The sequence below is a fragment of the Bacillus cereus group sp. MG1 genome, from assembly GCF_040460035.1.
Taxonomy (GTDB): domain Bacteria; phylum Bacillota; class Bacilli; order Bacillales; family Bacillaceae_G; genus Bacillus_A; species Bacillus_A cereus.
The window spans coordinates 4,723,939-4,839,281 of the sequence record NZ_JARVGY010000001.1 but is presented as its reverse complement, the minus strand read 5'-3'; the positions used below and the strand labels follow the sequence as shown (position 1 = coordinate 4,839,281).

The following is a 115,343-nucleotide window of genomic DNA, read 5'->3' as shown; positions in this document are numbered from 1 at the left end:
ATTGTCTAAAATAGTAGCGCATTTTATTAAATGTTTCTTGTTTAATATCTAATGGATTGTTTGGGACATAATTAATGCCTGCCATTTTTAAAGCCGTATTAAACATATAAACGTTCGATGACACTTGCAAAGCTCTTAAATCATCAATATCCCCAAATTCTTTCCACGATTTCTTCGGCTTAGAACTTCTTTTAAAATACATTGGTGCATCAAAGAAATGTGTATACGGCTTAATCGCTTCTGTTTGATATCCAGTTAATAAAGTAGCACCTTTTACAGTTGACCCTAACTCATAAGAACTTGTCATCGTTCCTAATGCATAATCTTCTATTTGCATACCGCCATCTTTATTTACAATTTTCTTTCCTGCCATTGATAAAATTTGACCGTTTTTCGGATTCATCATTACTACGAACGCACGATCCATCATCGGCTCTGCAGCATGAAAGGCTCGTAAATTCTTTTCAAGACTTCCCTCTACTCTTTTCTGTAAATCCATATCGACTGTTAACATCAAGTTATTTCCACTTTTTCCTTCAGTCACTTTTTCTGTGCGAACAATCTTCCCTGCTTTATCCATAATATTTTTAGACTGTTCTTTCGTTCCGTGTAGTGCATCTTCGTATTGTTTTTCGATGTAACTTTTACCAATACGGTCGTTTCGATTATAATCACGAACTAAATAATAATCTAATTGTTCTCTTGGCAACCCTTCATTTTCATTAGAAACGCTACCTAGTATAGAGCGCAGTATTTTATCATTTGGGTATTCACGTTCCCAATCTACTGTTGTATCTACCCCCGGTAAACTTGCCAACCTTTCACTAACGACAGCATATTCATTTTGACTTACATCTTTTTTAACGATTTGCGGCGTCATTTTATATCCCGCATTCATTTTGCTTTTAATGGCTAGTACTTCTAGGTCTTCTTTTGAAAGTTCACTTAATTCTTCTTGTGTAATTCTTTCCCTACGTAACTCTTCAACTTTTTTATCTAATTCTTTCCCTTCTATCTCCTGCTTTCTAAATTTACTCTCATCTTCTTTCGTTACTTTCGCTGCTGCCCGCTTTTCATTTAACTGCATCCAAAAATCCTTTTTATCTGTTTCTGTTAACTTGTCTATGTCCTCTTGCGACATTTCAATTAGCTTAGCTAAACCTCTTGCTACTTGTAAAACTTCTTTCGAGTCTACTCCTCTCATTTTCGTATATGTAACGGTTCGCAATGGTTTATTATTTACAATAACGTGACCTTGCCGATCAAACATTTTCCCTCTAGGAACGGGAGTGCTTACCGTTACATCTTCCTTTTTATTTACTTCATTTCTATACGTTTCTCCATCAATGATTTGTACTTTACCTAATTGAATTATAATAGCTGAAAATAAAAGAAAGACAATAAAAAATAGTACATTTAACCGAAATGGAATATGAGTCTTTTTCTTTTTCGATAGTTTTTTCTGCTCCTTTTTCTGTCTCATTTCGCTCCCTCGCTTCATTCTATTAACATTTCTACGCAAAGTCATTATGTATCAAATTTATTTATATGATATATATAGAATTTTATATTAATTATAAAAGAAATAAAAGATTTAATTTTCAGTTTTTTATTTTTATACCCTATTTATTACCATTCCCTTAATGCACAATAAAATGAATATTATTCTAAAAGAAAAATGGAGCAAATTTATTTTTATACCATTAGTTTACATTTCTTTGTATACTAAAGAAATAAATTCATAAAAGACATTACTTAAGGAGAGAACGAAAATGACAGATTCGTTTATCATACATACTAAAACGCCACATTGTTTAAACTTTATGATCTACATTCAAAATATTTATCTCAATCAAAAAGGAAAAAAAGAAAATTTTCGTTTTCCTTACATAACAAAAACATTACATTTCTCCACTGACTTTAAAATAAATTTCAAAGAATTATGGCTGACTCTTCGTAAGCAAACTGCTAACGACAGATATGATTTACAAATTTTTCATGAAGAAAACCATATCTTCTATGAGAAGCTTTTTAACACCCAATTATGTAATGAAGACTCTTTTAAAGAATTAGTATGTAGTTTTCAAGTATGGTGGACTAGCATAGTAGGTCAACTTTCATTAGAACGTTCTGTAGATGAATATGGGCAACAACTTTTTAACGATTTAGTTTTATACTTAAAGCAAAACGAAATAGAACCTTTACAACAGCTACATATTAGCTTACTTTATGACGATTGTTTATTGGTTAAAGAAAACATTTCTTCCTATTCTGCTATTTTGCCGACTAAAACCTTTTTTATAAATTATAGAGATGTGATTACTACATTATCGACCTGTTTTCATGTTGCTTAATACAGCGATTACCCAAATAAAAAACTGAGGTAGATACCTCAGTTTTTTCGTTAACTTATTTCATTGAAGATAACCCTTCAACAAACTCACCAATCTTATTTTGAAAAACAAAGTCAAAGTTATATTCTTGTCCTGTTAACTCTTCATTTACTAAAATAGTTGTTGCCCCTACTTCTCTCTTTGCGATTTCCGGGAATGAAGCGACAGGTTGTACTTTTAATGACGTTCCCATAACGAGAAGTACATCTGTTTCATATAAACGTTTCATCGCATTTTGATATTGAGGCAGTGTATCTCCGTATAAAACAACGTCTGGATTTAAAATGAAATTACACTTCTCACAGCGCGGCACTTCATGATCAATCATATACTGTAAATCATATCCCGCTTTACACTTCGGACAATGTGCTGTTTGAAGTGTTCCATGTAAATCAATGACATGTTTACTGCCACCTAATTGATGTAAACCGTCAATATTTTGCGTTAAAATCGTAATATCTTTCCCTTGTTCTTCTAGCTCAGCTAAAAAACGATGTCCACGATTTGGTTTATATTGATGGAACGTATTAATTTGAAAGATTTCTTTATAATGCTTCCAAAATTCTTTCGGACTTCGGTTATAGTACCCTCTTGATAAATACATCTCCACATTCGCATCAGCATACAATCCATTTGCTGAACGGAAATCTGGGATACCACTTTCCGTACTTGCACCAGCGCCTGTTAATACTGTAATTTTCTTCGCTTTTTCTAAAATTAAACGTACTTCTTCAAATTGTTGCACAAAAATCACCTCTATGTATTTTCCTATTCTTATTATACCAGTTGTTTACAGGAGGTGTTGTACAATTCATTTTACTTAATGCGTTGCGCCCCCAATCTCTACAATATCTACTTCAACTGTCATCGTTACTTCAATTGCCAATTCTATTCCCTTACTAATAGTAGAAAGTGACATACTCGGTTGCCCTGGATAATTACTCGCTTGTTCTGGTAAAAACGGAATATGAATGAATCCGCCTTTTATTTTCTTATCATGTTTCTCTAATTCATGCATAAGTCCATAGAATAAGTGATTACAAACGAATGTGCCTGCCGTCTGTGAAACAGATGACGGTATGCCCTCTTCGCGAAGTTTTTTTACGATTGCTTTCATCGGAAGTGTAGACCAATACGCAATCGCTCCTTCTTCTACAACCGGTACATCTACTGGCTGATTCCCTTCATTATCAGCAATTCTTGCATCATCAATATTAATTGCGACACGTTCTATCGTAATATCTGGTCTGCCCCCAGCTTGTCCGATACATATAGTAATTTCCGGCCCTAGTTCTTCTATATACTCTTTTAATACGCTTATTGATTTATGAAATACAGTTGGTATTTGTTTGCTTATTATCTTGTATTCTCCAATTGTTTTTTCATGCAAACCTTTTGCTACTTCCCAAGCTGGATTGATATTTTCTCCGCCAAACGGATCAAACCCTGTTAATAATACTGTTTTCATAGTTTTATCCTCCTAATTAAAAACGATATACAAGGCCGTACATAATAAACATATTTATGATAAAAATTGAAAGAGCAATTGGTACTTGCGCTTTAATAACCGCATTTTTATCCTTTAGCTCTAAAAGCATCGCAGGTACGATATTAAAGTTTGCTGCCATTGGCGTAAGCAGTGTTCCGCAATATCCAGCAAACATACCGAGTGCTGCCATAATTGCTGGGTTTCCGCCGTGCATTTGAACTATTAAAGGTAAGCCAATTCCGCCAGTAATAACAGCAAACGCTGCGAATGCATTTCCCATTACGACTGTAAATAGCATCATGCCTAAACAGTACGCCATAACAGCAACGAACGGATACTCTGTCGGTAACACTTGTCCGACTAAATCAGAAACGACTTGTCCAACGCCCGACTTCGCGAAAATACCGCCAAGTGCCGCTAACATTTGTGGTAAAATAACAGCCCAGCCGACAGCTTGTAATAGTCTGCTTCCTTCTTGAACAGGCGTTGTTATTTTCGATTTTGTAATACGCATCGCCGCGACAAATGCGAGTAATGCACCAAGCGCTAATGCAACTAAAGTTACTTTATCTGGATCAACAAGAGAGACATTTCCCCATTTAATTTTCCCTAACGTCAACGTACCGATAATTGTAAAAATAGGAATTAATAGTGCAGGCATAAAAATTTTATTTTTTAATTTCTCAGCATGTTTTACACGTTCTTGTACTGGAACTTCTTTTTCCTCTGATTTTGTCACTTTATTTAGCGAGGCTAAAACGACCATAGCGAGCACGATACAGCCAACGTAAAACGAAGGAATTACATTTCCAAATAAAAATGTAACTGCAAACAATGCCCAAAATAAACTAGAACCGAATCTGTTTGGATGTTCACGATCGAATGCGATACGAACAGCGATAAAAGCAACAATTATCCCTAATACATAATAGATTGTATCCATTGTGATGATGTTCATATTAGATTGCCTCCTTCTCTTCTTTTCCTTCTGCCTTCATTGTTTTCTCTATATATTTATCAAACCTTCTAAATCTAATCCAGCTTACAATAAGTGCAGATATTGCTGTCGGAATGCCCCAAAGTGCCATATCCCATACACCGACATGCATACCTACTGAATCGAAGAATCCTTTCATTAATAAAATAGCACCAGTTGCGATGAAAATATCTTCTCCGAAAAACCAAGCTGTATTTTCCGCAGCAGCTGCGTTTGCTTTAATCTTTTCTCTTAATTTTTCAGGAAGTTTACCGTATTTACCTTGCGCAGCCCCTTCTGCCATCGGTGCAACGAGCGGCCTTACTGTTTGCGCATGCCCACCAATATTAAGCCCTAGTGCTGCTGATGATTCTCTTATCGTAAAATATGACATTAATACTCTTCCAGTTGTTGCTCCTTTTGATTTCGTTATAAGTGCTTCGGCTCTTTCTTTTAAACCGTAACGCTCTAAAATTCCGATTACCGGTAAAGTTAATATAATTGGCATAGACATATATCTATTTTCTATGAAAAATTTACCGAACATGCTGATCACATCATAAAAACTTAATCCTGAAACCATACCAGTAACAATACCTGCAACCATAACTACTAAAAGTGTATTTAATCTAAATAAAAAGCCCACTGCCACTAATAATATCCCGATTAATTTCACCAATTCCAACACTTCCCCTCATTTTTTATTTCGGTGCACATATAGAAATACCATCATGTCCGAATGTTCTGTATATTCTTTCTGCAAATTGCACTGCTTTTTCCCCATCACCGTGTAAACAAATCGTTTGCGCCTGAACTGCTACTTTCTCTCCATTGATCGAATTTACATGGCCTTCTTTCACCATTTGAAGTACTTGCTTTATCGCTTCGTCTTCATCTTTTATAAGCGCATTTTCTTCTGTACGGCTCGTTAATGTACCATCTTGCTTATACGTACGATCCGCAAAAGCCTCTTGTACGAGAGTTACATTGTATTTTTCTGCAGCCTGTATAAACGCCTCGCTATTTGCTAATCCGTAAAGTAATAGACTTGGATTTATATGATAAATTGCCTTTGCGATTGCATCTGCAATTTCCGGATTAGACGCCGCCATATTATATAAGGCACCGTGCGGCTTTACATGATGCATCTTCCCGCCAGCCACTTTTACAAACCCGTCTAATGCGCCGATTTGATATAAAACATAATCGTATACTTCACTTGCTGAAACATTCATGTTTCTTCTACCAAATCCAATTAAATCAGGAAATCCAGGATGCGCCCCTATTGCTACGTTATACTCCAAAGCTTTTTCAACAGTTTGACGCATAATAGACGGATCACCCGCATGAAAACCGCAAGCAACGTTTATAGAGGAAACGAACGGAAGAATTTCATCATCATTCCCCATTTTATAAACTCCAAAACTTTCTCCTAAATCACAGTTTAAATCGATTGTAGTCACAATGTATTCCTCCTAATTCCAGCTTCGTAAAGCGATGAATTTCTTTAATAGATTCATATTTACTTCTTGTTCTATGTACAATTGTTCCGCTTCTTCAAGCGTAATTTTCTCAAAAGAAACATAGTCCCCCGGCTTTAGCTGGGCAAGAAGAGGTAAATCTACTGAAATGATATCTCCCATTCTCGGATAGCCACCTGTCGTTTGCCTATCTGCCATTAATATAATCGGCTGTCCGCCATTAGGAACTTGAATGGTTCCAAATGTAACAGGACTCGATAAAATCTCTTTTTCTTCAATCCTATTTAAAACTTCTCCCTCAACCCTATAGCCCATACGGTCAGCATAATTAGATACCTTATACTCTTTCGTAAAAAATGCCTTTCTACTTTCTTCTGTAAATTGATCGTATTCAAAGTCAGCTATGACACGAAGCTTAGGATGTTTCTTATACTTTGGTAGTACGCTGTTGCTAATTACCCATTTCGTTTTTATTCGCTCATCTTTTTGTAAGTCTTGAATGAAACGATTCGCCATTTCTGAGTACGTACCAATTTGAAAACAATCTCCTTTTTTCAGCATTCTTCCTTCTATACCACCAATCGCAGCACGTATGTACGTACTTTTGCTTCCCATTGTACGCTCAATATGTATACCACCCGCAAAAGTCACATACGCTCTACAACCACTTTTCACTTTTCCAAAACAAAGCATACTACCTTCTTCCGCTAAAATGGGACGCCATAATGGGATACGTTCTCCATTTAACAACGGTTCCATGTCTGCTCCGCCAATCGCAAGTAAAGTCGTTTTCTTTATTAACAATTTAGGTCCCATAATCGTCATTTCGAGTCCCGCTTCATTCTCTTCATTACCAACTAACATATTGATCATCCGAAGTGCACTTTGATCCATCGCCCCGCCAACTGGCACACCGTATTGTTGATAATGAGATCGCCCTAAATCTTGGACTGTTGTAAACATTCCCGCATGCAAAACTTCTACATCCATTCTTTAACCCCCTCAAGTGATACGTACTCTTCCTTCGTTATTGGAATAAATCGTAAATACATACCACTTTGAATATATGTTGGTATTTCTTCTTCCGGATTAAATAATGAAATAGGAGTTCGGCCGATAATATTCCATCCTCCCGGTGTTTCAAGCGGATATATACCTGTTTGATTTCCCCCAATACCTACTGAACCAGGAGAGATTTGTAACCGTGGTGTTTCTTTTCTAGGTGTTTCTAATTCTTTTGATAATCCTCCTAAATACGGGAACCCTGGTGTAAAACCAAGCATATATACAAAATATGTAGTTTCACTATGTATTCGAATCACATCTTCTACTTGTAAACCGTGATAATGCGCGACCTCTTCTAAATCAGGTCCATATTCTTCCCCGTAGCACACTGGTATAGAAATATGTTTCACATCCTGTTTTACTTCTTCTTTATAAGAATCACACAGTTCCTTTATATACTGGCGAACGTAATCATATGACCTTTCACTTCTCTCATTTCTCTTCCATACTTCGTATACATTGTAGTAAACAGCTAATGAAGTAAACGATGGAACACACTCAATCATTCCTGCAAACGGATGTTGCTGCAGTGCTTGAAATAACCGCTGTACTTTCTCATATATATCCATCTTAATTTCTTCACCAAATGTAACAATAATTGCTTGATCCCCTAACGCAGAAAATTTCATCCTACTCCCTCTTTCTATGCCAAAAAGCCGAGTTCTTTCGAAATGCGATGCGCTGTTTCTTTCACCTTCGCAATAAAATATGAAATGTTACTTTCGCTGTACTCAATTGCTAATCCTGAAATACTAATGCCTGCTACAACCGTTCCATCGCTCGCGAAAATGGGTGCTGCTATCGCGGCTGTATGATTTTCTAACTCAGAATAACTAATTGTGTAGCCTTCCTTTTTTGCCATTTGCAACACTTCTAACAATTGTTCCTTATCCACGATTGTTCCATCTGCAAACTGTTTTAAATCCACTTCCTCTATGTATCTCCGTTTCTCTTCCTCAGAGAAATACGATAGTAAAATTCTTGGACATGCACCAGCATAAAGCGGTGCTCTTCTTCCAACTGCCGTATACACGCGTACTGGCTGAACACCTTCCATCTTTTCAACATAAATTGCGTCATTACCATCTTGAATTATTAAATTAACTGCCTGTCCTAAACTATCTCTAAGTTCTTTCATATAAGGAATTGCTATATTTCTTACTGATAATCGGTGTGAAACAAGTTGACCGAACCGTAAAAATACGACCCCTAAACGATATTTCCCCTTTTCGTTTTTTTGTAAAAACGCCATCTCTTCTAACGAGCCAATTAAACGATAAACAGATGTTTTCGGCATATTTGTAAGCTGAACCATCTCAGTTAAACTTAGCTCTTCATGCTCATAAAACAACTCTAAAATATCCATTGTCTTAACTGCCGTTTTATTTATACTCATTCTATCTCCCTTTCGTTCCGAAAAACGGAACTTAAATTCCGTTTTTCGAAACAAACATATAATTTAAAATTATAAAATATTCTTTCAATTCAATCAATAGATTTTAAGCAAATAAAAAAGCATGGAAGAATATCTCTCCCATACTTCACTACACTTTATAACGCTCTTACTTGTTTCAACGGCCAGAAAACAGCTTGTCCTTTTCCAACAATTTCATCTTCTGAAATAAAGCCAAACATGCGACCATCCTTAGAAACTTCACGATTATCCCCTAAAACAAATACTTGGCCTTCTGGCACTTTCGTTTTCCCTGTGATTTGTTCTAACGTAAAGTCTGGAGTTAATACACGGCCTACTGCTTTTTCTTTAAACTGTTTTAAATATGGTTCTTCCATCGCTTTTCCGTTTACATATAAAACATCATTTTTATACTCAACTGTATCGCCTGGCAAACCAATTACTCGTTTTACTAAATCGTAACCTTCTTTTCCGTGGAAGACGATAATATCAAAGCGATCTAATCCACTTATACTATAACCAATCTTATTCACGAGAACTCGTTCGTTATTTTCTAAAGTGGGCATCATCGATTCACCTTGTACTAAAGAAGGTGTAAATAAAACACCGCGAATAATAGCAATTAATACAAGGGTAAACCCTATCGTTTTAGCCCATGAGAATAATTCTTTCTTCGTATTTTCCTTCATCGTTTCTCCTCTTTCTTAAGCACTTATTTTATTATTTCAACTAATTCTTGTACTAAATTAGGATCTATTTCAGAAAAACATGATTTTCCTTCTCTTACCGCTGTACCGACGTGCGCCTGCGTAATTCCAGTTTCATCTAGCAATCGCTTTATATTTTCTTTCGTCACGCCAGCTCCAGCTACAAGCCGAATTTGACCATCGCTTACCTTTTGCATTTCTGTAAGCACCGGAATATTCTCTACTATATTTCCTTGTCCACCTGAAGTTAAAACGTGAGTCACTTTATGAAACTTCTTTAAAGTTCTCATCGCTTCTACTGGATTTTCTATATCATCTATCGCACGGTGGTACGTTACATTTATTCCATCTACAACAGATAGTAAGTCCGCTAATTTCTCTTCATCCACTTCATTTCGTTCATTTAATACGCCTAATACTACACCAGCTGCTCCTAACTTCTGTGCAACTATAATATCTTCTTTCATCATTTCAATTTCTTCTTCCGTATATGTAAAAGACTTCGCATGCGGACGAATCATAACATGAATTGGTATACTTACCGCTTCTACCGCTTTTTTTATAAAAGCATAACTCGGTGTTAAACCACCTTCTGTATAAGATGAAATTAATTCAATCCGCTTCCCGCCAGCGCTTTCAATTCGTTTTACATCTTCTAAACATGTTGCAATAACCTCTAGCATGAGATGACCTCTTTTCGTGCTTTTTTCTTATTATAACATTAGTAAAAATAAGAAGCCTAGCTTTCTCCTTTAAAACTTAAAAAAGAAGAATGAAAAGAAAGATTTTTTTATTGGCAACAATTATTGGTAACATCCTATTATTCATGTACACTCCTACCATAATGAAAAAACCCGTCATTTTGACGGACTTTTCTAATTTCAAGCTTTCCTTTCCTCAGTTTTCATATCAATGCCTAATTGATCTTCCAATAACTTTACACCTTTCTTTGTAAGATGGACAGCCCGATTCTTATCCGTTTTTGTAATCCATTCCTGTTCAAAAAATAGTTTTGCTATTGCAGATCCTAACCAACCGGCAATATGGTAGCGTCGTTCACTCCAATCAAGGCAAGGTTTTGCAAATACCCTCCTTTTTGTATCTGCCTCATCAACATTTATTTCAAAATTCAGAAACCATTGCTTACCTTGTTCCGTTACAATGTATTCTCCATCCTCTAAAATTATAAATTGCCTATCTAGTAATTTTTCAGTTATCTCTACACCGAGTTTGCCTGCAAGATGATCATAACAAGTTCGAGCATAACGAATTTGTTTTAGTTGACCTGATTGTTTTAAAGAACGAACTTGAACTGTTGGTGCGATTGTCCCTAACTTTTCAAGCACTTCTGCAACTTCTTGATTAGCAAGTCGATAGTAACGATGTCTACCATGTTGTTCAACTGTAAGTAAATTCCCTTCTACTAATTTAGAAAGATGCGAACTAATTGTTGGATGTGACACTTTTGCCATATAAGCCAATTCACTAGCAGGTAGTGCCTGATTATTCATTAGACAATCTAATATGATTGCTCTTGTAGGTTCAGCAATTAGTTTAGCTATATATGAGATATTCGGATATACATTCATATTTCGATGATACCCTAACTATTAAATTGATACAATTATTTTAAGTTTAATAGTAAAGGAGAATGTATTATGAATGCAATTGATCTTAGTATATTAAATTTGAAAGAAACGAGAAGGCGCTCAGAAAAATTATGGAATTCTCTTCCTAATAATTTTCTTAATTGGAAGCCTGATCCTGAGGCTATGTCTTTTGGTGAGATGATTCGTCATGTATGGAGTTCAACTTTTTACTACCATATGATTATAAAAAACAACGGTTCAATAAACGACATACGTATCCCGTATGATGACGAGCCGATTACTTGTGTAAAAAAAGAAATTGAATTGGCACAATCATACTTTACTGACTTCATAGAATATGTTCAATCAATAAGCATAGCCGATCTAGATTCAAGACTTATTGATAGAAGCGATGTTGGCTATCAACGATATTTAGGCGATATGCTATTACGAATTGCCTATCATGATGCGGTCCATGCAGGTCAATTTTTACAATATTTACGAATGGTAAACTTAGAAAGACCATTAATTTGGGATTAAATACGAAAAATGTTTATACAGCCTCCAAACTGGCATTACAATAAGAATTTTTCAACAAGAAACAATCACAAAACCATGATAATCATTTATATTAAAAACCTACATCTCAACTAAGTACTTCATACACATAAAAAGCACGGGTTTGATTACTAATCAAACCCGTGCTTTCAAAACAACTATAATATCCATAAACAATAAAATGTAAAATTTAAAAACTACGACCGAAACGCCGCATCCGCCAGCATAGACAATGTTGCATCATCCATCGGTGGATTATGCAGTCCTGCTCTGACGTTTAAATAGTAACGATGGAGCGGATTTTTTTCTGATAAACTTTTTGCTCCTACGATGCGCATCGATTTATCCACTATAGATATCGCCGCATTTGTTACAGCATATTTCACGGCTGCTAATTCTGCTTGCAGTGATAGTTTATCTTCTGCCTCATCGTACTTTTTCGCAATTTGATATAAAAAGACGCGAGCTTGCATAAGCTCGAGTTCTAATTCTCCAACTAATCTTCTAACATTCGGCAATAAACTAATAGAATGGTTTAAACTGTTTGGCTTGTATGATTCCGCAAATTGAACTGCATAATTTCTTGCTGATTGTGCAATTCCTAAATAACATGCTGGTATATGTAGCAACCAGCCAACACCCTTTTGTTTTACTTTCCCGCCTTTTATATCTGTAAAAAAGCGACTTTCTATCTCTACATTTTGTAAGACAAGGTCGTGGCTAGCAGTCCCTCGCATTGCAACGCTATCCCACGTTTCTTCAATAGATACACCGGGTGTATTTCTTGGAATAACAAACTCACCAACTTCTTCTTGGCCTTCCATACTTGCTGAAATAATAAAATAATCAAGTACTGGTGCCATCGTTGTAAAAGTTTTTCTTCCATTTATAACCCACTTCTCGCCTTGTTGAACCGCTATTGTTTCTGGTTTGCCGCCACGCGTCGGACTCCCTGTTTTCGGTTCTGTCGCTGCCCTGTTAAAGAGCGCACCATTACGTACTTCTTCGCAAAACCATTTGAACATCTCATCATTCCAAGAGCGATTTTCCGCTAGCTCTTTCACAATGCCAAGATGCCAGCCAATCGATAATGCAGTAGCTCCGCAGCCTTCCGCGATTTTCTCTTGAAATAAAACAAAGTCATATAAAGAAATCGCACTACCACCAAATTCCTTCGGTAACGTTAATTTCGTATATCCGATATCTTTCAAATCATTTATATTTTCATACGGAAATGATCCCAATTCACTTAGCTGATGCTCCCTTTCCATGAACTTCGGAATCAATTTATTTATTTGTGCAATAATGAAAGATTGTTCTTCTGTTTCAACAAATGAGAGTGCCATACTATAATCTCCTTTATGTTCGATTCATCAACCGCTCACTTTTTCATTATGATTATATGAAGCTACCTCTCTATTGTTTCACTATTCCGATAAAAATACAATGTTTTTGACTAATAAGAAAAGTTCCTATTTAAGGATAGGTTCTTTTCTTATGTTAATCTCCTTTCAATGCCTTTAATGGCAAAGAGGTTACATATCCAATATACGAGAATAATTCTTTAAAGAAGAATGGAATTTCTGTGTCTAACGTTTTATATGCTGATGTCGGCGTTGGTGAAGCATACGCTTCAATATTAATATGTTTTGCAATTCTCATTGCGCGTTTCATATGAAGTGGATCACTTACAATCGTGTATGTGCGTATTCCGTTCTCTATTCCAACTTGCTTCGCATTTTTTAAATTTTCTTCAGTGAAAAGGGATTTAGTTTCAATTAAAATATCTTCCTCTTTTACACCTTGTTTCATTGCATATACTCTTGCAGTACGTGCTTCCTCAAGTTCTGCCTCGAACTTTGTACCACCTGTAAAAATAATCTTTTTGATATTTCCATTCTTATATAAAGAAATCGCATGATTAATTCTTTCTTTAAATACAGGAGATGGTTTTCCGTTCCACGAAGCTGCTCCTAGTACGATACCAGCATCCGTTTTCACGTCATCATTTGCTTTAAAACGATAACTCCAAATATCGTAAGCTGCATAACTTACATATAAAATAGCAGAACAAATCATTAGTAAAAATACTTGAAAGATTCGTCTTTTCTTACTCTTCTTATTTTCTTTCATTTGTAATTGCCTCCGTACATCATCCATACTTCTATAAAAAACATTTATATCAAATCGTTTTGTTTGAGTTTATTTAAAAGAAGGAACTTTACTTGTTATTTATGTATAAAAGGGTTTTCATTTAAAATTGAGGATTATCAATTCATTTTCATTTGCGGTTTTCATTACATTTTTTAAATTCATAAGTTTATTACCATACAACTACATTGTAACGAATTTTTTCTCAGAAGGGAACGATGAAACAAAAGGAATTAAAATAAAGTAGCATTTTGTAAGAAAAAAGGTATATTTTTCATGTCTCACGAACAATATACCTTTCAAAACACGAATTATAACTTTTCTTTATATAACTCTAATTTTTCTAACAATTGTTCTTTTACGCCTGGCCATTCACTCGAGATAATACTGTACACCACCGCATCTCTCACATAACCATTCGGTAATTTTCTTTCATTTCTAAGCACACCTTCTTTTACTGCGCCTAATCTTTCAATTGCTCGTTGTGCTTTTTCATTTCTTGCATCCGTCTTAATTTGCACTCTCAGCATATGCAATTTTTCAAAAGCATACTGGAGAAGCATATACTTACACTCTGTATTTATACTCGTACGTTGTACACTCGGATGATACCACGTTTGCCCTAACTCAACTGTCTTATCTTCTACTGAAATATTATATAAACGTGTACTTCCTACAATCTTATTCGACTGTTGATCTACGACTATGAAAGGTATTTGAGTACCTCTTCCGTAACCCTTTATCGCTTTTTGAACGTATTGTTGCATATCTTGCACACTATCCATTTTAGAGATTAAATACGCCCAAATATCCCGATTTCCTTCTACAATCGAAAACAAAGTTTCGACATCAGTATTATCCATTAACCGCAACTTTGCTCTTTCGTGAATAATTTCCATTTTTAAGCCCCCTTTGTTGTTACTATATCATAAGAATAAAAACGTATTATAATAATATAAAAATATAAAGCGAAGAATTCTTTTCAAATATATTCTTCTCGTATAAGGAAGGTAGGAAGACTCATCAGTAACCCTTAAAAAAGAATTTTTTGGTAATTCCCAATAAATTCTATATAATGATAAACGGGAGGGGATAAAAAATGCTAGATCAAATTACTTGGGGAACGCCAGGCAGCTTATTATGCTTAGGGTTCTTTTTTGCGGGACTAGGAATCTTCTTAAGAAGCGTTACGTCATATACGAAAAATAAATAAGAATATCCTGCTTTTAAACAAAAGAAGCCCTCTTTTTACAGACGGCTTCTTTTTTATAACTTTATCTTATTAAAACTTTAAAGCAATAAATAAGCAATCGGCGTAATAATAAGTAACGTTAAAATCGTTCTCTGCACATATAAAATAATAAGTTCAGATACTTTTAACGGAATATCTGTTGATAATATACAAGGAATGGAAGCGGAGAAAAACAAAATAGATGATACGGAAACAACTGCAATAACAAACTTTGTCACAATTGGTGCACTTACTACTAATAATGACGGTAAAAACATTTCTGCAATACCAACTGATGCGGCTTTAGCGGCTAAGTCTGCTTCTGGTAATTGTAATAGCCATGTAAACGGATAGAAAATATAACTGATCCAATCAAATATTGGCGTAAACTTCGCTAAGACGATACCAATTAATCCTACTGACATAATGGATGGTAAAATTCCCATCGTCATAATAAATCCGTCTTTTAAATTTAATGCAATATTTTTCATAATGCTCGGTGCAGACTTTGATACTTCTAACGCATCTTCCCAAGCACGTTCTAACATTTTTTCTTTATAAACAGGCTCTGGGAACCCTTCTTCTGTTACATATGTATCTGGTTTTCTACTGAGGGGCGGGATTCTTGCGGTGATAGCAGTCACGATGAATGTTACAACAAGCGTAGTCCAAAAATAAACATTCCATAAATGCATAATATCTAATGTTTTTGCGATGATGATCATAAATGTAGCGGATACTGTAGAAAATCCTGTAGCGATAATCGCCGCTTCTTTTGTCGTATACTTTCCTTCTTTATACACGCGATTCGTAATAAGGAGAGCAAGCGAATAACTTCCAACGAAGGACGCAACTGCGTCGATTGCCGATCTCCCCGGCGTATTCCATAATGGCCTCATAATCGGACGACAAAATGTACCGATAAATTCAAGCAATCCATATCCGACTAATAACGCTAAAAACGCCGAGCCAATTGGAACGAGCAAACTTACTGATATGACTAGCTTCTCATACAAAAACGGTCCAACATCTGGCGCAAAGAACCAAGCTGGTCCTACTTTTAAACAATATAATATGCCAAATACAACGCCAACTACTTTTAAAATAGAAAAACAAATGTCTACGATAGATGCATTCCATTTCTTCGTATAAAATGGATAAATCGCACCAATTGCCATAACAAATAATGCATAATAAGGTACTATGCCAGGAACCGAAGCCCTAATCCACGATACGATATGATCAATCATAATAGACGATGCACCGTTTATCGTAACAGGAACGAAAAACATAAACACTCCAACGAGACTAGCAAGTATAAACCGAAGAATAATTCCCTTCTCTTGCCCTGTCTTAATTACATTACTCTTTAATTCAATTTCACTCAAAATTCGACACCTCCTATTATCTAAATATTCTGTATAATTATGTTAGATTCCTTCTTTCCATTTCTACTATTTCATCATATAAAAAAAGCCTATTTTAAAATAGGCTTTTTCTACTACCTCTCATAATCATCCACAATCACTTGAATGATACGATACGATTCTTCTGCTACTTTTTCATTACTATCCCTATTCGCATCATATGTAATTAACGCCTTCCAAAGTGCCCATCCTCTCGCTCTATTCCACGTTTCTTCATCCATGCGTAATACTTCATTAAATACATTTCTACTATTTTCATCAAAAAACGTCCACGCCATCGCTGCATCACAAGCCGGATCCCCTACTCCTAAAATACCAAAATCAATTACGGCACAAAGCTTTCCGTCCTTAACAAGTAAGTTTCCAGGTGCAACATCCCCATGAACCCAAACTGGCTTACGGTCCCATGTTGAACTAAGTGCTACATTCCAAAGGTGCTTTAATAATGCCTCGTCAAAAACATCCTTATTATTTTCAATAGCAACTCTCGCCTCTTCAGCATATACAGATATAAGCCCGCCTCGGTAAAAATTATGCGCTCCAGCTATTGGGCCATTACTCGCATCAATAGCCTGCAATTCCACTAAAAATGATCCTAAGTCCGCCGCAAATTCATTTAGGTCACGGACATTTTGTTTCGTAATAGTATCTCCTTCTATCCACTTATTAATAGACCAAGGCCATGGATACTCTTCAGATGGATTTCCTTTCGCAATTGGTGCAGAAATCGGTAAAGAAAGCTCCTTACTTAATATAGGTAGCCACTTATTTTCTTTCTCTACTTGCGGCGCATATGCCGCGTCACTTGGCAATCTTACACTCATCTCATCCCCTAGATGAAACGTTCTATTATCATGCCCACTAAACTTTACAGGCTTCACTTCTAAATGTGCCCATTTAGGAAATTGTTCCCCTATCAATCTTTTAACTAAATCAGTATGAATTTGATTCATTCACTTGCCCCTTCTCTTTTGAAATTTACTAAGTCCATCTGTACTCCCAACATACTCAAAACCACTTCTTTTATAAAAATCATTCAGCGTACGATTATGTCCAACGCAATCTAACTTCAAATACTCTTTATCACATTGTACATTCTCGTCTATCCACTGTAAAACCCTCTCTCCTATTCCATTCCCCTTATATTTTCGTTTCACCGCAAATCTATGAATATATAATGAATTAGAAACTTCCTCTTTACCAAAAATGTATTCATCCCATTCATTTTGTTTAGGAGAAACTGTAATCGTACCAACTATTTCATCTTCTTTCATAACAACATACGTATATTTCTCTCTTATACATTCTAGTATTTCAGCCGTAGCTTCCTCTCCTAAAAGATACTGCCACTGATCCACTTCTTTATATTGTAGCCATTGTGCTACTTCTTTTAATAAAATGATAATACTATCACTTTCATTTTCAGTAGCAATTCGAATTGCATATTCTTTACTTATATTGCTCTCCATATTGCCTTTCCCCTTTCAAATTGCTACCATACTGACAAACGAGTCCTTCCATCATTTTCATCTGTAATATATTCTACATAAAATCCTTGATTCCGTGCGTTTTCATACATCAATTCAATCGCTTTTTGATCTTTCGCATAAATTTGTATGCATTGAGCATCCACTGCTAATACGATTAGCTCACACTTACTTTCCTTAAACTCTTCATATGTTTCAATATCTATCGTTTTTTCTCCTTTAGGATATGCTTTTAAATCTGCAAAAATAAGATAATATATGTTGTCTTTAACTAACTTTTTCAATGCTAACCCTTCCACTACACTTGGTTCTTCTGGAAATAATGCCTCATCCAATTCACCACGTGCTATTAAGTAGGACTCCTCATCCCTCACTCGCCAATCAAATTCAGTAATATCAATTGGGTTTAACACTTTCCAAAGTACATTGCTGTATTCATTTGGAATATCTACAAAAATCCCTCTTTTCATATGCTTGCTCCTAACTTATTCATTTTCATACATTATATATGAAATGTAATTACTATATTTTGTCGATACATATGTACATCATAAAAAACCGCTCCACTATTAGCGAAACGGTTTCCTTTTTCTTACATTTAAATATTTCATTCAATTGTTGCACTGCCTTTTAAAATAATTTCTAATATATGCACCACATTAGCCGTTCATTCTTAATGCTCACTTCGACTTTACAAAATAATATAAAAACCATACTGCATGATTTTGTTCATCCGCAGCTATTCTCCGTAACAACTCTTTCAAATGTACATCGGATGTCTCATCTGAAATTTCCAAATAAAAATCTACTGTTTTTTGTTCATCTTGTATAGCGAACTCTAATCCTTGTAAATACGTATTTGGGCAGTCTTCAGTAATTTGTGGTTTCGGCTGCCTGCCAGTTAAGTTCGTATAAATTTGTACAAAGTTGTGGAAATGCTTTATTTCATCATTACGAATTTCAAGAATTTGTTTTTGTTCTACTTGATTTGGAGCCATATTCGCTAATTTTGCATAGCAGCTTATGGCGCTATACTCTCCATTTATAGCTTTTTCAATATCACTAATCAACTTATCATTTTGCCTATAACAATCATAATAATTTGAATTATACATCGTATCCCCCCATACTTTCGCTTACCATTTTATGCATTTAGAAATAGTAGGAGCCTGTGTATTTAACGGGACGGCTTTAGAATGAAAGAAAAGTTTGAGAAAAGGGTCTATTTTGCAAAGGAATTGCTTATGCATAAAATAATACTATTGTATACTGTTGCTATAAACTCTCGCGGGAGTTAGGAAAATAAATTCGCGAATCAACGATTGGTTCAACATGATGCGGTGCGAAGCTATTATGAGTTAAGTGACATAATTAGGAGGTTCCACTATGCCATCTTTATTTAAAACTATGGAGTTCCAGCTAAAAACCGAACGACTTGACCTGAGTATGTGGGAGGAATCCGATTCAGTTTGGATGAGGAAATTAATTGGCGAACGTGGTGTGGACATGCCGACCCTCGACTCCGTTCGTAACCGGCTTATTGAGATGCGTAAGAAGGCAGATGAAAATGGCATTTCCCTTCTCACTATTCGAAGAAGAGACGAAGGCGATTTCATCGGATACTGCGGCTTGATTATCGGTCGTTCCACACTTGAAGAGCCGGAGATTGCATACGAGTTGTTCCGCAGCGCTCATGGTAAAGGTTATGCGACTGAGGCGGCATCTGTTGTACTGGACGCGGCGATTGCTACTGGGCGCCAAAGACTTTGGTCGACTGTAGGTGCTTGGAATATCGCTTCCCTCCGGGTACTAGAAAAGATAGGATTTAAGCGTCATCACAGTACGTGGGATGACGAACGTGGTGAGATTGTCTGGAATGTACGTGACCTTTAGAAATCCCGACTTAATTCTAAACATAACACTTTTCAACAATTAGGTGTTTACATTGAGGAAAAGCCAGAAAAATTAACAAACTTTATTATCAGCAAATATTCATTCTTCAGCTTATAGATTTCATCAAAAAAAGCCGTTTCACTAATTATGAAGTGACCCCCGAAAGTTAGACAGGTCGTTTCATTAGGCAGCCTCTAGGGTATGAGCCCGGTATTGTACTGGGCTCATACCCTTTAATTTTGCCTTAATTCTTTTATGATTATAGTATTCTATATACTTTGCTAATTCTTGTTTGAAATGTGTTATACTTTCAAATTCTTTTCGATACAGAAATTCCGATTTCATGATACCGAAGAAATTTTCAATAACGGCATTGTCATAACAGTTTCCTTTGCGAGACATACTTTGAGTTATGCCACAATTCTTAAGAGAATGACGGTATTGTTTCATTTGATAGTGCCAACCTTGATCAGAGTGAATGAGGAGTTTATCCGGATTGGTTACACAATAAAGGGCTTGGTCCAACATCGTTGAAACAAGGGAATAGGTCGGTCTTGAACCAATTGTATACGTGATAATTTCACCATTAAATAAATCCAACATTGGTGATAGGTATAACTTCTCCCCAAATAACTTAAACTCCGTAATATCTGTAACCCACTTTTCATTTGGTTTTTCAGCTTGGAAGTTGCGATTTAAAATATTTGGCGCAATTTTCCCAACTGTCCCTTTGTAAGAGCGGTATTTTTTCATACGAACCAGACATTTTAACCCTAATTCTTTCATAAGGCGATACACTTTTTTATGATTTACTTTGTGTCCACGATTCATAAGTTCATCACGAATACGACGATAACCATAACACCCATCGTGTTCATTATAAATAGCTTGAATCAGTTCTTTTACCTCCGCATTTGGATCAGGACGATTAAAACGTTTCATCCAGTAATAGTACGTACTACGTGGAATGTTTGCGAGTTGAAGTAACTCCTTGATAGGAAATTCATGCCTTAACTCGTAGATTACTTGCGCTTTGTCTTGTTTGGTGATTTTTCTTTGTTTTGAACTAAGGCATTCAACTTTTTTAAATATGCATTTTCCATACGTAAACGCTCATTTTCCGCTTGTAAGGCTTCGATTGATCCTTCATCTACTGGCTTTATTTTTTTATCTTTCATGGTTGGACGCCCCTTTTTCTTTGATTGTAGGGCATCCAATCCTCCTGTTTCATAAGCTATTTTCCATTTCCGAAGTGTTTCATAAGACGGTATATTGAAAAGTGCCGCTGTTTCTCTGATAGATGTCCCGTGTTCATTCATATAATAAAGTACATCTAGTTTATACTGGGCTGGGTAGAATGTATAGCACTTTTCAAAGGCCTTTTCACCTGAAGACTCATATCGTCTAATCCACTCACGAAGTACGCTAGGGTTAACTCCTATAGATTTAGCAATTGTTTTTCCACTTTCTGTACCATCTAAATATCGTTTCACCGCTTGGATTTTTTCTTTTGAAGAAAATTTAGCCATAAAAAATGCACCTCCAATTAGTGAAACGGCTTTTTTTTAAGCGTTCAATTCTGTTTTATACCCTTTTACTGCACTACGTTTGAATGCAGTTGCTAATATAGTAACCATACTTACTATACCAATCCAAACGAGTACAGTAACAGGTGTATTCCAGCTTAATCCTTTTCCGAAGAAGAAGATTTCTCTTAAGCCTTCAATCATAAATTTCATTGGTAACCATGAGTAAACCCAGTCTTGATAAAACGGAGACAACATCTCAGGTGCTAACGATAGTAACGGCGCCCCGAAGAATAGTAATAAAGCGAATAAACCGATTCCTTTTAGCCCAACCAATGAAAGTACCGCAGATATCATTAAGAAGAAACTAAAAGAAGTAATGGATAAGAATAGAGCTGTATCCGTGAAGTTCGAAATATTTAACCCTACCATCCCATCCGCAATCCATGTAAGACCAAATCCAATTACAAGTGTCGCAATAGCTCCTGTTACGATTTGGTTTACTTTTAACAGAAAGTTTTCTTTTCTTGAGCTTACTGGCATTTTACTAATCGCAATAAAAATAATCGCTGCACTAGCTAAACTTGCAATCCATAACGGCTGGAACAATGATATTGGTGAGTTACCGTTCGCACTATTTTTGCCGACCTCATTCATATTTTTCACGTTCTTTACAATAGGTGTTACTAATTTCGCAGCTTGATCTGTTGTTAATGTACCTCCTTTTTCCTTATATCCTTCTAATACTTGCGCGCGAACAGTATTGTTCATATTATCAACAATCGCCTGTAATATTTGTCCTGCCATAGTTGATGCAGCCGTATTCATTCCTTGATTAATATATATTTCTATCTCAGGTGAAGATGGCTGTGGTGTTCGTAACGACGCTTGTTTTGCGCTAAATTCTTTCGGGATGACTAATGCCGCGTAATACTCTTTATTGTTTAATCCCTTTTGAACGGCTTCTTTATTTTTTACTTCTACCCACTTCACTGCGGGTTCTTCCTCTGATTTCGCTGTTTTTTTCATGTTATCAACGATCGTTTGCCCCATATTCATTTTCGGTTGATTTGGAATTTCTACACCTTGATCCTCATTTACAATTGCAATTGGCAAGTTTTTCGGCTTTGGTTGAACAGTTGGAAATAACGTTAATGAAAAAATAAAAACAACAAGTAGTGCAATAACTGGTGATAACAATAAAAGTTTATTTTTAAACATTTTCTTTTCTCCTCCCTTAATTTGATCTATAATAACCAACAACGTGTTGTTTATTTATATTTTGAATTATATGTTCGAGTTGAACCTTATACAATAATCAAAAATCGTGAATGTGTTGGTTATAAGACACATTTTCTAAATGTGTTGAGTAAAATTAAGGAGGGATATGCTTTGCGCGATAATAATTTAGATTTGCGTGTTGTTCGTACAAAAACTGCCATACGAAATGCATTGGTGGAGCTAATTGAAGAAAAAGGTTTTGACGCCATTACAGTGAAAGATATTACAACGAAAGCAAACATTAATCGCGGTACTTTCTATGCGCACTATCAAGATAAATTTGATTTAATGACAAAATGCCAAGAAGACATTATGTACGAGTTTTCTAACATTGCTAAACAGAAATTCCCAGAAGTTATTGCTGACCTTGGATCAAATCCTTCTCCAACAATGCCATTTATACTTATCACTTCTATTCTTGCATTTCTAAATGAAAATAGTGATTTTATGAGAGCTGTACTAAGTCCGAAAGGAGATTTATCTTTCCAAACAAAACTGAAAGACTTTATGTGGAAAACATTATTTGAAGATACGAATGGTCCTCTCATTAATAAGGAGAATTTACTTGTTCCAAGCGAATACTTAACTTCTTATATGGCATCTGCGCATATAGGTGTCATCCAACAATGGTTAAATAATGGACAAAAAGAAACACCTGAGGAGATTGCTCGCTTTTTATCAACAATCGCAGTTCATGGACCTTTTTATGCGGCTGGCTTAAAGAAATAAGTCAGCTATATAATAAAAGAACATCCACTATAATAGCGGATGTTCTTTTATTTCATTACAACACTTCAATATACCCTTCTGTTCCATGTACCCGAATTCGTTGTCCGTCTTTTATTAATTTCGTAGCATTCTCTACTCCAACGACTGCCGGTAATCCATATTCACGTGCAATTACTGCTCCGTGCGTCATAAGTCCGCCAACTTCAGTGACTAACCCTTTTATAGACACAAACAATGGTGTCCAGCCCGGATCAGTAAAAGCTGTAACTAATATATCGCCCTCTTCTAAATTCGCTTCTTCCATGTTTAAAATAACGCGAGCTCTCCCCTCAATCACTCCTGAAGAAACAGGCAAACCTACAATCGCATCATCTGGGAGGTTTTCTCGTTTATATTTACCTGTAATGATTTCTCCATCAGACGTCATTATACGAGGAGGCGTTAGTTTTTCATATAATTTGTAATCATTTTTTTGTTTTTGTATCAGTTCGTAATCTAGTTTATTCGTGCAGACTACTTCGTGAAGTTCTTCAAAAGTTAAATAGTATATATCATCCACTTCACGAATGACACCGCTCTGCACAAGTTGCTCAGCTTCTTTCAGTAACGCTTGCTTATATATGAAATAACGATTAATCATACCGTATTTTGGATATTCACGATAGCCGATAAAATTACGGATATTACGAATCATTCGCTTCGTTTCTTCTACTTTTTGTTTTCCATCCGATAAGTGCTGTAATCGATCTACTAACTCTTCTTCTTTTTTCAAAGCTTCTTGCAGTCCTTCTTCAAATTTCCGCTTACTCGCACCATATTCAAAATCTCTTATATTATTTAAAATCATCGGGATAATTGTAGTTGGCTTTTCACTCCAGCGCGTTTTCGTAATATCTATTTCTCCGCTACATCTCATTCCGTATTTATTTAGAAAAGTTAGAATAGCATCTCGAGCTTCTTCTCCACCCTTAAACTGAACTAGTTCATTTAAAAAGCTATCATCTTCTACATGTTGTAAATACGTAATAACTTCTTTGTACGGCCGAATCACATCAGCGACATCCATTAATGCTAAACCCATTTCAGATGTAATATTATTTTGTACGGATTGAGAAAGCGTGTCTGCTGCATTTTTTTCACCTAACCATTGCTCCATCTTTTCATTTATCCATGTTGAAGCATTCATACCAGCCATAATGACAGCGATACTTTGCGGGTTAAACAATACTTTCTTTAATTGCTGAATATCTTCCAAAATAAAATCAAGTACGTCCACTCCTGATTTCAGTTGCATATTTTGTTTTAACTCTTCAAGTGATGCTTGACTATTCTGTATTAAATTTGTAACGATTACCGGATCATTTTCAATTTCCGGTTGAGAATTTGCAGGTGGCACACTTTTACCAACACTCTTCCCTTTTTCATCATCTGGTAATAATTTAATAAAATTATCTCGCTTAACTATAGTCGTTAATGCATCTCTTACGAGTAGATCCGATTTTCCTAAAGTGTTTATTAAGTAATCTCTGCTAGCAGGTAAAGCTAATTGTTGCGTAGCATCGACAAATAACCTGCCTCCCGCTTTACGCATAGGGGCACTAGTCGTTAACAGGAAAAAAGATAAACCTAATGGTTTCATCGCATCGGTCATCATTTGTTGATGGCCAACCGATATATACACATGATTTCCCTCATCATTTTCTTCAGGAATTGGATATAAAGTCGTAATGGGGCGACTTTGGACTATATAAATTGTATCATCAACTAAGCACCATTCAATATCTTGCGGACAACCAAAATAAGCTTCGATTTGTCTTCCGATGCGTGCTAGTTGTAAAATCTGTTGTTCAGTAAGTGTTTGAACTTTTTGCTGATTAGGAGCAATTTTCTTTCTCTCTGTTCCGCCTTCTTTTCGTCCATAGATGGCTAATTTTTTCATTGCGATGACCTTTTCGACGATTTCATCTTCTTTTACCTTATAATTATCGGCAGAAACTAATCCAGATACTAGCGCCTCGCCAAGTCCAAAGCTGGCATCGATTGACAACACCTTCCTATTTGAAGTAATCGGATCAGCCGTAAATAAAATACCCGAAGCCTCAGGGAAAACCATTTTTTGAACGACAACACATATAGAAACTTGATTATGTTCAAAACCATTTTGCATGCGGTACGTAACTGCTCGCTCTGTAAATAAAGACCCCCAGCACTTTCTTACATGCTGTAAAATCGCTTCTTCTCCGATAATATTTAAATACGTATCTTGTTGACCTGCAAATGAAGCATACGGTAAATCTTCAGCCGTCGCACTAGAACGCACGGCATACGCATGTTCATTTCCAAAACGTGAGAGATAATGAGTTACTGCTTCCACTACATCAGAAGGGATTTCTACTGCCATAATTACTTCTCTAATCTTCTTACTCATTTCACCAATTTGAGCTCGCTCTTCCATTTTCAACTTTGTTAGTTGCTGCAACAAAGCCTGAAGCTCTTCATTTTGCTCGATAGCCTTTTCATATCCTACCGTTGTAACACAAAAACCTTCGGGTACTTGTATACCTTGAATGTTTGTTAACTCCCCTAAATTCAAACCTTTTCCACCGACGAGCGAAAGCTGCGTGTTTTCTATTTCCTGAAAATCGAGAACGAAAGAACTCATATAACATCTCTCCTTACTATGCATGTGTTCTTGATTGTAGCAGGAGTCAATACGAATAAACAGTCTATTTCGAACTTGATTTACATGATATAATTAAGTTAGGAAGAGATAACTATTTTTATTTCTCCCCCTCTAATCCACTTCAATTACATCTCCAAACTTAAACATTCTTTGATTATGAAAAGCATCCGTACAAGTAATCGTCTTATTTAATGGATTTATATTAGCTACTGTTATGTAATTTTTATATAGATAGCCATTCTCTAAAATTTTTATAGTGTAATCCACTTTCAATAAAAGTCAAAAAATATGTTCGTCAATTAAATCTTCACAAATATTTAATGCTTATAAATTAATATTCATCTCATATATAAGTTCTAAGAAATTTAGATAAAAAAGACATTATTTTTGATGATCTAAACTAATTGAAACTTTAATTAAATTATATATCTATAACAACATAGAGCAATGTCATAACGAATTGAAACCGAAAGTTTCTTAAAGTAGAAAATTCGGCTTCTTTTATATCGAAATTTGCTTAGCGTATATTTTCGTTAAAATGCGGGTAGTACCCCATCGCTATTGAGCTAAGCTCATACACCATCAATTATAGTAGAGGCTACGTGTAAAGAATTTAAAGACCCCTCAGGGATCAATGAATTCCTGAGGGGTTGCCTACGTGATATAACATATTTACAATTATGTTACGTTTAAAATACGTATCTTTTTCATTTACCTTATAACCACCCTATTTAAGTTTATAAGAACTATGCTTTTGAGATAAAAGTCATTACTTGTTTTATAAACTCGTAACCAAAATAACCACTAAATCCGAATAGGACTATTGCGGCAAATATAGATACTCTTTTAATAAAGGTTGGATTTAGAAAACGTCTAGTAAAATGAACAAAGCTTAATAAGATCATATCATGCATAAAGATACCTAATAAAATACCTACAGCTATTAATATAAATGTAGATGTACTTGCATTACCTAATGAAGAAACTAGAACCGGGCCAAAGACCCCTATCCAAAACACAATATTAGCCGGTGATATAGCAATCATAAAACCAGATAAAGAAGCTGATAATAAAGATTTATTAGGATCTTCTCCATCTATGTTAACTTCCGACTTTGCTTCTTTAATGCTTTCTATTCCAATAAACATTAAAAATATAAAACCTAGGAGCCACATAACTGTTTCTACCCATGGATTGGTTAATACACTAGAGAACCCTAGATAAATCAGGACGATTAAAGATAAATCTACAGTCATTCCTCCTATACCTACAAACCAACCATGTACGAAACCATTTCTCATTCCTTGTTTAGTCATTTGGACTGTCATAGCACCTGCGGGTATTGCTAAAGATAAACCTAACAAAATATATGTGAAAAGTGTTATAATCATAAAAATTCTCCTATTATAAGTATTGTAATAATCAAACCCTTTTTCTTTTTCCTCGGGTTCAGCAAATAGAACTACAGCACGGCGACTTTTCACATTACTTCTAGCAAGCATCAAAAACTCATAAGAAGATAAATGCCTAAAATCCCATAAGATCCTTTACATGTTCAGCATTCTTTTTAGATGTTAATTTTTCAAGTAATAAAAACGCAACATCAAAAGCTGTGCCTGGATTTGATGATGTAATAATATTTCCATCTTGTACTATTAAATCATTTTGTACTATTGCACCGAAATTCTTTAACTGCTCTTTTCGTTTACTCGTCGGATGACTGTATGTGGTAGCTTTTTTACCTACAAGAATTCCACTTTTTCCAAGCGTTAATGATGCAACACAAATACTGGCAATAGGCTTCTGCTTGGCATAAAAATGTTGAATAACATGTAAGAATTCTCTACTGTATGCATCCCGATAAAAACCAGCCTCTTCAAATCCTCCTGGAATAGCTAGTGCATCAAATTCATCTAATTGAATATCATCAACCGTTTTTTCCGGTATGACAGTGAAATTCCAAGTACAAGTTAATTTATTCCGAAGACCAACTGTTACGACCTCGGTTGATCCATCTCCCTCCCATTTATTCCAGCCTAGTACATCTGTAAATACACTAGCTTCTACTGCTTCAAACCCGTCAGCTAATAATAATAAAATCTTTTTCATATCGTAAACCGCCTCCTTCTACCCTTATTTTATACAAGTATAGAAGGCTGATAAATAAGTTCAATAAGGATATTTGATTGTTTTTCTTTATTTTATAAAGAATTTAAGTTATTCTATTTTATAAAAAAAGGTTGGATAATTTATGGATCAAATTGATAAAAAAATCGTGGGACTATTACAGTCAAATGCAAAAATTTCAATGAAGGATTTAGCGGAAGCGGTTCACTTATCTTCCCCGTCAGTAACTGAGCGAGTACGAAAGTTAGAGGAACAACAAATTATTGAAGGTTACCATGCACATGTTTCTCTAAAAAAAATAAATCGTCCAATTTCTGCACTTATACTGTTTAAATCAACAAATTGTAAATCATTATCTAACTTTTGCTACAATCATCCAGATGTACTTGAGTGTTACAGAGTAGCAGGAGAAATTAGCTATATTGTCAAAATAGCAACACATTCTGTAGAAAGTTTAGAACAATTTATTGATGATTCAATGCAATATGGTACGCCATCAACGAATATTGTGTTATCTTCTTATGAAAAAAAGATAATTACTCCTTTTATTAGTGAAGAATAAAAATACGGGCATAATCAATTAACTATTGCTTATGCAGAAGGATAATTTTTGTATGTTATATTAAAAAATAAAGACGTTATATTTTTTTAAAAGGAGTGTAATTACAATGGATTTTTCTAATAAATTAGTGATCATAACAGGGGCTGGAAATGGAATCGGGAGAGGAATTGCTTTACATTATGCAGAGGGGCCAATGTTATTTTAGCAGATATAGACGAAAAAGCAGGTGCAAAAACAGTTACTAAGATGAAAGAACAGGGTAAAGAAGCACTTTTCGTACAAACAGATGTAAGGCTGGAAACAGATATTATTCGATTAATGGAAGTAGCTAATCAAACATACGGTCAGATAGATATTTTAATTAATAATGCAGGAAAAGAGTTATTCAAGTCTCCTTACGATATTTCGCTAGAAGAATGGGACGATGTAATAAGCACAAACCTAAGAAGCGTTTTCTTGGGTTCACGTGAAGCAGCAAAGTATATGCGTCATAACAAAGAAGGTGGATCTATCGTGAATATTGCCTCTACAAGGGCGATTATGTCTGAGCCAAATTCAGAATCTTATGCTGCCACAAAAGGTGGGATCGTTGCTATTACACACGCGCTCGCAGCCTCATTTAGCGAAGCTAGGATTACCGTGAATGCTATTTCCCCAGGTTGGATTGAAACAGGAGATTATTCAAAATTAAGTAAAATTGATCATGAACAGCACCTATCAAAGCGTGTAGGAACACCAGATGATATTGCACGAGCCTGTCTGTATTTAACAGCCAGCGAAAATGATTTTGTTACAGGTATAAACCTTGTCGTAGACGGTGGAATGACGAGGAAAATGATGTATGAGGAATAGGCGGTAATCAATCAAGAAATACAGATTCGCTATCAATAAAGCCTACTTTATCCAAGGTGATTTACCGAATCATCATGTGAATTTGAAATACAATTGAACTGTTTATAAAAAAGATGAACCGGAATTTCCTATCTCTAATAAAGAAGGGATTTCCGTTTTTCTTTCGGATGAAACATGTGAAAATGAATAAAAACCATGAAGTACTCAATGCAAGGACACCAGCTACACTAAGAGCGTTAGTTAGATAAAAAATAGAATATATCATTATAGATAGTAAGAGATATTAGTATCACTGAACGGGCTGTTAATAGCTATTGAAAAGCATAATTTAATCAATCTCAATTACATCACAAAACTTAAATATCCTTTGATTATGAAAAGCATCGGTACAAGTAATCGCCTCATTTAATGAATTTCTATTAGAAACTGTTCTGTATTCTTTATAAACCTACGTTAAAATATTCAGATGAACCTTTTATTAACTCATAACCCCTCCTCAAAAAATAGTAAAAACTACACTTGTGAAATCAATATTTTCTGTTTGCACTTTATATAAATCGATATGTCTCCACCTTAATTTTTGTTTTTTGTAATCCCCACTAATTCTTTTCTCAAATCCCCCAAAATGGATTTGAGAAATTAGGGAACTATAATGTCGTATTGAAACATATTAAGGGGGACAAAAGGTGAACAAGGAAATGAATTATGGAAGTGATTACAAGTTTATTCCAGCAACTTCAATTGAAAGTGGTCACGGCATCGAAGTATTACCTGATTTATTTTGCTACACGATTCAAATCGTCAACATATGTTTTGTTGGGAATCCGCATACCGATGATTTTGTTTTAGTTGACGCTGGAATGCCTAAATGTGCAAATGAAATTATCTCTGTTACTGAGGAGCGATTTGGTACAAATAGCCGTCCAAAAGCAATTATTTTAACTCATGGGCATTTTGATCATGTTGGAGGAATAATTGAACTCATTAAATATTGGGATGTTCCAGTCTATGCCCATCAAATGGAGATACCGTTTTTGACTGGACAACAAAGCTATCCTGAACCAGATCCAACAGTTGAAGGTGGTATGGTAGCGAAAATGTCTCCCCTGTTCCCTAATGAACCGATTGATTTAGGAAATAGCGTAAAAGCACTACCTATCGATGGAACTGTTCCCCATATGCCAGAGTTTAGATGGATTCATACACCAGGGCATACTCCTGGGCATATTTCATTATTCCGAGAGAAAGACCGAACTTTAATTGCTGGGGACGCTTTTGTTACAGTGAAACAGGAGTATCTGTATAAAGTAATAACTCAAGAACAGGAAATAAGCGGTCCTCCTCGTTATTTAACAACAGACTGGAAAGCCGCTAAAGAATCAGTCATTAAATTAGAAGAATTAAAGCCTCTAGTCGCTATTACTGGACATGGGATACCAATGTCAGGTGAATTGCTATCAACGAACCTCAAAACACTGGTTCAAGAATTTGATAAAATTGCTGTACCTGATTACGGAAAATATATAGATAAAAAGATGCATTAAATGCGGAAATACTTTGTTTATTTTCATATTAATGAATCAAAATATAATGCAAAATCAAAACACCAACGAATATTAAGTTTAATATGAAAAAACACTGTACTTAGGCAACATCTCTATTATAAGAATGGAACTACCCTTTATGAATAAAGCTCGATATTCCGCAAATACTATCCATAGTATAAGCCTGCTTCTTACCCAGGTTGTACTTCTTACCATTAAGGGGTGATTAAAACGGGTTACGCTATATAAAAGCATAATCCGTTTTTAATGAAATATTGTATTCCATATACGTTTAAACAATGGAGGAAAATGATGAAACATATTGTTGCCTTATTAATTAAATACACAGCGATAACTGCAGTATTGCTAATCATGCTCAGTATCTTTCAAGGCATTTCAATTCCTAGAGTATTATTAATTTCTCTTTTTCTTACGGGAGCTGCCTATTTAATCGGAGACCTCTTCATTTTACCTAAATACGGAAATATGATTGCTACAATGGCAGATTTCGGCTTAAGCTTTTTCGGAACTTGGTTACTAACATCCTTGTTTACTAATTTAGATGCTACTCGTAACATTGGACTTTCTTCATTTATAGCCGCTTTAATTATTGGTGGAACAGAAGTTTTCTTCCATATTTATATGAAGAGGCTAGTGCTACGTAACGACGATGAATTAAAAAATCGCAATCATATTCACCATGATAAATATGCTATGGAGATGTCAGAGGAATATATGGATTCTTCCACAGTAAATAAATCCAATCTTGAGGATACATCTAAAAAATAAAAAAGTGGCCAACGCCACTTTTTATTTTTGTTTATTAAGCTTGATCGGAATTTCTTACATGTAATGGAGGTGGAACTACCCATCCTTTTTTCTTACTTAAACGTAGCAACGTTACACCTGCCTGCGCTTTTTTCATATGAAATTGGCCAAATAGCATCCCTACATCTTCTCGAAGACATTTTCCCATCACCTGACTACATGTCACAAGTCCAGCTGCTAATCCTGCAGAAACAGCAGCAGCAATTTCAACATCATTAATACGTGCTCCCGGAGGAATGTCTTCGATAGATGCAACTGGTCGTTCTGGAGGAGCAGGCGGTAAAGCGACCCCATTAATCTTTAAAAGAGCTTTTAATTCTTCTATTTCCGAATTCATATCATTTTCAATTAAGCCTTCTAAAAACTTCTTCAAGTCTTCATCACCTGTGTGATTCATAAATACTTGATGACTTGCAATTGCACCCTGTGCAGCAAGAAGATAGCTCCAAATATCAAATACTTCACCGTAATGTAACGGTTCATTTTGAGGATTTCCACTTAATATACCCATTTTTAAATTCCTACCTTTCGAAAATATCATAATAAATATTGATTTCAATATTGAAATCAAATTTTTAAGTATGCTTTTTCCTGCAAAAGATTTTCTACTATGCATGGAAAACACCTTTCCAACACCGCGTGTTTATTGTTTAGGAAAGTAGTTTACAAATTAAATACTCAAAGATTATGAAAGAAGATTATCAATAATCTTTGAGTGAAAATCCATTTACTATAAGGTTTTTTATTTTTATACATATACAAAAGAAATTGATTTACATATTCGCTATATTTTACACTAATTCACTTAGCGATTAGCTCTACCACCAAGTTGTTGTTCAGCCATTGCTACTAAACGTTTTGTAATTTCACCACCAACAGATCCGTTTGCACGAGCTGTTGTATCTGCACCAAGTTGTACACCAAACTCTTGTGCAATTTCATATTTCATTTGATCAAGAGCTTGTTCAGCACCTCGAACTAACAATTCATTACGACTTCCACTATTATTGTTTGCCATCTTATTTCACCTCCGATGTTTTTAATATGCTACAAATTATGAAATAATAATTATCCTTTTTATGGAAATTAGATTATGAATAAAAATTGATTTTTTTCTTAAAGTAGGGCAAAACATATAAGAAAGAATAACTGATATAACATACTTTCATAACAACACTATGTATACTTCCTAATTCCCTTCAGTAAATAAAAGAAAGATTTCTATTTCACCAAGAGATTAAATAAAATTATGTTTTGAGACATAATCCAAAAGGAGATATGAGATGAAAGCTGTAACCTATCAAGGACCAAATCAAGTACAAGTTAAACAAGTTGATGATGCAAAGTTAGAGAAAAAAGATGATATTATTGTAAGAATTACTTCAACCGCTATTTGCGGTTCTGATTTACATTTATATCAAGGTAACATGCCCTTACCTCAAGGATACATTATCGGCCATGAACCAATGGGAATCGTTGAAGAAGTCGGGCCAGATGTCACTAAAGTGAAAAAAGGCGATCGTGTTGTCATCCCCTTCAACGTTTCTTGTGGACATTGTTTCTATTGCCAACATGAAATGGAAAGTCAATGTGATAACTCAAATCCTCATTACGATTCTGGTGGATACTTTGGTTATACGGAGAAATTTGGTAATCATCCAGGCGGACAAGCAGAATATTTAAAAGTTCCATTTGGCAATTTTACTCCATTTGTTATACCGGAATCATGCGAGCTTGAAGATGAATCCCTACTATTTTTATCAGATGTTTTACCTACAGCCTATTGGAGTGTAATAAACGCAGGCGTTAAGCCAGGTGATACTGTTATCGTCCTTGGTTGTGGACCTGTTGGATTAATGACACAAAAATTTGCTTGGATGCAAGGTGCTAAACGTGTAATTGCAGTGGATTACTTAGATTATCGGATGAATTATGCAAAAAAGATTAACAATGTTGAGGTATTTGAGTTTACAAAATTCCCCGATATGGGAGAACATTTAAAGGAAATTACACATGGTGGTGCCGATGTAGTTATTGATTGTGTGGGGATGGATGGAAAAAAATCGCCTTTAGAATTTCTGGAACAAAAATTGAAATTACAAGGCGGAACTCTCGGCCCTATTCAAATAGCTACGAAAGCCGTAAGAAAATATGGAACGGTTCAAATGACCGGCGTTTATGGTGGCAATTATAATGCATTTCCACTCGGGGCATTTTGGGTTAGAAATATTAATCTTAAAATGGGACAAGCACCTGTCATTCATTTTATGCCGGAACTATTTGAAAAAATAATAAATAAAGAATTTGATCCAAAAGAGATTATTACACACAAAATCCCCCTTGAAGAAGCGAGCTACGGTTATCAAATTTTTAATAATCGTGAAGACGACTGTATAAAAGTCATTCTGAAACCTTGAAGCTACAATTCATTATTCTTAATAAAAAGATAAGATTACATTTCGTAATCTTATCTTTTTTATTAAATGCTAAGTATCTATCCCCCATTTTCATCTCACATCTAAAATAGTTATTTCCAAAAACTTTGCATTTTGAGGTAGTAATTTAAAAGAGGTGTACTTCATGGTTTTATTATAAAGAAGAACTGATTAATATTATCAAACCGGACAAACCGCTACAGGTATAAAAACTATTAACAAAGCATCTTAATGTTTATGAAATTCTTTGTTAATAGTTTCTCTTCTCCCTAATCTCCTGCGAGACTATATTTTTCATTAAAATTACAAGTAAAAATTTGAAATGTTTTCAAGCATAATTACAATATTAAAAACATCCTTTCTTTTGGTTGTAAAGAAAGGATGTTTTTATAACAGGCTTTTTGGAAGGTTTTAATTTAATCCTAATTATATTTTTTATAAATTCTAAAAGTACATTCTTTATTTTTGGTATAACATACAGAAATTATTTTTTGAACAGTAGACAGCTGCAGAAGCTAAGTTAAAGTGTCGATTAATTCCCTCCATGCTTAATAAAATCCCTGTTATGATTTCTAAAATGACTACACAGTTGAGTAAGAGCCGTAGTAGAGATTTTTTGATTTAACCATAAGTTCCTATGATACTTACATTTTCGTTTCATTCCACCAGTTTCTATAGTTAATTGATTAAGTGTATCGGGGATATAACTCTTCGACATATACAGACAATCTTGTTTTGGAAGTATTACATGATTTGTATGCTATTGTAACAAGACTTGTATCGTTTCTCGCTTTTCCATGTCTTATTGCGTTTGTCATTTCCTCTTGTAAACAACGATAGAAAGTTCTATTCAGTTTTTGTTTAATAGCATTACGTTTTATATGGTTTCTTAAAAAATTTCAGTGAAAAAATATATTAATTTTGAAGTGTACAAATAGGGAGAGTGACTTCAACTGTAGTTCCCTTATTCACTTCACTCTCAATAAATACATTTCCCTGATGTGTTTCAATGATTTTATAACAGATCATTAACCCTAAGCCAATCCCCTCTTCTTTAATACTATAAAAAGGTTCTCCGAGGTATGGTATACGTTCTTTTGGAATGCCACACCCTTGATCGATAAAACGAATACTTAATTGATTATTATCAAGTATATTTAATTGAATGAGAATTTCTCCTCCCATCGGCATAGATTCAATTGCATTTTTTAATATATTAACAAATACTTGCTTTAATTGATTTCCTTCACATGAAATCAATGGAATACCAGGGTTAAGATCGATTTTAATTTTTATATTATTCATCATTGCTTGAGGTTGTAGTAGCATTAAAACTTGATCCATTAGCACACTAATGTTATTAGGTTGCATTTTTACCACCTGTGGTTTGGCTACCGCCATAAATTCAGTTGTAATGCTCTCTATACGCTCAATCTCTGATGATACTATATTAATATAACCCTGATTATTCTCACTTTCCGTTGATTTTAGTAATTGCATGAACCCTTTCATTGCAGTTAATGGATTATTAATCTCATGAGCCATTACAGTCGCTAATTGTCCTACAACAGCAAGTTTTTCAGATTTTCGTAATAATTCTTCTGTTTTTAGCCGTTCAGTGATATCACGAGAAATACTTAGGAAAACTTTTTTCCCATTTAAGTTAAAAACACGAACACTAAACTCAGTTGTTATTACTTTTCCTGTTGGAAAAAGATATTCATCTTGCAAAGTGAAGGAAGTTTGTCCCTTTTTAATTTTTTCTAATAACCTTACGATCATTTGAGAATCTTGTGGTACTATATTTGAAAATGATAATGAGAGCAACTCTTCTCTACTATATCCAAACCTTCTACACCCAACAGGGTTTACCTCAATAAATCGACTTGGAGCATTTTCTTCATTCAGCTCTACTACATATACCGCATCAGTTGCTTGTTCGATTAGTGCACGGTACTTCATTTCACTATCTCTTAATTGCTGGTGTAATCGATGTCGTTCTCTTTCTGCTTGTTTTCTTTCAGAGATGTCTCTACATATTGCTGATAAAGCTATCACATTTCCTCTTACATCTAGTATAGGAGAAACTGTCAGACTAACATCAAGAAGACTCCCATCACTCCTTTGTCTAACGGTTTCTAATCTAGTAACCACAGATTCTCCTGTTAGAATTTTCTGAATATTTTTAAGCGATTCTTCCATTAAAAAATCTGGTACACAAGGTAATCTTTTACCTATGATTTCTTGTGATGACCACCCAAATATCTTTTCATAAGCTTTATTCGCTTGTAAAATATGCCCTTCTCGATCAGAAATGGTAATAGCATCTAGATTGTGCTTTATAAATGATTCCAATAATTCTTTAGTAGCGCTTAATTCTGATTCTACCTTTTTCCTTTCGGTTATATCAACTGTAGAACCAACAACTTCAATAACTTGTCCATTTCGTTTAATCGGCCTAAGCGCAATAAGAATAATAGTTTTATCATTTGGCCAAGGTAATTCAAATATAATTTCTTTTCCTTCCCATGCCTGAAGATAGTACTTCATCAATTGTGGAACTAAATGTGGAGGAACAATAGAAGCATCAATAGTACGTAAGCTTTTTCCTACCACCTGTTCAGAATAAAATCCGTTTTGATAATAAAACTGTCCATCACATAAAGTGTGTATAAAGTGCTTACCCACTTTTTTAAATTTAAAAATTCCTCCTTGAAGCTCATGTACGGTATCTGCAAGTTCTTGCTTCGATTTTTTTAATTCTCGATTCATTTTAGATAAGTCCTGTGTTAAATAATACAATCTCTGGTAGGCTTCCATAAGAAATAGCCCAATTAAAAGTCCTAACGCTATATATAATAAGCCTCCTGTGTAAAGTAATGTAGTATTAAATAATACGCCAACTAACCACTTTATTCCAATAAAAACAGAAAAATATAACGATGCACTTTTAAAAGGATGTAGTTTTTTAAAATAAGTTTTAAAGGTAGAAAATAGAATCCCCATACCTAAATAAGCAATCACAGGAGGTTCCCAGTACCCTCCTGTGTAAAAGATACGCATTACAATTATGCTAATTAACGTAATCCAACCAGCAATACGACCAAAGTAAATAAAAGATAGAATAAGAGGAACAACTCGAAGATCGTAGGAAAATCCCATGTATGGAAAAGAAAAGAACATTAACGTAACTGCAATAATCCCTCCATAGAGCTTTTCAAAATATCGACTAGAATTAATTGTAAACACTTGAATAAATATTGCTGCGCTAACTAATAAAGAAAAAATAGAAAGGTTGATGAAATAATCTTTAATAATCATGTAATGTCCCTCCTTGCATTAAGTGTATTCGACAAAAAAGCTAAAAATCCTACAAATTGTATAAACAGTTCAAATGCATAAATTTTAAACTAGGATAAAATCTAGAAAAGTAAATAAGGGGCACAGCAGATGAGATATTTTAATGAAAAATAGTTCAAAAAAGATAATAGTAACCGTTGACTACTATTATCTTTTTTCTTTAATTTATCGTAATATGTCTGAAACTCTAAGGGACGTGGTATGTCATTTCATCAAACAATGATTATATGCTGAGTGATGAATATAGAAATTTCAGCAGTAATTTTTGAAAAATAACATAAAAAACAAAACTATCTTTAAAAATGGAAAAAAACTATATAAATGTCAACTAATCTATGTACAAAAACGTTCACTTAATTTTGCATAAAATTACTCAACTTAGGAAGCTAAGTAGTTCTTCAAGGTCGATAAGAACACCTGTAGATGCTTCAGGATAACTACATAATTGTATGAGTAATGTACTTGAAACCTTTCGGTAAAACCATACACATAAGACAACTAACTCCTTGGTTCAATATTTACTTTTTCGCTGAACAAATTCTTTTTCTTGAGCAAAATATTCTAGGATATAAGGAGATTTTTCAATTAACTTGTTGTCTAGTTTATTGTCCAGCTCCAATTACTTCGTTACTTTCAGATTCAGTTCATTATATTTTGTACTTTGTCTTTATACACAACATATTCTTTACCATCCACTACTGCTACTACCGCAAATTCATCATTTGGATTGAATGAAAGCCAATCAGCCCACATGTTAGTATTAGCCCCTCCACTCCACATATTATGAACAGTGTTTTTAGTTAAATTCATAACTTTATAAGACGCATTTGGCGCATTTGTTCCAGTCTTTATTTCAAAAGTGTATGCGTTATGAATTTTTTTATAAAAGTAGAACACGTTTGATGGACGAAGCTGATTCAAAAAATCCTGTTCTTTTTTCTCTGCAATTTTTATCCCTTCTTGCAAAGTGACAACATCTGTTTTTAATGTTTTCCAACTGTTTTTCGCTGCATTCAAGCTAGGGGTTAAGAATTTATATTTATTTTGATCAGCTTTTTGATCAGCTTTATCAATATGTCCCAGTACACCCGAATATTGAGAATCTAAATCCTCCCATTGCGTAGACATATAAGTAAGAGCAGTGATAGCACTATCAAGCATACTATGCATATCACTAATATTATGAAATGCAACTCCAACTACACGATTCAATGTTATTTTATAATCTACAGTCTGACGCAATTTTTCTAATTCAGGTTCTAGCCAACCTAACTTACCTCTTGCATCACCTATCATTATGCCACCAGCAATCAAGGTTGGAATAAAGGGGATTTTCACCATGTCTAAGCCCTTAGATTCTATGTCTTTCTGATATTTTACTTGTCCTAAAAGGTCCTCTAGACGCTTTTGGTCAGCCTCCACATCAGCACCTTGGTTTTTTAAAATCGATTGCAATGTCTCTTTATGACTTCCAAATGTTCTAACATCTTCTCCAATAGCATTTTTTAATTGAATTAATTCTTCTATTAATGCTTTTGCAGACTTTTGATTTTGTTGAATTCCTCCCTGTAAATCTGTAATCCCTTTTTTTAAAGTATCTCCATTTCCAGTATTGATCGCCTCTACTAATGTTTCATAATAATTTTCAAATTTTGTATCGTATTCTATAATGCCTGTCAATGTATCAAAAAGCTGTTTTTTTACTTGTGTATTCCATGTAACAGCATGTGCTCTTGCATTCTTTTGATCTTGTACAATTTTACTAGGTAAATCTGCATTTCCATTAATAGTTATTCCTTCAAAACTCACATCTGGATTATTAATTAGCAAATAAGAATATTCATTCATAGCTTTTGCAAATAAACCAGCATCTTGCAAAGCTTTTTTCATCTGTTCTTCATTTGCTGAAAGAGACATATTTTCATTGTTCGTTTGTTCAATTTCAATTGCAAAAGTTTCTAGTGGTATGACTGCATAAGTAGTTGTTATAGTTAAAAACGCTGATACAGCGAGTAGTTTATGAGGGATTTTTTTCATCATTTTGTATTCCTCCTATATAAGGTATGGTTTCAAGTTCTAATCTTATTAAAAAGCGATGTCTTTCAAAATGAGTTCTACATCTTTTATCAGTATCGTTTGAACTTTCTTTAGCAGCCTTCAAATCATTAAGTATTAAAGAAAATGTATATCATCTGCTTCAAATTAACCGATTCTATTGCAAATTTTAAAAAAGCAATTAAACTACAAGGTTATTCTTTATTCGAATCATACTTATATATAATTGAAAGGCGAAGTCTTTAATGAGACTCCGCCTTTCTGTTATATAAGGATTTATTAATTATTACTTTTCTGTTTAACAGTGTAATCATAGACTTTCTATGTTTTAGTTCACTTTACAACAGAATTAATATTTCCCTATTTTTGTGGAGTAACAGTTTCCACTTTTAATTCCTTTATTCCTTCTTTTAATGTAACAGCATCTGTTCGTAATGTTTTCCAACTGTCTTTCGCTGCATTTAAATTAGGTTTTAAGAATTTAAATTTATTTTGATCGGCTTTTTGAGCTGCATTCTCAATATGCCCTAGAACGCCCGAATATTGAGAATCTAAATCATGCCACTGCGTGGACATATAAGTAAGAGCGTTAATAGCATCATCAAGCGCCTTGTGCATTTCATTAATATTACTGTAAGCAACTCCAACTACACGATTTAAGGTTACTTTATAATCCACGGTCTGACGTAATTCTGCTAATAAAGGCTCTAACTTACCTAAATTATCCCTTGCTACTCCCACTATGATACCGCCAATTATTGGTAGACCCAAAATAGCACCCTTCATTACATTAAACCCATCAGATTCTAATTGTTTATAATAGTTTACTGATCCTAATACTTCTTCTAGACGCTTTTGATCGGCATCAACATCTGCACCTTGATTTTTTAAAATTGACTGCAAGAGCTCTTTATTACTTCCAAATGCTCTAACATCGTGTCCAATAGAGTCTCTTAATTTAGTTAATTCTTCTATTAGTTGTTGTGCATACTTTTGATTTTGTTGAATTTCACCTCGTAAATCTGTAATCCCTTCTTTTAAAGTTTCTCCATCCCCTGTATTAATCGCCTCTATCATTGTTTCATAATAATTATCAAATGTTGTATCGTATTCAACAATACCATTCAATGTATCTAAAAGCTGTTTTTTTACTTTCGTATCCCAAGTAACGGCATGTGCCCTTGCATTCTTTTGATCTTGTACGATTCTACCAGGTAAATCTACATATCCATTAATGGTAATTCCCTCAAAATTCACATCAGGATTCTTAATTAACATATAAGAATAGGCATTCATAGATTTTGCAAATAATCCAGCCTTTTGCAAGGTCTCTTTCATTCTCGCTTCATTTGCAGAAAGAGCCGTATCTCCATTATTCGTTTGTTCAATTTCACTTGCAAAAGTTGTTACTGGTGAAACTACATTAGCAGTTGTAATAGTTAATAGTGTCGATACAGCGAGTAATTTGTAAGGGATTTTTTTTATCATTTCATTTTCCTCCAATTTAGGTTTTAAATTTCAGTTCTACTCCTGTTTAAAAGCAATATCTTTTGAAATGAATTCTGCATCTTTATGAATATCATTCCAACTTTCTTTAGCCGCTTTTAAATCATCTGGTATTAAAGAGAATTTGTGGTCTTGCATAGAATCGATATTATCCAATAAATCTGTATAATTTGCGCCCATTGTATTCCATTGCTTTTGAATATTTGTTAGAGACAATATCGCTTGATCTACAGTCTGGTATAAATATGCCAATGTTTCTTTCGCGTTAGTAAGCGAAAGAACTGCTTGATTAGCACGATCTGCTTTCATACTTAATTCTCCGATTTTGTTAGAAATTTCATTATAGGAATCCATATGCTTAGATGCTGTGACACCAGCCGCAGTTCCTAGACCGATACCAGCTGCGCCAAGAGCCGAGAGTCCACCAACAACAGCCGGTGTTGCTGTACCGCCAGTTACAACAATAACTACCGCTCCTCCAATAGCTGCAATAACTAAAATAGCTGCTCCCAATCCACCACCAATTGACCATGCTAATACATCATCAAAATGTTTTTTCTGAGTAGAACGAAGTTGCTCAATTTCAGCTTGAAGTTGTGGAATCGTTGCCTGTTGACCTGCTAATATTGCAGTTAATCCACCTTTCCCATCTGGACCACCAACATTATTTTTAAAATCTGTAGAATTTTGATATAATTTCCCTTTGAAGTCTTGTAGCATCTTAATCACATCTGTAACTTCTTTTGAATTTGTATTGATTGTAGTAATTAAATCATTTATACCCTCTTTTAGACCTGCCTTATCTTTCTTTTGTACAGTTTCTACTAATGTGTCGTAATAATTTTGAAATTGTTCATCGTAATTTACAATATTACGAGCAGTTTTTTGAATCTGTGGCTTCGCTGTATCTAACCAGTAATTCGCATTGATTCGTGACAGCTCTTGATTAAGGTGAATATTTTTGAGCAACTCTCCCCCCTCTGAGCCTAAATCGATATTAGATAAATTTACATTTGGTTGCTTAATCATTGTTTTTGCGTATAAATCCATTACTAGAATATGAGACCCTGTTTCAGCTAATGCTTTCTTCAGTCCTTCGGGGCCTAATGCATAATTGCCTACTTTTTGTTCTTGAGCGGTCGTTTCTTGTGCAAATGCATGAATAGTGTTACCGGTAGTAGCAGTTATAACAGTTGCTAATGTAGCTAAAGTTAGTACTTTGAATGGAAATTTTTTCATGACTATTCTCCTTCTTTCGCTAAATGCTTATAATCTTTATGGATTCCCAAAAAACGCAATATTAAAATTTATATACTTGTTCTTCAAGGTAACTTATTACATTTTTTAATTGTCTTAATGTATCTTTTTGAGACTGCTCGTTAGTTGTATCAACATTAGTAGATAATTTTGTAATGCTATTTTTTATTAGATTTAAATCTTCTTTATAGCGCTTTAGTAGATCAAGTTCTACATCTACTTGATTTGCAAACGTATGCAAATCATTTTGTGTAAGAAGAAGCATTGATTTTTGTAAATCAGCTATTGATAATTTCGTTGTTAAATCATATATTTTTTGATTTTGTTTCTCTAAATCATCTAAATATGCTCGCTGTTCTGCTGTTAATTTATTTACTTCAGCAAAAACGCCAAATGTTTTCTTAATCTTTTCGGTATCAATGGCTTTCATCAGGTCATACTCTTGTGTTTTTGCTGCGGCTGCGGCTGCGGCTGCTATTTCACCTTGTTTGCTTTTCTCAATTGCTTCACGAGCTGCTTTTTTTGCTGATTCAATCTCTAGAGCAGTTTTACCTTGTTCTGTCGCTTCTTGCGCCGCTTTTTTCTCCGCTTCTAGAATAGAGTTGTTAATTTCTTTTCCTTTGTTATACGCTGCCACCCCTGCTTGAGCAGCCGGTTCAATAATTTCTTTTGAAAGACTATAAACTTCTTTGAATATAGCAAATCCCTGCTCATTTAAAGCTCCTGGTATTAATGCAATTTGCTGTAAATCATTTTGAATTGCTTTTTTGGTATTTAATATTTCATTTTTTAACTGATCTATTTTTCCTGTTCCATCTGTACTTAGTATGCCTTGCGCAGTTGCCACATTAGTATCAAAATCTTTTAATTTTTTATCAAGCTGTAATTTAAGATCTGTTAATTCATTGATTTGTCGTTGCGCATTTTCTTGATTCGTCATAGCCATTTCTTGAAGTACTTCAAGTCTATCCGAAAACCCTTCTCTATCTTCTTTATTGTCTACAAACGATTTTAATGTCGGGTAATAACTATTAAATTTTGTTACAAATCCTTTACTTTTTGAATTTAATAGAATTAACTGTGGATAGAGTTCCGATGACCATTCCTTCATATCTTGTTTGATTAGGAATTGATTGGTATTTAAAGCTGGGACTTCCTCTAGCTGTACATTAGGACTCATTAAAGATTGATCAATATACGTTTGGACTAATTTAGAATGCGCACCTAATTTTCGTAATGATGAAGAAATATCCATGTTTTCTTGTTGAGTTTCTGCTTGAACGATTGGTGTTGCGAGAGTATTGATAGGAATAGTTGCTCCAGTTACAATGGATGTTATTAAAAATCCTGTCATTATTTTAGTTTTCATTCCGTACACTCCTTTACCATTGTTTTTATAACTTAATTCATATAACTTGTACGACCGCTCTCTTTGTAAACTGGATAAGAAGGAGAAATCTTTCAGATACGTTAATATCGTTGTTTTTTACTTCTAATAGGATATAAGGATTTTATTTATCTCTCATTTCGATACTCTATTTTTTAAAATATAAATAACAAAAATTTATTAACTATATTTGAATCAGGCACCTTATGAGTAGTAAATTATTAATTCTTTCCTAAAGTTGCGGTTTAACTTACAGAATCGTGAGGATCAATAAACCAATGCTTACAGTTAATCCTGTCATAACATTGTTTAATTTCAATTTGATAATATCCCTCTTAGTTTTGTCAGCAAACTCCTTACTAGACAACAAAAGATGAAATTATACTGTACATTGCTTATACTTTTATTGCGGAATAACTTCACTTTTGTTATGCAGAAACTTAGAACACGTTTATTACCAATTTGATTCTTGACCTCTTATAAATAAATTGACTATTTAGAAAATTATTAAAGACATAATGTTACTTATAACTTCACTATAATTCCTATTAGCGTAACCTTCTCCTTTCTGTCTGGTCATACCAGTTATGTTGTTCATTAAAACATTAAATTTTTAATGCGTAAATAGAAAAATTTTGTCGATTAAGCTCGATAATTCACTGTTAAATAAAAATATATCCCGAAAAAAATTATATAAATATAGTTATTCGTAAATTTCATTTCTGTAATTGGAATGATTACAAATTAATGTGTATACGGTTAAAAATAACTATTTTAGCTCAACCAAGAAATTTTATTTTAGAAAAAATACTTATAGAATAATATAATAGGTCTTTTTATACTTTTTTACCTTTATTTAGTTATGCATAATTGCATAACATGTAGATATATTTAGTAATATATGTTATATTATTGATTTTTTTACATAACATTCTAATATCATTATTAACAAATATCTAGTATGAAGATATTAGTCTATAAACTTGTCATCGTTATAAACATAGGTTTTAAATTACAAAAAAGCTGCAAAGCTTCCATGGAACACTTTGCAGCCTTCTGTCTTTTTATTTCCTTTAGCAAAATAACGGTTAATGTATTTTTTCAAATTAACAATATGGTACAAAGATTTCCATTGAGCTTTTGCTCACATATGTGTTTATAAAGTCTTCAAGAGCTATTTGTTTGAGCTGACGTCAGACTAGTTTATCTGATTTAGAACTATACCGATAAAGTGCAACTTTAATCAGTGGGGGTTTTGTTCATCCCCACTGATTATTAGCCCACACCAATCGGGCTTTTACGGGCAGCCCCCCCCCCCACCTAACTTCTTTGCTTTCGCTGAATTTTTAGATGGAGGTCTTACTGCCCGGCAAATAGCGGGATAAATTCAGCACATGATTGTTATTAAAAAAATAGATATACTTTGTTTCTCCATTATTTTTCTAACTCCTAAAAATTGAAACTGTTCCGCTAACAAGATAATATCTGGTTAATCTCATACGTCTATTTGAATACAAGTTCTTTTTCTAGACAAATCACAAACTCTTTCTAGCGTAATAAGTTCAGTATTTTCATCTTTTGGGATACTTACACCCATGTTTAAGTCTTTACATTGGAGACAGTAGATAACAAACTTATATTATTGTATATTTTTCACGGTACTGCCTAGGAGTCATGCTAGTGATTTTTTTGAAAACTCTTATAAAATAACTTTGGTCATTAAAGTTAAGCCAAGCACAGATATCTGATAACGAATAAGTAGTGAGTGTTAATAATTTCTTTGCTTCTTCCACTCGTTCCCTTTGAATATATTCACTTAAAGTAATTCCCATTTCTTTTTTAAATAGTTTAGACAGATAAGTAGGCGTAATTTCTAAATGATTAGCAAGTTCATTCAGAGATATTCCATCGTAAACATTTTTATTAATATGTTTTATACATGTAGTAACCGCGTAAGAATACTTTTTTGCATTGTATTCTTTCACACGATCTGCAAAGGTACGTAAAGCGTCCCCTGATAATCGCTTTACAGATTCTACATTATCTAATTGTTCTAGGGTTTGTATATATAAAATACTATGGGCAAAAGCAATATCTGGTGGCAGATTTCCTTCTATTGCATATCGAGTGGCTAAGGTAATCGCAATAATTCCAAGGTTTTTTTGATTCCTGAGCGGATCCTCTACTAGCATAAGTTCAACATCTTCTTGCGAAACCGCATACATATACTGTATTAACTTTTTTTTATTTCCTTCTTTGATAGTCGAAAAGAAATCATTTACTAATGCCATATTGTGCGTTTTAGGTTTGTTTTGTCGACGTTTTAAAATATATAAATCAGGTTTCACATTTTTATTAGGAGTTTCCTCTAGTACTTTATTTTTTTCCAAGACAATATCTACATCTAACTTTTCATTGAAAATCATGTAATGTAATAAAATTCCCATATCAATTAATGTAGTTTTTTTAATCTCCGATAAACACTGATAATAGGCAAGTCTTTCTTGAATGTTATCATTTGATTTAAATTCTTTCTGAAATTTTATGATCATATCATCTGAATCTTTTGAATGTATAGTAGGACCGATTATAATAGTCCCTTTAATATCATCATGATTTTCTATATGAATTAGAACAAAATTTTCAAGATAGTTGTTGCTTCGAAAAAGTGGCAAGTTACAGGGATCGTTTTCTTGATAAATATCACTAAGATGTTCTTCTTTTGAAGAATAAAAAGGACTACAAACATTATCAGATGTAGAATGATATAAAATTTTTCTGTCTGCAGATAAAATATGTACAGGGGCATTAAATGCTTTATGTGCAAGATCACACAAGTGTTGTATATCGATAGAAGTATTCATTACATTCTCCTTTATAGATCCATAAAATATATTTTGTTATATATAATTCACGACAAAAAATACTATAAAATATCAAATTAGTACAATTCACAACAAAATATTACTATATCTTTTTTATAAAAATCATATATTATTTAATTGTAGTTAGCATCTAAATATCAGAGTAGATACGTAAAGGAAATACACTAAGTTCTTTTCTTAATTCTACAAAATATAATTATTGAACTTGAGAAAACAGTGAAGTACTTCAAAATACAGTGGTAGTCAATGCGAGGACCAAGCTGGAAAAAGATTTAAAATAAAGCGAAAGTAACAGGAGATACTGTACCACCGCAAGAAACAACAGTCAAAGTTCCAATTCAATCATTTATACAAATTGAATTCAAAAAATAAATACTGCTAATTTAAATGTGAAACTGAAAAACTATTTTGCTCCAAATTTTAGAAAAAGATAATAAAGAAGTTGTGAAATTGGAAACAGATGAAAGCGATACGGCTATTTTTGAAGCACTATGCTTTGAAAAGTACAAGGTGGAGGAAATTCAAGTACTCAATTAAATATTTAATTGAGAGAAAGGTCTTTTCATCAACTAAAAATAAAAAACGAATGGAATATTCAAAAACATGACACTATATTACTGGTCGTAACAATAGTTTTACTTTCCACAAAAGAGGAAAAATATATAGACTTTACAAATACTAAGAATAGCAAACTAGATAGTTTTATTACCGCATCACATAAAGTGAAACTTTAATCAGTGGGGGGTTTTGTTCATCCCCCACTGATTATTAGCTCTCACCAATCGGGCTTTTACGGGCAGCCCGCCCCCCCACCTAACTTCTTTGGCTTCGGCTGAATTTTGAGGTGGAGGTCTTACTGCCCGGCAAATAGCGGGATAAACTTATTATTAATTTCCAAATACAATAGTTGTTAATCAACAAAAAAACTTCAATAATTAAGGTGCACAGTAAATTGACCTCAAAACAGTAATTACTACAATATCAGTTTTTACTTATTCTATAAAAAAGAAATATCACTTAATGATTATTATTTTATATCGATTTAGACATAGAACATTTTATTATATCGGCTTAAGTAATTATGGAATTAAAATTGCGAATAACACCAAAACCCTTTTAAGGGCTCATATATCTTCCATATCTAATTTAACACCTTTCGATACCTATTCCATTAACATGACTAAAAAAGTTTATTACAAAGGAATCTGAGGAGTTTTTTCGATTTCAAATTTTATTTTTTTGTAAATTAAAGGAAAAATAATCCGTATATATACGGATTATTTTCTTAGTGTAATCTGTATTGACCTGTTAACTGTTTTTCAACCATTCGAACTAAGCGTTTTGTAATCTCTCCACCGATCCGAACCATTTGTAGATGATGATGTATCAAGTCACAGTGTTACTCCTAGTTCAAAAGCAATTTCATACTTCATTTGCTCAATAGTACTTGTAGTAGTAGAAATAAGAATTTCATTTGTATTACTTTCGTATCTTTAAATATTGATAATTGCACTTCCAATATATTTATAAATAACATGTGCCTACTTATGCTATTTATGCATAAGTAACCTAATTTCTTCTAGTATTTTTATGGGAACCCTTTCCCTCCCCTTTTTCTTTAGCTTCATCAATTTCTAACAACATAGATTTTTTATTTGTCTGCTTAATGTATTGAGTATACAACTCTGGGAATTCTTTTTGTACTTCTTTGTTTAATACTGGTTTATATTTAATCATGTAAGTAACTTGTAACAATGAGCGTTTTAACAAACTATCTTCAATGAGATACGCTACTTTATTAAATAAATGTACATATAATTGAAAATCTCTTTTTCCTTACAAATTCCTTACATTCGAAATTGTTTCTATATTGATAGGATTGAAGTAGCGTCTGTGCCCGAAAACGCAAACAAATAGATTACCTGCACACGAAAAAGTATAGTGCACAGGTAATCTATTTGTTTTTAAGATTAACAAAAACCTAATTTATTTTTTGAATTCTTCCATCAATAACAGACTGAATTGGTTCTTTTGATTTTTTTATATAATCTACTAATGCTTCAAAATCAGTTGGTCCTGTTTCAGCATCTTTACCGTTTTTAAAAGATACAAATCCATCTCCACCTGAAGCTAAAAATGCGTTAGCAACGACGCTGTAAGTTTTAGAAGGAATGATTTCTTCTCCATTTGTTAAGCGAATACTTGTTACTTTTTCTCCATTGGGCTTGTTCGCATCCCAAGTGTATTGGATCCCTGAAATTTGAAGCATTCTTGTTATGTCTTTTTGCCATTGTTGATTTAAAATATCACGAATGTCTTGACCTGTTAAATTTACTTTTATTAATTGATTTCCGAATGGTTGAATACCATATATCTCTCCCCATGTAATATCACCAGCATCTAAGTCATTACGAATACCACCAGGATTCATAAGTGCAATTTGGGATTGCATTGTTGTACGCTGGGCATCAGCAACTAAATTTCCAAGAGTAGATTCACCAGCCGTATTGAGTTTGCGATCTAGTGGCGCAATAGACTTACCTACAACTTCATTAACAAGAGGTGCGATTTTTGCTTGATATTTCTCCATCTTCTTCTTTATTTTTTTATCAGGCTCTATGCCTTCATGATAAGTTGTAACAATTTCTGCTTTTTTCTCAACAATATCTTGTGTTTTACGATCAATCTTTACATCAACATCAGCAAAAGCCATACCATATGAATTTGCTTGTACGACAAGTTTATTATTAACAGTTCCATTTACATAAGTGTGGCTATGGCCACCAAAAATAACATCGACTTCTGGATCAGTCTCATTTGCTAATCGGACGATATCACCATTTGTTACGCCGTTCCCATCTGTTATACCTCCGTTATGTGCAAGAACAACGATAGATTTAACGCCTAGTTTTTTTAATTGCTTTACGGATTTGTTAATAGCTTCAACTTCATCTGTAATTTCTACATTCTTTAGCATAGTAGGCATAACAAGGTTAGGAACATCCGTTGTTACGACTCCGATAAATCCAACAGGAACTCCTTGTACCTTTTTTATAGTGAATGGTGGTAAAAATAAACGACCGGTGGATTTATTATAGAAATTTGCAGCAACATATGGGAATTTTGCTCCTTTAAAATTCCCTGTTTTCTCATGGTATCCACCATAAATAAGGCGGTTCATTTCTTCAACACCTTCATCAAATTCATGATTCCCTATCGTTCCAACATCGAATTTCAAATCATTTAGAAATTCAATCGTAGGTTCGTCTTGTAATAATGCTGAAACAGGAGTACTTGCTCCAACAACATCTCCAGCATGTACCTTTAATGTATTCGGATTTTGTTTTTCACGATCACGTAAATAAGCCCCTAAGTACTCAATTCCCCCTGCATCTTTATTGTTAATTTTTTTTACAGTGTCTAGTTGCCCATGAAAATCGTTAATACCGAGCATTTGTACATCTATGTAGCGGTTTGATTCTGTACTTGCTTGGGCTGAAGGCATAGCAAATACACTAGTAAAAGTAACTGTACTTAATGCTAAAGCAACTGGAATGATTTTTTTCAACATAAAATTTCTCTCCCCTAATTAAAATCTGACATAATACGATGTTATTTTAATATATTAAGAGAATTATTTCCACAAAAATTCTACCAATTATAAAAATTAATAAGATTTCATTGTTTTCTGACAAGATATTTCTTCCTCAAAAAATGTATATTTCTTTGTTTTGAGAATTATTCAAAATATTATCTTGATAGTAATATAACAATACTTCTAAGAAATCTAAAAAACTCTAATCAATATATTTTAGCTGTTAAGAAGAGTATTCAATCCAAAATTAATGGAGATTTATCAACCTAACATCTCAATATCACCATTTAAAAAGATGCTCCTAGATTTATCCAAGAGCATCTTTTATAAAGCTTTATTTTTTACTTGTTTATAATTTATCAATTAACAATTATATAGTTGTAATCAGTCATTTAAAAATAATAGGAGTGCTTCATTAAATTCTTTGGCATGCGTTGCATTTAGCTCATGTGGACCACCCTTTATTAACGTTACTTTAGAATTAGGAATTGCTTCATGTGTTAATTTCCCACTATATTCAAATGGTACAGTTGCATCAGAATCACCGTGAATAATAAGAGTAGGTATATTAAACTTCTCCAAGTCTTTTCTAAAATCTGTCTTACTAAAGGCGGTAATACAATCAAGTGTTCCTTTAGGTGATGCACTGGCTGCAATATCCCAATTATATAAACTGAATGGCTCACTAACTAAATCTGTTCGATTACCAGCTGCGAAAAATCCCTTAGTAAATTCATCAAGAAATGCAAGGCGGTCATTAATCACACCACTTTTGAACGCTTCAATTGTTGCATCATCTAATGCCCCTTCAGGATGATCCTCTGATTTGTATAAATATGGAGGAACTGCTCCAGCAAAAACAGCCTTTTCAATACGATCTGTTCCATACGTACTAATATACCGGGCTACTTCGCCTCCACCCATAGAAAAACCAACAAGTGTGACATTTTGAAGCTCTAAATGTTCTAATAATTGATGTAAATCAGAAGTAAAGGTATCATATTCATACCCTTCCCACGGCTGAGATGATTTTCCAAAACCTCGACGATCATATGTTATAACTCTGTATCCAGCCTCAACAAGAGCGGGAACTTGATATTCCCAAGATTGACCACTTAACGGCCAACCATGAATGAGTACAACTGGTTTTCCTATGCCATGATCCTCATAATATATCTCAATTGGTGCTTGATTTTCGGTTCCTACAGTAATTTTTGCCATTTTCCTACCTCCTTTAATATATATCCTTTTCTTCAATAATCCGGATGAATCTCATAACCTATTTATGCACATTTATATTGTGAACGCTAAGTATGAAACTCTATTGTTCCGATGAATTCATTTTCTGTTTATGGAACGCTTCCCCATCTCATACTTTTTTCATCACGAAGTATTTGCTGAACATTTCTCCTATTCAATTGTAATAACAAAAGTAGGTGACTATCAATATCGTTCTATCTATAGAATGTATAGGTAAAACCAATTCATTTTATAGTGAAAATAACTATAGTTACCACCTATACAAACTATAGATAATTTAGAATTGATTAACGAATCAGTTTTCAAATACTATAAATTTGTATAGCGCTTCATGTTCCGTGAATGCTGCTATAACCAATATTATTGGTCAGCTTAGTTATAAACGAAGAAACTTATGATAGTATTCGACTATTTAAACTTTCTTTGATTACTTAATTTTTAGGAGGAATACATAATGACTGATCTCTATTCTCGTATTAACAAAGATGATGCTCTCGTGCTTTTAGTAGATCATCAAACTGGTCTTATGTCCGGACTAGTACGTGACTATGGTGTTGATGAATTCAAGAACAATGTTTTAGCCCTTGCTCATACTGCTAAGTTTTTTGATTTACCAGTTATTTTAACAACAAGTTTCGAAAACGGGCCTAATGGACCTTTAATGCAAGAATTGGTTGATCTCTTTCCTCATGCACCAAAAATAGCTCGACCTGGACAAATTAACGCATGGGATAATGATGATTTTGTAAAAGCAATCGAAGAAACTGGAAAAAAACAACTTATCATCGCGGGCGTAGTTACGGACGTTTGTGTTGCTTTCCCAGCACTTTCCGCTATAAAAGCTGGATATGAAGTATTTGCTGTTACTGATGCTTCAGGAACTTTCAGTAAACAAGTTGCAGATGCTGCCAATACGCGTATGGCACATAATGGCGTACAACTTATGAACTGGTTTAGCGTAGCTTGCGAATTACAACGCGATTGGCGCAACGATGTCGAAGGTTTTGGCAATTTGCTTGCTAGCAATCTTCCAGGCTATCAAAATATAATTGGAAGCTATAGGGGAGCTCAACGAGATCTTAGTAAGCAAAATGTATAAGTGTATTCCAAGGAAATAGCTTTAAATCACTTTTTAAAGTAGATAGTATAAATTTAGTGCTGATTAAATCAGCACTAAATTTTACATTAAAAAGTATAGCAGTGTTTTAATTGACAGAAAATATATTATTTTCGATAAACAATTAAAAAAGGAGCGTTTTATTATGAGTAAGTTAGAATTGTTAAATCCGGAGAACAGTGCATTAATTTTGATTGATTTTCAACCCCAAATGACTTTTGGAGTTGCAAGTATTGATAGACAAACATTGATTAATAACGTTATGTTGCTTGCTAAATCAGCAAAAACTTTTAACGTACCTACTATTCTTACTACAGTTGAGACACGCAGCTTTTCTGGTTATTTTTGGCCACAAATTCTTGACATATTCCCAAACCATGAAATTATAGAACGCAGTTCAATGAACTCTTGGGAAGATCCAAAATTTGTTGAAGCAGTTAAAGCAACAGGTAGAAAGAAATTAATATTTGCAGCACTTTGGACTGAAGTTTGCCTTGCATTCCCTGTGCTTGAAGCAATGAAAGCTGGCTATGAAGTGTATGCAGTTGATGATGCTTCAGGTGGTACTAGTCTGACAGCACATAACGCTGCTATGCGTCGTGTAGAACAAGCTGGTGCAATTCCAGTGACAGCAATTCAAGTTTTACTTGAATACCAACGTGACTGGGCACACAAAGACACTTATGATGCTGTAATGGAAATTGTAAAGGAGCACACTGGCGCTTATGGTCAAGGAGTAGAATACGCATATACTATGGTGCACGGCGCGCTTCCAAGCAGGAAAATATGAAACAAGAAGGAGTAGCTGTCGAAGAGACTTATACAGGGAACACGATGGATGCTGCTGATCCAGTAACAACGATTGTTACATGGGAAATTCAACAAGGTAAAGAAAAACAGTTTGAAACATGGAGACATGAAATCGAAGCTGCCGCTACTAAATTCCCAGGGCATTTAGGTGTAAATCTAATAGTCCCAAATAACGAATCGAGAGAGTATACTGTTATTTTTCGCTTTGATACGTATGAGCATCTACGTGCTTGGCAAGAATCAGACATTCGCCGGGATTTGTTAAAAACGGCAGAACAATTTCAAGTTACTAATCCGAGTTACAAAACTGAAAGTAGTTTGGCTTATTGGTTTGTTACTCCGAAAACGCCAGTTCCACCGCCAAAATGGAAAATGTCTATCGTTACCCTTTTGGGTGTATGGCCTCTTAGCATGTTAGTTCCTAAAGTGATAGGACCTATTATAAAACATATGAATCCTATTATGTCGGCCTTTTTTGTTTCAGTATGTATAGTGTCCTTGCTATCATGGGTAGTCATGCCGATTTTCGGTAAATTATTTCATCCATGGTTACAAAATAATAGAAAGTAGACGAGGTGTGAACATGAATTTACCGGATATGATCTTATATAACGGAAAAATTACTACCCTTGACCCTTCTCAGCCTGAGGTATCTGCTATCGCCATAACTGATGGTTTAGTCACTGCAGTAGGTGGAGATGAGCTTCTTAATAGTGCCACGGAAAAAACAAAAAAAATAGACCTTAAAAGAAAGAGAGCTATTCCAGGCCTGAATGACTCTCATATACACGTTATTCGTGGTGGTCTGCATTATAATATGGAATTACGTTGGGAAGGCGTGCCATCACTTTTTATTGCTCTAGAAATGCTCAAAGAACAGGCAAGGCGTACACCTGCTCCTCAGTGGGTAAGGGTAGTTGGAGGTTGGTCTGAATTTCAATTTAAAGAGAGACGGTTGCCAACTTTGGAAGAAATTAATGCCGTTTCTGAAGACACTCCTGTCTTTGTGCTACATCTTTACGATAGAGCACTTGTAAATCGTGCTGGGCTGCATGCACTGGGATATACAAAAGATACACCAGACCCTCCAGGCTGCTTAATTGAGCGGGACAAACGAGGTAATCCAACGGGCCTTTTAATTGCGAATCCTAACGCTTCTATTCTTTATTCAAGTTTGGGTAAAGCACCAGCACTTAATTTTGACGACCAGATTAATTCAACTCGCCATTTTATGCGCGAATTAAATAGATTAGGTATTACAAGTGCTATTGACGCAGGTGGTGGATTCCAAAATTATCCTGATGATTACAAAGTTGTTGAACATTTAGCCGAGAAGGAACAATTAACTTTGCGTATTGCTTATAATCTATTTACGCAAAATCCAAATCATGAATATGAAGACTTTGCTTCATGGGCAAAAATTGTTTCTCCAGGTCAAGGAACTGATAAGTATAAAATGAATGGTGCCGGAGAGATGTTAGTATTCTCAGCAGCCGATTTTGAAAAATTTCAAATGCCACGGCCTGAACTAGCTACGATGATGGAAGCTGACTTAAAGAAAGTAATTTCTCTATTGGTGGAAAACCGTTGGCCCTTCCGTTTACATGCAACTTATGATGAGTCAATCACACGTTTCTTAAATGTATTCGAGGAAGTTAACAGTGAAATTCCTTTTAATGGTCTACGATGGTGGTTTGATCATGCAGAAACAATCTCAGATCGTAGCATGGAACGTGTTAAGGCTTTAAATGGAGGTATTGCCATCCAAGACCGCATGGCTTTTCAAGGTGAATACTTTGTTGATTTATACGGAAAGGAAGCTGCAAAGCGTACTCCTCCGATTTATCGTATGTTAGACCTTGGTATACCTGTTGGCGCCGGTAGTGATGCAACTAGAGTTTCCAGCTATAACCCTTGGGTCGCTCTTTATTGGATGGTTGCCGGAAAAACCATTGGTGGACTTTCGATATACGATGAAAAAAATAAACTGGATAGAAAAGTAGCCCTGGAATTATATTCAAAAGGAAGTGCGTGGTTCTCTGGTGATGAAGGTAAAAAAGGAACCCTTGCAGTAGGTCAGTTTGCTGATCTTGCTGTATTGTCTGCTGACTACTTTACTGTGCCAGAAGAAGAAATCAAGAACCTTGAATCATTACTCACAATTATGGGCGGACAGGTTGTGTATGGAAATGATGAATTTAAAAATTTATCACCTGAATTGCCGCCAGCATCACCTGACTGGTCACCGACGGGCGTTTATGGTTATGGCGGTGCTAACCTAGCCAACACTATACTTTCTCACGATGCCCATGATAACAAGTTACATAGTTGCAGTAACCCTCTCCATCAACACACTCATACCGTAATAGGAAAAGATGGAACTAAATGGGGTATTGGTTGTACTTGCTTTGCTTTCTAAATCAAAACCACCGGTATAATGATATGATCCCCTTATAGTAGACAGTAAAAAGAAAGCACATTAATCTGTTTACTATGGAGGGGATTTTTCTATGGGCAAAATTAGAGTAACTTATGATATAGAATTTAAGAAAAAAGCAGTAAATTTATACTTGAAAGAAGGAATGGGATACAAAACGGTTGCTAAAGAATTAGGAATTGATCACTCGGTAGTAAGACGTTGGGTGAAACACTTTGAAGCTGAAGGTATCAAAGGACTAGAAGAAAAACGTGGTAAAACGAAAGGTCCAGGTATAGGTAGACCAAAAAACAATCCAGAAGATCCAGAAGCTAAAATGAAACGATTAGAAGCGGAGAATGCAATGTTAAAAAAGCTCTTAGGGATGTAAAAGGAGGAGTGGAATCTGTACCAAAAACGAGGAAGTTTGAAGCCATCAAAGGGCTATCAGAAAAAGGTTATGCAGTTACCATTCTATGTGATATCGCTGGAGTAACTAGAGGTGGGTACTACAAATGGATTAAGCGACAGTTGACGCCTTCTGAAAAACAATTGGAAGATACCGAAATAAAAAAGAAGATATTGGAGTGTCATAAAAAACTTAAAGGGATTTATGGATACAGGAGAGTACAAGTTTGGCTGAAAGCCACTTATAACCTTCATTTTAATCACAAACGTATACAAAGGTTGATGGGTGAACTAGGTATCAAAGCTATTATTAGGAGAAAACGACCTTATTACGGGAAGAAAGAAGCTTATGTGATTTCAGATAACCATCTGAACAGGGATTTTCAAGCTTCCAAACCAAACGAAAAATGGGTAACAGATATTACCTATTTGATTTTCAATGGACAGAGATTGTACTTATCCGCTATTAAAGACCTATACAACAATGAAATTGTTGCCTATGAAATTAGCCGTAGAAATGACCTAAAACTAGTACTAGACACACTTAAAAAAGCAAGAAAAAAACGAAACGTGAAAGGGATTCTCCTGCATAGTGATCAGGGGTTCCAGTACACATCTCGTCAATATAATCAACTACTCAAAAAATATCAGATGAAGGCTAGTATGTCCAGAAAGGGAAACTGTTGGGACAATGCTTGTATAGAAAGCTTCTTCAGTCACTTTAAGTCAGAGTGTTTTCATTTATACTCTTTCCGCACAGCTGATGAGGTTAAGTTTGCTGTGCGCAAATATATACACTTTTATAATCACCAAAGGTTCCAAAAGAAACTAAATAACCTGAGTCCATATAAATATAGAACTCAGGTTGCTTAGTTGTGTTTTTTGAATACTGTCTACTTGACAGGGGTCACTTCATAATGCCGGTGGTTTTCTTTATGCAATAAGGATATGTAAAAAGAAATAGCAGTATCTCCCTAATGGAATCTATTACTATGTGATAAAACCGATGAGTTAATTAATTAACTTGACTTATTTTTAACAGCCTTCTCCCCTTGCAAAGTCTGCCCTTTTTTCCTTAAGTAAAAGTCAATGATATTCCCATTTGAATCGATCACACCACACATATAAAGTCAATGCCCTTTGACTGTAATTTAGCTCTTACCCCAAGGATTATGTATCATTTTTAATTCTCACACTATAATCATTATTATTTCTATTATACTAATACTTTTTCAGGATCATGTAACTTCTGCATAAAGATACGTGCTGCAAAACTTAAAAATTTATCATCAAAGTGAATAAGATTAATATCTTGCCTTGGTGTTGGATCAATAATACGAACTATGCTCAAAGTATCATTATTAACAAAGTCAACTAGTGAAAGAGGTATTATAGCAACCCCATGTCCATTGCATACAAGGCTCAATAGAGAAATGGAAGATTTTGTTTCTATATTTACTTCAGATAAAGATAGCCCTAAACTCTCACAATATATTTTAATAGTTTCACGACAACTACATGAAACCATTATTCTACTGAGCCCTACTAATTCTCTAAAAGAAACAAATGATGTTTCATTCAAAGGATGGTTTTTGGGAATGACAAGGACAAGCTCTTCGCTATACAAAAGGGTACTTGTTAATGTGTCTGGAATTTGAGCACTACGCGTGATGCCTATATCAATATTTTTATCAACGATTTGATTTACAGCAACTTCGGATTCTATAATTTTTACAACGATGTTGGGATAATGTTGTTGAAACTTCATAATATAAGGTGTTAAATAAGTGAGATCCTCTAATAAACCTCCTATAGTAATTACACCTCTTTTTACACCCTTTAATTCAAAAATTTCATTATAAACGTCATCAAATTGTTGCATGATAAATTTTCCTTTATCAAATAGCAGCTTACCCGCTTCTGTCATTTTGATACCTCTTCCAACTCGATGAAACAAAGGTGTATCAAGTTCACCTTCTAACACACGGATTTGTTGACTTAAAGTCGGCTGTGAAATACCTAGAACTTCCGCAGCTTTAGTAAAACTATTATTATTACAAACTTGAATAAAGTACTCTAAATGACGTAATTCCATTCTTGATACCCACTCCCACTCTCCGCTTTATGAAAGATTTATAATGAAAAGGACAATATGTATACGTTATGCATAACAACTATCTTTCCTACTATATCAATTGCAATTACATAATTTCTTTATTTTGTACTACAATACATTTACTACTATTTATTAATTTTCCCTCCTATTTATTTAATTTATATTTAATTAGGATATTACTAAACAGAAATAACATCTAAAAACTTACACTTTCTGTGCGTAATATCCTAACTTTTTCAACTGTTTACTTATCATTTTTTCTCAATATAGTCCAAACTACCAAATATTTGCCGAATCCCCTCTTTATGCTGAGGAAAAATTAGTGTCACCAATTCAATACTTTCTGAAATAATTGATGCATACGTGACACGGCGGTCTTTAGGACATGGTTTCACCTCTTCTTTTCCAACCTATCCACTACATACGTGATACAAAAACTTGCAAGTAATATTTTGTCCCCAATTTTTTTATAGGCTGATCAGCTTTACTGTATAGTAGCTCAAGCACTGCAAATTCAGTTGCATTAAGTCCATAAATTTTTAGATCCTTTTCAATACGTTTAGTGATTGGCTGTAATTCCCTTGATAATATAACAATTAACTTTAAAGATAAGCTCTCATCGTTAATCACGCTCACAATTACCAATCCTTTACAAATTACCTTGAATTCGAGATTTATTATATTATCGTCAAAATATTATGTCAATCATTCATTTTAGCTTTATCAAGCCACTTATAATTTATTTCTCAACATAAGACATATGGAATCGTTAGAAAATAACTGTTAATATATAGATATCTCAATTACGTTATTTTTTAGAGGGCTTGTTGTCTAGCGCAAGCTCTCTTTTTTCATAGTCTAAATGGAATTCGGACACATTTTATATGGTGAGTTTTGCCCTCTTTTAGCGATAGAGACAAAAAATCTGGTTGTGATGTAAAAACTTCAAAATAACCGCAAATAATCTATAAAACTCAGACATATCAATGAATACGCATTCAAGCGATTCCGATCCACAATGCTACACTCCATCCACCTCAAACGTATGCCCATCCTCCGACAAAGGGTCCAACAGCACCACCCAAAAAGAAAATAGACATGAATAATCCATTTAAGCGACTACGCACTTCTGGTTGCAAAGAGAAAATCAAACGTTGACTTAAAACTGGCGGAAGAATATCGTACTCGATGTTTCCGCCCCGTCGACTGCAAGCAAAGCAACTTCTAGAGAGGGGAATTCAAAGAGGAGAATTGAAAGAAAACCTTGATATTGAATTATCCATCGATCTCATTTACGGACCAATTTTTTATCGGTTGCTAGTAACCGGTGATAAGTTGGATGATTCCTATGTACATCACTTGGTAACAAGCGCATTCGATGGAATACGATTAACATGAATAACATTCGAAAAAAGAATTAAATGCGCCTTCCTCATATACGAATAAAATTTCGCTTAACTTAATAAATAAAATATCTAATTATTTAAGCAGATGTATATGAATCGGTCCCCCACATACATCTGCTTAAGAGTTGAGAATTACCCTAAATGAATGAACATGCAAAAAAATTTATTCTGAGGATTTTACGATATTTTATTTAATCGAAATGTGACATAACTCCTAATATTAGTTTTATTAAGACGCAAGCTCCCTCTCTTCTATTTTTTAATTGAATATTTTAGGTTTATAATGATTTATTTTTAGAGATAATTACCTAATTTATTAACTTATTTTAGAGTAAAAATTAGGAGAAGCCTATCGTGACAGACTCCTCCTAAAAAACAACCGTTATATACATATGGAAAATAAATTTATTTTATTAATAATGAATATTCACCAGTGTTATCATCAAATTTATACACATTCAAATAATATTTCCCTGGTTTCGCTACGAATTTTCCCTTTATAGCATTTCCTTCATCTTCACCACAAACTACGTAATTTTGCATGTCTGATTCATGATAAAGTACCCATGTCATCCCAATGTTTTGTTCATTTACCACAGAAATATCTACTTCTTTTGGAACTGTAACATCAAACGTATAAACATCTGTTTGATCAGGAGCAATCAGATTTCCTTTTACAAGCTTATTAAATGGGAGTACCTTTTCCTCTTCAAGGGATTCACCTGTTTGCGGATCTTGTTTTACAGTAACTTTTGTTTGTTCTTTACTTTCTTTTCCTCTACTATCTTTCACAGTTAGTTCCACAGTATATGTTCCTTTTTCCCCATATACATGGGTAGGGTTGGCTTCAGTACTTGTTGTACCATCTCCAAAGTTCCATAGATAAGAAATAATTTTTCCATTTTCACTTTCTGTACCATCACTATGGAATTGAATTCCTTCATTTACTATCCCGCTATATGGTCCATTCATATTTACTATAGTCGTTGTTTTTTCTTTTTCCTCTGTTGCAACACCATGGAAAACAATATCATATTCAAATTGATTGGCTGCATTCACACGATAGTTAACAAAATAGGCTGTAACTGTTTTATAGCCGCTCCATCCTGTTTGAGACAACTGCTCCAAGGTTTGATTGACTTGTTTACTCATTGTTTTCCAGTCTTCAGACTCACCTTTTGATGTACTACCTATGTACTTGCCTTCTACAGTAAATGTGTTAAAAAATTGAGACTCATGTTTTGTGATTTTTGCATCTTTTATATTAGTTACATCGACAATTTCTTTCTTCACTTCAGCTAACGGCTTAGGTGCATGTTGTATTAAGTAATCATTTGTTACTTGTGGTACATTGTATTTATCTTGATTATCAATCAACTGCTGCATATACGTTTGATATTCTGTATTCAGCTGTGCATCTTTACTTAATGCTTCACGATACGCGTCATAATTTTTCACATCGTTTGCACGGATTAAATCCTGAATCTTATCAAAGGTTTCAAAGTGGTGATTATATAGATAAGACTGTAGTGCAAAGGAATAATTATAAAAATCCCATGATCCATATTTTGCGAACAAAGTTTGCTTTGCAGTATAACGGCTTGCCGGATCAGATGATAAGCCACTTATAATACTTTTACGTGGAACAACATTATTTGTACGTGTAGATCCTGCAAAGAATTCTGCATTCCCTTCTTGGAACCAAGTTAAGCGTTCATTTTGATATAGTTCTCCACTCCCAAATAAACCAGGAACCTCGTATCTTCCTTGTAAATAATGAGTGAATTCGTGACGGAATAACTCTTCTAGACTATAAATACTCTGTTTTGGTGTACGCTCATATGTAAAGAAAGTACCCTTCTCTTCAATATAAATACCGCCGTTGTTCGTTTCATATCCATATAATTGTCTATTTAATTGATAATCATCTGGATTATTATAAATTACAATTGTCAGCACATCATCTGCGTTACCTGGTTCTAGTGCTTTATCATTTCCAATTACACGGTGATATTGTGCCTTTACTTCTTTGGCTGCCCAATATAACCTTTTAATTTTCTCTTCTGTTACTTTATCGCCTGTCTTAAAAACAATAGATCCATCATCAAATGTATATGTTTTAGGTAAGTATTGTAACTTCCCTTCTTCACGTATTTTCTGTAAATCTACTGTATTTCCATCATAATCTTTTCCACCGTAGTTTGTTTTGATTTGCTCTACCGCTATAAAATAAGGTCCACTTAGGCGAGGATACATATTCATCGCTTGTGTAATAACTTCCAATCCTTTATTTGGATTGCTATGAAATTTCCCTAAACGTCCTGCATAATAAATCCCATTATTAATTAGCCAACTATTCTCAGTTGTTAAATTCCGTATGAGAGCAATTCTACTAATCTCATTTATAAAATTATCAATTTTTCCATACCACATTGTTGCATTAGGTTTTTTATTCGTTTCCTGCAAATAAGACTGTAGATCATAATCAATACCTTTTACAATTTCATATACAGCTTGTTCTTTCGTATAATTTTTAGCATACATAGAAAGGTTATCATTAAACTGTTTTAAAATATTTGCTGCATACTGTACTGTTTCAGCATCACTAGAAGCATTACTAATTAACTTTCCATACGCAACTACTACTCTATCTTGCTCAGCTGTACCTAATGTAAAGTTTGGATTTTTTGCAATTGCTTTTAATGATGGTAAACATTTGTCATGGAAGCTTCTCTCTTTTAAGTAACCTACTTCATTATTAAAATATCCCACATAAAAAGCAGAACGTAATACTTCAACAAAAGTTTCAATTCCCTTTGAATCCTCTTTCGTAAAAGATGTCCCTCTTTGTCCTAATTCATCAATGATAACGTTCATACGTTCTTTATTTTGATAAAAAGCTTTCGTATCTTGATTGAATTGAAATAAGTCTGTAATTTGATTCCATGAAACTCTTGATAGCGTATCAATGAATTGACTATCAGGCATTTTATTCAATTCTGCCAGAGTATAGCTTTGCTTTAATTGCCTTTCATCATGTTTCATCACCGAAGTAGGTCGTTGTGAAAAATCGCCTACTTTTAAACGCTCTTCAAAAGTTAAAGTTCCATCCGCTTTTGTAGCATGTGCAATTTCATCTTTTAAAGTTTCTGTCCCAATCGGTTTCATCTGTAACGTATTATAGGGTGCTTTTTCTTCTGCGGATACCTGTGTTTGAATACTTCCAAATGATAATGCCATCGTACTAATACCGATCATCATTTGAGTAAATTTTAAATTCTTGTTCATAACATTTCCTCCATTTATATATTCCACCCAAAAATATAACATTTTATTTTAATAAATCATCATAAAATGTATTATTACATATTGTTTAATATGTATTTCTGTATAAATTAATATTAAATAAAGCATTATTGAATCTCTTTCTTTTTCCATACATACTCATAAATTGAGTAAACTTTTTGTTTGGAATTTACAGGTTCGTTGCACGAAACCAGACTCTCTGGCAAGATTTCTTAAGATGTTCGGGGATAAATAACATTGAATTTCTTGAGCAAATAGTTGTAGTTCATCAGATACAAAAATAGACATAAAAAACGCTATCCTTTCCTATGATTCTAGAGAAAGAATAGCGTTTTTTTACTCGTTCAGTACTTAGTAGGTATAACTTTTTATATTTCAAATGACTTTTCTCTCTAAAATTATTTTTCATACAAATTTTCAGATTCTAAAAAATCTATAAATTTCTTATAATGTGTCACTGTTCTTTCTAAAGCAATCATTAAAACAAATATAAAATAAATTGCTTGAATTCCATTCATATAATTAAAGAGTGATTCAAATATATATACAATACTTGCAATCATAGAACAAAACCATAAATAAAATTTCATTTTCAGTTTTTTAATTTTTTGCTTAGTTGTCTTACAAGGCTGGCCATGAACTCTTATAAACAAATAAATTGCTGTATGCAAAATAATAATTGAAAATTGGAAACTTCGATTGTCCTCCGAACTAAATTCAGAGAAACCTATTTCTAATGAATGTAATACTATCCAAATAGAAAACAAAGATAGCACGAAGACATATAAAAAACCAAATAATAATTCAAAAATAAATAACCAAGGTTTATTTAATATTGAGTAAAATGGATTTAGATATTTTATGGTTAATAAAAATTTCTTCACTAAATCAGTAATAATAATTGATGTATTAGTTATATTCATATAGAAAAGTAATGTTATTGGAACCAATAACATTATAGCAATGCCCCAAATGGTAATCTTAATACCGGATAAAAAGAAAACAGCTCCAAAAATTACAACTGAAAAAATAAAAGTTGATATTGGAACAAACATTAAAAATATAAGAGTTCTTATTAAGATTAACTCCCCTAAAAAATCTTTTATTATGAAAACATGTATTTTTTCCTCCTTGTAATTCTTCACAGTTTCAACTATTTCTTTCTCGGATAAAAGAAAATACTTCAATCTATTAAACATAAAAAAACTCCTTTATATTAATTTAAAAAAGATTGCCCTCTGTATGCTACAGAGGGCAATCTTTCTTGATGATTAAAATATATACCCAACTGTTAGCAAATATATTAAAAGACATTGTCATCAATTCACTTTAAATTTCACTTCTGGGTATTTGGAGTCCAATTTTTCAAGCGCAGAGCTATCGTCTACCTGTTTCACATATCGATCAAAAAAAGCGAGACTGAATTCGTTTATAATACGGTGAACGTATCTTGGATCTTCATCTAAGCTTCGTAACAAAGGAGAGAACAAATGAAAATCAGTGAAACTCGTATGATTGGTATGGGGAATAACCATTGACATGCCACCACCTGCAAGTGCATGGTCACTACGAACTTTTCCCTCTAAAAAATCTTCCGTGGAATCATCACTAGTCTCTGCATTCATAATCAAAAACGGTTTTCCAACTCTAGATTTCGGAACATTTTCCCCATATAATGTACCATCCATATTGATGGCTGCTTTGACACGGGAGTCTTCCACTAACACTTGCGCAGCTGTAGCTCCACCATAAGAATGTCCAAACATTCCAATTCGGGATGTATCCATTCTTCCTGTAAAGCGATTATCTTTATCGCTTTGGTTAAGCTTCTCTATTTGATTAAGTACAAAAACAACATCTTCCTTCCATAATTTGATATGGCAATCTCGTTCGGCAAAATCAGTTAAATTGATCGACTGTACAAAAGCGGTTCTGCCATCTGGAAAGACGGTAGCTGCAGCATCATAGGTATGATCAATTCCTACGACGATGTAACCTTGGCTGGCCAACTCCTCCACCTCAAACGTGTTTTGATTGCGAAAACCGCTTAAACCATGGGAAAAGAGTAGGACCGGATAACGTTCCTCTGAATCTGACAATTGAGCTTCCATGAATGCATTCGACTTCATCAAGCCTAGATGATGAAACGCGAATGCTGGAATAGACAATGATTTTTCCAACCCCTTGGCAATCTCATCCGAGTTATGGATATAAGGTGCGCGATTCATCTCTCCTTTTTCTTTTGCAGGATACCAAACCTGAACCATCAGCTCGCGCCGGCCGTTCAAATCTTTCATATAAGGTTCTTCTCGATTATAATCAATCCAATGATAAAGTGTAGTACCAACCTTGAAGGGACCGCTCGTTTTTTCAAATAAAACTACCGGCATGAGGGAAGGAAGCATGACCGCAATAGTCAAATAAATGACCAGTAGCGATGTCTTGACTGTGAATGCCCCACAACTTTTAACGTTCTTTTTTGATTCAGCAAATAGATAGCAGCTTGTTAAAATAAATGGGGACAAATAAGCAGGAATCATCTGCCAGCGATACCCTTCTACGATAAGCTGCACACCAACCACACAAAAGGCAACTGTTAGAATGAAGACAGACCATTGTTTTATTTTCTCACTAAAAAACAATATACAGCCTAGAATACTAAAATTCACAATGATTATAACAGTCTCAAAAAAATCCATTTACATTCCTCCTATACCCGTATTTTATCTTCAAGGACATCCCAGCCAAATTGAAAAAACAATTTAAAATTACAAACTTTTCGTTTCCATCTCTGATTACCTTAATTCGTACCTTCAGTACCGAAAAATTATTTTTGGTACTCATTTTATATTATACCGAAATCTTCCAGACTGTAAAGTATAATTACCCTTAAGTAAAATCGACATAAAGTGAAACTTTAATCAGCCCTCACCAATCGGACTTTTATGGGCAGTTGATCTCCCACCTAAATTCTTTGCTTTCACTGAATTTTGAGGTAGGAATCTTACTGCCCATTAAAGCGGGATAAAAATAAAAAATGAGCGAGGCTACGTTAACCTGTATGGTTATTGTGACCCTACTCATTTTTTATGTAGAAGTACTATTTAATCCTTACTTGTGATTCCATGCAATATGATATCGGCCATCATTGCAAGTGACTCTTGTAGAGTAATTTGGTTAGAGGCTATACTCCCCTGTTCAAAAATTGATTTCATTAACGTTTTGAGTGTTTGGATTAGCACTGGAATGTCCATTGAACGTAAAACACCGCTATTGATGCCCTCTTCAACTAGCCCAGTAATTACCTCCCATTCTTCATTTATGCCTTGTTCTATTTTTGCCCACTGCTCTGGATGGTAACGTCGCAGTTCAATCAGTAAACGTACGAAGCTGTGCTGAAAATCCTTAGGCACAATTAAAAGAATCCCTTTTAATTTTTCCGGTATGGTCAAATTCGAATTATCGATAATTTCCCGAAAACGTATTTGGGCTTCTTCATTTATTTGCTCAACTACATAACCAATAAGCTCGTCCTTAGATGGAAAATGCTCGTAAAGCGTACTTTTGCTTACACCTAGATCACGAGCTAAATCACTCATTGTGAATTTTATTCCCCTTACATGAAAAAGCGCAATAGCAGTTTTGGCAATCCGATCTTTCATCATTTATTCACCTCATACCAAAATAGTAAAGTTATTATCTCTCCAGTACTATAATAGTACTTCGAGTACAAGAATAGTTTAACTTTTTATTTCTTGAAGGTCAAACGTGATGAAGATGATGACATTTCACCTCATAGCCTTTAAATGAAAATATTATGTTTTTTATGGAAACCAAGTTTATTTTTATCATTGCGGGGACATCAAAACTTTAACTTGATAGGGATATGGCACTACCCCAATTAATAAATATTATTAACTATATGTCTATCATATTTTTTATAAACAGGACTAATTAGATTTAAAAAAAGACTTCTTTTTCTTTACTCGTAATAAATCACCTGTCCATCCTTTGAATCGCATATACATATACATACCCGCTGTTGTGAAAATAATAAATAAGAGAGCGATTAAATAGCTATATTTCCATTCTAGTTCAGGCATGTATTTAAAATTCATACCCCATAATGCTCCTAAGGCTGTCAAAGGCGTACTCACAGCAGTTAATACAGTAAGAGCTTTCATAATTTCATTCCCACGATGAGAAGAAACAACTTCTTGCAAATGAATCATCGTGTCTAATTCTTCTTGGTACTCTTTAACAAGTTGTAATCCACGCTCTAATTTTACGTGTGTTTGTTTATAACAAAGGGTGTTTGTTAGTTTTTCTAACCAAGCTTCCTCCAAGCCTTGTAACACTTCTTGTATTAAGCGAAACACATGTGTGTTCATAAATAATTCATGACGAATATGATAAATCCTTTCTAAAACTGCTATGTTATTATAATGATAAAAATCCCATAACACATTTCTGAAATTGTTTTCAAAATAGTCAACCTTTCGTAAATAGTGAGATATAAATATCGATAAGATGGCACATAGTCCTTCAGCGGAACTATTACAATTTTTTATACCTATAGGGAATTTATGTATTAATTCTTGAAAATCTTCTTCCTCTTTTTCTTGGACCGTTATCAGTATCCCATGAGCTACGAAATAATGAAGAAATTTTTGAATTTTGGCGTCCTTTTTATCTTGATCATATAAAAACGAACCATATACACAAGTTTGACTTGGTGATAACGTATAAACATATAATCCATTTTCACAAGGAGAACTTATTTTCTTTACAAATTGAGGGAAATAAGATGTTACATCACGGGGGATTATAGAAGAAATTTCTTCAAGCTCACTAGTTTTCACATGATACCAACTCCATTTCGTCATTTTTATGCATTCCATATTATTCTTCCTTTCTAAATAGTTTTATGTTTGATCGAATCATATCCGTAATATGAAATTTGTATGTAGGTATCCATATCTTGGAGGAAAAGTTTTTAAATCATCTAAATTACAAAATAAATGCATAGGAGGTCTTATTCTTTAAAAAGGAAGACCCCCTATATATTAGTTATTTTTATTCTCAATTTTAAACATTTCCTCTATACAAGCACTTTTTATCTTTTCTTATTTATATTTGGAAAAGAAGCCACACAATTTGGCACGTCTATTCAACGAACTCCATTTCGGTCGTCATTATAATTTGGATTTATATGCAGATTGATTGGTGATGTCCTCAAATACTTGACTTCCAATAATATAGTATCCATGAAGCGCGGCCTCTTTTGAAGCGTCTACCATACGGAAAGAAACAATTTCACCTTGCATTTTTTCAATTTGTTTTTTGTGGAGATCTACTACTCCTCCTGTCCAAATAATAGTATCATACTGGTCTAACTTAAATTGTTCTTGTAATACACGCATGATGTCTTGGAAATGTGTATCCAACTCTTTTTGAATTAAAATATCCACCTGACTTGTCTCATAATTTTCTTCTTTATCTCCATATCCTTTTTCTAATATTTTTGGCATGTCATTAATATGCAATTGATTACTTTCACCCGCATGATTCTGCAGGATATTCTTAATATTTTTCAAAGGCTTGCTACATCCTAGTTCCGTCTCATAATGATTTAAAATGACATTCTGTTTCATATCTGTCATTTCTAATGTACGAAATCCACCATCAATAATTAAGATGCGATCTTGTTCCTGAATGATTCCCTCTTTTAAGAAATAGGCATGTAAAGCGATCGGTTGCTGAAGAATCAAAGCATTTTCAACCGTAATATTAATAAATTTCCCATCAATTTGTACGGAAGTTTCTTTTTTTAGTGCACGTTGTAATTGCTCATGCTGACTACCAAAACAAGTGACTGGAAGCCCGGTAACAACTAAAGGTAACACGACATTTTCTTTATAATCCTTTGCAATGCAACCAAATATTTGTTGTTTAAACTGTTCGCTTTCATAATAATTTTCTATTTCTTCGTCAAATGGAGGAAGAAATGAAGCGTCAGATTGATGTGCTTCATTTCCCATGTAGTATGCAAAGTCTAAGTCTATAAAACTTACCTTTGTTAAATCTTCACTTTCAGCATGATTAGGTACAGGAGCTAGTGTGGCAGCTTCACTCTTAATCGTCACCTCAGAATCTACATCCTGTCGATATGCCCGCTTAGTAAAACCAATTCCTACATCAATTGCATACAGAGATTTCATACTTTTTTCCTCACTTTCTCTTTTTAGAATTAAATCTAAGCACTCTCTTCTTTCCCTTCTTTCACATATTTCTTTTCATTTTCCGTTTTTTCTCCGTCTAGGTTCTTACTATTTTGTTTTATTTCATTATCCTTTTCATCTTTTTTCTTTTTGTTATTTTCGTTTTCTGTTAAATCTTTAATAGTAGAAATGACAACCGGTGTGGCTGTAAGCAGTTGTGGTAATGTTTGTTTTGCAACATTAGCTGCAGTTACAGAGAATTGTTTACTTGTCTCGGTTACCTTCTCTAATGTTTCCTTTATGTTTCCTTCTTGTAGTTTGTCTTTTACGCTTTTTCCTTTTGTTTGTATAGCTTTCCGATTTTCTTTTTTTAACAGAGATACCATGACTCCGGTCGTAATCCCAATCACAGCATATTTAAATATTGTATGTTTCATTTTTCTCACCCTTCTCTACTTTTATTTTCTTCCATGCTACAACCTAAAATAATTAACTTATCTATTTATCAGATATTGCAATCTATTAGAGAGAATGATAGTTTTGCGGCTGCCTATCACTCGCCGTTAGTGTTTCATCTGTTACTAGAAGTAAAATTCTCCCTTGATCTAGTTTTTCTTCATATAAGTTAGCTTCCTCCTTCGACAACCCCATTTCCTCCATTTGATTTCGGAGCTCGTCCCCTTTTTTGGAGAAAAAGTTGATAATACTTGTGCCCAATCCTTGTTCTTTTACTCCAATCGTATTTGTGTTTGTATCATCCGCAATCTTTTTTGTTATATGTTTTTCATGTGTTAAGACGTAAATGTCATCTTGGTGAATCCCTTGCAATTCTAGCTCTTTTACTTTCATAACTACTTCCTGTTCATTTTGATATTCATAAACCACCGGTTTTCTTTCATTCTTATGCATCGTATTTTTCCTCCCTTAGATTTTTTATTTTCTTATTTAGTTGTTATGTAATATGTAATACACCTATTTTAAAGATGTTAAACCTAAATTTTCAAAAAACTTCACATAATAGGTTATTAATGTTTTTGAATATCAAGGAAATGTCACGAGCACTTTGCTTTGATAACAGTGTTACAAATAACGCTTTATTTGGAAGACAAGCCTATTGTTTTATAGAAAATTTCGATTTAAAAAAGTTACAAAAGGAGTACAAGATATTTTTTTCGTTAATTAAATCAAAGGAAAATAAAAAAACACTCTTTTTAAAAGAGTGCTAAAAAACATATACCCTAATAATGTTTCTAGTTTAATTACAGAAAGAAAGTCTTTATTAAAACATATAGTTGCTAATTTAATTGCGATCTTCCTTGCACCCAAGCAGCAATATCATTTATAACATACTCAAGAATATTAGCAGGACTATAATATTCATCCGGTTTACTTATTTCTCCATCCCCTTCTGTAAAGAAATGATTTAACTTTGGATATAGTCGATAATCAATGTTATCTCGTTCTTTTAATTGTTCTTTCCATAGAGAGATTTCGATTTTCGATTGAACTTGATAGTCTCTTTCACCTTGAATAATAAAAAGCGATGTCTTTTGTTCTTTTGACATTTCTGCTGCTTTAATTTTTCGGATGGAATTCTTACTTCACAGAATTTTTTGCTGTTTTCACTATATACTTACTATACAAATGAAAATATACAACGATACTAAATATACAAACTTTGCATAAAAAATGATTTTATAGCCTCTTTTTAATATCCATGCCCACTTTGCCAGCCACCGTGTCCACCTTGCCAACCACCGTGTCCGCCTTGCCAACCACTGTGTCCGCCTTGCCAACCACCGTGTCCACCTTGCCAACCACTATGTCCGCCTTGCCAACCACCGTGTCCACCCGGCCAACCACCGTGTCCGCCTTGCCAACCACCATGTCCACCTTGCCAACCACCATGTCCACCTTGCCAACCACCGTGTCCGCCTTGCCAACCACCGTGTCCACCCGGCCAACCACCACCGTGCCCGCCTTGCCACCAGCCTACATAGCCTTGTCTCTGTGAGTTCATTCCTTCGCATCCCTTCTTATTAAAAATTCAAATACTGTAACTGGGTATTCTCTAAATATAATTATGTATCCAAAAAATAAATGTATCCGCAAACATCTCGATTATCGGTAAAGTAATTATCTAATGAAAAAACATTTATCATTGCAAATCTAAGCTCTATTGTTTTTTACTTTTTTTTAAAAAAATTCCGCTATTTTATTAGCATACTTTTTAGATTCAAATTCGTCATAGTTACTTAGTATTGCAACAGACAAATCATTACTTGGGATCATTTTTCAACATTACATCAGAATCCATAGCTGGGCTTTAGTTATACAATGAAAAACGATACTTCACTATTGAAATATCGCAAAAAACTATTTATTTACATTATTATGATTATAATCCTATCCGGTATTAGTTAATCACCTATAATTGCAACAGGGCTAAACGATTCATAATGAATCAATTCCTTTGGTACTTCCCATTTATACAAAATTTTAATACTAGCTTCCATAAAAGGAAGAGAACCGCATATATAAACTTGCTTCCTTGGTAGCAATATTTCTCTATTTAAACAAACTGCAAGTAACCACTCATCCTTAGAATGAGTGGTTACTCGGTATTTTTATATAAAGAGCCATAAAAATAATGTCAGCATACGAACCATCTTTGAACCTAATTTGGTTTATTTCCCCATCTTCGGTTTACACCACCGACCGACTCTCTAAAAGAAAAACTACTTTTACTCTTTCCTTTTATCGTTTTCACACAATATACATTTTAATTATCATCACTTTACAATAACTCTGTGTATTTATCAAGGGATGTTTTTTAAAATAAAATATATTCATAATTAATTCACAAAATACATTTTCTAATATATATAAGGAGATCTAATTTCATCTAGAAATGTTGTGTTTTGCATAAAAGCCACGAAGATATAAATAAAAAATAATACGATTTGCACGAAAGAATAACCATACAATGTTATCCCTCCTTTAAACACCTATTTAAGAAAAACTTAAGAAATTCACTTCTAAATTCATAAGAATTTTTTCCTATACTTAAAAATAAGTAATTTAACAAAAGGAGAAACGTTCATGAAGAAATTTGTAATTTTTATACTAGGAATAGGCCTCCCTATATACTTACTACCTTTCATATTACGTGGAGATTTAGACAGATTTAATCCGATTGCTGAAGAAAAAAATGTATATGCCGTTGCGAAAGGATATGGTGTTCCAGATTATCATCATAAAGGAAGAGCTATGTACTCACTAAAAGGTGTTGATGAATTAAGCAATGAAAAAGAATATAAAATTGGAACGAACACGCCTAATGATTTTAGAAGAAAAACTTACTTAAAAATTCATGTAAAAGGAAAGTATGTCTATTCTTACGACGTTATTTCTGAAAAGGACATTCCGGAGAAAATAAGGGGACAATTGGAGATAGCAAATAAATAAAAGAGCCAATTCATACGATTTGGCTCTTTATTCTCTCTCCCATCTACCGTTTGGATAATTCTTTCGGTAGATTTATTAAATTCGTTATCATTGTTCCAATAACCATTGCTCAATTACTTTTACTGTTTCATCTCGTTGTGCTTTTGGCGTAATTAAACTCGCATTATCACCTTTTTGCTCACCATACATACCAAAATGAGCATGATTGCCCCCTTTTATCATGTGCATAGTTGTATTTTTGGACATGAACTTTTTATTGTTTTCTATTTTTTCTACAGTTGCTAAAGCATCTACTTCCCCATAAATTGATAACATCGGAATCGATTTCGTAGAGAAGTCATCTGCAGGATACGAACCTAAGAAAATGATTCCGTCTACCTTGTCTTCATGTTGAAAGGCATACTTAGAAATCATAGCTCCTCCCATTGAATGCCCTGCAACATACCATTTTTGAACTTCCGGATACTTTTCAATTACACTGTCTACCTCATTTATTCCAAGTATCGCTAAATTTAATGGTAACTGAGGCATTACTACAAAGTGCCCATCTTTTGCAAGAGCTTCTCCTAAGTAACTATAAGCCTCAGCTTCTACTTTAGCTCCTTGATAAAAAATAACCCCTACTTTCGCATCTTTCGCTCCAAAAACGATATTATCTTCATCTTTTTTATCATCTACTAACGACAAAGCCTCTTGCGTCGGTTTATAAGTAAACTGAGACCAAGTCAAAAAAGTAATACTTCCTATAATTAAAATAGCTAGTAAAGAGTACAGCGTAATTTTTATCCATTTCTTCACAAAGATGACCTCCATAAGATGTATATATTCCATATTTCGGATTATCATTAACACACATAAAAACTCGAGCATTTTTATTATGCTCAAGTTTTTATTTACGCCTTTAATTTATACTATAAATGGTCCAAGATAAATATGTAGCAAATGCAGTCCATAAAAAATATGGAATTAGCAACCATGTCGATACTTTAGATAAATTGGAAGAAACCGCTATGAGAAGCAACGTAGTAATAGCGACTAGTAAACAATCTATTGTTGCTAAAAACAAATTCTTTTGGCTAAATTGAAAATAGCTGAACGCTTGATTGAATATATAATTTAAAAGGAATAAAAACCAAAATGTTTTTGGCTTAAATCCATAGTTGTTGTAAATAATTGCTACTGATAATGCAATAAGTCCAAATAATACAGCCCATATCATTCCGATTGTCATACCAGGAGGTGTCCAAGACGGCTTTTCTAACGCATCATACCAAGTACGATCAATAGGGAATAAAACACTAGAAACATAAAACAAACCATATGTTAGTAAAAATACTATAATACTAGATTTTTTCATAAACATTCTCCTTTTTAATAGAAGGTTTTAGAAACTCTATATGATTCGTATACTCTTTCAATGAATACAACTTTAATACGCAAATAGACATTATAACTTTTACATATCAAATTCATATTGACTCGTGTATTTTATATAAATTCTTTCATACTTTTATATGCACAAAGGGCTCTCTCTCGTGCTGCCTTATGATCAACAATCGGATAAGGGTATGTATTCCCAAGTTTTATATTGGATTTTTGTAAAATATGCTCAGGTGCTTCCCAAGGTTTATGTATATATTTGTTTGGGATATCTCTTAATTCTGGTACCCATCTTCTTATATACTCTCCATTTTTATCAAACTTTTCTCCTTGTGTGATAGGATTAAAAATACGAAAGTACGGTGATGCATCTGCTCCACTTCCAGCAACCCATTGCCATCCCATTGTATTATTTGCAATATCAGCATCTAGTAGTGTATCCATAAACCATTTTGCCACGGAATTAACAAATGCTTTACAAGAAAAGAGGCTACAGCCATTCTTGCCCGATTATGCATAAAACCGGTTTGCCATAGTTCTCGCATTCCCGCATCAATAAACGGATAACCAGTTTCACCCTTCTGCCATACTCTTAATAACTCCTCTTCCTTATTCCACGGAAAATGTTCAAAGCTCTTATTAAGAGGTTTATATACTGTAAATGGATAATGGTATAGTAAATAATAAGAAAACTCTCGCCAAATTAATTGACGTATAAAGCTATTAACTTGTTTTTCAAAGAGACTAGATTGTCTTTCAGTACTTTTATTTATTAAGTAATGAAACATTAGCTTTACTGATATTTGTCCAAATGAAAGATACGGTGCCAACATCGAATGGACATTTTGATTTGGAAAATCTCTTCCTTCACTATAAGAGGCTAATTTACTAGAGAAAAATTTCTTAAATGTTTTGTATGCCCCTTCCTCTGTAGGCTCCCATATTGCTTCCATATGAGATGTCCACGGTATAGTCGGCAACAAGTGTAATTCTGAGACAGATAAGCTTGCTGGTAAAGAGTTTCCCCACTTTATACTCTGCACTCTGTTAATAGGTTTAGGTATTACCTGCTTTTGAAATGCATTGTAAAAAGGCGTAAACACCTTATATTCAGTGTTATCCTTCTTTTTTATAATCCACGGTTCTAATAATAAATGCGAATTAAATTCCTTACAAATAATACCTTTATCTTCTAATATCATTTTCATTTTTTGATTAGATTTTAACCTGTCTGGATCATAACAACTATTCCAATATACAGCCGTTATATCTAATTGTTTTATGAGAGAAAGTATTTCTTCCTGTGTATTTCCTTTGCGGATTATTAAAGTAGAGCCCAATGCCTTAAGTTGCTTTTGGACATCTATTATAGCATGGTGTAACCACCACTTTGCCGCACTTCCTATTGAAAAAGTTTCATCTTGTACATATACCGGAAGAACCTCCCCGGACTGAACAGCCTCAAATAGAGCTGGGTTATCATATAAACGAAAATCTTTTTGAAACATAACGATAATTTTGTTTTGCATGGCTATCCCCTCTTACTCTTAAAACATAATAGATTCTTTATGTGAATAATCCTCTTTTTTACTTTTGCATTATTATATTAATAATTCTTTGTAATCGTAAACAAACGTTTCCATAGTTATTGGACTTCTATCTAGTAAATTCGATAAATCTGATGTGACTTTTTTAGCTAACCCTAATTTTGCAGTTGTATATATTCCAATCATAACCCAAATAAAGTCACTGTTAAGTCCCTTTTGAATCATTCTTTTTCTAAATTTAAATATACTTGGATTTGTATAAGTAATATCTTTATTTATTATTTTTGAAATAATAGCAGCAACTTCATAATATGTTAATGCCTCATTTCCCGTTAAAGAATAAGCTTTAAATTCATGTCCCTCTTCGGTTAATATTTTAGCTGCAACTTCTCCAATATCCCGTACATCTATAAAACTTGTTTCCCCTTTACCAGCAGGTACTTCAATTATTTTTTCATTTCTTAATTCATCACCATGTTGTGATAATAAATTTTGCATAAAAAAACTCGGTCTTAGGAATGTGTAAGGGATCCCAGAAGCCTTTATCATAGCTTCAATTTTAGCATGAGGTACTATCGGATTTTTTTCTACACCTAATAAAGATAAAAATACAATGTGTTTTATACCTATTTCTTTTGCGGCATCTACAACAGGCTGGAAATACTTTTTTGCATCAGCTAGATGTGGTGGTCTTATTAGAAAGACTTTAGTAACACCTGTTAAAGCCGCCTTTACAGATGAGGGGTTTTCAAAATCAAAATACACTCCTTCAGTTTCTCTACTGCGCGTTGTGACTTTGAAAGTAGCATTTCTTTTTATTAGGCATTTTACAACCTCTTTTCCTACATTCCCTGTAGCACCTGTTACTAAAATCATTTTAATCACCCTTTATTTTTTTGTAAATTTTGAATCATACTTTGCAAAACTCGAACTGTATTTTCTACTTCCTCTTTAGGAATACTAGCTGTAGCATTTTTTATAACTTCATCGCTTACATTTTCTATCTCCTGTATTAATGCCTTAGTTTCATCTGTTAAAAATATTAAATGTGACCGTTTATCTTTAGGATTATGTTTTATAAGAATCCATTCTTTTTGCAATAATCTTTGTATAATTCCGGTTACTGTTGGACGGTCTGCTAAGAGCCTTTCAGCAATCATAGCCGGGGTGGTTCCATTTGGATAAAGAGATATATCCTTTAACACAGACCATTGCTGAGCTGTTATTTTATATTCTTTTAATTGATTTGATAATTCTGTTTTCGTCATTATACTTACCTTGTGTAATAAATAGCCTAAATTATTCATATAACCTCCAATATAGTTAGTACACTAATTATATAGTTAGTATACTAACTATAATGTGTAATTACAAACTTCAATTAATAGTTTATATATAAAAGATGTATCAAATTCTTATTTTGTACTATTTCATATTATATTTAAAATCTTCTTTAATCCTGTTTTGCATGTATTGTACACTCTATATACAAAGGTTATTCCTTGCTGTTACTTTAAATAAGCATTTACAATTGTATCTAGCATAGGTATTTCTTATTATCCGATTAGTCATATTTATTCTTAATTCTGCAAAATAAAAAAGAAAATGGAGCGAAAGATGAAAAAACAATTTGATAAACAATCAAACTTAAATACATTTATTGATTCAACAATCCTATGGACTTTTCAAAACAAAAATGCTATAAATACACTTTTGAATGAAGGTAAGCTTATAGCCAATCCTATTTTTGTTAGTAAAGAAGATTTCACAGCATATAAATACATTGTAAGACACATGAAACAGAAAGGTATTGACTTTACTATAGATTTCCCCATTTGGGCATGGCATTCATGCAATGGTTACAAAAAGAAGCCTACTTTTGAGACTGCAAGGGAATTACTATCAGATATTCAATTAGAGAAAGAAATATACCTCATCGAATTCACATGTCCTAATTTTTTATTTATGTTAACAAACTATAGCGGATGGTGCGACATTTATTTTAAACTCACTGGCAATCCTAAAGCAAGTGTAACAAATGATGAAGAAAAATACTTATTTAACCTTTATCCTACCATTGAGGAAGAATGGGAATATCATCATATCCAAGCAACTCTACCCTACCTAAAAAAAGAATGGATTATACAAATAACAGAAATTAGTAAGATGAATGGGTTTAACAAATAATATTGTTTATAAATGCTTTATTTAAGCATTCATAAACATAACAAATAGTCACATTAAACTAATACATTTAAAATAGCGTTTTTTTACAATGGAACCCTAAATAAACTCGTTACTACTATGATTTTGCATACATGTAGCTTACTCATTTAGTTTTGGTCTAGTTTGTAAATATAAATTCAAATCCGGACTTGAACCGCTAATAATTATATCTCGAACAATTTTAGAAAGCACCATACTATATACTAATCCATTATCTCCATACGCATAGATAAAGTGACAATTTGGAAACTCTTCATACATTCCAATTATAGGTAAACCATCATGAGTACCACCATAAAAAGCACTTAAATAAAATTCAGGTTCAACTGTTATATTGGGAAAGAGCTTATTAAATTCATTTACTAATTTCTCTTTTTTATGGATTAATTTTGAATCTCTTTCTTGAGCAATGTTTGTATCTTCATCTAACCCACCTATAATAATCCTGTTATCTGCAGTAGTTCTCATATAAATATATGGTCTCGCAGTTTCCCAAATGAGAGTACGTTTATACCAAGAAGATAAATCTTCTACAGGATTAGTAACAACTGCATATGAGCTAATCAGTGTAGCGTTCTTTTCCTTTTTAAATTCCAACCCTTCATATCCTGCAGCCACAATTACTTTATTGGCAGTAATAGAATTGCCCCCCTTTGTATAAAAGATAGCACATTCTTTCTCTAACTTTTTGCCAACAATCTCTGTATCTTCATAAATTTGAACTCCTTTATTAGCAGCTTGTTCTAATAAACTATGTGTAAATTTATAAGGATTTATTTCACCATCATTATACGTATAAATAGCTGCACGTTTTTTAAATGGATATCTCTGTCCAATTTGTTCCTCTGATAGCCAAGTCGCTTTAAAATCATGCTTATGTAAATAATACAGTTCTTTTTCTAATTTCTTTATATCCTCTTCATAACTTGCATAATATAAACTGTCACGTCGTTTAAAATCAGAGCAATAAGGCAAGTTTTGATCAGCATATTCAATATCATTAATAGCTTGTTCACATAATTTCATATGCTTAACTGCATACTCTTCTCCAAATGTATTTACAAGTTCAAAAAACATCTTGTCACCTAAATATTGAATAAGTGCTGTATTTGTAAGGTTACTCCCGTGTCCTACCTTTCTTTTATCAACGACAACAATATTTAAATCTGATTCACTCAAATAGTATGCTGATTGAGCACCTGAACTTCCTGCTCCTATTATTAGTACGTCACATTTTATATCTTCTTCCAAGCGAGGATAAGAAGATGTATTAGAAAAAGTTGTGTTCCAATATAATTTCCCTTTCTGTAAATCCATTTAAAGTGCACCGTCCTAAATAAAATAGTTATATCCCCATCTGTATCTCCAAATCATTCTTACTATATACTTCTTATCAAATTTATTTTTGCTACCATTAGATTATTAATGCAATATTTTGTTCACCCCTATATGGTATTAAACTAGGCTTATAAAAAGTTAATAGTATATATATTATTTATTTTCATTTAGAAATTTAAGAACTTGGTTAAAAGCTTCTTCACCTGCTGGAGTGTTCATTTTAAATTGAAATTCATGTGCTAACTCGCCAGAGATATTTTTATCAAAGAAAAGTGTATCTACAGGTACTCCTTTATTTTGTAAAGTAGAAGCTAATGCTTTACCTTGCTCTTCAAATGATGCAGTATTTCCATCTGTGATGAACGTTGGTGGGTAATCTTTTGTAACGTGTTTATAAATAGAGGCGATTTCCATTTCAGGTAATGTTTCAAATTTCTTTTTCCCAAAGTAAGCCCAGCCAGTAGTACGCATAAAGTCTTGCACTTCTTTGGATGTTTCCATTTTAGCTAATGCAGGCATATTATACGGGCCGCAAAATAGCAATATACCTTTAATTGTAGAAGGAGCAACAACAGCGTCAATCCCGGTTAATTTCGCATAATCTGGAGATGTTTGAATAGTAACAAATTGTCCAGATATTTGCGCTCCCGCAGAATCTCCTGCAAAATATAGGTCATCTAGTTTTACATTATATTTCTTTGCATTTGCTTTTATATATTCATAAGCCTCACCAAGTTGTAGTACTGGTGTAGGATACTTTCTTTTAGGAGCAAGAGCATAATTTATATTTATCACTGTATAACCACGAGCAGCTAATTCTACTGCATAACCAGTAATGTCTGATTTATCTCCACCTACAAATCCACCCCCGTGCACCCAAAAAATAACAGGTGTTTTCCCTATAAAATTTTTGGGATAAATAATGTCTAATGTACCATCAGGAAATTTAGAATTATAATTGATATCTTTAACAATTCGTGTCTCTTTTAGAGCGTTTTTATAATTATTAGATTGAACAAACATTCCACCTTCAAATGCTTTTTTTATGAGAAACGCTTTCGGAATAGGTGAAACATTCCAAAAAACAACCCCCGCAATAATCAATCCGAAAACAATAAAAAGAGTTAGCAACATTCTTTTTTTCCATATCACTTTAGGTTTTAACTGTTTTATTCTCATAATTAAAGAATCTCCATTCTTTTTAGTAATAATCTTAAAATAAAGTGAAACTTTAATCAGCCCTCACCAATAGGGCTGCCCGTTAATGCGGGATCAATCACAATATACACTTCTATTTTACGATTAACTTTATTATCACCTGCTAATCCGTCCTTAAAATTTTATGCAAAAAGTTATATATTTTTATTATGTACATATTAGGTATCTCCTATAAAACACATTAAAAATTCAAACAAAAAGAGCAAAAGATCCCCATTTATAGAAGATTTCTTTTGCTCTTTGTAAAGGACACAAGTCCAAATAAAAGTTGCTTATCTATCGATAACTTACACATAAGAATGCATTTGTTTCAGTACTTTATTAGCAAAAACTTTAACAACCGTTTCTTTTTCACCCGTTCTATCAATTATGAAACCATGAACTTCAATATCAGAAGGTACTAATGGATGATGACGGATCATATCTATACTCTTTTCAATATTTTCACTAACATTTTTTTGTGCACTCAGCCATTGATTAAGGCTACCACTTGAAAATTCAGGCATGCAATTTTTAAAGAGATAGTCTAATTCTATATTATCTTTTATGAAATCACGTTGAGTTTGTAGATTAACTGAAGAAGTTTCTTTATCCTCTATTCCGACAACAAAAATTTCTTTAACATTTTCTTGATAAATAGCAATAATAATAGATCTCATTATATCTCCATAAGGATGTACAATTACAGAATCATAGCTGTGTATAGTCAACATGTTTTCTTGTTGAATGTTAGTTACTTGTTGGATACTAGGCTCTATTCCGTGTTCAATGTCTGTTAATAATAAAACTTTTTTATTCTTTGAATTCATATGGAGCACTCCTTCTTCATTATTGTATTTATGAAACTTTTAAGCTAGTAACAATAATAATTGTTACCAGTTTTTCCAGCTTCCCTCTGGATCAACACTTGCAAGTCTAACCCATCCATTTTGAACTTTTTCTCGAAATGTGAAATCATTATTTAACAAACGTTCTATATATTCAATAGGTGCTTGAATGACAATTAGTAAACGAAGTGGTGAATGATACGTCTCACTATCTGACTGCATAACCGATTGCCAAGGTAAGCCTGGCAACAGGTCACTAGCATTCCCTTGCATAACACCGAGACCCGCCGTTACGGTTTGGGTTGTTTTATTTCCACTACCATAATAATGAGGAGCTACAGTTGATGCGTAATATTGTAGATTTATCCACTGTGCAACTGTTCCTGGTCCTGCAATAATGTTAGCTAATATATCGCCACTTTCATCCTGTTTCCAATCATAATTATGAAGGAAAGCCCTGCCTTCTAAGTCACAATCTTGAGTTAATTCACGCTGTCCGATAATAAAAGATGCATTACGCGCTAATCCCCATTCTGGACGTATTTCACTCCAATCTTCTGCAAATCGATGTGCCTCTTTACTCGGATTTTTTATTTTCGTTTTAAAATTAGGTAATTGCGTTAAACGTTCTCTATTTGCATGTTGGCTCACATTTGGCATAATCGTCTCGATACAATCAAACGCTTCTTGCGCAGTTTTCGAAAGTTCTGGGACGTAAATCCATTCCAATTCGTCCACTGTTGTTTTATGTTCAGCTGCTGCAAAAATGGTATCCTTAGGAATGTTAATGCCTTCAGCAAACAACGCCTCTCTCACTTCTGGAAGATTACATAAAGTCGCAAAAACTCTTGCATTGAATCCTCCTGCTGCTCCGCCACAAGCACCACACTCAAGTGCTGCAGCATAAGGGTTGTTCGTACTTTGACTACTATGTCCGCACATTACAACTAAAGGAGCAAATTTTTCTGTCAGTCCCACCATTTTTAAAGCTTGACGCACATAGTTCACTTTTTCTTCTTTCGTAAAACCGATAGGTATCTCACCTTTTGTGTCATGAACATGATTAAGCGAGAATGTTGTATCAGGTTTTTGTAACATAGTTTTACGAAGTTTACGAATGAAACCACCAACTCCTCTTGGGACAAAGCTTCTTGTCACCATCTGTAGACCAAGTAAAGGACCACTTAACTCAGGTAGCGCCATACTTGTCAGTACGTTCTGTTTCATCGTTTTAAATGTATAACGCACCGAACTGCCTACCCTCTTACGTTGCTCATAAGATTTAAATTCATTTTCATCTGTAAGCTCTTTTATTTGATGCTTCGGTTTCAGTATAACTGGCAAGGAAGGATGGCTGTCATTACTACCTAGTTCACTAGTCGCAATTGGTAACCCAAAGAAACCAGCTATTCCAAACGTTTCAAACGGACCTAGTTTTTCTAAGTGGCGACGAAACGGTTCTGAACGTACATCAATACAAAATGCTAATTGAGCTAATACACGCTTTTTATCATTGGTTGCGCGTTGTTTAGAAGCAATCTTCTCTCTTAATTGCTCTGCATGCGTTTGTTCCCAAGCTTCCAGCCAAAGTTTCCTGCGAATATTTTCATCAAAACGATATGCAAATGCTAACAATTCGCTTTGTTCAGCTGCAGACATTTGTGACCATTCCCGTGTTGAAATATTCCCCCAATAGATCCAAGAAGCTATAAGTGGGACGATCGAAACTTTTTTCTCAACCTTTTGATTTTTTAAAGATAAATAAGGTTTTGCAATAGCCAGCTCCATAGAAATTCGAACTGCTAAATATTCTATTAAAAGCCCCTGTTCCTGAATTGATTGTTGTGAGCGCCATCGTATCATTCCTGCCCACCCAGGTAAAGAAAGTAAGTGCCCTTCAAGATAAGCTTGTATGTTAGATTCAGAAATTCCTAGTTCAAATAACGCTCTCGCTAAAGCTACTTCGGCATCTTGTGGCCAATCTTTTAAAACTTTACGCTCATTTTTACTGAGCGCTGGATCAAATGTAATAAGGTGTTGCCATGCACGATAAAAACCTTTCTCTCGATTTGGCATCGTCCAACTTGATCCGGAGTCATCAAGATATAATTTACACCATTTAATGATATGATAATTAAGAATATCAGATAGGTTTTCACTATTTTGATTCTCTATAAGCGAACTTATTGGCTGCATAATAGAGGCTTTCATATTTGCTGTATTTATATAACTCATTTCTTCTGCCAATTTATTTAATTCTGGCGATGATAATAGACTAGAAGGTAATTTTTCTAACTTTAAAGCCGCTTGGCAAAATCGCTCTACTTTCTCTCGCGGAATATGAAAAGATTGTGAATCCAGCCAACGAGACAAACTACTTTGTAAAAATGATTCCTCAATCTCACCTTTCGCTTTTGCCGAATGAATCATGGAAGTACTAGGATACATATCCACATTACGAGCTTCTTTTAGCCAATTTGCGACTTGTTCAAATGATTGCTTTTCAAGTCCCATCCAAGGGTGGTGAGCTGCAAACGTAGAGATAGGCCAAAGTGGTGCAATAACTCGGCTAGCAGATGCAACTAAATCATTTATATTATTTTCTTGCATATCAATGTTTGTATCTTTCTTTAATATTGACGATATGCTCATCACGAATTACCTCCCTTTGATACATAATGTTTCAGATAGCTTGGGTGACTTTCTACTGATTTTCTTCTCGCCTCACCTACTCGAACTAACCAAAGATAAAGTACAGCGAATAAAGTAGAAGATTGATGACGAGTAACGAAAGTACTAGTAACACTACTAAATAGTAAAATACATATAACAAAGATAACGGCTGGAGCTGAAGGTTGAACACTTTGATAAATATCAGTATGCAACCATTTATAAAGAGAATTATGAACGGTAAAGTAAATGAGAGAAAATCCAATCAAAACAATTACGCCAGCAATTCGTCCCATTCTTCCCTCTCCAAAAACAACAAGCTGTTTCCATGAAAAGTATAGTGACCAGCCTAAGATTAACGCACTAACTAGTTGATACCCCTCTCCAGAAGTCATAAACCAGAAAGTAATTGCTATAAATAATCCTAAAACACGCCCGACTCTAATCCATAAATTGGACATCTTTTCATTAGACTGATTCACTACCCCAAAACGTTGCACTGAAGAACCAGCTTGTAAAAACAGTGTAGCTTTAAACAAACCATGTAAAATTAAATGAATAACAGCCGCTAAATAGGCGCCTAATGCACATTGAATAAGCATAAATCCCATTTGTGCAATAGTTGAACCTACTAGCTGACGTTTATAGTCAACTTGGACTAAACTAATTCCTGTACCTATCAAGACAGAAATACTAGAGAAAATTAGTAAAATTATTTGTGCAATATCATCATGAAAAAGAGGTGAAAATCTAGTTAACATGATACCGCCAGCATTTACTAAACCCGCATGCATAATAGCAGAAACAGGAGTTGGAGCAACAGCGGACTCAATTAACCATCTTTGAAAAGGCCATTGTGCTGCTGGAATCATCACCGCTAATATAATTAATAAGTTAATTCCTGTTCTCTCCAATGTTCCATGTAGCGCTACATTTTCATTCGTTAAAACTGATGTTAATTGCCACTGTCCAGTTACTTGAAAAAGCCAAATGATAGCTGATAGCAATGCAATCCAACTTATTGTAAATAAATAGCCAGAGATTTTAGTTGCTTCACTAACTACTTTCCACCCTTTATTTAGCCCTATGAGTAGAACCAATCCTATAAGCGTTGCTCCCCAACAAATAATCATGAAACGAAGATCATCACTTAACCATGCAACCGAAGATACACCTGTAGTAAATGTAAAAAGTACAAAGTATTTTCGATATGAGCGATCTCCCATTAAGTAACGTACAGAAAAACGCTGAATGATTAAACCAATTGTAAGAACAAAGAAAGCCATTAACCAAGCTAAAGTATCTAGATGCCAAGGCCCCACAACTCTATCTCCATTGTTATTAACAAGTGCGAGCAAAGAAACCAATGAAGGTAAAGCAGCGATACCAATATGGATATGAACAAAACGTAAAGGTATCCTTGCATGTAAAAACAATAATCCACTTAGCCAAGAAGCACTAAGCGCCATAAAAAATAAAGTTAACAGTGTTGATGAACTCAGCGAAATTAACATGTTAAATACTCCCTTCTAAGCGAAAATAACCTATAAAAATTCCTTTTAATTACGATAGTTTTTTAAATTTCAATTTTCATTCACTCTTTTTAGTGCATCGTTTTTTCCCATAAAAAAAACCGACAACTTCCATAATTCAATGATTTTATATCATCATTGAATTATGGAGATTGTCGGTTTCCCTTCAACTAACTTCAATAAAGTTTTTTGAAGAGCTCCCATTTTATAGAGGATAATAATGTATGTATTACTCCTATTAAAAAGAAATGTATATTTCTGATCTCCTAGATTATGCAATCAATATATCAATTTATGTTATACGCTATCTTTTAATTAAGAAACTTTTTCATTTAGTCAATATTACATATTAAAAAAATGCTAAAGCCTTAATTATAGCAAACTGTTAAAATGAGCATCTATCAATTTTTTAAAACAATTATAAGATAAACCATATTAAGCAGTTTGTCAATTTCTTTATCCGTTTTTTAAGAGTTATCAGAATTAAGATTTATTATACCTAAATAACTTCAAGTTTTTAATTATTAGCCTGTTAATAAAGTGTAAAACTTGTAGGTTTCTTAATCCTTCCACTAACCTTAAGGTATTTTTAAAATTTCTCCTCAAGATTATGAAGCAATTTAAAAATCATTACTCGTTCACCTGTACGGGAGCTTATATCCGTATGAAAGCTTTTCACTTTCTCTCCAGTTAATTCTAGTATAATCTCTTTCAGATCATCAATTCCAGATTCAACTAGCTCCGAACGATTCTTCTTTATCGTTAGCATCCCGTCTTTTGTTTCGCAAACACTATATTCAGCCGGCGTTAAAACACCTTGTAAATTTACGATAATCATATCCCGTAATATATCTGTCTTAACGGATATAGACCCGCGTCCTAGGTAGTCCTTTTCCCAGTGAGTAATTGCTTTGCTTATCTCTGATTCAATAGAGCCTTTTGAGCTTTTCATCTATGTATCCTCCTTCAATAAAATAAATTTACAATAACAATATAATAATCCGGATTGATTTTATTTTCAATTATTGAGAAGAATTTATTGGGATTGTTGTATGGTATCCTTTCATATCATAGCGATTTTTTATATTACAATATAGATTTTTTTGATCATTCCCAACAAGATACTCTTACTATAAAGGCTCTGTTGCATAGATTTCTAAAAAGGACATTCCGGAGAAAATAAGGAAACTCTTGTGACATAATACATAAACGAAAGAGTCGATTTCTTTATAAAATAGGAAATCGACTTTTGCTTAATTATTGATTTAGTAATAAAAACACCTTTTAAAATAACTATGTTTATACTATAGACGTTGATCTTTTTGGAAGTTTAGACGAAAATGATCCTCGTCATTATATACACCAAATTCATACCCTTTCTCTTTATAAAATTTAATAATTTCAGGAAGAGCTTGTAATGTTTGCGCCTTTTCATGCATTAAAACAACTTCTACTTCTTCTGTTGTCTGTTTCTTTACATTATCGATAATCTGAGTTGGATTATCTTTTAATTTCCAATCATTTGAGTCTATTGTCCAATCCCAAACTTTTATTGCTGCTTCTACAATTTGGTTACGAATTTCCTCGCCCTTTAATCCTGGTGCAGATCCATATGGCGGACGAACTAATTTAGGAGTTGTACCCGTAATATTATGAATAAGAGCTAACGTTTCTTTCATCTCCGTTACAAATTGTCCTTTTTTGTATAGCTTATCACTATTATGTGTCATACTATGTGCACCAATATAATGCCCTTCTTTTACTGCTCGCTTTACGTTTTCCTGAAAACCTGTATTTTGTAAATTGCTACCTTGCATAAAAAATGTCGAGGCGACATTTTGCTCTTTTAGTACATCTAAAAATTTCCCAGTTAGTTCGCTAGGACCATCATCGAATGTTAAATAAACAACCTTTCCCACCGGTTTTCCATCAGGTCTTTTCTGTTTTGCTGGTGGTGTTTCTTTTTTCTTTTCTTGTTGTTGCGTGTTAACTTGATTACTACTTTCGTTAGCTATTCCCTTCGCTGGGATAGAGTTCCATTTTCCTATTAAAAAGAAGGTGAAAAAGGTCGTTGCTAAAACAACTCCTAGAGATATTATTACCTTAGTTAGTCGACTTGTTTTTTTCTTACTTTGTGATTCTTTCATTATTTTTCGATCCTTTCCCTATTAATTTTTATATTCATTATTTATACAGCTGAGCATTAACTCCAGCTGATGTTTACAATAAATAGATTAATAGAGGAAGGTGAAGATAAAATGCAGATAATGTCGAATTTAGTTAAAGAATAACGTATGGCATCCACTCTTTAAAAAAATATTTGTTTCTCTACTACAGTTAAATTTGAAAACTGGATATACATCCAAAATAAAAGATACTACTCTTTCTAAACAATATTTTCATATCAAGATAACAACATGCTGGTATAAAGATAAAATACAAAGATAGCCGTACTATTGAAATTCTATTATAATTTTGTAATTGGAATTCATTTGAACCAAATGAAGAACTAGAAGAAATATTATTATGTGGAGGTGCCCCGATGAACCTTGTAATTAGAGAGTTAGAAACAAATGATTTAGATAATCTCCCGGAGATTGATGACAGTTTTATAGTGAATGCTCGGTTAATTCTTTCTCTTTCCAAAGGAAATAAACGTATAGAATATACAGTAGAAGACGTTCCGAGTTATGAAAAAAGTTATTTACAAAATCAAGATGATAATGAAGAACTGGCTTACAATGAATATATAAATAAACCTAATCAAGTCATTTACATAGCACTGTTACATAACCAAATCATTGGATTAATGGTATTGAAAAAGAATTGGAACCACTATGCTTACATAGAAGATATAACGGTAGATAAAAAATATCGTACACTCGGAGTTGGTAAAAGATTAGTTGATCAAGCAAAGCAGTGGGCAAAAAAAGGCAATATGCCAGGTATCATGCTTGAAACGCAAAATAATAATGTCGCAGCATGTAAGTTCTATGAAAAATGCGGATTTGTAATTGGTGGGTGTGATTTTCTTGTTTATAAAGGTTTGGATATTGAAAATGATGAAGTTGCAATTTATTGGTATTTGCATTTCAAATGAAACTGTTTTTAACATTAAACAAAGTCAAAATAAAAACCCCAATTTCTCTATATTAAAATTGAGAAACTGGGGTTAAGTTATTTAACCATATTTTTTATTTAAAACAAATAACTAATTAATAACCCTGCTGATAATAAGAAGCCAAAAATCGTATTTGTCATCGCTGTTGATTTCATTGCGATGCGCATATACCCAGGATCCTTTGCCCCTTTTTGGAAACTTTGAATCGCAGAAATCGGCTTTCTCAAACCTAGGAACATAACTAATGCCCAAGGGCTTATATAACCCATTAATACAATTACGGCAATCCATAAATACGCAATGAAAAAGGCTACCGCTAGTGTTACCACAGCTTTCTCTCTCCCAAGGAGGATTACTAATGTCTTTCTTCCACCTTTAATATCTTCTTCGATATCTCTGATGTTATTCGACATATTGATTGCACCGACTAAAATTCCAATTGGAATGGAAATCAATACACTTTCAATCGTTATCGTATTCGTTTGAATAAAGAAAGCAATGAGTACAAAACATGTCCCCATTAACAATCCAGAAACTAATTCTCCAAACGGGGTGTACGCAATTGGTAGTGGACCACCTGTATATAAATAGCCAACTGCCATCCCAATTAAACCAATAACCACTAACCACCAACTACTATTCATACAAATATAAATGCCAATAAAAGCTGCTACGACATACAATAAAAGCGCAACTGTTAAAACATTTTTTGGCTTCAATCCATGACGGACAATTCCGCCACCGATGCCAACGGATTCAGCAGTGTCTAATCCACGTTTAAAATCATAGTACTCATTAAATAAGTTCGTTGCTATTTGCAATGCTAAACATGCAACCATCATCGCAATAAATAACAGCCAATCAATTTTGGCAACATAAAGTGATGCCACTGTTCCTAAAATTACAGGAGAAAACGTCGCCGTTAATGTATGCGGGCGCGTCATCTTCCATATTAATTTAGCGGAACTAATTTCTTTTTCTGTCCCCATAACTCTGTTCAATCTCCCTACATTTTAAGTATAAATTACTAGCAGTATCTTTCTATCTATTTCCTGCCACGCATCCATTCATTATATCAATAAATGATTATCCTTTCTAACAAATCAACTTTTAATAAGGTGAAAAATTATAAAATGAAACTTTAATCAGTAGGAATTTTGTCACCCCCACTGATTATTAGTACATATCCATTGTTTTTTTACGGGCAGCCCTCCCATTCGTTGAATTTTGTGGTGGGAGTCTTACTGCCCGTTAATGCGGGATAAAAAAGAAGTCAAATTACTTCCAAACAACACCTCGCCTCTCATATTCCATTCTGTATTCAACGGCAGCCGCAATTTTAGGGCTTGCGAATCTTTCCGTGATCCAAAGTCCCAAATCAACTCCTGAAGTAACTCCTCTTGCAGTGATAATATCCCCTTGATCCGCAATTCTGTAATGAAGAAGCTCTGCCCCGTATTCACTCATTTCATCCTGTGCCAAATAGTGCATCGTTGCCTTTCGACCGTTCAATATACCAGAGGCAGCTAATAGCATACCTCCTGTACACACACCAGCAACAATTGTTCCTGCATTGTGCATCTCGCTAATCATTTCGGTCAAAGTACCAAGCTCTGCTTGCTTTCGTGCCCCATGCTCTGCTTTATGATTCCAGCCACCACCAGGTACAATTAACAAATCTGGCCTATTATCCATTCGTAAAAAATCATGTAGTTTAACCGTAACTCCAAATGAAGTCGTAACTTCTTGTTTTTGTTCACTCGAAACGAATTCAATTGTAAATGGAGCCCCTTCTTCTATCGCTCTTTTCAGTACCTCAAACGGTGCGAAAGAGACAAGTTCTCCGAAACCATCAAACAATACTATTTGTATTTTCATTTTCGGACACCTCATATGCTTTCTTTTTTAAATTGTAGATATATATAATGATTGGGCAACCTCAAAGTGTAAATTGTAAAGTATACCTAGATTATTCAAATAAAAAATAATATCCCACATAGTTAAATACATTTGTAAACCCTACATTTTCCACAACTGCAACAGAAGGCTTGTTCAATTCCATACAGTCCCAATATGGAATAATATCATTCTCCAAACAATCTTTCACAAAACTATGCGCTATCTTTTGAGCTAATTTTCTCCCTTGGTGACCTTTTATCGTTTCAATATCTATACAATGGATATTTGCAAATACAAAACCTGAAAAACATACACTTACAATTAGATCATCATAAACAACGCAATAACCGATTCCCTCATCGAAAAAACAATCCGGTGAAGACCAAAACTCTAAAATTTTTGATTGTAAAAAATCAATATTCTTAAATGTATTGTTATTATTTTCATAGAGAGCTTTACTCATTTTCAGCACAGTATATCCCTGTTCAAATTTAGGCTCATGATGATTGTCATAATCCTCTTTTCTTAGCGTATACACTCTTTGATTCCAACTCTTTAATTTACGGTGCTGAAATATTCTTTCAATTGTTTTGTTCCATTTTGAATGATTACCGATTCCTTCAAAGCAATCTAGTCCTACCTTCCTCGCCTCAGGTACTATTACATTATTAATAAAATGATTCATTTCTTTATTAAACTCTTCATTTGCAGAATCTCCAATGAAGAAGAATCCATCATTATTACCTAACCAAATAAGTCCCGAATTAGGAGCAGTACTATTATCTACAAATATACGACCAGGGTTCACTCCTGCAATTACAGCACGTACCTCTAATTGACCTTGTTCATTCACTAAACTATTACACCTATAAAAATCATTCTTGCTTAGTTCACAGATCATACGTTACATCCCCTTTTTTAAACTGTTCTATTCTAACTTTACCACTTTCACATAATATTCTGTATTATTTTCAAGAGTGGTTTTAAAGCGATGCGATAAGTAAATGAAATACATAATAAAAAAGAGCCAATCCCCTATAAGATAGAAGATTGACTCTTTCCTTTATTTACTCCCCTGTTTCAGAAAATCGCTTTATACGTTCACCAATTTCATCACGAACACGTTGAAATTCGGACCACTCTTTTCCTGCTGGATCATCAAATCCCCAATGAACACGATTTACATGCGGCGGAGTAGATGGACAAACAGAATCCGCATGACTACACAGCGTAACGACTAAATCAGCACTATTTAAAATGTTTGCATCAATTATATCTGATGTTTGATTTGTTATGTCGATATTTACTTCGTTCATTGCTTTAATTGCATTTGGATTTACTCCATGTGCTTCAATTCCTGCAGAATATACATTCCATTTATCACCTAAATATTGTTTGCCCCATGCTTCTGCCATTTGGCTTCGGCATGAATTTCCTGTGCATAAGAAATAGATTGTCTTTTTGTTTTCCATGTTGTTTTCCGCCTTTGTTTTTAAATTATGCTGGTTGATCATTAAAATATTTACGCTTAAACCAAAAAGCGACGTTTACAAGTGCAATCATTACAGGTACTTCAACTAATGGTCCGATAACTGCTGCAAATGCTGCGCCTGAATGAATACCAAACACCCCAACTGCTACAGCAATTGCTAACTCAAAGTTATTACTACCTGCTGTAAATGCTAACGTTGTCGTCACCGGATAGTTTGCACCAATTTTTCTTCCCATAAAGAAAGATACAAAAAACATTACAATAAAATAGATTAATAACGGAATCGCTATTCTTACCACATCTAGTGGCACGCTAACAATCATCTCTCCTTTTAAAGAAAACATAATGACGATCGTAAATAGCAATGCAAGTAATGTAAGTGGACTAATTTTAGGTATAAACACCTTTTCATACCACTGTCTTCCTTTTAACTTAACTAGTACAAAGCGTGTCAACATACCTGCTATAAAAGGAATTCCCAAATAGATAAATACTGATTTTGCTACTTCTATCATTGTAATATCGACAATAGCCCCTTCAATCCCTAACCATTCTGGAATTACAGTTACAAATACGTATGCATAAACTGAGAAAAAAAGCATTTGGAATACCGAATTAAAAGCAACTAAACCTGCCGCATACTCTTTATCCCCATCAGCAAGATCGTTCCAAACAATAACCATTGCAATACAACGTGCTAATCCAATCATAATGAGACCAACCATGTATTCTGGTTTATCAGGAAGAAAAATAATTGCTAACACAAACATAAGTACCGGACCGATAATCCAGTTTTGTACTAAAGATAGAACTAACACTTTTACATCTTTAAATACTCGGCCCATTTCCTCATAGCGAACTTTCGCTAATGGTGGATACATCATTACAATTAAACCAACAGCAAGTGGAATAGACGTCGTTCCAACTTGTAATGTATGTAGTCCGTCTACTACACTAGGAAACACAAACCCTAAACCAATCCCAACAGCCATCGCTAGAAAGATCCATAGTGTTAAATAGCGGTCTAGAAAAGATAAACGTTTCATTTTATTTTCCAGCTCCTATTAACAACAAGAATTTTTTTCTACTACTTTAGAAGTCGTACAACAAGATGGATCTTCTATTTTGTGAACATCACTATCTGCTTTTGTATAAAAGAACTCCCACTCATTACCATCGGGATCCGTTACCCAAAACTTATCTTGTACTGCATAGCAACAAGTCGTATCCATCTCATCACGCGCAAAGAAACCTTCTTTTTCTAATCGTTCTTTATGTAATGTAATTTCTTCAGCTGTATCCACTTGAAAACCAAAGTGATTTACTTGATTTCCATTCACTTCATCTCGTACGTTTAGCGTGAAATTAAGTCCTGGCGTCTCTAATAAAAATTTTGCATAATCTACTTTCACCTTAACTGGTGACACACCAAATACCTTTTCGTAAAATTCAATAGACTTCTCTAAATTCGTAACGTTTATACCAACGTGAACATATATCATAGCTTATTCCTCCTCTTTATATGTTATTAATCAATTTTTTTTGATTAATAGTGCAAAATTTTAACAACAGCTACCCTTTCCTGTTTTTCTAAAGATACAACATAATTCTTCTGATAATAAATTATTTACTTCCGCATCATTTAGATCATAATAACTCCACGTGCCTTTTGTTTCTTTTACAATTAAACCTGCATCTAATAAAATCTTTAAATGATATGACAACTTAGATTGCGTCATTTCAAAAATCTCTGTTAAATCACATACGCAAGTCTGGCCTCGCTGGCAAAGTTCATACATAATCTCTAAACGCTTCTGATCAGCCAACGCTTTAAACTTTTTCTCATATAACTTAAAATCTTGTGTCACTGTAGTTCACTTCCCTTCATCAACTTTTTTTGATGCTTATAGTATATACGCTATTGAGTTTATTATACAACTTATTAATCAATTTTTTGTGATTTAGAAAAACTTCCTCCCATTATATCTTTGCTACAACTAAAAAGGACCCCAGCCTTTTCAAAAATGAAAAACTACGGCTTTTTTTACAACTTAATAGTTACAATATTTCCGAGAAATGGAGTCTCTATAACTATTTTAAATTTTAATTTGATCATTATAGAGTAGTGCCCCATCACCATCAATCTAAGAAAAACAAATACCCCAAAATGAGAAAAATTGATATAACTCTTGTTTTTGGTGCATATTCATAAAAAGCACGTTACTATTCTCTTATGTTAATGAGAATAGTAACATGCTTTTAATTACAAAAATAGTTTTAATCCTTAAGTTGATGGTTGTGGGGCGGTACCCTATGCCCATCAACTTAAGAAAAAGAAATGCCCCCAAAACGAAAAAATGAGCGGCTTCTCAGAATAGCTATCTGTAGAGAAAGAAAAATTTAATTTAGGGGGATATGAAAGTATTAGCTTGATGGTAATGTGGCAGTACCTCATATAAAGAAATTTTAAACATCTTAATCTGCCTTTCCTTTATGTAAATATGGGAATAACGAAATTACCCCAAGGATAGCTAAACAAGCTCCAATCCATAGCGGAGATACAAAACCATATCCTTTACTGATCCCAAGACCACCTAGTGACGAACCAATAACAATACCTAGCGTAATAAAAGAACTATGAACGGTATTTATCATTATTCCATTACTAGCTGTCTTCATCACCCTCGCAACCATAGCTGGATTCAATGCTACACCAGTTAAACCAATAAAAATCGTAGAAATAACTGCAATGTATTTATTCTCTGCACTTAAAGCAAATAAAGACAACGCTATGATTAATATAATTAATCCACCCATAAGTATTTTCATTGTAAATTTATCAGCGAACTTGCCAATTATTATATTCCCAATTACTGTCGCGCTACCATAGAGAGCAAGTAAATATGGAATACTTGCTCTTGAAAACCCTGTAACATTTGTAAAGATAGGAGTGAAATAACTAAATGCGGCAAACGTACCACCAATAATGAACATACTTGTTACGTACGCTGCCCAAAGATGAATATTCTTAAATCGCAGAAGTTCATCTTTCCAATTTAATTGCTCTTTATTTGAAGAGGATGGTAACAACCGTTGAATCATAATTGCTGATACTAGCACAAGAACAGAAACAGCCCCAAAACTAATACGCCAGCCAAAATATTGCGAAATAACGGTTGTTATAGGTAAACCTAATACAGTTGCGAACATTAAACCTGCAAGTACAATTGATGCAGCTTTTCCCCTTGAATCAGAGTGAACCAATGTCGCAGAAAAGGAAATCGCAACTCCAAAAGCTGAAGCTGAAGCAATACCAGTTATAATACGTGAAATCATCATAATATCATAGTTCCAAGCAATAGCTCCGAGCGATTGACCAATTAAAAATATGAACATTAAAAACAATAATGCTTGTTTGCTGCGCATTCGTAAGAGGATTGCAGTTAAAATGGGGCCTCCTATTACCATTGCTCCTGCATAAGCTGAAATTAAATACCCAATGGATGATACAGAAACCTGGAATGCAAGAGCAAGTTCATTCATCATACCTGCAACCATAAATTCTGATGTAGTCATACAAAAGATTGCTAAAGCTAATAAATAAATAATCGATGGCATAAAAACACTCCTTATCCATTACTGTAATGATCGGTACAAAAATAGTGCGAAAAAAGGGCGCACTAAGCGCCACAAATAGACTCTACTGTTCCTTTGATAACTTGTTCAGACAACATCCGATTTTGCATCGATACATTAAGAACACGGAATCCGTAATAACTGCTTAAAAGCAGACTAGCTAATTCTTCAGCTGATTGCTTCTTTGAAATTTCACCTGTTTGCAATCCTTCCTCCATCACTGTTTCAATAGCTTGTTTAAGAAGTTCAACATGCTTCGAGAAAATTTCTTGTACCATTAAATCGTTTTTAGCACGTTCTATACTGGCATTAATCAATAAACATCCTTTTTGATCCATATTCTCAAAGTCTTCTTTCAATGCCCATTCAAAAAAATTACTTAATCGTTCTTTAACTGGAATTGGAGTATGTAACAATTTCTTTTGTTCCCTAATCCCAATTTCATGGTAGCGTTCTAATACTTGTTTATACAGTTCATGTTTACTACCGAAAGTATTGTATAAACTTCCTTTTCCAAGTCCTGTATCACTGCATAAATCTTGTGTAGAACATCCTTCATATCCTCTTAACCAAAATGTTTTCATTGCAACATCTACAATTGAGGAATAATCAAACTCTCGAGGTCTGCCGCGTTTATTCAATCGTATCCTCCTCTCATTTTAAAGATAATATGAATAGAATACCCTTTTTGTACCATGCGGTCAATAATTTTATTTTAATGTTACTGTAAAATAAAATTGGATTATTTTAGATTATGAATAATTAAAAATAGCCCCCTTATTCAAATTGCCTAGCGAAAAAATCACGTTTTAATAGATTTCTTTATCATCTCTACCTTTCTATAGATTACTAGTTATGAAACGAGGATCGTTTCATAACTAGTAATTTACTTAATTAGCTTGCTGGTTATGGAGTAGTGCCCCTATAAACAAAACCCTCCAGAGACATCTATAATCTGCCCTGTTACCCAGCGGCTATCAGAAGAAGCAAGGAATGCTACTACATCTGCAATATCTTCAACTTGCCCTATTCGTCCGAACACAGATGAATCCGTAGCAAAATTCCGTATTTCTGAATCATCTAGCAATTTCGCATTGATATCTGTCTTCGTATATCCAGGCATAATTGTATTCACTGTTATACCTCGTTCTCCAAGATGTTTAGCTAGAGGAAGTGTCATCGTATTTAGTGCACCTTTACTTAAACCGTATGCAATGGACCCTGTAAAACCAAGTCTTACTTCCGCTGATGAAATGTTAATAACGCGCCCTTCTACTCGTAGTAACGGTAATGTTTGCTGAATTAAAAAGAATGGCGCCTTAATATTTACGGCCATAATTTCATCAAAAACTTCTTCTGTCGTATTTTCAATCGTCCCTTGTGTACCTATCCCTGCATTGTTTACTAAAATATCAATCTCTGATGTACCAACTCTTATTTGTAATTCATTCTTCAATTGTTCTACTATTTTTTTGACACCATCCATTAAATTGAGATCAGCTTCAATTAAGAATGCCTTTCCTCCATTAGATTCAATCTCACTAATTGTTTCATCTGCAACTATTTTATTTCGGCCGTAGTGAATCGCAACTAATGCACCGTCGTTTGCCAATCTCATCGCAATCGCACGACCAATGCCGCGACTTGCCCCTGTTACTAATGCTACTTTCCCATCAAGATTCTTCATTTTTTCCATCCTTCCTAAATTCCCTTTTGATAAACCCTATACTTATATTTTCATGCAAATACTAATCATTTTAAATATAGATTTATAGGTAATTTAGTTCGTTCACTTATGATATTATAGTTATAATTTACAATTCACTTTAGAAAACATAACAAGGAGGCTACACAATGCAAAACGCTGTAAAATTGGATGAAATCGATCATAAAATTATGAACCTGTTATATGAAAATGCGAGAATTTCTGTTTCAGAAATAGGACGAATTATATCCATGACGCAACCTGCTGTAAAAGAACGTATTAACAAGCTTGAAGATCAAGGAGTTATAGCGGCTTATCGAACGAAATTTGAGCCTGCAAAAATTAATAAAAACATTCAAGCATTCATCATGTTTAAAACGAGCCAATGCTCTGATTTTATTCAATTTTGTAATGCCGCTCCTGAAGTAACAGATTTATACCGAATTAGCGGGGAATTTAATTATATGATGAAGGTCATGAGCGATTCGATGGATTCTCTCGCTACATTTTTAGACTCTTTAATGCAATTTGGATTATCGTCTCCTTTAATTGTTTTAAAGAGTGAGTTTGAGGAGAAATTGTCGTTCTAATAAAGGGATACGTATTATCCCCGGCTAACAGTAAAAGTTTTTCCTTTATGAGAAAAGCCAATGAAATCAATGATTAGTAAACAAAAAAAGAACATTGATATTTCAATGTTCTTTTTTATATCTCTACTTATGAATTAGATCTCTATTCGAAAAAAGCACCTTAATCCCCTTACCCCTGATTCCTCTGCGCCTCTCTAAACTCCTCCTTCACCTTCTCTAACAACCCTTCTTCCGTAATTAATCGATACGCCGTATTTGCTAATGCTTTTGCCGATGTAATTAATGCTTTATCTCCAAGTTCTGAACGTGCTGCTTCTCTAAATTCATTCGTATGTGCAATTAAATCATCTGGTCCGATTTTAATGTACGGATGAATTGTCGGTACGACTTGACTTACGTTTCCTGCGTCGGTTGAACCAATCCCTACTCTTTCTTTACGATTTACATCTTCACCTAATAGTTCTAGTTCTTCCGCTACGATATCGTTATATGTTTTTGTTACGAGTAATTCATCGATTTCATTTTGAAATTGATGGATTTTTACTTTTGCACCTGTTGCTAATGCTGCTCCCTGTGCGATATTTTTTACTTTTTCTGTTACTTCTGCACATCTTTTTCGCGTTGCTGCACGGATGAAGAATCTTGTTGCGGCATAGTCAGGAATAATATTAGGTGCTTTTCCGCCCTCAGTAATAATGCCATGAATTTTCACATCTGACGGAAGTTGTTGGCGAAGTGCGTTAATACCGTTATAGAGCTGAATAACCGCATCTAATGCGTTAATCCCTTCTTCTGGCGAAGCTGCAGCGTGAGCTGTTTTTCCGTAAAAATGAAAATCAAGTGGATCGACTGCTAGTGAAGGACTCGTTGTCGCTGTCTTTCCGCTCGGATGAATCATAAGCGCCGCATCAATGTCTTTAAATAAACCTGCCTTTACATAACTTGATTTCGCGCTACCATTTGGCCCGCCTTCTTCTGCTGGCGTACCAAACACGACAACTTCCCCGCCAATTTCTTCAAGCGTTTCTGATAATGCGATTGCTGCTGCAACGCTAATTGTGCCAATTAAATTGTGACCACACGCATGACCTAGTCCTGGTAAAGCGTCGTACTCCGCTAGAAATGCGATTGCAGGTCCTTGTTTTCCAGAGCTTTTTCGCGCGATAAATCCCGTTTCATGTCCAGCTATATTGTGCTGCAACTGAAATCCTGCACTGCCTAGCAATAAACTTAACGTTCTAGATGCATAAAACTCTTGGTTACCAATTTCCGGATTCGCATGAATATCATGACTTGTTTCTATGTACTTTTCCTTATTTCTTTCGATACTCTCTTCAATTGTTTTTCTTTGTGACGCTACTCCTGTCGCTCCCATTGTTCTTCCTCCTTTTATTTTCACATAAAAAAGCCTCTTTCTAAAAGTGAAGTGCACCCCAATTGTTAGACACAGTCTAACAATTGGAGGTGCATTTTTTATGGCTAAATTTTCTTCAAAAGAAAAAATCCAAGCGGTGAAACGATATTTAGATGGTACAGAAAGTGGAAAAACAATTGCTAAATCTATAGGAGTTAACCCTAGCGTACTTCGTGAGTGGATTAGACGATATGAGTCTTCAGGTGAAAAGGCCTTTGAAAAGTGCTATACATTCTACCCAGCCCAGTATAAACTAGATGTACTTTATTATATGAATGAACACGGGACATCTATCAGAGAAACAGCGGCACTTTTCAATATACCGTCTTATGAAACACTTCGGAAATGGAAAATAGCTTATGAAACAGGAGGATTGGATGCCCTACAATCAAAGAAAAAGGGGCGTCCAACCATGAAAGATAAAAAAATAAAGCCAGTAGATGAAGGATCAATCGAAGCCTTACAAGCGGAAAATGAGCGTTTACGTATGGAAAATGCATATTTAAAAAAGTTGAATGCCTTAGTTCAAAACAAAGAAAAATCACCAAACAAGACAAAGCGCAAGTAATCTACGAGTTAAGGCATGAATTTCCTATCAAGGAGTTACTTCAACTCGCAAACATTCCACGTAGTACGTACTATTACTGGATGAAACGTTTTAATCGTCCTGATCCAAATGCGGAGGTAAAAGAACTGATTCAAGCTATTTATAATGAACACGATGGGTGTTATGGTTATCGTCGTATTCGTGATGAACTTATGAATCGTGGACACAAAGTAAATCATAAAAAAGTGTATCGCCTTATGAAAGAATTAGGGTTAAAATGTCTGGTTCGTATGAAAAAATACCGCTCTTACAAAGGGACAGTTGGGAAAATTGCGCCAAATATTTTAAATCGCAACTTCCAAGCTGAAAAACCAAATGAAAAGTGGGTTACAGATATTACGGAGTTTAAGTTATTTGGGGAGAAGTTATACCTATCACCAATGTTGGATTTATTTAATGGTGAAATTATCACGTATACAATTGGTTCAAGACCGACCTATTCCCTTGTTTCAACGATGTTGGACCAAGCCCTTTATTGTGTAACCAATCCGGATAAACTCCTCATTCACTCTGATCAAGGTTGGCACTATCAAATGAAACAATACCGTCATTCTCTTAAGAATTGTGGCATAACTCAAAGTATGTCTCGCAAAGGAAACTGTTATGACAATGCCGTTATTGAAAATTTCTTCGGTATCATGAAATCGGAATTTCTGTATCGAAAAGAATTTGAAAGTATAACACATTTCAAACAAGAATTAGCAAAGTATATAGAATACTATAATCATAAAAGAATTAAGGCAAAATTAAAGGGTATGAGCCCAGTACAATACCGGGCTCATACCCTAGAGGCTGCCTAATGAAACGACCTGTCTAACTTTCGGGGGTCACTTCAAAGATAGAAAGAGGCTTCTGTATATACAGTCAAAATGAGCTTCTTTCTTATCTTTCAAGTTACCTTGCTGGAATTGGCACAGTATTCCTAACGAATCCGCTGCCGAGGTATCATAGGGCCAGTCCCTCCACCTCTCGTGATAAGAATTTTCATAAAATTATATTAAATTATTTTTTATTCTAAGTTCATTCCAAGTAAAAGTCAAGGAATTCCTATCCGAATTTACCGAATATCTAAAAATCCTTTTAATACACCAATTGTCTCAGGTGCTTGCAGTCTTGCACATACGTACGGAAATTCCGTACTACCTTCAAACATCATTTGAGATGTAAGCGGTGCGCCTGCCCAGAAGATTTCATCATCAATTACGATAAACGGGAATGCTTTATTTTGTCTTTGTAACTTTACATTTTTCAGTGGAACTGGTCCATCACTATAAACTGTTATTTGCGCATTTGTACGCATTAACGCTTGCCATACTCGCTTATCCACTTGTTTTGTACTTGGAAGTGAAATAATAATTTTTCGTTTTGAGGCTAAAATATCTTTTAATACCCCTTTCGTTTCCTCAAGATTCATTTCCATAAACCAGCGTAAACGTTTCGAAATTTTCCGTTCCCACAATTGTCTTGATGTCGTACGATCATACACATCTCCGTGACGTTCTATATGAGCTGTTAATTGTGATAACGCTTGTTTTCTCGAAAGGTTTTTACACATATAATGGCAATCAGATAATTGAATGAACTTCCCTCTCGCCCTTGTCACTGCTACATTGACGAGGCGATGGTTTTTGTGATCAAAGAATAATATGCCAGGTCGTTCTTGCGGATAACTGTCAACCGTATCAAAGATCATCATATCTCTTTCAGAACCTTGGAACTTATGAACTGTCGCCGCTAAAACTGGTATGTTTTGATATTTCGTTCTCTGCAACATTTCTCTAATACACGTTGATAAAAAGCGTGACTGCGCCCTGTAAGGTGTCACAATACCAATTGATTGCACACCATCTAACAATCCGATTAACATCATTTGCATTGCTACTAAACCAGACATAATGTTAAAACGTGAACCAGAAGCAGCATCTTTTAACGAAAAAGCTCCCATTTGGCTCGTATCAAATAAAACACTCGCTTCATTTGCGAACGGCTGCAATTGCGCAAGTTCTTTACGCTCTGAAACAGACGGATGATCGTGTACTCTATTTTTATAAATAAACGAATTCGTAAACTTCGATATATCCGCATGCATACGTCTTTGTTCCTGCAACATAAATAGGTTTGGGTGTGCTTCTGATTTATTAACAGACTCAACAATCCCAGCATGGTAAAACATATCTTCCCCAAGCCATTTACGAACGAGTTCATGATTTGCCATCGCAATTGGAGGTAACTGTAAAAAGTCACCGCAAACGACGATACGTTTTCCAAGTGAAGCAGCTAATGCAATTTGCGGAACATATGCCATACTTACTTCATCTACAACAACTAAATCAAATGTACGCTCATAAATAAGTGAATCAATGGCACATTTTGATAAAGTTGCGCCGATTACTTTTGCATTTTCAATATATTCTTTTTCTACTTCTTTAATTTTAGCCTTTTGCTTTCGAAGATCACTTTCAATCTCTTGTATACGCTTCTTATCAGCAGATGTTGCTTTATACGATAAGATTTTTTCACGAAGATCTTGTCGTGTCTCTTCTAAATAGAGTCTTTCCTCCCCCCAAGATCCGTTCGTCGTTTCAACTAACTTCGACGCAAGTAACGTTTCATGATTTCGTATATGTTCATGTTGACTATAACCGTAACGAACAATTTCACCAGGCGTCCATTTCTTTTTCTTCTCAATTTGCTTCGTTACTTCACTCATTAATACGTCTACTGCCGCATTACTATGAGCCAACACAAGTACCGATTTTCCTTTTTGATAATGAGCCGAAATAATACGTGATAAATTGTAAGACTTCCCTGTTCCCGGCGGTCCCCATACGTACGTTGTCGGATTATAAAACGAACGATATGCCAGTTCATTTTTTGGATTTTTCATCTTCTCAATATGTTTCGGACTGCTCGTCCCATCAACAAGACGCTTTATACGATTACGTTTCAGCTTATCTTTACGTGCTTCTTTCAATCGCTCTTGTAGTTGCTCTAACAATTGCCACGGTTCACTATATAAAACCGCTTCTCTTATTTCACCTTGTATATAATCATTTAATTTCAGCTCTATTTCTAATCCATGTATAGATAATACTTCCCCTGTCGCTTCCTCACCATCGAACTCAATTCGAATGGGTGAACCTTCAGGTAAGCTTACTTCCGAAATAAGCTGAAATACGTATACTGTACTTTCATAATCTGTATATAAAAAACGACCGTTCATGATAGAAATTTTACTACCACCTATCGTTTTCCAATGTTTAATTTCATACGCTAATGCATAATGCCACTCTTTCATCGTTTCCGATAATGAAGGAGTTTGAGTAGTTGTATTCATCGTATAATCTCCTTCCTTCTCCCCAAACATACTTTCTCACTATACCATATAACACGCTAAAATTTGTAAGGTTTTTATCTTGCTTATTTTCTTAATTTTCAATAATATATTGTATATAATTTTCAGAAAGAAGGAATCTACATGCCAGTTAGAAGAATTGAACACGTTGGACTTATGGTTGCAAACTTAGAAACATCTATTTCATTTTATGAAGAAGTAGTCGGCTTACAGCTCATGAAACGTATGGGTCATCCGAATCCAGACTTAAAACTCGCTTTTTTAGGTGTAGAAGAATCAAAAGAAACGATACTAGAACTCATTGAAGGCTACAACTCTTCTCTTCCGGCAGAAGGAAAAGTACATCACATTTGCTTTAAAGTGGATTCATTAGAGGATGAGATCGAAAGACTAAAGAAACAAAAAGTAACCTTTTTACTAGGAGAAGAAATTGAAACATTACCAGATGGAACACGTTACATATTCTTCGCTGGCCCTGATGGAGAGTGGATTGAGTTTTTTGAGACGGAGAGATAAAGTAAGACTTTATTTTGCGGGATAGAAAAGGAGCCGGAATTCCGGCCCTTGTTTTTAACGAAACATATTTTATTATAGGAATAAAAATCTTTCTAATAGCTCTAACTTGCACAATGCTTCCCGTTAATATAATACGCTGATTCTGTGAAAACTGTAAATACAACCTCTACTTCTGGAAGTCCAAAATCCATTACATATGTAGTAATGGCCTTGGCAAATCGATCACGAATTTCCTGTCCACGCTCGAACCATTTCACTTCAATAAGAGGAAACGCTTCTATTTCTTCTCCATTGAATACAAACGTAGAACTTGGTAATTCCAAGGTGAAATTATCCGTACCACACTCACAGATATCTGCGAGTTCTTCTACTAATGGCTTGCTTATGCTTTTTAATTGTTCAGTAGTAATTCCACGAAACACAACATGCGGCATGTTATTCCCTCCGTTACATAGCTTTATATTTCCTCATATCATAACACAATTTATTTTGCTGCACTAACATCTATTCGTACATTTCAATGACATTCTTAAGAATGATCATATGTTATTGAAGCTAATATAATCAGGAGTTAAGGAAAAGCAGACTGATAGAATTAAAGGTGAAGAGGTAATACTTGACCTCAATTCTAATCGTCATATAATCAATGCCATGCACAAAATGACTCATCAAAAAGTATTATCTCATGAAAAGCAAGGATTTATTAAAATGACTCCAGAAAACATCGAAGCAATACGTTGAGTAATTGATGAAAATAATAGTGGAACCTTACAACATAAAGAATAGTACCTCAAGATTTTGATTGGTTGGTATGAAGGCGATTTCTCCCTTATCGTTTTATGATATGCTAATAACATTTGATAAAATATGGTATCTATAGACAGTCAAACATCTTTAAAGATACCTCGTCCAGTTCTTGCTGTTGCAAGATAAACAGCATATAATCAGTTAACCACCCACATTAGTAACGAACACATAAAGAAAAGGCATTCCAAATATGAAACGCCTTCTTTCGTTTTATAAAACCATCCAACACGCTGAACTTTTCAATTTAATATAATCACTCGTTTAACTAAAGAAATTGATTACGTGCATAACGCTCTTCTCACTTTTCTTGCAAAATTTAGTGGGTCATCAACGTCTTCGATATTAACGTAAATTAAATTTGGATCATCACATAACCACTCATTGTGTATAGACGAAACGATTATTCCTTGTTTAATAATTGTCGCCACAAATTCAGTGACTTCTTTTTGTAAGAGTGCTACTCGGCCTAGGCATAATGCCCGTCCAGTTTTATTGTCTCGTGATTCGAATGAAAAGGAAGTTGTTACTCTAAAACGTTTTCCCAAGATTGTTGCTCGTATTTCATCTCGGTTTATTGTTGCCACGCATTTCCCACCAGCGAATCCTTCTTGACCGCCAATGATTCTTGCAAACTGTTGACAAATTGATTCCTCATTAACCGCCATACCTTTAATCATTCCTCCTTTTACTATTAGATTATGAATTCATACATAGGTCTGAAACGGCAATGAATCTAATCTATTATAAAAAAATGATGGCGATCTACCGAAAGCTATTAACTCAATTATTCTTGATCGTATGAATTGTTATCAGAGTTTAAATGGTGCAGAATTTTTATTTTATGCTTAATGGACATCGGAGACTGAAAGCAAAACTCAGCTATTATAATGGTAAGACATTTTTAAAGAGCATAAAAAAGACACCCTAAGGTGCCATCCTCCGACTTGAGAATTATATCTATGTATGGAGAAATTTAGAAAAGACAAATACAAAAGAGAAGATTCTAACTATAATTTATAGAACTCTTATGCCATGACTTACTTACATATTTCCTTATTTACCAGAAGAAGAATCTCAGTTACATTATTTTCTGAACAGTCTCGTTAAAGCCATACCAAGAAATCCAGCGCCCATTCCTATTAGCCATCCAGTTTGGGCATTACCTAACATAGATCCCACTCCTCCACCAAGAAACATACAGCCAACGAATACTAATCCTCCAATTCCCCAATTCGGCCGTTCCATAATTCAATCACATCCTTTCAATAAAATATATGCGATTAGCTAACTCAACTTTCTTCCTTAAGATAGTTCATTACTTTGCTTAGGTTTAGCACTTCAGGGAATTCATAAGATGCGAAGCTTGAGTCATTTATACAGATTGTAGAAATACGGGTATCAATCGTTATTAAAAATAACTGACGCATTTTAAACATCATCGATTTTATCATTTTGGACAACCTATTCTGTTAAATTGATATACATGCGAAAAAACTATCAAAATAAAACCCCAGAAATCCAAAGGTCTCTGGGGCTCCATTATATATTTAGCTCTTTTTGCTTTTTGTTTTGTTTATGTCTATACAGCAATTTTCGGCTTATTAGAGAAATCACTAATAAGGTCAGAATTAATAAGATAAGTTGCATAAATGATAAATCAAAATATTTAGCACCTGTAACGATTAAAAGTGTAGAAATCGTGCCTTTTACAACGAAAAAAATAATAACCCATAATCCGCCTTTTTTCCAGTTCATTTTATATTACCCTTTCCTACGTTTAAATTCTTAAAATATTTAATGATAGTTCTTAAATGTGACAACTTAATAGAAATCTATTATATTAACAAAAAATTCATGTCTAATTAAATGCAATGATTCTATATTAAGTGAAAATGATATTCATTGTCAATTTTATTGACTATTTGAATACTTATTATTTCTTTCTACTTTGTTTCTTATAAGCAATACGCTCTTGTATTCAAACAAAAACACCTCCATTGCATTTGCACACTTAGTATGCGAATGCAAGAGGTGTTTTTTCATATACCATCAGGTAAGATTTCCTGCTTTGTTTATTTCTTGATACGTAGCTATTTTTTAATACACAATAACTGGATCATACGTGTTCAAACTATCATATACAGTTTTTGCAACATTAGGAAGAAGATTCACACACCCACCTGATCCTCCTGTTAAATAAGCATTATTTCCCCAGTCTTTGCGCCAGCCGGCATCGTGGAATCCTTGACCACTATTTGTGAATGGGACCCAGTAATCTACTTTAACCGCATAATCAGCTTTTCCTACTGCGTTACCTCTTAGCGTATATGGTGTTCGTTTATATAGGACGTACCACACACCTGGTGATGTATCTTCACCAGTACTATGTTTACCAGTTACTACATTTGTTGTAACAACTAATTTTCCATCTTTGTAAATCCAAATTTGTTGCTCTGCAATTGAAACTTCTGCATACGTGTCTCCGATGCCATTATTCGATGTTGTTTTATAACCGATGCCTTCCTTCTCCCAACCATTCCCGTGAATATTAGAAGCAGAAAGCGATTTTTCGCCTTTCTCAAAGGCTTGTTGAACTTGTTTAGTTTCTTTTTCAACATCTAGTGCCCAGCCGTATCCTTCTCCTTTTACTGATATGACTGAACCGGAATGAGTTTTAAATGAGAAATCTTTATTTAATGTTGATTTGGCATTATTAATTTCAGTAATTTTCTTCTTAATGTCACTCGCATCAATTGTAACTTTCATATCCTTTGACATAGAGGCATTTTGAATTAAATCTTTCGCTTTTAAAGGATAAACTTCATCCTGCACTTTATACTCAACAGACTGCCCAAGAAGATTCTGTAGTGCTTTCTCCTCTTTTTTGACAATCGGATCGTCTTCTTTAATAGGTTTTATGTATGCAGACTTCAGATGAATTTCGCTTTTATATTTTTGCTTATCATAATCTTTCAGTAGACTAGTAACATCATACTGTTTTCCTTCAACACTTTTCGAAATAACAATTTTCCCTTGTTCTAGCTTCGCCATAGCATCTTGAGGCGCTTTTAATTTCTCATTCATAGAGATGAGCTTTTCTTCTACAAGTTTTTTCAACGTTTCACTACGATACTGATCTGCCTTCTCTGGTAGCAATGAATAATTTTCTACCTTTGAGGAAGGGAAAAATGTCCACTGGTTTTTTAATAGTTTCTTAACTTGAGGCAAATCTTTTTCCGTAAGTTCCGTTTTTGTATCTTTTTCATCTAAAATTTGTTGTTGATCAACATAGACTTTGTTTGCTAGTCCAGATGTCTTTAATTTCTGTATTGCCTGATCAGCGCTCAGACCACCAACTTTTGTGTCATTAATTGTAACATTCGAATTGAAGTGAGTTGCCTGATAATAACTCATTCCCCCAATAAGAAGTGCAATTACACCAATACCCGCTGCAATAAACTTCCAATTTGTATAACGTTTTTTTGATCTTACTCGTTTTTGATCAATTTCTTCAACTGATTCATTTGTTGTATTGTTGTTCATCAATCTTTCCCCCGTATGCATTAACGTCAAACGATTTTCAACTAAAATCATAAACTAGTGTACCTTATTTTTCCTAAAATTTCATTATTTCCGACCACATTTTATCGCAATTTAATGATTAAATTTAGATTTTTCAATAGTACGATGCATTGCACAGCCCTTTACAAGTTATAAAATGAAATTTCAATCAACCGTTATACCAAGGAAATTAACTACATCTTCTTTGGAAAACTTTTTCTCTTTACGCAAATACGAATTATATTATCCATTTTATGAACATCACCTCCTAATTTTGTCAAAAAAATAAACGATAGTCCTTCTATCTAAAATGTAGAAGGACTATCGTTTTTTCAGTTAGAGTATTTGTATAATCGTTTAACTTTTTATTTCCTGAAGGTCAAACTTGATGAAGATGATGAAATTTCATCTCATAGCCTTTAAATGAAAACATTATGTTTTTTATGGCAACCAAGTTTATTTTCTTAGCTTGATGTCCCCCACATATCCAGCAGCCTAAGATGAAGTAAGAGTCTGTTCAACTAGATTTTTTCTAATATTTTTAGGAGCATCTTATTTCGCCTCGTCATATTTCACTAATTGAATTTAAAACACATCCGTATGCTATTTAGTAAAATTCACGATTCGAGACGTAATTATTGCAGTAATCAAGATAATACTAGCGGTTATCAAGCCAGATTCTCCAATCCAAATCTCAGTTTGATACCCTGTACTTGCACGTGTGAAAGGTCCTTGAATAATGGCATTCCAAGTAGCATGGATGATAACCGAAGGCCAAATGCTGCCTGTGATAAGTCGTAAATAAGCTATAATATAACCGAATGGTACAATACAAAGATAGATACCAAGTACTGAAAGAACGACAGATGGTCCCGCTACATATAGACCAGCAATAACTATTGGAACATGCCACGTTGCCCAAATCAATCCACTAATAAGGATGGGCCGTGAAAACTCTGCATCGACTAGCCTTGTGAGCATATAACCTCGCCAACCCATTTCTTCTCCCAAAGCTGGGATTAAGCCAAGCAAACTTCCGAAAATGCCGCTCAATACTACTAGATAAATGAAGCTGAATGGTGCCGTTACATACTGAAGCCCAAGCATATTGTAGATCGGTTCTAAAATAAACATACCAACTTCGGGATACTGAAACCCCGCAATTCCGCTCAACCAGGCGATAGAATAAGTAATTCCACAAATAATCATAGGGATTAGCAGAGCAAAACCGATCCCCTTCCATATCTTTAAGTTACCGAGACTAAAAGATACATCTTTAAACCCTTCTTTCAGTATTATGCGAGTCAAAATAGAAGATAATGCTGGGGTAAACATATATACCACAATAAGTGGCATACTTTTCGTAATTATTACTACTACATTTAGGATAATTGAAGTAATGATTAAGATACTCAGAAAAAGTTGAAGTCCTATTTTAGCACGTTGGATTTTATCTTTATTGTGGAACGATTTTGCGTTTAATATCATTGTAATCCGCCCTTCCCCTATAATTCACTTGTTTATCGAATATACTTCTTGTCATTTCCACAGACACAACTTAGAATAAAAATATTTTTGTATACAAATTCATTCATCTTTAAAATCCCTCCCCCATTTATAATCTAGTCTTACTTACGACTCATCAATGTAATTATTATTTATAAGTTGTCATAGCCGATAGTACAAAAGTGTAATGATTAGCATATGATCTGTGTCAATTAACTTTATGACAATATGTAACTAGAAAATATGATATGGGATAGATAACAATTGAATTAAGGCAATTGATTCGTGCAAGTACAATGAATCAATCTTGCTTTTACAAATAATTCAATTGAGGTGGAAAAAATGAATAAGAAAAGAATAATTGCAATGGTTAGTACAGCTTTATTAGTCACAGGATGTGTAGAAGTAGGAAAGGCTCAAACAGTAGCAGTCGAAAATTCAAATCAATCAATACAAAAAAATATAGTTAAATCAATACAATCACAGGCTTATCCATTAAAAACGATAGAGCCGTCAAAATCATTTGAGGATTTAAAACCACTTAAGAAAATGATTGGGAGCGCACAATATGTAGGATTAGGAGAGAATACTCATGGAAGCTCTGAAATTTTCACTATGAAGTTTCGCCTTGTGAAATATTTGGTTACTGAGATGGGTTTTACAAACTTCACAATGGAAGAAGATTGGGGAAACGGCTTAAAACTAAATGAATATATCCAAACAGGAAAAGGAAACCCTAGAGAATTTTTAAACTTGTTATATCCTACTGATGAAATTATAGCCATGGTTGAGTGGATGAAAGATTATAATGCTGATCCATCCAATAAAAAAAAGATCCAATTTATTGGGCTCGACTTAAAGGAGTTGGACCAAGGTTGCTTTAATAAAGTAATTGATTATGTAAGGGTGCATCGACCAGATTTGCTGGCAGAAGTAGAAGAAAATTATAAAGAATTGCCGTCTTTTACTGGCAGTTTACAGGAATATATGAAACTTGCTCCTGAAATAAGAGAAAAGTTCAAGGCAAACGCTGAGAGAGTAGCCCAATTACTAAAAGATGAGAATGGGCAAGCCAACACAGAAATAGCTTCACCCGAGTACATCTGGGCGAAAGCAACGGCAAGTGCAATAGAGAAATTTACCACAATGCTACTTCCTAACGACTTTCCAAGTCTGTTAAAGCTACATGAGCAATACATGGCCGATCATGCAATGTGGGCACAAGAGAGATTGGGTGGTAAAACGATAGTGTGGACACACAATATTCATATGGCTAAAGGAATTATCGATGAGGAATCATACCCTTATGCCTCGGGGCAGTTTTTGAAGGAACGTTTAGACAATAATTATGTCACAATTGGCAGTACAACTACGGAGGGGAATGTCACCTTATACAACGACACCCAAGATAAGATTATAACGGATCTGATTCCACAAGATGTAAATAGTTTCAATTATACCCTCGGAAAAGTACCATATGAAATGTTTTTATTAGATAATCGTCACCTTAAAGGACCAGCAAAGAAATGGGTTAAAGCAAAAAGACCATTACTCAGTATAGGGGCACGACTCTTACCGAACAAATCTGTATACTTTGATAAATCATTGCTTGAGCAATTTGATATTATTTTTCATATTCGAAAAACAAGTCACTCTCATATTAAATAAAAATACAAAACAATCCCGTTCTTGCAGATGCAAAAACGGGATTGTTTTATGGAGATTAATATACGCATCTTTTTTAACCAGAAGTAGGTTGTTCTCCCCTTTTTAACATCATTTAGAAATGTCATATGACACTTTTACACTAGTGAGAATGACAAAAAAAGCAGTATGATTCGGTTATTATATAGATAGGAGCGATGAACTTTATGAAATCAAGATTCATACAGAATGGTTATTTTTTATTGCTAACTTTCGTTACAGGGTTGTTTTATTTTTGTTTTTATCTAATAGCTCTGCTATTCAGCTTCACCCTTTCATTTACGGTAATTGGGATTCCACTAATTATACGTGTACTACAGACTACTACACCTTTTATTCAATTCGAACGCATACAGACGAAAATTTATACAGATATTTCAACAGACTCTTATGACAGAAGTATAACAATAGATACATCGAACTGGACTCAGGTGAAATTAGTGCTTACTGATCGTCGCACTTGGTCTGCTGTCTTTTGGTTAATGCAGAAATTAGTGATTGGCATTTTCAGTCTCATTAGTACAATCATTTTTTATGTAATGCCACTTATGTTCCTGTTGGCACCACTACTGTATCGCTACATTGAAATGAATATTATATTCATACAGATAGATACTTTTGCCAAGTCACTCTTTGTAATGTTTATGGGTATAGTATTTACCGCCATAAGTATTAGAATAGTAGAACGTTTGACAAAGAAAATTGGTGGCTATACCCGTAGCATGATTCGGCAACTAAATCGATAGAAGTTTCCCTTTTGCGAGAAAATTGTAGTGTAAAATTAAAAAGTATAACAATGTATGAAGGATTAATTTATAATATAGGAAGTAAAATGGTAGGCTACTTAGGGGGGGAATAACTTGTTAGATATGGTTAAGTATTGGTTTTGGTACGATTGGATTATGTTAGGAGTCCGTATACTTGTTAGTGTCTCTATCGTCGTAATCACGTTAGATTTTCAGAATAGTTTGACACTACCACTTTGGATTATTATTTTTTGGGAGGTTGTTGCCTTCTCTATTCCATGGGTAGCCTTACTGTTCAATTACAAATATTACTTGTCCACAGAAATACTGCTATATGGTGGACTGTGTATATATTTAACCTCCTTATTTCCGGAAGCTAACAAGACATTTCTTATATCGGTGTTTCTAATTGCTGCGAATAGTAAGCATTTGTCCTATTATTGGACAGCTCCAACAACAGTTTTTATAACAACTGGAATTCTCTATGCGGTTGCACCAAGTAATAGCTATTGGATTATGGTTACCTACTATGGACTTGCTTATGTAATGGGATTCGCTTTCCATTTACTAATCGTCAATCATAAGCAAAATGAAGCGATTCGTAAACAAAACGCGGTACTTGAGCAATATATGTCTCAAATTGAACGCATTACATTGGCAGAAGAACGGAACAGACTGTCGAATGAGCTTCATGATACAGTTGGTCACGCTTATACTTCTATTATTATGGGGATGGAAACGTTGCGTACCGAACTTGCTACTGAAATGGGTATACAGAGGCTAGATTCTCTGCTTGAAATGGGACGTAAAAGCATCGAGGACGTGAGAGGTTACCTACATCAAATGGATTCTCCATGTCAATCGCCTTCCTTAATTCAATCTCTACAAAATCTTGGAGCCGAATTTCAGGAGCACGCTCAGGTAAATGTAAGTTTTAGGACATTCGGAGAGGAATATCAACTATCTCGGCAAGCGAAGATCACATTCATTCGTTGCTTACAGGAGTCCCTTACGAATGCAGTACGTCATGGTCAAGGGACTGAAATTATAGTTTCATTGCAGTTTGAACAACAATATACGAGGTTAGAAGTTCAAGATAATGGAAAAGGAAATGTAGAATGGCAGGAAGGCTTCGGTATGAATGCGATGAAAGAACGGGCAATGAACTTGCAAGGTCATTTGTCTGTATATACAAAGCCAGAAGAAGGAATGCTTGTTACATGCACCATACCGCGACAAACTGAAATAAAAAATGGACTTATTCGTTTGTTAATTGTAGACGATCAGCCATTTGTTCGAGAAAGTTTGAGGACACTACTCGATAGATATGAAGATTTAAATGTAGTCGGCTTGGCTGAGGATGGCAATCAAGCCATCGATTTGTGTGGGCGCCTTCAACCCCATGTTATACTTATGGATTTAGATATGCAGCACATGGATGGAATCGAAGCAACCAAAAAGATTAAGCAACAATGGCCACATATCCGCGTATTGATTTTTACAACGTTTCAAGATACCGAACAGGCAGTGGAATCACTTCGCAACGGTGCGGATGGTTTTTTACTTAAATCTATTGAAACGTTGGAGCTAGCCAATACGATCCGACTTATTCACAAAGGTGGGACACTAATTGATCAGGGAATGTCTCACAAAATATTTGAGAAGTTTGATGAGAAAAAAGAGACACCACAATCAAAAGCAACCGCTTATGAGCTAACAGCTAGGGAAATAGAAATATTACAGCTAGTAGCAAAAGGACTTCGTTACACTAACATAGCATCAAGGTTATATTTATCGAATGGTACGGTCAGAAATTATGCTTCCACAGCTTATACAAAGCTAGGAGTCAGTAACAAAGAAGAAGCTGTTCAAAAGGCTCTAGAAATTGGAATTATTGAATAAAAAAGTGTTTTTTGTTTCTTTACAGCAAGATGAAATGTAGTTACAAAATACATAGAGGATAAACTTATGAATTTAATTGGATATCATTTTTTATAGGTAAATTTCTTGAAAAATTTAACCCTGTTTAAAAAATTTAAATAGCGTTGCTACATATTGAATGTAGCAACGCTATTATTTTCTATATTAGAAATTAGACATCTTTATTATTGCTATAGGGAAGGCTGTTTCAGGTCTTTTCACATGAAGATTCCTCTAAGCCAAATGCCCCCTCCCTAATACACTTGTTGCCTCTGAAAATAACTATTTAAAAATATGGTTGCTAATTTCATTTCAATCTTCCTTGCACCCAAGTGGCAATATTATTTATAACATACTCTGGGATATTAGCAGGCTATAATATTCATTCGATTGACTTAATTCTCCATCTCCTTCTGTAAAGAAGTGATTTCACTTTCGATACAGTCGATAATTAATGTTATCTCTCTCTTAATTGTTCTTTCCAAAAAGGATTATCTATCATTCTTTATGAATAACATCATTACATTGATCTTTTTTTCGAGAGTACAATTCCTTTATATAATTGAACTGTAATCAAGTAATAAATCGAATAAATTACTACAAAAATAACAAGTGGTAACCAAATACGAGAGTACGGATTGATTAAAATAGGACTAAACATGTTCATACCAAATAATATATGAGTAATCCCGACAATTGCTGGGAATAAAAATATGAAGTATAACTCTTTATAGATTGAGTTTGTTAATAATTCTCGGCGGACAACAATTTTACGAAACGTTTGATAACGTGCCACATCTTTTGATGCTCCCGACAGAACTTTAAACATTAAGCAACTTGCCATCGTTGCTAAAAATGCAACTCCAACGAAGAACCCCATAAACATTAGTCCGCTAGCAAAATCATGACTCACAATATTGTGACGAAAAACCGGGAAAATAATAATAACTAGTTACTATTATTATTTATTTGTCACTTTTAAAGCATCTAACACTATCTTGGTTGCTTCTGCAATAAGCTTATCA

100 protein-coding genes, 14 pseudogenes and 1 riboswitch (2 of these 115 only partly in view) are annotated in these 115,343 nt (G+C 34.2%); of the genes and pseudogenes, 28 read left to right on the top strand and 86 right to left on the bottom strand.

The window, feature by feature from the left end; translation table 11 throughout:
- Positions 1-1,483 carry the 5' portion of a peptidoglycan D,D-transpeptidase FtsI family protein gene (locus tag QCI79_RS25220; RefSeq protein WP_021727844.1) on the bottom strand. The gene continues 671 nt to the left of window position 1, outside the view, so 1,483 of the gene's 2,154 nt are visible here — the first part of the coding sequence; its start codon is at positions 1,481-1,483; the stop codon falls past the left edge of the window.
- A gap of 289 nt (positions 1,484-1,772) precedes the next feature.
- On the opposite strand from QCI79_RS25220, the gene QCI79_RS25215 reads away from it, so the two are divergent.
- On the top strand, positions 1,773-2,354 hold the full coding sequence (locus tag QCI79_RS25215) for a hypothetical protein (RefSeq protein WP_000132262.1): 582 nt from the start codon (positions 1,773-1,775) through the stop codon (positions 2,352-2,354).
- A gap of 55 nt (positions 2,355-2,409) precedes the next feature.
- On the opposite strand, the gene QCI79_RS25210 is transcribed toward QCI79_RS25215, so the two are convergent.
- The 11 genes from QCI79_RS25210 to QCI79_RS25160 form a co-directional block, all read right to left on the bottom strand.
- Entirely contained in the window at positions 2,410-3,138 is a 729-nt protein-coding gene (locus tag QCI79_RS25210; RefSeq protein ID WP_001183779.1) for an NAD-dependent protein deacylase, read from the bottom strand.
- A gap of 75 nt (positions 3,139-3,213) precedes the next feature.
- Positions 3,214-3,861 carry a pyroglutamyl-peptidase I gene (pcp, locus tag QCI79_RS25205; protein WP_000859707.1) on the bottom strand — a complete coding sequence of 216 codons (648 nt, stop codon included), beginning with the start codon at positions 3,859-3,861 and terminating at the stop codon, positions 3,214-3,216.
- A gap of 16 nt (positions 3,862-3,877) precedes the next feature.
- Positions 3,878-4,840 (bottom strand): DUF979 domain-containing protein, encoded by a 963-nt coding sequence (locus QCI79_RS25200; RefSeq protein ID WP_001021658.1) that lies wholly within the window; start codon positions 4,838-4,840, stop codon positions 3,878-3,880.
- Between the two features lies 1 nt (position 4,841).
- A complete protein-coding gene (locus QCI79_RS25195; RefSeq protein WP_000239809.1) occupies positions 4,842-5,537 on the bottom strand; it encodes a DUF969 domain-containing protein in 696 nt (231 codons plus the stop codon).
- A gap of 22 nt (positions 5,538-5,559) precedes the next feature.
- Positions 5,560-6,321 carry a 5-oxoprolinase subunit PxpA gene (gene pxpA, locus QCI79_RS25190; protein ID WP_000207356.1) on the bottom strand — a complete coding sequence of 254 codons (762 nt, stop codon included), beginning with the start codon at positions 6,319-6,321 and terminating at the stop codon, positions 5,560-5,562.
- Between the two features lie 12 nt (positions 6,322-6,333).
- Complete coding sequence (locus QCI79_RS25185) at positions 6,334-7,329, bottom strand: 5-oxoprolinase subunit C family protein (RefSeq protein WP_000382230.1); 996 nt, start codon at positions 7,327-7,329, stop codon at positions 6,334-6,336.
- Positions 7,320-8,033, bottom strand: coding sequence for a 5-oxoprolinase subunit PxpB (gene pxpB / locus QCI79_RS25180; RefSeq protein WP_000672265.1), 714 nt, complete (start codon positions 8,031-8,033; stop codon positions 7,320-7,322). Before pxpB ends, QCI79_RS25185 begins: the two co-directional genes overlap by 10 nt.
- Before the next feature lie 14 nt (positions 8,034-8,047).
- On the bottom strand, positions 8,048-8,800 hold the full coding sequence (locus QCI79_RS25175) for an IclR family transcriptional regulator (protein WP_000026350.1): 753 nt from the start codon (positions 8,798-8,800) through the stop codon (positions 8,048-8,050).
- Positions 8,801-8,955: 155 nt separating this feature from the next.
- Positions 8,956-9,507, bottom strand: coding sequence for a signal peptidase I (gene lepB / locus QCI79_RS25170; RefSeq protein ID WP_000662490.1), 552 nt, complete (start codon positions 9,505-9,507; stop codon positions 8,956-8,958).
- A 23-nt stretch (positions 9,508-9,530) separates the two neighbouring features.
- A complete protein-coding gene (locus QCI79_RS25165) occupies positions 9,531-10,208 on the bottom strand; it encodes a copper homeostasis protein CutC (RefSeq protein WP_021727843.1) in 678 nt (225 codons plus the stop codon).
- 198 nt (positions 10,209-10,406) lie between these two features.
- The gene (locus QCI79_RS25160; RefSeq protein ID WP_001103803.1) at positions 10,407-11,114 is read right to left on the bottom strand and encodes an ArsR/SmtB family transcription factor; all 708 of its coding nucleotides are present in this window, start codon (positions 11,112-11,114) and stop codon (positions 10,407-10,409) included.
- 69 nt (positions 11,115-11,183) lie between these two features.
- Here QCI79_RS25160 and QCI79_RS25155 point away from each other — a divergent pair, with 69 nt between their 5' ends.
- Positions 11,184-11,654, top strand: coding sequence for a DinB family protein (locus QCI79_RS25155; protein WP_000991282.1), 471 nt, complete (start codon positions 11,184-11,186; stop codon positions 11,652-11,654).
- A 215-nt stretch (positions 11,655-11,869) separates the two neighbouring features.
- On the opposite strand, the gene QCI79_RS25150 is transcribed toward QCI79_RS25155, so the two are convergent.
- The 8 genes from QCI79_RS25150 to QCI79_RS25115 form a co-directional block, all read right to left on the bottom strand.
- Positions 11,870-13,018 (bottom strand): acyl-CoA dehydrogenase family protein, encoded by a 1,149-nt coding sequence (locus QCI79_RS25150; protein WP_001218345.1) that lies wholly within the window; start codon positions 13,016-13,018, stop codon positions 11,870-11,872.
- Between the two features lie 154 nt (positions 13,019-13,172).
- Positions 13,173-13,805, bottom strand: a complete 633-nt coding sequence (locus QCI79_RS25145) for a YdcF family protein (RefSeq protein WP_000662216.1) — start codon at positions 13,803-13,805, stop codon at positions 13,173-13,175.
- A gap of 329 nt (positions 13,806-14,134) precedes the next feature.
- Positions 14,135-14,722 (bottom strand): GNAT family N-acetyltransferase, encoded by a 588-nt coding sequence (locus QCI79_RS25140; protein ID WP_000402585.1) that lies wholly within the window; start codon positions 14,720-14,722, stop codon positions 14,135-14,137.
- Between the two features lie 391 nt (positions 14,723-15,113).
- On the bottom strand, positions 15,114-16,442 hold the full coding sequence (locus QCI79_RS25135) for a YjiH family protein (RefSeq protein ID WP_021727842.1): 1,329 nt from the start codon (positions 16,440-16,442) through the stop codon (positions 15,114-15,116).
- A 113-nt stretch (positions 16,443-16,555) separates the two neighbouring features.
- The gene (locus QCI79_RS25130) at positions 16,556-17,434 is read right to left on the bottom strand and encodes an aminoglycoside phosphotransferase family protein (protein ID WP_001071799.1); all 879 of its coding nucleotides are present in this window, start codon (positions 17,432-17,434) and stop codon (positions 16,556-16,558) included.
- Positions 17,435-17,950, bottom strand: coding sequence for a GNAT family N-acetyltransferase (locus QCI79_RS25125; protein WP_000445466.1), 516 nt, complete (start codon positions 17,948-17,950; stop codon positions 17,435-17,437).
- 23 nt (positions 17,951-17,973) lie between these two features.
- Entirely contained in the window at positions 17,974-18,438 is a 465-nt protein-coding gene (locus tag QCI79_RS25120) for a DUF2691 family protein (protein ID WP_000820157.1), read from the bottom strand.
- Between the two features lie 210 nt (positions 18,439-18,648).
- Positions 18,649-19,083 carry a ferritin-like domain-containing protein gene (locus QCI79_RS25115; protein WP_000282817.1) on the bottom strand — a complete coding sequence of 145 codons (435 nt, stop codon included), beginning with the start codon at positions 19,081-19,083 and terminating at the stop codon, positions 18,649-18,651.
- A gap of 271 nt (positions 19,084-19,354) precedes the next feature.
- Between QCI79_RS25115 and QCI79_RS25110 the strand changes: the two genes are divergently transcribed.
- Positions 19,355-19,861, top strand: coding sequence for a GNAT family N-acetyltransferase (locus tag QCI79_RS25110; RefSeq protein WP_001139531.1), 507 nt, complete (start codon positions 19,355-19,357; stop codon positions 19,859-19,861).
- A 183-nt stretch (positions 19,862-20,044) separates the two neighbouring features.
- On the opposite strand, the gene QCI79_RS25105 is transcribed toward QCI79_RS25110, so the two are convergent.
- A protein-coding gene (locus QCI79_RS25105) for an IS3-like element ISBth10 family transposase (RefSeq protein WP_087942842.1) occupies positions 20,045-21,390 on the bottom strand; the annotation gives its coding sequence in 2 pieces (ribosomal slippage) (positions 20,045-20,949 and positions 20,949-21,390; 1,347 coding nt in all).
- Positions 21,391-21,426: 36 nt separating this feature from the next.
- Positions 21,427-22,608, bottom strand: coding sequence for a YhgE/Pip domain-containing protein (locus tag QCI79_RS25100; protein ID WP_000475859.1), 1,182 nt, complete (start codon positions 22,606-22,608; stop codon positions 21,427-21,429).
- Positions 22,609-22,779: 171 nt separating this feature from the next.
- On the opposite strand from QCI79_RS25100, the gene QCI79_RS25095 reads away from it, so the two are divergent.
- Complete coding sequence (locus QCI79_RS25095) at positions 22,780-23,397, top strand: TetR/AcrR family transcriptional regulator (protein WP_001205503.1); 618 nt, start codon at positions 22,780-22,782, stop codon at positions 23,395-23,397.
- Between the two features lie 55 nt (positions 23,398-23,452).
- Here QCI79_RS25095 and ppsA read toward each other — a convergent pair whose 3' ends face one another.
- From ppsA to QCI79_RS25075, 4 genes are all read right to left on the bottom strand, one after another.
- Positions 23,453-26,059, bottom strand: a complete 2,607-nt coding sequence (gene ppsA / locus QCI79_RS25090; RefSeq protein WP_021727515.1) for a phosphoenolpyruvate synthase — start codon at positions 26,057-26,059, stop codon at positions 23,453-23,455.
- Positions 26,060-26,191: 132 nt separating this feature from the next.
- A complete protein-coding gene (locus tag QCI79_RS25085; protein WP_015382330.1) occupies positions 26,192-26,353 on the bottom strand; it encodes a YolD-like family protein in 162 nt (53 codons plus the stop codon).
- Between the two features lie 473 nt (positions 26,354-26,826).
- Positions 26,827-27,471: a LysE family translocator gene (locus QCI79_RS25080; protein WP_023901694.1), complete on the bottom strand. Its 645-nt coding sequence runs from the start codon at positions 27,469-27,471 to the stop codon at positions 26,827-26,829.
- Positions 27,472-27,607: 136 nt separating this feature from the next.
- Entirely contained in the window at positions 27,608-28,189 is a 582-nt protein-coding gene (locus QCI79_RS25075) for a DJ-1/PfpI family protein (RefSeq protein WP_000722336.1), read from the bottom strand.
- A 142-nt stretch (positions 28,190-28,331) separates the two neighbouring features.
- On the opposite strand from QCI79_RS25075, the gene QCI79_RS25070 reads away from it, so the two are divergent.
- The 4 genes and pseudogenes from QCI79_RS25070 to QCI79_RS25055 all read left to right on the top strand — a co-directional run bounded on the left by QCI79_RS25070 (position 28,332) and on the right by QCI79_RS25055 (position 31,954).
- Positions 28,332-28,769: an Lrp/AsnC family transcriptional regulator gene (locus QCI79_RS25070; RefSeq protein ID WP_000372089.1), complete on the top strand. Its 438-nt coding sequence runs from the start codon at positions 28,332-28,334 to the stop codon at positions 28,767-28,769.
- 106 nt (positions 28,770-28,875) lie between these two features.
- Positions 28,876-29,621 (top strand): annotated as a pseudogene (locus QCI79_RS25065) (glucose 1-dehydrogenase).
- Between the two features lie 686 nt (positions 29,622-30,307).
- Positions 30,308-31,165: an MBL fold metallo-hydrolase gene (locus tag QCI79_RS25060; protein WP_001031191.1), complete on the top strand. Its 858-nt coding sequence runs from the start codon at positions 30,308-30,310 to the stop codon at positions 31,163-31,165.
- Positions 31,166-31,477: 312 nt separating this feature from the next.
- Positions 31,478-31,954 carry a YndM family protein gene (locus tag QCI79_RS25055; protein ID WP_000680672.1) on the top strand — a complete coding sequence of 159 codons (477 nt, stop codon included), beginning with the start codon at positions 31,478-31,480 and terminating at the stop codon, positions 31,952-31,954.
- Positions 31,955-31,988: 34 nt separating this feature from the next.
- On the opposite strand, the gene QCI79_RS25050 is transcribed toward QCI79_RS25055, so the two are convergent.
- The gene (locus QCI79_RS25050; RefSeq protein ID WP_002101091.1) at positions 31,989-32,504 is read right to left on the bottom strand and encodes a DUF3231 family protein; all 516 of its coding nucleotides are present in this window, start codon (positions 32,502-32,504) and stop codon (positions 31,989-31,991) included.
- Between the two features lie 294 nt (positions 32,505-32,798).
- On the bottom strand, positions 32,799-33,011 hold the full coding sequence (gene sasP / locus QCI79_RS25045; protein ID WP_000002840.1) for a small acid-soluble spore protein, SasP family: 213 nt from the start codon (positions 33,009-33,011) through the stop codon (positions 32,799-32,801).
- A 265-nt stretch (positions 33,012-33,276) separates the two neighbouring features.
- Here sasP and QCI79_RS25040 point away from each other — a divergent pair, with 265 nt between their 5' ends.
- Positions 33,277-34,410, top strand: coding sequence for a zinc-dependent alcohol dehydrogenase (locus tag QCI79_RS25040; protein ID WP_000649091.1), 1,134 nt, complete (start codon positions 33,277-33,279; stop codon positions 34,408-34,410).
- Between the two features lie 933 nt (positions 34,411-35,343).
- Here the strand turns inward: QCI79_RS25040 and QCI79_RS25030 are convergent.
- The 7 genes and pseudogenes from QCI79_RS25030 to QCI79_RS25000 form a co-directional block, all read right to left on the bottom strand.
- The gene (locus QCI79_RS25030; protein WP_000584303.1) at positions 35,344-37,749 is read right to left on the bottom strand and encodes a PAS domain S-box protein; all 2,406 of its coding nucleotides are present in this window, start codon (positions 37,747-37,749) and stop codon (positions 35,344-35,346) included.
- Positions 37,750-38,179: 430 nt separating this feature from the next.
- A pseudogene (locus QCI79_RS25025) lies at positions 38,180-38,407 on the bottom strand (hypothetical protein); the annotation flags it as partial.
- 20 nt (positions 38,408-38,427) lie between these two features.
- A complete protein-coding gene (gene hblB / locus QCI79_RS25020; RefSeq protein WP_000976138.1) occupies positions 38,428-39,828 on the bottom strand; it encodes a hemolysin BL regulatory component HblB in 1,401 nt (466 codons plus the stop codon).
- A gap of 375 nt (positions 39,829-40,203) precedes the next feature.
- Positions 40,204-41,331, bottom strand: coding sequence for a hemolysin BL binding component B (gene hblA, locus QCI79_RS25015; RefSeq protein ID WP_000591969.1), 1,128 nt, complete (start codon positions 41,329-41,331; stop codon positions 40,204-40,206).
- 36 nt (positions 41,332-41,367) lie between these two features.
- Positions 41,368-42,588, bottom strand: a complete 1,221-nt coding sequence (gene hblD, locus QCI79_RS25010; protein ID WP_000714435.1) for a hemolytic enterotoxin HBL lytic component L1 — start codon at positions 42,586-42,588, stop codon at positions 41,368-41,370.
- Positions 42,589-42,649: 61 nt separating this feature from the next.
- Positions 42,650-43,975 carry a hemolytic enterotoxin HBL lytic component L2 gene (gene hblC / locus QCI79_RS25005; RefSeq protein WP_021727513.1) on the bottom strand — a complete coding sequence of 442 codons (1,326 nt, stop codon included), beginning with the start codon at positions 43,973-43,975 and terminating at the stop codon, positions 42,650-42,652.
- A gap of 1,652 nt (positions 43,976-45,627) precedes the next feature.
- A complete protein-coding gene (locus QCI79_RS25000; protein ID WP_001097905.1) occupies positions 45,628-46,857 on the bottom strand; it encodes a helix-turn-helix domain-containing protein in 1,230 nt (409 codons plus the stop codon).
- Positions 46,858-47,286: 429 nt separating this feature from the next.
- Here QCI79_RS25000 and QCI79_RS24995 point away from each other — a divergent pair, with 429 nt between their 5' ends.
- The gene (locus QCI79_RS24995) at positions 47,287-47,415 is read left to right on the top strand and encodes a hypothetical protein (RefSeq protein ID WP_000939299.1); all 129 of its coding nucleotides are present in this window, start codon (positions 47,287-47,289) and stop codon (positions 47,413-47,415) included.
- A 748-nt stretch (positions 47,416-48,163) separates the two neighbouring features.
- On the opposite strand, the pseudogene QCI79_RS24990 reads toward QCI79_RS24995, so the two are convergent.
- The 4 genes and pseudogenes from QCI79_RS24990 to QCI79_RS24975 form a co-directional block, all read right to left on the bottom strand.
- Positions 48,164-48,347 (bottom strand): annotated as a pseudogene (locus tag QCI79_RS24990) (alpha/beta-type small acid-soluble spore protein).
- A gap of 142 nt (positions 48,348-48,489) precedes the next feature.
- A pseudogene (locus QCI79_RS24985) lies at positions 48,490-48,693 on the bottom strand (nucleotide excision repair endonuclease); the annotation flags it as partial.
- A gap of 166 nt (positions 48,694-48,859) precedes the next feature.
- Positions 48,860-50,449, bottom strand: a complete 1,590-nt coding sequence (locus QCI79_RS24980; RefSeq protein ID WP_000913792.1) for a bifunctional metallophosphatase/5'-nucleotidase — start codon at positions 50,447-50,449, stop codon at positions 48,860-48,862.
- A gap of 408 nt (positions 50,450-50,857) precedes the next feature.
- Positions 50,858-51,694, bottom strand: a complete 837-nt coding sequence (locus QCI79_RS24975; RefSeq protein ID WP_021727512.1) for a bromoperoxidase — start codon at positions 51,692-51,694, stop codon at positions 50,858-50,860.
- Between the two features lie 493 nt (positions 51,695-52,187).
- Between QCI79_RS24975 and ycaC the strand changes: the two genes are divergently transcribed.
- From ycaC to QCI79_RS24945, 6 genes are all read left to right on the top strand, one after another.
- A complete protein-coding gene (gene ycaC, locus QCI79_RS24970; protein ID WP_000131206.1) occupies positions 52,188-52,832 on the top strand; it encodes an isochorismate family cysteine hydrolase YcaC in 645 nt (214 codons plus the stop codon).
- A 163-nt stretch (positions 52,833-52,995) separates the two neighbouring features.
- Entirely contained in the window at positions 52,996-53,640 is a 645-nt protein-coding gene (locus QCI79_RS24965; RefSeq protein ID WP_000039941.1) for a hydrolase, read from the top strand.
- Positions 53,637-54,230: an antibiotic biosynthesis monooxygenase gene (locus tag QCI79_RS24960; protein ID WP_000806851.1), complete on the top strand. Its 594-nt coding sequence runs from the start codon at positions 53,637-53,639 to the stop codon at positions 54,228-54,230. The genes QCI79_RS24965 and QCI79_RS24960 overlap by 4 nt, the downstream gene beginning before the upstream one ends.
- A 13-nt stretch (positions 54,231-54,243) precedes the next feature.
- Entirely contained in the window at positions 54,244-56,079 is a 1,836-nt protein-coding gene (locus QCI79_RS24955; RefSeq protein ID WP_001052852.1) for an amidohydrolase, read from the top strand.
- Between the two features lie 91 nt (positions 56,080-56,170).
- Positions 56,171-56,467 (top strand): transposase, encoded by a 297-nt coding sequence (locus QCI79_RS24950; protein WP_000516529.1) that lies wholly within the window; start codon positions 56,171-56,173, stop codon positions 56,465-56,467.
- Positions 56,468-56,475: 8 nt separating this feature from the next.
- Positions 56,476-57,357, top strand: a complete 882-nt coding sequence (locus tag QCI79_RS24945) for an IS3 family transposase (protein WP_000446736.1) — start codon at positions 56,476-56,478, stop codon at positions 57,355-57,357.
- A 343-nt stretch (positions 57,358-57,700) separates the two neighbouring features.
- Here the strand turns inward: QCI79_RS24945 and QCI79_RS24940 are convergent, their stop codons facing one another.
- From QCI79_RS24940 to QCI79_RS24930, 3 genes and pseudogenes are all read right to left on the bottom strand, one after another.
- Positions 57,701-58,579 carry a LysR family transcriptional regulator gene (locus tag QCI79_RS24940; protein ID WP_000423200.1) on the bottom strand — a complete coding sequence of 293 codons (879 nt, stop codon included), beginning with the start codon at positions 58,577-58,579 and terminating at the stop codon, positions 57,701-57,703.
- A 225-nt stretch (positions 58,580-58,804) separates the two neighbouring features.
- A pseudogene (locus QCI79_RS24935) lies at positions 58,805-59,236 on the bottom strand (MarR family winged helix-turn-helix transcriptional regulator).
- A 401-nt stretch (positions 59,237-59,637) separates the two neighbouring features.
- Positions 59,638-59,766, bottom strand: a pseudogene (locus QCI79_RS24930) (MFS transporter); the annotation flags it as partial.
- On the opposite strand from QCI79_RS24930, the pseudogene QCI79_RS24925 reads away from it, so the two are divergent.
- Positions 59,757-59,998: pseudogene (locus QCI79_RS24925) on the top strand (TetR-like C-terminal domain-containing protein); the annotation flags it as partial. The pseudogenes QCI79_RS24930 and QCI79_RS24925 sit on opposite strands and share 10 nt — an antisense overlap.
- A 413-nt stretch (positions 59,999-60,411) precedes the next feature.
- Here the strand turns inward: QCI79_RS24925 and colA are convergent.
- The 9 genes and pseudogenes from colA to QCI79_RS24880 form a co-directional block, all read right to left on the bottom strand.
- Positions 60,412-63,294 carry a collagenase ColA gene (gene colA, locus QCI79_RS24920; protein WP_001038982.1) on the bottom strand — a complete coding sequence of 961 codons (2,883 nt, stop codon included), beginning with the start codon at positions 63,292-63,294 and terminating at the stop codon, positions 60,412-60,414.
- A 159-nt stretch (positions 63,295-63,453) separates the two neighbouring features.
- A pseudogene (locus QCI79_RS24915) lies at positions 63,454-63,600 on the bottom strand (IS4 family transposase); the annotation flags it as partial.
- Positions 63,601-63,710: 110 nt separating this feature from the next.
- A complete protein-coding gene (locus tag QCI79_RS24910) occupies positions 63,711-64,511 on the bottom strand; it encodes a hypothetical protein (RefSeq protein WP_000483298.1) in 801 nt (266 codons plus the stop codon).
- A gap of 120 nt (positions 64,512-64,631) precedes the next feature.
- Positions 64,632-66,011, bottom strand: coding sequence for an alpha/beta hydrolase family protein (locus QCI79_RS24905; RefSeq protein ID WP_000345275.1), 1,380 nt, complete (start codon positions 66,009-66,011; stop codon positions 64,632-64,634).
- Positions 66,012-66,416: 405 nt separating this feature from the next.
- The gene (locus QCI79_RS24900) at positions 66,417-66,977 is read right to left on the bottom strand and encodes a TetR/AcrR family transcriptional regulator (protein WP_000974054.1); all 561 of its coding nucleotides are present in this window, start codon (positions 66,975-66,977) and stop codon (positions 66,417-66,419) included.
- Between the two features lie 285 nt (positions 66,978-67,262).
- Entirely contained in the window at positions 67,263-68,213 is a 951-nt protein-coding gene (locus QCI79_RS24895) for a magnesium transporter CorA family protein (RefSeq protein ID WP_000388913.1), read from the bottom strand.
- Positions 68,214-68,507: 294 nt separating this feature from the next.
- Positions 68,508-69,533: a ParM/StbA family protein gene (locus QCI79_RS24890; RefSeq protein ID WP_000839455.1), complete on the bottom strand. Its 1,026-nt coding sequence runs from the start codon at positions 69,531-69,533 to the stop codon at positions 68,508-68,510.
- 35 nt (positions 69,534-69,568) lie between these two features.
- Positions 69,569-69,970 (bottom strand): hypothetical protein, encoded by a 402-nt coding sequence (locus tag QCI79_RS24885; RefSeq protein WP_000683226.1) that lies wholly within the window; start codon positions 69,968-69,970, stop codon positions 69,569-69,571.
- A gap of 85 nt (positions 69,971-70,055) precedes the next feature.
- Positions 70,056-70,442 (bottom strand): YflT domain-containing protein, encoded by a 387-nt coding sequence (locus QCI79_RS24880; RefSeq protein ID WP_000549440.1) that lies wholly within the window; start codon positions 70,440-70,442, stop codon positions 70,056-70,058.
- A gap of 119 nt (positions 70,443-70,561) precedes the next feature.
- Here QCI79_RS24880 and QCI79_RS24875 point away from each other — a divergent pair.
- Positions 70,562-70,716: pseudogene (locus QCI79_RS24875) on the top strand (acyl dehydratase).
- A gap of 112 nt (positions 70,717-70,828) precedes the next feature.
- Here the strand turns inward: QCI79_RS24875 and QCI79_RS24870 are convergent.
- Positions 70,829-71,128 (bottom strand): annotated as a pseudogene (locus tag QCI79_RS24870) (alpha/beta hydrolase); the annotation flags it as partial.
- 113 nt (positions 71,129-71,241) lie between these two features.
- The gene (locus QCI79_RS24865) at positions 71,242-71,553 is read right to left on the bottom strand and encodes a hypothetical protein (RefSeq protein ID WP_001088228.1); all 312 of its coding nucleotides are present in this window, start codon (positions 71,551-71,553) and stop codon (positions 71,242-71,244) included.
- Positions 71,554-72,635: 1,082 nt separating this feature from the next.
- Here QCI79_RS24865 and QCI79_RS24860 point away from each other — a divergent pair.
- Positions 72,636-73,001, top strand: a complete 366-nt coding sequence (locus QCI79_RS24860) for a YxeA family protein (protein WP_000714895.1) — start codon at positions 72,636-72,638, stop codon at positions 72,999-73,001.
- Positions 73,002-73,088: 87 nt separating this feature from the next.
- Here QCI79_RS24860 and QCI79_RS24855 read toward each other — a convergent pair whose 3' ends face one another.
- From QCI79_RS24855 to QCI79_RS24835, 5 genes and pseudogenes are all read right to left on the bottom strand, one after another.
- A complete protein-coding gene (locus tag QCI79_RS24855; protein WP_000758827.1) occupies positions 73,089-73,799 on the bottom strand; it encodes an alpha/beta hydrolase in 711 nt (236 codons plus the stop codon).
- A gap of 103 nt (positions 73,800-73,902) precedes the next feature.
- Complete coding sequence (locus QCI79_RS24850) at positions 73,903-74,358, bottom strand: TspO/MBR family protein (RefSeq protein ID WP_000749742.1); 456 nt, start codon at positions 74,356-74,358, stop codon at positions 73,903-73,905.
- Positions 74,359-74,489: 131 nt separating this feature from the next.
- Positions 74,490-75,910 (bottom strand): annotated as a pseudogene (locus QCI79_RS24845) (cryptochrome/photolyase family protein).
- Positions 75,911-75,982: 72 nt separating this feature from the next.
- Positions 75,983-76,804, bottom strand: coding sequence for an SDR family oxidoreductase (locus tag QCI79_RS24840; RefSeq protein ID WP_000604773.1), 822 nt, complete (start codon positions 76,802-76,804; stop codon positions 75,983-75,985).
- A gap of 5 nt (positions 76,805-76,809) precedes the next feature.
- Positions 76,810-77,235, bottom strand: coding sequence for a MarR family winged helix-turn-helix transcriptional regulator (locus QCI79_RS24835; protein ID WP_001061039.1), 426 nt, complete (start codon positions 77,233-77,235; stop codon positions 76,810-76,812).
- A gap of 310 nt (positions 77,236-77,545) precedes the next feature.
- Here QCI79_RS24835 and QCI79_RS24830 point away from each other — a divergent pair, with 310 nt between their 5' ends.
- On the top strand, positions 77,546-78,115 hold the full coding sequence (locus tag QCI79_RS24830; protein WP_000743850.1) for a DUF3841 domain-containing protein: 570 nt from the start codon (positions 77,546-77,548) through the stop codon (positions 78,113-78,115).
- Positions 78,116-78,253: 138 nt separating this feature from the next.
- On the opposite strand, the gene QCI79_RS24825 is transcribed toward QCI79_RS24830, so the two are convergent.
- The 7 genes from QCI79_RS24825 to QCI79_RS24795 all read right to left on the bottom strand — a co-directional run bounded on the left by QCI79_RS24825 (position 78,254) and on the right by QCI79_RS24795 (position 87,886).
- Complete coding sequence (locus QCI79_RS24825; RefSeq protein ID WP_000365648.1) at positions 78,254-79,471, bottom strand: NAD(P)/FAD-dependent oxidoreductase; 1,218 nt, start codon at positions 79,469-79,471, stop codon at positions 78,254-78,256.
- 174 nt (positions 79,472-79,645) lie between these two features.
- Complete coding sequence (locus QCI79_RS24820) at positions 79,646-80,671, bottom strand: alpha/beta hydrolase (RefSeq protein WP_001220683.1); 1,026 nt, start codon at positions 80,669-80,671, stop codon at positions 79,646-79,648.
- A 326-nt stretch (positions 80,672-80,997) separates the two neighbouring features.
- Positions 80,998-81,519 (bottom strand): carbonic anhydrase, encoded by a 522-nt coding sequence (locus QCI79_RS24815; RefSeq protein WP_001086248.1) that lies wholly within the window; start codon positions 81,517-81,519, stop codon positions 80,998-81,000.
- Positions 81,520-81,582: 63 nt separating this feature from the next.
- Positions 81,583-84,189 carry a DUF2309 domain-containing protein gene (locus QCI79_RS24810; RefSeq protein WP_021727788.1) on the bottom strand — a complete coding sequence of 869 codons (2,607 nt, stop codon included), beginning with the start codon at positions 84,187-84,189 and terminating at the stop codon, positions 81,583-81,585.
- Positions 84,189-85,721: an NADH dehydrogenase subunit 5 gene (locus tag QCI79_RS24805; protein WP_000908921.1), complete on the bottom strand. Its 1,533-nt coding sequence runs from the start codon at positions 85,719-85,721 to the stop codon at positions 84,189-84,191. Before QCI79_RS24805 ends, QCI79_RS24810 begins: the two co-directional genes overlap by 1 nt.
- Positions 85,722-86,328: 607 nt before the next feature.
- Positions 86,329-86,691 carry a Na-translocating system protein MpsC family protein gene (locus QCI79_RS24800; protein WP_000842548.1) on the bottom strand — a complete coding sequence of 121 codons (363 nt, stop codon included), beginning with the start codon at positions 86,689-86,691 and terminating at the stop codon, positions 86,329-86,331.
- Positions 86,692-87,043: 352 nt separating this feature from the next.
- Positions 87,044-87,886, bottom strand: a complete 843-nt coding sequence (locus QCI79_RS24795; RefSeq protein ID WP_000665177.1) for a polysaccharide deacetylase family protein — start codon at positions 87,884-87,886, stop codon at positions 87,044-87,046.
- Positions 87,887-88,281: 395 nt separating this feature from the next.
- Between QCI79_RS24795 and satA the strand changes: the two genes are divergently transcribed.
- The gene (satA, locus tag QCI79_RS24790) at positions 88,282-88,839 is read left to right on the top strand and encodes a streptothricin N-acetyltransferase SatA (protein ID WP_001054991.1); all 558 of its coding nucleotides are present in this window, start codon (positions 88,282-88,284) and stop codon (positions 88,837-88,839) included.
- Between the two features lie 98 nt (positions 88,840-88,937).
- Here satA and menA read toward each other — a convergent pair whose 3' ends face one another.
- From menA to QCI79_RS24740, 10 genes are all read right to left on the bottom strand, one after another.
- A complete protein-coding gene (menA, locus tag QCI79_RS24785; RefSeq protein WP_000536384.1) occupies positions 88,938-89,849 on the bottom strand; it encodes a 1,4-dihydroxy-2-naphthoate polyprenyltransferase in 912 nt (303 codons plus the stop codon).
- A gap of 289 nt (positions 89,850-90,138) precedes the next feature.
- A complete protein-coding gene (locus tag QCI79_RS24780; RefSeq protein WP_000701557.1) occupies positions 90,139-90,738 on the bottom strand; it encodes a DJ-1/PfpI family protein in 600 nt (199 codons plus the stop codon).
- 91 nt (positions 90,739-90,829) lie between these two features.
- Complete coding sequence (locus tag QCI79_RS24775; protein ID WP_000562836.1) at positions 90,830-91,660, bottom strand: GNAT family N-acetyltransferase; 831 nt, start codon at positions 91,658-91,660, stop codon at positions 90,830-90,832.
- 166 nt (positions 91,661-91,826) lie between these two features.
- Positions 91,827-92,231 carry an arsenate reductase (thioredoxin) gene (arsC, locus tag QCI79_RS24770; RefSeq protein ID WP_000428354.1) on the bottom strand — a complete coding sequence of 135 codons (405 nt, stop codon included), beginning with the start codon at positions 92,229-92,231 and terminating at the stop codon, positions 91,827-91,829.
- A gap of 25 nt (positions 92,232-92,256) precedes the next feature.
- Positions 92,257-93,297, bottom strand: a complete 1,041-nt coding sequence (gene arsB, locus QCI79_RS24765; RefSeq protein WP_000826532.1) for an ACR3 family arsenite efflux transporter — start codon at positions 93,295-93,297, stop codon at positions 92,257-92,259.
- Between the two features lie 18 nt (positions 93,298-93,315).
- A complete protein-coding gene (locus QCI79_RS24760) occupies positions 93,316-93,753 on the bottom strand; it encodes an ArsI/CadI family heavy metal resistance metalloenzyme (RefSeq protein WP_000640876.1) in 438 nt (145 codons plus the stop codon).
- A 60-nt stretch (positions 93,754-93,813) separates the two neighbouring features.
- The gene (gene arsR, locus QCI79_RS24755; RefSeq protein WP_002101104.1) at positions 93,814-94,119 is read right to left on the bottom strand and encodes an arsenical resistance operon transcriptional regulator ArsR; all 306 of its coding nucleotides are present in this window, start codon (positions 94,117-94,119) and stop codon (positions 93,814-93,816) included.
- Between the two features lie 607 nt (positions 94,120-94,726).
- Positions 94,727-95,869 (bottom strand): MFS transporter, encoded by a 1,143-nt coding sequence (locus QCI79_RS24750; RefSeq protein WP_001139232.1) that lies wholly within the window; start codon positions 95,867-95,869, stop codon positions 94,727-94,729.
- A gap of 62 nt (positions 95,870-95,931) precedes the next feature.
- On the bottom strand, positions 95,932-96,528 hold the full coding sequence (locus tag QCI79_RS24745) for a TetR/AcrR family transcriptional regulator (protein ID WP_001042191.1): 597 nt from the start codon (positions 96,526-96,528) through the stop codon (positions 95,932-95,934).
- A 281-nt stretch (positions 96,529-96,809) separates the two neighbouring features.
- Positions 96,810-97,574 (bottom strand): SDR family oxidoreductase, encoded by a 765-nt coding sequence (locus QCI79_RS24740; protein WP_002101105.1) that lies wholly within the window; start codon positions 97,572-97,574, stop codon positions 96,810-96,812.
- A gap of 167 nt (positions 97,575-97,741) precedes the next feature.
- Between QCI79_RS24740 and QCI79_RS24735 the strand changes: the two genes are divergently transcribed.
- Positions 97,742-98,182, top strand: a complete 441-nt coding sequence (locus tag QCI79_RS24735; protein ID WP_001178562.1) for an Lrp/AsnC family transcriptional regulator — start codon at positions 97,742-97,744, stop codon at positions 98,180-98,182.
- A gap of 169 nt (positions 98,183-98,351) precedes the next feature.
- On the opposite strand, the gene QCI79_RS24730 is transcribed toward QCI79_RS24735, so the two are convergent.
- Positions 98,352-99,557, bottom strand: a complete 1,206-nt coding sequence (locus QCI79_RS24730; protein ID WP_000501341.1) for a M20 family metallopeptidase — start codon at positions 99,555-99,557, stop codon at positions 98,352-98,354.
- A 100-nt stretch (positions 99,558-99,657) separates the two neighbouring features.
- Between QCI79_RS24730 and QCI79_RS24725 the strand changes: the two genes are divergently transcribed.
- A protein-coding gene (locus tag QCI79_RS24725; protein WP_087942842.1) for an IS3-like element ISBth10 family transposase occupies positions 99,658-101,003 on the top strand; the annotation gives its coding sequence in 2 pieces (ribosomal slippage) (positions 99,658-100,099 and positions 100,099-101,003; 1,347 coding nt in all).
- 79 nt (positions 101,004-101,082) lie between these two features.
- A riboswitch (SAM riboswitch) is annotated at positions 101,083-101,184 on the bottom strand.
- Positions 101,185-101,260: 76 nt separating this feature from the next.
- Here the strand turns inward: QCI79_RS24725 and QCI79_RS24720 are convergent.
- Positions 101,261-103,570 carry an AAA domain-containing protein gene (locus tag QCI79_RS24720; protein WP_002101106.1) on the bottom strand — a complete coding sequence of 770 codons (2,310 nt, stop codon included), beginning with the start codon at positions 103,568-103,570 and terminating at the stop codon, positions 101,261-101,263.
- A gap of 111 nt (positions 103,571-103,681) precedes the next feature.
- Here QCI79_RS24720 and QCI79_RS24715 point away from each other — a divergent pair, with 111 nt between their 5' ends.
- Positions 103,682-104,074, top strand: a complete 393-nt coding sequence (locus tag QCI79_RS24715; protein WP_001145286.1) for a VOC family protein — start codon at positions 103,682-103,684, stop codon at positions 104,072-104,074.
- A gap of 101 nt (positions 104,075-104,175) precedes the next feature.
- Here QCI79_RS24715 and QCI79_RS24710 read toward each other — a convergent pair whose 3' ends face one another.
- Positions 104,176-104,508: a DUF1904 family protein gene (locus tag QCI79_RS24710; protein ID WP_001120970.1), complete on the bottom strand. Its 333-nt coding sequence runs from the start codon at positions 104,506-104,508 to the stop codon at positions 104,176-104,178.
- A 130-nt stretch (positions 104,509-104,638) separates the two neighbouring features.
- Here QCI79_RS24710 and QCI79_RS24705 point away from each other — a divergent pair.
- Positions 104,639-104,857 (top strand): annotated as a pseudogene (locus QCI79_RS24705) (DUF6241 domain-containing protein); the annotation flags it as partial.
- Positions 104,858-105,159: 302 nt separating this feature from the next.
- On the opposite strand, the gene QCI79_RS24700 reads toward QCI79_RS24705, so the two are convergent.
- The 5 genes from QCI79_RS24700 to QCI79_RS24680 form a co-directional block, all read right to left on the bottom strand.
- Positions 105,160-105,546, bottom strand: coding sequence for a DUF1259 domain-containing protein (locus QCI79_RS24700; RefSeq protein WP_001986336.1), 387 nt, complete (start codon positions 105,544-105,546; stop codon positions 105,160-105,162).
- A 418-nt stretch (positions 105,547-105,964) separates the two neighbouring features.
- A complete protein-coding gene (locus QCI79_RS24695) occupies positions 105,965-106,126 on the bottom strand; it encodes a hypothetical protein (protein ID WP_000441008.1) in 162 nt (53 codons plus the stop codon).
- 294 nt (positions 106,127-106,420) lie between these two features.
- Positions 106,421-106,636, bottom strand: a complete 216-nt coding sequence (locus QCI79_RS24690) for a hypothetical protein (protein ID WP_001104104.1) — start codon at positions 106,634-106,636, stop codon at positions 106,421-106,423.
- A gap of 342 nt (positions 106,637-106,978) precedes the next feature.
- Positions 106,979-108,424, bottom strand: a complete 1,446-nt coding sequence (locus QCI79_RS24685; RefSeq protein WP_001064059.1) for a L,D-transpeptidase family protein — start codon at positions 108,422-108,424, stop codon at positions 106,979-106,981.
- A 621-nt stretch (positions 108,425-109,045) separates the two neighbouring features.
- Positions 109,046-109,930 carry a CPBP family intramembrane glutamic endopeptidase gene (locus QCI79_RS24680; protein ID WP_000602506.1) on the bottom strand — a complete coding sequence of 295 codons (885 nt, stop codon included), beginning with the start codon at positions 109,928-109,930 and terminating at the stop codon, positions 109,046-109,048.
- 360 nt (positions 109,931-110,290) lie between these two features.
- Here QCI79_RS24680 and QCI79_RS24675 point away from each other — a divergent pair, with 360 nt between their 5' ends.
- The 3 genes from QCI79_RS24675 (at position 110,291) to QCI79_RS24665 (ending at position 114,300) form a co-directional block, all read left to right on the top strand.
- Entirely contained in the window at positions 110,291-111,616 is a 1,326-nt protein-coding gene (locus QCI79_RS24675) for an erythromycin esterase family protein (protein WP_001036181.1), read from the top strand.
- Positions 111,617-111,819: 203 nt separating this feature from the next.
- A complete protein-coding gene (locus QCI79_RS24670) occupies positions 111,820-112,398 on the top strand; it encodes a sensor domain-containing protein (RefSeq protein WP_002101109.1) in 579 nt (192 codons plus the stop codon).
- 114 nt (positions 112,399-112,512) lie between these two features.
- A complete protein-coding gene (locus QCI79_RS24665) occupies positions 112,513-114,300 on the top strand; it encodes a helix-turn-helix transcriptional regulator (protein WP_021727933.1) in 1,788 nt (595 codons plus the stop codon).
- 325 nt (positions 114,301-114,625) lie between these two features.
- Here the strand turns inward: QCI79_RS24665 and QCI79_RS24660 are convergent.
- From QCI79_RS24660 to bla, 3 genes and pseudogenes are all read right to left on the bottom strand, one after another.
- Positions 114,626-114,817: pseudogene (locus tag QCI79_RS24660) on the bottom strand (alpha/beta hydrolase); the annotation flags it as partial.
- A 21-nt stretch (positions 114,818-114,838) separates the two neighbouring features.
- A pseudogene (locus QCI79_RS24655) lies at positions 114,839-115,234 on the bottom strand (ABC transporter permease); the annotation flags it as partial.
- A 45-nt stretch (positions 115,235-115,279) separates the two neighbouring features.
- Positions 115,280-115,343 carry the end of a class A beta-lactamase gene (gene bla, locus QCI79_RS24650; protein ID WP_000636457.1) on the bottom strand. Its footprint extends 887 nt past the window's final position, so only the last 64 of its 951 coding nucleotides appear in the window; the start codon falls outside the window, past its right edge — the gene reads right to left on this strand; it ends in the stop codon at positions 115,280-115,282.

Excerpts from the sequence above, each read along its gene's own strand:
- QCI79_RS25215 (WP_000132262.1), top strand. The coding sequence starts at position 1,773 with ATGACAGATTCGTTTATCATACATACTAAAACGCCACATTGTTTAAAC.
- pcp (WP_000859707.1), bottom strand. The coding sequence starts at position 3,861 with ATGAAAACAGTATTATTAACAGGGTTTGATCCGTTTGGCGGAGAAAAT.
- QCI79_RS25200 (WP_001021658.1), bottom strand. The coding sequence starts at position 4,840 with ATGAACATCATCACAATGGATACAATCTATTATGTATTAGGGATAATT.
- QCI79_RS25185 (WP_000382230.1), bottom strand. The coding sequence starts at position 7,329 with ATGGATGTAGAAGTTTTGCATGCGGGAATGTTTACAACAGTCCAAGAT.
- pxpB (WP_000672265.1), bottom strand. The coding sequence starts at position 8,033 with ATGAAATTTTCTGCGTTAGGGGATCAAGCAATTATTGTTACATTTGGT.
- QCI79_RS25175 (WP_000026350.1), bottom strand. The coding sequence starts at position 8,800 with ATGAGTATAAATAAAACGGCAGTTAAGACAATGGATATTTTAGAGTTG.
- lepB (WP_000662490.1), bottom strand. The coding sequence starts at position 9,507 with ATGAAGGAAAATACGAAGAAAGAATTATTCTCATGGGCTAAAACGATA.
- QCI79_RS25165 (WP_021727843.1), bottom strand. The coding sequence starts at position 10,208 with ATGCTAGAGGTTATTGCAACATGTTTAGAAGATGTAAAACGAATTGAA.
- QCI79_RS25160 (WP_001103803.1), bottom strand. The coding sequence starts at position 11,114 with ATGAATGTATATCCGAATATCTCATATATAGCTAAACTAATTGCTGAA.
- QCI79_RS25155 (WP_000991282.1), top strand. The coding sequence starts at position 11,184 with ATGAATGCAATTGATCTTAGTATATTAAATTTGAAAGAAACGAGAAGG.
- QCI79_RS25150 (WP_001218345.1), bottom strand. The coding sequence starts at position 13,018 with ATGGCACTCTCATTTGTTGAAACAGAAGAACAATCTTTCATTATTGCA.
- QCI79_RS25145 (WP_000662216.1), bottom strand. The coding sequence starts at position 13,805 with ATGAAAGAAAATAAGAAGAGTAAGAAAAGACGAATCTTTCAAGTATTT.
- QCI79_RS25140 (WP_000402585.1), bottom strand. The coding sequence starts at position 14,722 with ATGGAAATTATTCACGAAAGAGCAAAGTTGCGGTTAATGGATAATACT.
- QCI79_RS25130 (WP_001071799.1), bottom strand. The coding sequence starts at position 17,434 with ATGAATCAAATTCATACTGATTTAGTTAAAAGATTGATAGGGGAACAA.
- QCI79_RS25125 (WP_000445466.1), bottom strand. The coding sequence starts at position 17,950 with ATGGAGAGCAATATAAGTAAAGAATATGCAATTCGAATTGCTACTGAA.
- QCI79_RS25120 (WP_000820157.1), bottom strand. The coding sequence starts at position 18,438 with ATGAAAAGAGGGATTTTTGTAGATATTCCAAATGAATACAGCAATGTA.
- QCI79_RS25115 (WP_000282817.1), bottom strand. The coding sequence starts at position 19,083 with ATGTATAATTCAAATTATTATGATTGTTATAGGCAAAATGATAAGTTG.
- QCI79_RS25110 (WP_001139531.1), top strand. The coding sequence starts at position 19,355 with ATGCCATCTTTATTTAAAACTATGGAGTTCCAGCTAAAAACCGAACGA.
- QCI79_RS25100 (WP_000475859.1), bottom strand. The coding sequence starts at position 22,608 with ATGTTTAAAAATAAACTTTTATTGTTATCACCAGTTATTGCACTACTT.
- ppsA (WP_021727515.1), bottom strand. The coding sequence starts at position 26,059 with ATGAGTTCTTTCGTTCTCGATTTTCAGGAAATAGAAAACACGCAGCTT.
- QCI79_RS25080 (WP_023901694.1), bottom strand. The coding sequence starts at position 27,471 with ATGATTATAACACTTTTCACATATATTTTGTTAGGTTTATCTTTAGCA.
- QCI79_RS25075 (WP_000722336.1), bottom strand. The coding sequence starts at position 28,189 with ATGAAAAAGATTTTATTATTATTAGCTGACGGGTTTGAAGCAGTAGAA.
- QCI79_RS25070 (WP_000372089.1), top strand. The coding sequence starts at position 28,332 with ATGGATCAAATTGATAAAAAAATCGTGGGACTATTACAGTCAAATGCA.
- QCI79_RS25055 (WP_000680672.1), top strand. The coding sequence starts at position 31,478 with ATGAAACATATTGTTGCCTTATTAATTAAATACACAGCGATAACTGCA.
- QCI79_RS25050 (WP_002101091.1), bottom strand. The coding sequence starts at position 32,504 with ATGGGTATATTAAGTGGAAATCCTCAAAATGAACCGTTACATTACGGT.
- sasP (WP_000002840.1), bottom strand. The coding sequence starts at position 33,011 with ATGGCAAACAATAATAGTGGAAGTCGTAATGAATTGTTAGTTCGAGGT.
- QCI79_RS25040 (WP_000649091.1), top strand. The coding sequence starts at position 33,277 with ATGAAAGCTGTAACCTATCAAGGACCAAATCAAGTACAAGTTAAACAA.
- QCI79_RS25030 (WP_000584303.1), bottom strand. The coding sequence starts at position 37,749 with ATGATTATTAAAGATTATTTCATCAACCTTTCTATTTTTTCTTTATTA.
- hblB (WP_000976138.1), bottom strand. The coding sequence starts at position 39,828 with ATGATGAAAAAAATCCCTCATAAACTACTCGCTGTATCAGCGTTTTTA.
- hblA (WP_000591969.1), bottom strand. The coding sequence starts at position 41,331 with ATGATAAAAAAAATCCCTTACAAATTACTCGCTGTATCGACACTATTA.
- hblD (WP_000714435.1), bottom strand. The coding sequence starts at position 42,588 with ATGAAAAAATTTCCATTCAAAGTACTAACTTTAGCTACATTAGCAACT.
- hblC (WP_021727513.1), bottom strand. The coding sequence starts at position 43,975 with ATGAAAACTAAAATAATGACAGGATTTTTAATAACATCCATTGTAACT.
- QCI79_RS25000 (WP_001097905.1), bottom strand. The coding sequence starts at position 46,857 with ATGAATACTTCTATCGATATACAACACTTGTGTGATCTTGCACATAAA.
- QCI79_RS24980 (WP_000913792.1), bottom strand. The coding sequence starts at position 50,449 with ATGTTGAAAAAAATCATTCCAGTTGCTTTAGCATTAAGTACAGTTACT.
- QCI79_RS24975 (WP_021727512.1), bottom strand. The coding sequence starts at position 51,694 with ATGGCAAAAATTACTGTAGGAACCGAAAATCAAGCACCAATTGAGATA.
- ycaC (WP_000131206.1), top strand. The coding sequence starts at position 52,188 with ATGACTGATCTCTATTCTCGTATTAACAAAGATGATGCTCTCGTGCTT.
- QCI79_RS24965 (WP_000039941.1), top strand. The coding sequence starts at position 52,996 with ATGAGTAAGTTAGAATTGTTAAATCCGGAGAACAGTGCATTAATTTTG.
- QCI79_RS24960 (WP_000806851.1), top strand. The coding sequence starts at position 53,637 with ATGAAACAAGAAGGAGTAGCTGTCGAAGAGACTTATACAGGGAACACG.
- QCI79_RS24955 (WP_001052852.1), top strand. The coding sequence starts at position 54,244 with ATGAATTTACCGGATATGATCTTATATAACGGAAAAATTACTACCCTT.
- QCI79_RS24950 (WP_000516529.1), top strand. The coding sequence starts at position 56,171 with ATGGGCAAAATTAGAGTAACTTATGATATAGAATTTAAGAAAAAAGCA.
- QCI79_RS24940 (WP_000423200.1), bottom strand. The coding sequence starts at position 58,579 with ATGGAATTACGTCATTTAGAGTACTTTATTCAAGTTTGTAATAATAAT.
- colA (WP_001038982.1), bottom strand. The coding sequence starts at position 63,294 with ATGAACAAGAATTTAAAATTTACTCAAATGATGATCGGTATTAGTACG.
- QCI79_RS24910 (WP_000483298.1), bottom strand. The coding sequence starts at position 64,511 with ATGTTTAATAGATTGAAGTATTTTCTTTTATCCGAGAAAGAAATAGTT.
- QCI79_RS24905 (WP_000345275.1), bottom strand. The coding sequence starts at position 66,011 with ATGGATTTTTTTGAGACTGTTATAATCATTGTGAATTTTAGTATTCTA.
- QCI79_RS24900 (WP_000974054.1), bottom strand. The coding sequence starts at position 66,977 with ATGATGAAAGATCGGATTGCCAAAACTGCTATTGCGCTTTTTCATGTA.
- QCI79_RS24895 (WP_000388913.1), bottom strand. The coding sequence starts at position 68,213 with ATGGAATGCATAAAAATGACGAAATGGAGTTGGTATCATGTGAAAACT.
- QCI79_RS24890 (WP_000839455.1), bottom strand. The coding sequence starts at position 69,533 with ATGAAATCTCTGTATGCAATTGATGTAGGAATTGGTTTTACTAAGCGG.
- QCI79_RS24885 (WP_000683226.1), bottom strand. The coding sequence starts at position 69,970 with ATGAAACATACAATATTTAAATATGCTGTGATTGGGATTACGACCGGA.
- QCI79_RS24880 (WP_000549440.1), bottom strand. The coding sequence starts at position 70,442 with ATGCATAAGAATGAAAGAAAACCGGTGGTTTATGAATATCAAAATGAA.
- QCI79_RS24865 (WP_001088228.1), bottom strand. The coding sequence starts at position 71,553 with ATGAACTCACAGAGACAAGGCTATGTAGGCTGGTGGCAAGGCGGGCAC.
- QCI79_RS24860 (WP_000714895.1), top strand. The coding sequence starts at position 72,636 with ATGAAGAAATTTGTAATTTTTATACTAGGAATAGGCCTCCCTATATAC.
- QCI79_RS24850 (WP_000749742.1), bottom strand. The coding sequence starts at position 74,358 with ATGAAAAAATCTAGTATTATAGTATTTTTACTAACATATGGTTTGTTT.
- QCI79_RS24840 (WP_000604773.1), bottom strand. The coding sequence starts at position 76,804 with ATGATTTTAGTAACAGGTGCTACAGGGAATGTAGGAAAAGAGGTTGTA.
- QCI79_RS24835 (WP_001061039.1), bottom strand. The coding sequence starts at position 77,235 with ATGAATAATTTAGGCTATTTATTACACAAGGTAAGTATAATGACGAAA.
- QCI79_RS24830 (WP_000743850.1), top strand. The coding sequence starts at position 77,546 with ATGAAAAAACAATTTGATAAACAATCAAACTTAAATACATTTATTGAT.
- QCI79_RS24825 (WP_000365648.1), bottom strand. The coding sequence starts at position 79,471 with ATGGATTTACAGAAAGGGAAATTATATTGGAACACAACTTTTTCTAAT.
- QCI79_RS24820 (WP_001220683.1), bottom strand. The coding sequence starts at position 80,671 with ATGAGAATAAAACAGTTAAAACCTAAAGTGATATGGAAAAAAAGAATG.
- QCI79_RS24815 (WP_001086248.1), bottom strand. The coding sequence starts at position 81,519 with ATGAATTCAAAGAATAAAAAAGTTTTATTATTAACAGACATTGAACAC.
- QCI79_RS24810 (WP_021727788.1), bottom strand. The coding sequence starts at position 84,189 with ATGAGCATATCGTCAATATTAAAGAAAGATACAAACATTGATATGCAA.
- QCI79_RS24805 (WP_000908921.1), bottom strand. The coding sequence starts at position 85,721 with ATGTTAATTTCGCTGAGTTCATCAACACTGTTAACTTTATTTTTTATG.
- QCI79_RS24800 (WP_000842548.1), bottom strand. The coding sequence starts at position 86,691 with ATGAAAAGCTCAAAAGGCTCTATTGAATCAGAGATAAGCAAAGCAATT.
- QCI79_RS24795 (WP_000665177.1), bottom strand. The coding sequence starts at position 87,886 with ATGAAAGAATCACAAAGTAAGAAAAAAACAAGTCGACTAACTAAGGTA.
- satA (WP_001054991.1), top strand. The coding sequence starts at position 88,282 with ATGAACCTTGTAATTAGAGAGTTAGAAACAAATGATTTAGATAATCTC.
- menA (WP_000536384.1), bottom strand. The coding sequence starts at position 89,849 with ATGGGGACAGAAAAAGAAATTAGTTCCGCTAAATTAATATGGAAGATG.
- QCI79_RS24780 (WP_000701557.1), bottom strand. The coding sequence starts at position 90,738 with ATGAAAATACAAATAGTATTGTTTGATGGTTTCGGAGAACTTGTCTCT.
- QCI79_RS24775 (WP_000562836.1), bottom strand. The coding sequence starts at position 91,660 with ATGATCTGTGAACTAAGCAAGAATGATTTTTATAGGTGTAATAGTTTA.
- arsC (WP_000428354.1), bottom strand. The coding sequence starts at position 92,231 with ATGGAAAACAAAAAGACAATCTATTTCTTATGCACAGGAAATTCATGC.
- arsB (WP_000826532.1), bottom strand. The coding sequence starts at position 93,297 with ATGAAACGTTTATCTTTTCTAGACCGCTATTTAACACTATGGATCTTT.
- QCI79_RS24760 (WP_000640876.1), bottom strand. The coding sequence starts at position 93,753 with ATGATATATGTTCACGTTGGTATAAACGTTACGAATTTAGAGAAGTCT.
- QCI79_RS24750 (WP_001139232.1), bottom strand. The coding sequence starts at position 95,869 with ATGCCATCGATTATTTATTTATTAGCTTTAGCAATCTTTTGTATGACT.
- QCI79_RS24740 (WP_002101105.1), bottom strand. The coding sequence starts at position 97,574 with ATGAAGAATCTTGATGGGAAAGTAGCATTAGTAACAGGGGCAAGTCGC.
- QCI79_RS24735 (WP_001178562.1), top strand. The coding sequence starts at position 97,742 with ATGCAAAACGCTGTAAAATTGGATGAAATCGATCATAAAATTATGAAC.
- QCI79_RS24730 (WP_000501341.1), bottom strand. The coding sequence starts at position 99,557 with ATGGGAGCGACAGGAGTAGCGTCACAAAGAAAAACAATTGAAGAGAGT.
- QCI79_RS24720 (WP_002101106.1), bottom strand. The coding sequence starts at position 103,570 with ATGTTTGGGGAGAAGGAAGGAGATTATACGATGAATACAACTACTCAA.
- QCI79_RS24715 (WP_001145286.1), top strand. The coding sequence starts at position 103,682 with ATGCCAGTTAGAAGAATTGAACACGTTGGACTTATGGTTGCAAACTTA.
- QCI79_RS24710 (WP_001120970.1), bottom strand. The coding sequence starts at position 104,508 with ATGCCGCATGTTGTGTTTCGTGGAATTACTACTGAACAATTAAAAAGC.
- QCI79_RS24700 (WP_001986336.1), bottom strand. The coding sequence starts at position 105,546 with ATGGCGGTTAATGAGGAATCAATTTGTCAACAGTTTGCAAGAATCATT.
- QCI79_RS24695 (WP_000441008.1), bottom strand. The coding sequence starts at position 106,126 with ATGGAACGGCCGAATTGGGGAATTGGAGGATTAGTATTCGTTGGCTGT.
- QCI79_RS24690 (WP_001104104.1), bottom strand. The coding sequence starts at position 106,636 with ATGAACTGGAAAAAAGGCGGATTATGGGTTATTATTTTTTTCGTTGTA.
- QCI79_RS24685 (WP_001064059.1), bottom strand. The coding sequence starts at position 108,424 with ATGAACAACAATACAACAAATGAATCAGTTGAAGAAATTGATCAAAAA.
- QCI79_RS24680 (WP_000602506.1), bottom strand. The coding sequence starts at position 109,930 with ATGATATTAAACGCAAAATCGTTCCACAATAAAGATAAAATCCAACGT.
- QCI79_RS24675 (WP_001036181.1), top strand. The coding sequence starts at position 110,291 with ATGAATAAGAAAAGAATAATTGCAATGGTTAGTACAGCTTTATTAGTC.
- QCI79_RS24670 (WP_002101109.1), top strand. The coding sequence starts at position 111,820 with ATGAAATCAAGATTCATACAGAATGGTTATTTTTTATTGCTAACTTTC.